This window comes from Aeromonas sp. ASNIH5, assembly GCF_002902865.1.
Classification (GTDB): Bacteria; Pseudomonadota; Gammaproteobacteria; order Enterobacterales; family Aeromonadaceae; genus Aeromonas; species Aeromonas caviae.
This window is the reverse complement of the sequence record NZ_CP026122.1, coordinates 2,590,001-2,702,944: the sequence shown is the minus strand read 5'-3', so window position 1 is coordinate 2,702,944 and position 112,944 is coordinate 2,590,001. Positions and strand designations below refer to the sequence as shown.

At 62.4% G+C, this 112,944-nt stretch carries 104 protein-coding genes and 1 pseudogene (2 of these 105 only partly in view); 61 read left to right on the top strand and 44 right to left on the bottom strand.

Annotation, left to right across the window (positions count from 1 at the left end):
• Together C2U30_RS12555 and radC are read left to right on the top strand one after the other, a co-directional pair.
• Positions 1 to 921, top strand: the 3' portion of a protein-coding gene (locus C2U30_RS12555; protein WP_103243866.1) for a PDDEXK nuclease domain-containing protein. Its footprint begins 147 nt before the window's first position; 921 of the gene's 1,068 nt are visible here — the last part of the coding sequence; its start codon lies off the left edge, out of view; it ends in the stop codon at positions 919 to 921.
• A 332-nt stretch (positions 922 to 1,253) separates the two neighbouring features.
• Entirely contained in the window at positions 1,254 to 1,763 is a 510-nt protein-coding gene (gene radC / locus C2U30_RS12550) for a RadC family protein (RefSeq protein ID WP_103243865.1), read from the top strand.
• A 187-nt stretch (positions 1,764 to 1,950) separates the two neighbouring features.
• Here radC and C2U30_RS12545 read toward each other — a convergent pair whose 3' ends face one another.
• Positions 1,951 to 3,186, bottom strand: coding sequence for a HEPN domain-containing protein (locus tag C2U30_RS12545; protein ID WP_103243864.1), 1,236 nt, complete (start codon positions 3,184 to 3,186; stop codon positions 1,951 to 1,953).
• Complete coding sequence (locus C2U30_RS12540; RefSeq protein ID WP_199767274.1) at positions 3,183 to 4,406, bottom strand: hypothetical protein; 1,224 nt, start codon at positions 4,404 to 4,406, stop codon at positions 3,183 to 3,185. The genes C2U30_RS12545 and C2U30_RS12540 overlap by 4 nt, the downstream gene beginning before the upstream one ends.
• A 529-nt stretch (positions 4,407 to 4,935) precedes the next feature.
• On the opposite strand from C2U30_RS12540, the gene C2U30_RS12535 reads away from it, so the two are divergent.
• A complete protein-coding gene (locus tag C2U30_RS12535; RefSeq protein WP_103243863.1) occupies positions 4,936 to 5,775 on the top strand; it encodes a DUF932 domain-containing protein in 840 nt (279 codons plus the stop codon).
• A gap of 81 nt (positions 5,776 to 5,856) precedes the next feature.
• Positions 5,857 to 7,929 carry a ParB/RepB/Spo0J family partition protein gene (locus C2U30_RS12530; RefSeq protein WP_103243862.1) on the top strand — a complete coding sequence of 691 codons (2,073 nt, stop codon included), beginning with the start codon at positions 5,857 to 5,859 and terminating at the stop codon, positions 7,927 to 7,929.
• A 157-nt stretch (positions 7,930 to 8,086) separates the two neighbouring features.
• Here C2U30_RS12530 and C2U30_RS12525 read toward each other — a convergent pair whose 3' ends face one another.
• Positions 8,087 to 8,623 (bottom strand): AAA family ATPase, encoded by a 537-nt coding sequence (locus C2U30_RS12525; RefSeq protein WP_103243861.1) that lies wholly within the window; start codon positions 8,621 to 8,623, stop codon positions 8,087 to 8,089.
• Positions 8,624 to 9,393: 770 nt separating this feature from the next.
• Positions 9,394 to 10,670, bottom strand: a protein-coding gene (locus C2U30_RS12515; protein ID WP_233721125.1) for an IS3 family transposase whose coding sequence is annotated in 2 segments (ribosomal slippage) — positions 9,394 to 10,340 and positions 10,340 to 10,670 — 1,278 coding nt in all. Because the reading frame shifts where the segments join, the coding sequence is not laid out codon by codon here.
• Between the two features lie 69 nt (positions 10,671 to 10,739).
• Between C2U30_RS12515 and C2U30_RS12510 the strand changes: the two genes are divergently transcribed.
• Entirely contained in the window at positions 10,740 to 11,054 is a 315-nt protein-coding gene (locus tag C2U30_RS12510; RefSeq protein WP_103243860.1) for a DUF736 domain-containing protein, read from the top strand.
• Positions 11,055 to 11,127: 73 nt separating this feature from the next.
• Here C2U30_RS12510 and C2U30_RS12505 read toward each other — a convergent pair whose 3' ends face one another.
• Genes C2U30_RS12505 through C2U30_RS12495 form a run of 3 tightly spaced genes read right to left on the bottom strand, consistent with a single transcriptional unit; the run spans position 11,128 to position 12,864 of the window.
• Entirely contained in the window at positions 11,128 to 11,964 is an 837-nt protein-coding gene (locus C2U30_RS12505; protein ID WP_103243859.1) for a macro domain-containing protein, read from the bottom strand.
• A gap of 34 nt (positions 11,965 to 11,998) precedes the next feature.
• Complete coding sequence (locus C2U30_RS12500; protein ID WP_068639539.1) at positions 11,999 to 12,562, bottom strand: TIR domain-containing protein; 564 nt, start codon at positions 12,560 to 12,562, stop codon at positions 11,999 to 12,001.
• 8 nt (positions 12,563 to 12,570) lie between these two features.
• Positions 12,571 to 12,864, bottom strand: coding sequence for a helix-turn-helix domain-containing protein (locus tag C2U30_RS12495; RefSeq protein WP_068639538.1), 294 nt, complete (start codon positions 12,862 to 12,864; stop codon positions 12,571 to 12,573).
• 271 nt (positions 12,865 to 13,135) lie between these two features.
• Here C2U30_RS12495 and C2U30_RS12490 point away from each other — a divergent pair, with 271 nt between their 5' ends.
• The 9 genes from C2U30_RS12490 (at position 13,136) to C2U30_RS12440 (ending at position 20,617) form a co-directional block, all read left to right on the top strand.
• Positions 13,136 to 13,483 (top strand): DUF2958 domain-containing protein, encoded by a 348-nt coding sequence (locus C2U30_RS12490; RefSeq protein ID WP_083953782.1) that lies wholly within the window; start codon positions 13,136 to 13,138, stop codon positions 13,481 to 13,483.
• A gap of 321 nt (positions 13,484 to 13,804) precedes the next feature.
• On the top strand, positions 13,805 to 14,575 hold the full coding sequence (locus C2U30_RS12485) for a DUF2285 domain-containing protein (protein ID WP_103243858.1): 771 nt from the start codon (positions 13,805 to 13,807) through the stop codon (positions 14,573 to 14,575).
• A gap of 113 nt (positions 14,576 to 14,688) precedes the next feature.
• Positions 14,689 to 14,973, top strand: a complete 285-nt coding sequence (locus C2U30_RS12480) for a helix-turn-helix transcriptional regulator (protein ID WP_103243857.1) — start codon at positions 14,689 to 14,691, stop codon at positions 14,971 to 14,973.
• 50 nt (positions 14,974 to 15,023) lie between these two features.
• Positions 15,024 to 15,848, top strand: a complete 825-nt coding sequence (locus C2U30_RS12475; RefSeq protein ID WP_431355952.1) for a replication initiator protein A — start codon at positions 15,024 to 15,026, stop codon at positions 15,846 to 15,848.
• Between the two features lie 289 nt (positions 15,849 to 16,137).
• Complete coding sequence (gene parA / locus C2U30_RS12465) at positions 16,138 to 16,776, top strand: ParA family partition ATPase (RefSeq protein WP_023081401.1); 639 nt, start codon at positions 16,138 to 16,140, stop codon at positions 16,774 to 16,776.
• A complete protein-coding gene (locus tag C2U30_RS12460; RefSeq protein WP_028968586.1) occupies positions 16,773 to 17,060 on the top strand; it encodes a hypothetical protein in 288 nt (95 codons plus the stop codon). Before parA ends, C2U30_RS12460 begins: the two co-directional genes overlap by 4 nt.
• The gene (locus C2U30_RS12455) at positions 17,057 to 17,602 is read left to right on the top strand and encodes a DUF2840 domain-containing protein (RefSeq protein WP_046602332.1); all 546 of its coding nucleotides are present in this window, start codon (positions 17,057 to 17,059) and stop codon (positions 17,600 to 17,602) included. Before C2U30_RS12460 ends, C2U30_RS12455 begins: the two co-directional genes overlap by 4 nt.
• Entirely contained in the window at positions 17,599 to 18,198 is a 600-nt protein-coding gene (locus tag C2U30_RS12450; protein WP_046602331.1) for a S26 family signal peptidase, read from the top strand. Before C2U30_RS12455 ends, C2U30_RS12450 begins: the two co-directional genes overlap by 4 nt.
• 436 nt (positions 18,199 to 18,634) lie before the next feature.
• The gene (locus tag C2U30_RS12440) at positions 18,635 to 20,617 is read left to right on the top strand and encodes a relaxase/mobilization nuclease domain-containing protein (protein WP_103243854.1); all 1,983 of its coding nucleotides are present in this window, start codon (positions 18,635 to 18,637) and stop codon (positions 20,615 to 20,617) included.
• Here the strand turns inward: C2U30_RS12440 and C2U30_RS12435 are convergent.
• The 6 genes from C2U30_RS12435 to C2U30_RS12410 all read right to left on the bottom strand — a co-directional run bounded on the left by C2U30_RS12435 (position 20,610) and on the right by C2U30_RS12410 (position 28,316).
• A complete protein-coding gene (locus C2U30_RS12435; RefSeq protein WP_196636953.1) occupies positions 20,610 to 22,064 on the bottom strand; it encodes a patatin-like phospholipase family protein in 1,455 nt (484 codons plus the stop codon). The genes C2U30_RS12440 and C2U30_RS12435 overlap by 8 nt on opposite strands.
• A gap of 155 nt (positions 22,065 to 22,219) precedes the next feature.
• Positions 22,220 to 22,837 carry a DUF3313 family protein gene (locus C2U30_RS12430; RefSeq protein WP_004883071.1) on the bottom strand — a complete coding sequence of 206 codons (618 nt, stop codon included), beginning with the start codon at positions 22,835 to 22,837 and terminating at the stop codon, positions 22,220 to 22,222.
• 12 nt (positions 22,838 to 22,849) lie between these two features.
• Positions 22,850 to 23,185 carry a DMT family transporter gene (locus tag C2U30_RS12425; protein ID WP_004883073.1) on the bottom strand — a complete coding sequence of 112 codons (336 nt, stop codon included), beginning with the start codon at positions 23,183 to 23,185 and terminating at the stop codon, positions 22,850 to 22,852.
• A 190-nt stretch (positions 23,186 to 23,375) separates the two neighbouring features.
• Entirely contained in the window at positions 23,376 to 26,492 is a 3,117-nt protein-coding gene (locus C2U30_RS12420) for an efflux RND transporter permease subunit (RefSeq protein ID WP_103243853.1), read from the bottom strand.
• A gap of 22 nt (positions 26,493 to 26,514) precedes the next feature.
• Positions 26,515 to 27,681 carry an efflux RND transporter periplasmic adaptor subunit gene (locus C2U30_RS12415; RefSeq protein WP_103243852.1) on the bottom strand — a complete coding sequence of 389 codons (1,167 nt, stop codon included), beginning with the start codon at positions 27,679 to 27,681 and terminating at the stop codon, positions 26,515 to 26,517.
• Positions 27,681 to 28,316 carry a TetR/AcrR family transcriptional regulator gene (locus C2U30_RS12410; protein ID WP_022652140.1) on the bottom strand — a complete coding sequence of 212 codons (636 nt, stop codon included), beginning with the start codon at positions 28,314 to 28,316 and terminating at the stop codon, positions 27,681 to 27,683. Before C2U30_RS12410 ends, C2U30_RS12415 begins: the two co-directional genes overlap by 1 nt.
• Positions 28,317 to 28,425: 109 nt before the next feature.
• Between C2U30_RS12410 and C2U30_RS12405 the strand changes: the two genes are divergently transcribed.
• The 19 genes from C2U30_RS12405 (at position 28,426) to dhaM (ending at position 46,646) form a co-directional block, all read left to right on the top strand.
• Positions 28,426 to 29,850 (top strand): efflux transporter outer membrane subunit, encoded by a 1,425-nt coding sequence (locus C2U30_RS12405; RefSeq protein WP_028699135.1) that lies wholly within the window; start codon positions 28,426 to 28,428, stop codon positions 29,848 to 29,850.
• A gap of 74 nt (positions 29,851 to 29,924) precedes the next feature.
• Positions 29,925 to 30,869 carry a LysR family transcriptional regulator gene (locus C2U30_RS12400; protein WP_004883081.1) on the top strand — a complete coding sequence of 315 codons (945 nt, stop codon included), beginning with the start codon at positions 29,925 to 29,927 and terminating at the stop codon, positions 30,867 to 30,869.
• Positions 30,866 to 31,141 (top strand): EexN family lipoprotein, encoded by a 276-nt coding sequence (locus C2U30_RS12395; RefSeq protein WP_004883082.1) that lies wholly within the window; start codon positions 30,866 to 30,868, stop codon positions 31,139 to 31,141. Before C2U30_RS12400 ends, C2U30_RS12395 begins: the two co-directional genes overlap by 4 nt.
• Before the next feature lie 258 nt (positions 31,142 to 31,399).
• On the top strand, positions 31,400 to 33,415 hold the full coding sequence (locus C2U30_RS12390; protein WP_004883083.1) for a conjugal transfer protein TraG: 2,016 nt from the start codon (positions 31,400 to 31,402) through the stop codon (positions 33,413 to 33,415).
• Entirely contained in the window at positions 33,412 to 33,876 is a 465-nt protein-coding gene (locus C2U30_RS12385) for a ribbon-helix-helix protein, CopG family (protein ID WP_004883086.1), read from the top strand. The genes C2U30_RS12390 and C2U30_RS12385 overlap by 4 nt, the downstream gene beginning before the upstream one ends.
• The gene (gene trbB / locus C2U30_RS12380; RefSeq protein ID WP_004883088.1) at positions 33,873 to 34,940 is read left to right on the top strand and encodes a P-type conjugative transfer ATPase TrbB; all 1,068 of its coding nucleotides are present in this window, start codon (positions 33,873 to 33,875) and stop codon (positions 34,938 to 34,940) included. Before C2U30_RS12385 ends, trbB begins: the two co-directional genes overlap by 4 nt.
• Positions 34,937 to 35,320 (top strand): TrbC/VirB2 family protein, encoded by a 384-nt coding sequence (locus tag C2U30_RS12375; protein WP_004883090.1) that lies wholly within the window; start codon positions 34,937 to 34,939, stop codon positions 35,318 to 35,320. Before trbB ends, C2U30_RS12375 begins: the two co-directional genes overlap by 4 nt.
• Entirely contained in the window at positions 35,317 to 35,589 is a 273-nt protein-coding gene (locus C2U30_RS12370; RefSeq protein WP_004883097.1) for a VirB3 family type IV secretion system protein, read from the top strand. The genes C2U30_RS12375 and C2U30_RS12370 overlap by 4 nt, the downstream gene beginning before the upstream one ends.
• Before the next feature lie 11 nt (positions 35,590 to 35,600).
• Entirely contained in the window at positions 35,601 to 38,051 is a 2,451-nt protein-coding gene (gene trbE, locus C2U30_RS12365) for a conjugal transfer protein TrbE (RefSeq protein ID WP_004883099.1), read from the top strand.
• Positions 38,048 to 38,785, top strand: a complete 738-nt coding sequence (gene trbJ / locus C2U30_RS12360; protein ID WP_004883101.1) for a P-type conjugative transfer protein TrbJ — start codon at positions 38,048 to 38,050, stop codon at positions 38,783 to 38,785. The genes trbE and trbJ overlap by 4 nt, the downstream gene beginning before the upstream one ends.
• Positions 38,786 to 38,797: 12 nt before the next feature.
• Positions 38,798 to 39,124: a hypothetical protein gene (locus C2U30_RS12355; protein WP_004883103.1), complete on the top strand. Its 327-nt coding sequence runs from the start codon at positions 38,798 to 38,800 to the stop codon at positions 39,122 to 39,124.
• Positions 39,121 to 40,485 (top strand): P-type conjugative transfer protein TrbL, encoded by a 1,365-nt coding sequence (gene trbL / locus C2U30_RS12350; RefSeq protein WP_004883106.1) that lies wholly within the window; start codon positions 39,121 to 39,123, stop codon positions 40,483 to 40,485. The genes C2U30_RS12355 and trbL overlap by 4 nt, the downstream gene beginning before the upstream one ends.
• Positions 40,486 to 40,514: 29 nt before the next feature.
• Positions 40,515 to 41,219: a conjugal transfer protein TrbF gene (gene trbF / locus C2U30_RS12345; protein WP_004883108.1), complete on the top strand. Its 705-nt coding sequence runs from the start codon at positions 40,515 to 40,517 to the stop codon at positions 41,217 to 41,219.
• The gene (trbG, locus tag C2U30_RS12340) at positions 41,216 to 42,208 is read left to right on the top strand and encodes a P-type conjugative transfer protein TrbG (RefSeq protein WP_004883112.1); all 993 of its coding nucleotides are present in this window, start codon (positions 41,216 to 41,218) and stop codon (positions 42,206 to 42,208) included. Before trbF ends, trbG begins: the two co-directional genes overlap by 4 nt.
• Before the next feature lie 2 nt (positions 42,209 to 42,210).
• Positions 42,211 to 43,491, top strand: a complete 1,281-nt coding sequence (locus C2U30_RS12335; RefSeq protein WP_004883119.1) for a TrbI/VirB10 family protein — start codon at positions 42,211 to 42,213, stop codon at positions 43,489 to 43,491.
• Positions 43,488 to 43,730: a DUF2274 domain-containing protein gene (locus tag C2U30_RS12330; protein WP_004883121.1), complete on the top strand. Its 243-nt coding sequence runs from the start codon at positions 43,488 to 43,490 to the stop codon at positions 43,728 to 43,730. Before C2U30_RS12335 ends, C2U30_RS12330 begins: the two co-directional genes overlap by 4 nt.
• Before the next feature lie 482 nt (positions 43,731 to 44,212).
• Positions 44,213 to 45,283 (top strand): dihydroxyacetone kinase subunit DhaK, encoded by a 1,071-nt coding sequence (gene dhaK, locus C2U30_RS12325; RefSeq protein ID WP_103243851.1) that lies wholly within the window; start codon positions 44,213 to 44,215, stop codon positions 45,281 to 45,283.
• Positions 45,284 to 45,298: 15 nt separating this feature from the next.
• Entirely contained in the window at positions 45,299 to 45,928 is a 630-nt protein-coding gene (gene dhaL, locus C2U30_RS12320) for a dihydroxyacetone kinase subunit DhaL (RefSeq protein WP_103243850.1), read from the top strand.
• 1 nt (position 45,929) lies between these two features.
• Positions 45,930 to 46,646: a dihydroxyacetone kinase phosphoryl donor subunit DhaM gene (dhaM, locus tag C2U30_RS12315; RefSeq protein WP_103243849.1), complete on the top strand. Its 717-nt coding sequence runs from the start codon at positions 45,930 to 45,932 to the stop codon at positions 46,644 to 46,646.
• A gap of 59 nt (positions 46,647 to 46,705) precedes the next feature.
• On the opposite strand, the gene dhaR is transcribed toward dhaM, so the two are convergent.
• Positions 46,706 to 48,607 carry a dihydroxyacetone kinase operon transcriptional regulator DhaR gene (gene dhaR, locus C2U30_RS12310; protein ID WP_103244699.1) on the bottom strand — a complete coding sequence of 634 codons (1,902 nt, stop codon included), beginning with the start codon at positions 48,605 to 48,607 and terminating at the stop codon, positions 46,706 to 46,708.
• A gap of 72 nt (positions 48,608 to 48,679) precedes the next feature.
• A complete protein-coding gene (locus C2U30_RS12305; RefSeq protein WP_103243848.1) occupies positions 48,680 to 49,573 on the bottom strand; it encodes a LysR family transcriptional regulator in 894 nt (297 codons plus the stop codon).
• Positions 49,574 to 49,740: 167 nt separating this feature from the next.
• Here C2U30_RS12305 and C2U30_RS12300 point away from each other — a divergent pair, with 167 nt between their 5' ends.
• Positions 49,741 to 50,859 (top strand): agmatine deiminase family protein, encoded by a 1,119-nt coding sequence (locus C2U30_RS12300; RefSeq protein WP_103243847.1) that lies wholly within the window; start codon positions 49,741 to 49,743, stop codon positions 50,857 to 50,859.
• 90 nt (positions 50,860 to 50,949) lie between these two features.
• Here the strand turns inward: C2U30_RS12300 and C2U30_RS12295 are convergent, their stop codons facing one another.
• The 3 genes and pseudogenes from C2U30_RS12295 to C2U30_RS12285 all read right to left on the bottom strand — a co-directional run bounded on the left by C2U30_RS12295 (position 50,950) and on the right by C2U30_RS12285 (position 54,592).
• Positions 50,950 to 51,654, bottom strand: a complete 705-nt coding sequence (locus tag C2U30_RS12295) for an SDR family oxidoreductase (protein WP_103243846.1) — start codon at positions 51,652 to 51,654, stop codon at positions 50,950 to 50,952.
• Between the two features lie 467 nt (positions 51,655 to 52,121).
• Positions 52,122 to 53,206 (bottom strand): annotated as a pseudogene (gene ydiK, locus C2U30_RS12290) (AI-2E family transporter YdiK).
• Positions 53,207 to 53,215: 9 nt separating this feature from the next.
• A complete protein-coding gene (locus C2U30_RS12285) occupies positions 53,216 to 54,592 on the bottom strand; it encodes a bifunctional NUDIX hydrolase/phosphatase PAP2 family protein (protein WP_199767273.1) in 1,377 nt (458 codons plus the stop codon).
• A gap of 172 nt (positions 54,593 to 54,764) precedes the next feature.
• On the opposite strand from C2U30_RS12285, the gene C2U30_RS12280 reads away from it, so the two are divergent.
• Positions 54,765 to 55,142 carry a hypothetical protein gene (locus tag C2U30_RS12280; RefSeq protein ID WP_010675931.1) on the top strand — a complete coding sequence of 126 codons (378 nt, stop codon included), beginning with the start codon at positions 54,765 to 54,767 and terminating at the stop codon, positions 55,140 to 55,142.
• 80 nt (positions 55,143 to 55,222) lie between these two features.
• Here C2U30_RS12280 and C2U30_RS12275 read toward each other — a convergent pair whose 3' ends face one another.
• Positions 55,223 to 56,578: a hypothetical protein gene (locus C2U30_RS12275; RefSeq protein ID WP_103243844.1), complete on the bottom strand. Its 1,356-nt coding sequence runs from the start codon at positions 56,576 to 56,578 to the stop codon at positions 55,223 to 55,225.
• Between the two features lie 219 nt (positions 56,579 to 56,797).
• Here C2U30_RS12275 and C2U30_RS12270 point away from each other — a divergent pair, with 219 nt between their 5' ends.
• The gene (locus C2U30_RS12270; RefSeq protein WP_039040821.1) at positions 56,798 to 57,115 is read left to right on the top strand and encodes a DUF1496 domain-containing protein; all 318 of its coding nucleotides are present in this window, start codon (positions 56,798 to 56,800) and stop codon (positions 57,113 to 57,115) included.
• Between the two features lie 818 nt (positions 57,116 to 57,933).
• Here the strand turns inward: C2U30_RS12270 and C2U30_RS12265 are convergent.
• Complete coding sequence (locus tag C2U30_RS12265) at positions 57,934 to 59,382, bottom strand: catalase (protein ID WP_043155000.1); 1,449 nt, start codon at positions 59,380 to 59,382, stop codon at positions 57,934 to 57,936.
• 159 nt (positions 59,383 to 59,541) lie between these two features.
• Between C2U30_RS12265 and C2U30_RS12260 the strand changes: the two genes are divergently transcribed.
• Entirely contained in the window at positions 59,542 to 60,027 is a 486-nt protein-coding gene (locus C2U30_RS12260; protein ID WP_043154997.1) for a GNAT family N-acetyltransferase, read from the top strand.
• The gene (locus C2U30_RS12255; RefSeq protein WP_042016487.1) at positions 60,024 to 60,881 is read left to right on the top strand and encodes an AraC family transcriptional regulator; all 858 of its coding nucleotides are present in this window, start codon (positions 60,024 to 60,026) and stop codon (positions 60,879 to 60,881) included. Before C2U30_RS12260 ends, C2U30_RS12255 begins: the two co-directional genes overlap by 4 nt.
• A gap of 69 nt (positions 60,882 to 60,950) precedes the next feature.
• Here the strand turns inward: C2U30_RS12255 and C2U30_RS12250 are convergent, their stop codons facing one another.
• Both C2U30_RS12250 and C2U30_RS12245 read right to left on the bottom strand, forming a co-directional pair.
• Complete coding sequence (locus C2U30_RS12250; RefSeq protein WP_043154992.1) at positions 60,951 to 61,850, bottom strand: DMT family transporter; 900 nt, start codon at positions 61,848 to 61,850, stop codon at positions 60,951 to 60,953.
• A 109-nt stretch (positions 61,851 to 61,959) separates the two neighbouring features.
• A complete protein-coding gene (locus C2U30_RS12245; RefSeq protein ID WP_039040139.1) occupies positions 61,960 to 62,400 on the bottom strand; it encodes a DUF2214 family protein in 441 nt (146 codons plus the stop codon).
• 110 nt (positions 62,401 to 62,510) lie between these two features.
• On the opposite strand from C2U30_RS12245, the gene C2U30_RS12240 reads away from it, so the two are divergent.
• Positions 62,511 to 64,115 carry a sensor domain-containing diguanylate cyclase gene (locus tag C2U30_RS12240; RefSeq protein ID WP_043154989.1) on the top strand — a complete coding sequence of 535 codons (1,605 nt, stop codon included), beginning with the start codon at positions 62,511 to 62,513 and terminating at the stop codon, positions 64,113 to 64,115.
• A 23-nt stretch (positions 64,116 to 64,138) separates the two neighbouring features.
• Here the strand turns inward: C2U30_RS12240 and C2U30_RS12235 are convergent, their stop codons facing one another.
• The 6 genes from C2U30_RS12235 to C2U30_RS12210 all read right to left on the bottom strand — a co-directional run bounded on the left by C2U30_RS12235 (position 64,139) and on the right by C2U30_RS12210 (position 69,433).
• Positions 64,139 to 64,798 (bottom strand): HAD family hydrolase, encoded by a 660-nt coding sequence (locus C2U30_RS12235; RefSeq protein WP_041214057.1) that lies wholly within the window; start codon positions 64,796 to 64,798, stop codon positions 64,139 to 64,141.
• Between the two features lie 65 nt (positions 64,799 to 64,863).
• Positions 64,864 to 65,871 carry an ABC transporter ATP-binding protein gene (locus C2U30_RS12230; protein ID WP_103243843.1) on the bottom strand — a complete coding sequence of 336 codons (1,008 nt, stop codon included), beginning with the start codon at positions 65,869 to 65,871 and terminating at the stop codon, positions 64,864 to 64,866.
• Positions 65,872 to 65,877: 6 nt separating this feature from the next.
• Positions 65,878 to 66,654, bottom strand: coding sequence for an ABC transporter permease (locus C2U30_RS12225; RefSeq protein ID WP_039040132.1), 777 nt, complete (start codon positions 66,652 to 66,654; stop codon positions 65,878 to 65,880).
• Positions 66,647 to 67,543 (bottom strand): ABC transporter permease, encoded by an 897-nt coding sequence (locus C2U30_RS12220; RefSeq protein WP_103243842.1) that lies wholly within the window; start codon positions 67,541 to 67,543, stop codon positions 66,647 to 66,649. The genes C2U30_RS12225 and C2U30_RS12220 overlap by 8 nt, the downstream gene beginning before the upstream one ends.
• Positions 67,543 to 68,376 carry an alkaline phosphatase family protein gene (locus C2U30_RS12215; protein ID WP_103243841.1) on the bottom strand — a complete coding sequence of 278 codons (834 nt, stop codon included), beginning with the start codon at positions 68,374 to 68,376 and terminating at the stop codon, positions 67,543 to 67,545. Before C2U30_RS12215 ends, C2U30_RS12220 begins: the two co-directional genes overlap by 1 nt.
• Before the next feature lie 10 nt (positions 68,377 to 68,386).
• The gene (locus tag C2U30_RS12210) at positions 68,387 to 69,433 is read right to left on the bottom strand and encodes an ABC transporter substrate-binding protein (RefSeq protein WP_103243840.1); all 1,047 of its coding nucleotides are present in this window, start codon (positions 69,431 to 69,433) and stop codon (positions 68,387 to 68,389) included.
• Between the two features lie 183 nt (positions 69,434 to 69,616).
• Here C2U30_RS12210 and C2U30_RS12205 point away from each other — a divergent pair, with 183 nt between their 5' ends.
• Complete coding sequence (locus tag C2U30_RS12205; RefSeq protein WP_039040129.1) at positions 69,617 to 70,429, top strand: UTRA domain-containing protein; 813 nt, start codon at positions 69,617 to 69,619, stop codon at positions 70,427 to 70,429.
• Positions 70,430 to 70,475: 46 nt separating this feature from the next.
• Here the strand turns inward: C2U30_RS12205 and C2U30_RS12200 are convergent, their stop codons facing one another.
• Both C2U30_RS12200 and C2U30_RS12195 read right to left on the bottom strand, forming a co-directional pair.
• Positions 70,476 to 71,240 carry a helix-turn-helix domain-containing protein gene (locus C2U30_RS12200; protein WP_103243839.1) on the bottom strand — a complete coding sequence of 255 codons (765 nt, stop codon included), beginning with the start codon at positions 71,238 to 71,240 and terminating at the stop codon, positions 70,476 to 70,478.
• Between the two features lie 443 nt (positions 71,241 to 71,683).
• Complete coding sequence (locus C2U30_RS12195) at positions 71,684 to 72,598, bottom strand: LysR family transcriptional regulator (RefSeq protein ID WP_010675912.1); 915 nt, start codon at positions 72,596 to 72,598, stop codon at positions 71,684 to 71,686.
• 257 nt (positions 72,599 to 72,855) lie between these two features.
• Here C2U30_RS12195 and C2U30_RS12190 point away from each other — a divergent pair, with 257 nt between their 5' ends.
• From C2U30_RS12190 to C2U30_RS22640, 8 genes are all read left to right on the top strand, one after another.
• The gene (locus tag C2U30_RS12190) at positions 72,856 to 73,188 is read left to right on the top strand and encodes a hypothetical protein (RefSeq protein WP_103243838.1); all 333 of its coding nucleotides are present in this window, start codon (positions 72,856 to 72,858) and stop codon (positions 73,186 to 73,188) included.
• Between the two features lie 30 nt (positions 73,189 to 73,218).
• Positions 73,219 to 73,905 (top strand): pirin family protein, encoded by a 687-nt coding sequence (locus tag C2U30_RS12185; protein WP_010675910.1) that lies wholly within the window; start codon positions 73,219 to 73,221, stop codon positions 73,903 to 73,905.
• An 83-nt stretch (positions 73,906 to 73,988) separates the two neighbouring features.
• Complete coding sequence (locus C2U30_RS12180) at positions 73,989 to 74,381, top strand: DoxX family protein (protein WP_010675909.1); 393 nt, start codon at positions 73,989 to 73,991, stop codon at positions 74,379 to 74,381.
• Between the two features lie 232 nt (positions 74,382 to 74,613).
• Positions 74,614 to 77,970 (top strand): exodeoxyribonuclease V subunit gamma, encoded by a 3,357-nt coding sequence (gene recC / locus C2U30_RS12175; protein WP_103243837.1) that lies wholly within the window; start codon positions 74,614 to 74,616, stop codon positions 77,968 to 77,970.
• Entirely contained in the window at positions 77,970 to 81,584 is a 3,615-nt protein-coding gene (gene recB / locus C2U30_RS12170; RefSeq protein WP_103243836.1) for an exodeoxyribonuclease V subunit beta, read from the top strand. Before recC ends, recB begins: the two co-directional genes overlap by 1 nt.
• A gap of 8 nt (positions 81,585 to 81,592) precedes the next feature.
• Positions 81,593 to 83,647: an exodeoxyribonuclease V subunit alpha gene (gene recD, locus C2U30_RS12165; RefSeq protein WP_045522338.1), complete on the top strand. Its 2,055-nt coding sequence runs from the start codon at positions 81,593 to 81,595 to the stop codon at positions 83,645 to 83,647.
• A gap of 50 nt (positions 83,648 to 83,697) precedes the next feature.
• On the top strand, positions 83,698 to 84,189 hold the full coding sequence (locus C2U30_RS22645) for a hypothetical protein (RefSeq protein ID WP_141227036.1): 492 nt from the start codon (positions 83,698 to 83,700) through the stop codon (positions 84,187 to 84,189).
• Positions 84,190 to 84,406: 217 nt separating this feature from the next.
• Positions 84,407 to 85,180, top strand: coding sequence for a tetratricopeptide repeat protein (locus C2U30_RS22640; RefSeq protein ID WP_158654914.1), 774 nt, complete (start codon positions 84,407 to 84,409; stop codon positions 85,178 to 85,180).
• Between the two features lie 123 nt (positions 85,181 to 85,303).
• Here C2U30_RS22640 and C2U30_RS12155 read toward each other — a convergent pair whose 3' ends face one another.
• Positions 85,304 to 85,702 carry a VOC family protein gene (locus C2U30_RS12155; protein ID WP_045522340.1) on the bottom strand — a complete coding sequence of 133 codons (399 nt, stop codon included), beginning with the start codon at positions 85,700 to 85,702 and terminating at the stop codon, positions 85,304 to 85,306.
• 75 nt (positions 85,703 to 85,777) lie between these two features.
• On the opposite strand from C2U30_RS12155, the gene C2U30_RS12150 reads away from it, so the two are divergent.
• Positions 85,778 to 86,692: an AraC family transcriptional regulator gene (locus C2U30_RS12150; protein WP_045522373.1), complete on the top strand. Its 915-nt coding sequence runs from the start codon at positions 85,778 to 85,780 to the stop codon at positions 86,690 to 86,692.
• Positions 86,693 to 86,752: 60 nt separating this feature from the next.
• Here C2U30_RS12150 and C2U30_RS12145 read toward each other — a convergent pair whose 3' ends face one another.
• Both C2U30_RS12145 and glnK read right to left on the bottom strand, forming a co-directional pair.
• Positions 86,753 to 87,994, bottom strand: coding sequence for an ammonium transporter (locus tag C2U30_RS12145; RefSeq protein ID WP_042864817.1), 1,242 nt, complete (start codon positions 87,992 to 87,994; stop codon positions 86,753 to 86,755).
• Between the two features lie 25 nt (positions 87,995 to 88,019).
• Positions 88,020 to 88,358 (bottom strand): P-II family nitrogen regulator, encoded by a 339-nt coding sequence (gene glnK, locus C2U30_RS12140; protein WP_010675904.1) that lies wholly within the window; start codon positions 88,356 to 88,358, stop codon positions 88,020 to 88,022.
• Positions 88,359 to 88,744: 386 nt separating this feature from the next.
• Between glnK and C2U30_RS12135 the strand changes: the two genes are divergently transcribed.
• A complete protein-coding gene (locus C2U30_RS12135; RefSeq protein WP_048209682.1) occupies positions 88,745 to 89,746 on the top strand; it encodes a sensor domain-containing diguanylate cyclase in 1,002 nt (333 codons plus the stop codon).
• Positions 89,747 to 89,876: 130 nt separating this feature from the next.
• On the top strand, positions 89,877 to 90,290 hold the full coding sequence (locus tag C2U30_RS12130; RefSeq protein ID WP_010675902.1) for a hypothetical protein: 414 nt from the start codon (positions 89,877 to 89,879) through the stop codon (positions 90,288 to 90,290).
• A gap of 62 nt (positions 90,291 to 90,352) precedes the next feature.
• On the opposite strand, the gene C2U30_RS12125 is transcribed toward C2U30_RS12130, so the two are convergent.
• Complete coding sequence (locus C2U30_RS12125; protein ID WP_045522344.1) at positions 90,353 to 92,347, bottom strand: methyl-accepting chemotaxis protein; 1,995 nt, start codon at positions 92,345 to 92,347, stop codon at positions 90,353 to 90,355.
• Positions 92,348 to 92,754: 407 nt separating this feature from the next.
• The gene (locus C2U30_RS12120) at positions 92,755 to 93,111 is read right to left on the bottom strand and encodes a hypothetical protein (protein ID WP_010675900.1); all 357 of its coding nucleotides are present in this window, start codon (positions 93,109 to 93,111) and stop codon (positions 92,755 to 92,757) included.
• 199 nt (positions 93,112 to 93,310) lie between these two features.
• On the opposite strand from C2U30_RS12120, the gene C2U30_RS12115 reads away from it, so the two are divergent.
• A complete protein-coding gene (locus C2U30_RS12115; protein WP_010675899.1) occupies positions 93,311 to 94,033 on the top strand; it encodes a response regulator in 723 nt (240 codons plus the stop codon).
• Positions 94,034 to 94,040: 7 nt separating this feature from the next.
• Positions 94,041 to 95,426 carry an ATP-binding protein gene (locus C2U30_RS12110; RefSeq protein WP_052816044.1) on the top strand — a complete coding sequence of 462 codons (1,386 nt, stop codon included), beginning with the start codon at positions 94,041 to 94,043 and terminating at the stop codon, positions 95,424 to 95,426.
• Positions 95,427 to 95,603: 177 nt separating this feature from the next.
• On the opposite strand, the gene cspE is transcribed toward C2U30_RS12110, so the two are convergent.
• Complete coding sequence (gene cspE, locus C2U30_RS12105) at positions 95,604 to 95,813, bottom strand: transcription antiterminator/RNA stability regulator CspE (RefSeq protein WP_010675897.1); 210 nt, start codon at positions 95,811 to 95,813, stop codon at positions 95,604 to 95,606.
• Positions 95,814 to 96,205: 392 nt separating this feature from the next.
• Entirely contained in the window at positions 96,206 to 96,490 is a 285-nt protein-coding gene (gene yjbD, locus C2U30_RS12100) for a DUF3811 domain-containing protein (protein ID WP_042879473.1), read from the bottom strand.
• Between the two features lie 292 nt (positions 96,491 to 96,782).
• Between yjbD and C2U30_RS23050 the strand changes: the two genes are divergently transcribed.
• The gene (locus C2U30_RS23050) at positions 96,783 to 96,908 is read left to right on the top strand and encodes a hypothetical protein (protein ID WP_257520123.1); all 126 of its coding nucleotides are present in this window, start codon (positions 96,783 to 96,785) and stop codon (positions 96,906 to 96,908) included.
• Positions 96,909 to 96,954: 46 nt separating this feature from the next.
• Here C2U30_RS23050 and C2U30_RS12090 read toward each other — a convergent pair whose 3' ends face one another.
• A complete protein-coding gene (locus tag C2U30_RS12090; protein ID WP_103243835.1) occupies positions 96,955 to 97,725 on the bottom strand; it encodes a substrate-binding periplasmic protein in 771 nt (256 codons plus the stop codon).
• Between the two features lie 161 nt (positions 97,726 to 97,886).
• On the bottom strand, positions 97,887 to 98,456 hold the full coding sequence (locus C2U30_RS12085) for a single-stranded DNA-binding protein (RefSeq protein WP_010674212.1): 570 nt from the start codon (positions 98,454 to 98,456) through the stop codon (positions 97,887 to 97,889).
• A gap of 518 nt (positions 98,457 to 98,974) precedes the next feature.
• Between C2U30_RS12085 and C2U30_RS12080 the strand changes: the two genes are divergently transcribed.
• Both C2U30_RS12080 and uvrA read left to right on the top strand, forming a co-directional pair.
• Positions 98,975 to 99,613 carry a LuxR C-terminal-related transcriptional regulator gene (locus tag C2U30_RS12080; RefSeq protein ID WP_199767272.1) on the top strand — a complete coding sequence of 213 codons (639 nt, stop codon included), beginning with the start codon at positions 98,975 to 98,977 and terminating at the stop codon, positions 99,611 to 99,613.
• Between the two features lie 92 nt (positions 99,614 to 99,705).
• Positions 99,706 to 102,534, top strand: a complete 2,829-nt coding sequence (gene uvrA, locus C2U30_RS12075; RefSeq protein WP_039040117.1) for an excinuclease ABC subunit UvrA — start codon at positions 99,706 to 99,708, stop codon at positions 102,532 to 102,534.
• Positions 102,535 to 102,650: 116 nt separating this feature from the next.
• Here the strand turns inward: uvrA and C2U30_RS23045 are convergent, their stop codons facing one another.
• On the bottom strand, positions 102,651 to 102,776 hold the full coding sequence (locus C2U30_RS23045; RefSeq protein ID WP_010674215.1) for a hypothetical protein: 126 nt from the start codon (positions 102,774 to 102,776) through the stop codon (positions 102,651 to 102,653).
• 325 nt (positions 102,777 to 103,101) lie between these two features.
• Between C2U30_RS23045 and C2U30_RS12070 the strand changes: the two genes are divergently transcribed.
• The 3 genes from C2U30_RS12070 (at position 103,102) to C2U30_RS12060 (ending at position 107,362) form a co-directional block, all read left to right on the top strand.
• On the top strand, positions 103,102 to 103,713 hold the full coding sequence (locus C2U30_RS12070; protein WP_010674216.1) for an OmpW family outer membrane protein: 612 nt from the start codon (positions 103,102 to 103,104) through the stop codon (positions 103,711 to 103,713).
• A gap of 197 nt (positions 103,714 to 103,910) precedes the next feature.
• Positions 103,911 to 105,890, top strand: a complete 1,980-nt coding sequence (locus C2U30_RS12065) for a methyl-accepting chemotaxis protein (protein ID WP_039040116.1) — start codon at positions 103,911 to 103,913, stop codon at positions 105,888 to 105,890.
• An 8-nt stretch (positions 105,891 to 105,898) separates the two neighbouring features.
• Complete coding sequence (locus tag C2U30_RS12060) at positions 105,899 to 107,362, top strand: extracellular solute-binding protein (RefSeq protein ID WP_042864821.1); 1,464 nt, start codon at positions 105,899 to 105,901, stop codon at positions 107,360 to 107,362.
• A 60-nt stretch (positions 107,363 to 107,422) separates the two neighbouring features.
• Here the strand turns inward: C2U30_RS12060 and C2U30_RS12055 are convergent, their stop codons facing one another.
• Complete coding sequence (locus C2U30_RS12055) at positions 107,423 to 108,214, bottom strand: GNAT family N-acetyltransferase (protein ID WP_103243833.1); 792 nt, start codon at positions 108,212 to 108,214, stop codon at positions 107,423 to 107,425.
• Between the two features lie 327 nt (positions 108,215 to 108,541).
• Here C2U30_RS12055 and metF point away from each other — a divergent pair, with 327 nt between their 5' ends.
• Complete coding sequence (metF, locus tag C2U30_RS12050; protein WP_010674220.1) at positions 108,542 to 109,438, top strand: methylenetetrahydrofolate reductase; 897 nt, start codon at positions 108,542 to 108,544, stop codon at positions 109,436 to 109,438.
• Positions 109,439 to 109,501: 63 nt separating this feature from the next.
• Here the strand turns inward: metF and C2U30_RS12045 are convergent, their stop codons facing one another.
• Both C2U30_RS12045 and C2U30_RS12040 read right to left on the bottom strand, forming a co-directional pair.
• A complete protein-coding gene (locus C2U30_RS12045; protein ID WP_043156075.1) occupies positions 109,502 to 110,566 on the bottom strand; it encodes a DUF3103 family protein in 1,065 nt (354 codons plus the stop codon).
• A gap of 147 nt (positions 110,567 to 110,713) precedes the next feature.
• Positions 110,714 to 111,865, bottom strand: coding sequence for a benzoate/H(+) symporter BenE family transporter (locus tag C2U30_RS12040; protein WP_043156076.1), 1,152 nt, complete (start codon positions 111,863 to 111,865; stop codon positions 110,714 to 110,716).
• A 113-nt stretch (positions 111,866 to 111,978) separates the two neighbouring features.
• Between C2U30_RS12040 and C2U30_RS12035 the strand changes: the two genes are divergently transcribed.
• Positions 111,979 to 112,551, top strand: a complete 573-nt coding sequence (locus tag C2U30_RS12035; protein ID WP_043156077.1) for a helix-turn-helix domain-containing protein — start codon at positions 111,979 to 111,981, stop codon at positions 112,549 to 112,551.
• Here the strand turns inward: C2U30_RS12035 and C2U30_RS12030 are convergent, their stop codons facing one another.
• Positions 112,552 to 112,944: the 3' portion of an NnrS family protein gene (locus tag C2U30_RS12030; RefSeq protein WP_103243832.1), read on the bottom strand. It continues 804 nt past the right edge of the window; only the last 393 of its 1,197 coding nucleotides appear in the window; its start codon lies off the right edge, out of view — the gene reads right to left on this strand; it ends in the stop codon at positions 112,552 to 112,554. It abuts the gene before it with no gap.

Genomic DNA, 112,944 nt, shown 5'->3' with positions numbered 1-112,944 from the left:
CGCATCCATACGGAAGTGCTGGCCGGTCAGCGGGCCGGGTACGGCGAAGAAATCCTGCCGACCCTGGCCGAGCAGCTTGCCCGCGACTATGGGCGCGGCTTTGGGGAGAAGAATCTGCGCCGGATGGTCAAGTTCGCCGCCACGTTCCCCGAGGAGCCAATTGTCGCGACACTGTCGCGACAATTGAGTTGGTCGCATTTCGTCCTGCTGCTGGCACTCAAGGAACCGCTCCAGCGGGACTACTACGCACAGATGGCAGGTGCCGAACGCTGGAGCGTGCGGACGCTGCGCGAGCGCATCGACTCGATGCTGTACGAGCGTACGGCGCTGTCCCACAAGCCGGAAGAAACCATTGCACAGGAACTGGCGACCCTGCGCGATGCGCAGCGCATGACACCGGCGCTGGTGATGCGCGACCCGTACATCCTCGACTTCCTGGGCCTGCGGGATAGCTGGCAGGAAAGTGATCTGGAGGCGGCCATCATCCGTGAAATGGAAGCCTTCCTGCTGGAACTGGGCGCGGGCTTCTGCTTCGTTGCCCGGCAGAAGCGCATCCAGATCGACGACGAGGATTTTCACCTTGATCTGCTGTTCTACAACCGCAAGCTGCGGCGGCTGGTGGCGGTGGAGTTGAAGATCGGCGAGTTCAAGGCGGCCTACAAGGGGCAGATGGAGCTTTACCTGCGCTGGCTGGACAAGCACGAGCGGGAGCAGGAAGAAGCCTCGCCGCTGGGGATCATTCTCTGCACCGGCAAGAAGCGCGAGCAGATCGAATTGCTGGAACTGGACAAGTCGGGCATCCATGTTGCCGAGTACCTGACCAGCTTGCCGTCGCGTGCGGTGCTGGGCGAGAAGTTGCAGCAGGCGACCGAGCGGGCGCGGTTGCAGATCGAGCAGCGGGAGCCTGGCGAGAAGTCCTGACAGCAGCATCCGTGCGTCCCGGCGTGCCGCCGTCGGGTTCGCGGGCTGCGCCCCGCGCTTCGTGTCGAATCGCGGCCATCTGGCGTTGACCCCTGACGCCTTCGGCCCGTGTGGGCCTGCGCGCTCCGCTTGCCCGAAAGCCGACTGTGTGAGTGGGCGGGTTTAGGCGGTCTTGCTGTTCCCCTCACCGTATCACGGCGTTCTCGCCGTCAATGGCTGCACGCGCCATGCGCGCTTGCGGCCAGTTGGCCGTCTGCGACCCCTGACTGCTTGCGCTGCGCCGTGCTGGCCACGGTTCCGGGCAATTCCGCCCGTGCAACCGGAGCACGATCATGTCGCAACTTTCTCTTTCTTCCTTCGATTTCGTTCTGATGGTTCGCAGCGCGCGTGGGCGCTACCAGCCAGCTTCTGCCGATCAGATCCTCGAAGCCGCACGCCTAGTCATCGACCAGAAAATGCCGCGCGGCGAATCCTTTACATCACCGATGGCGGTAAAGGAGTATCTAGGCACCAAGCTGGCGTGCCTGGAGCATGAAGTCTTCGCAGTGCTGTTCCTTGATACGCAGCATAGGCTGATCGAGTACAGCGAGCTGTTCCGGGGCACCATCGACAGTGCATCGGTGTACCCGCGTGAAGTTCTCAAGGAGGCACTGCGGCTCAATGCAGCGGCAGTCATCATTTCTCATAACCACCCGAGCGGGAATCCTGAGCCTAGCGCAGCCGATAAGTCGCTGACGAAGCGACTTCGGGAGGCGCTGGCGATGGTGGATGTGCGCGTGCTGGATCACATCATTGTCGGTGGCACGAAAACAACGTCATTTGCGGAATGCGGCTTGATTTGAACCGAGGGGGGGGAGCCCCTCTTTTTTGAGTCAGCTTGGGTGTGTTTTCCGGGCGATAGCTGGTCTGGACTCTCAGATTATTTTTTGAAAGTGCGGAAGCTATTTCTGAGTAGCCTTCTTCAATTATTCGCCCGCTAGAAAGATAAAGGCTGAAACAGGGTCATGGGGTACATCACCAACGAATATTTTAATAAGAGTTTTGAGCGTCCTTCACCATCTCATATAATTTATCAATTTTCTTTACGTCCTTGTATTTTTCGGAGTTCAGCAACTCAGCGATTGCAGCTCTTACTAACTGAATTATTCCAACGTAGCTCTGATCAATCTCTTTGCTCCCTCCGTGAACCAAAGCTGATCTCATTCGATAAACTTTTTTTAGTACGGAGCTTGCCCGTAATCTTGACTCTTTGTCTTTGGCAACAATAAAAACAAATGTGTCTGCCAGGCGATCACCAATGCTTTTTTGAAAAAGACTGCCTTCATCGTAAGACAACAAAATCTCAAGGGCAATGCAAGTATGAATTACTGAGTCCTTTTCTTTCTGGCTTCTGATTGCCTCGCCAATCGAAATTGAGCAATTCAATACGCGTGAGCTAAGATCAGAAATTTTCACTCCATTTTTTCTTTCTTTATATATATCCCATAACTTCCTAAAGCTGGTATTGTTTACGAAAAAGTCGTCATCAACAGGAATTTTCTCAACAATTTTATTGCTTATGGATGCATCTGGAAAATCTGAAGGATTCCTTTGTATCTGGTAGGAGCTAGTTTCCACATACATCTGTTGATGTGTGTAGCTAGGATAAGAAGGCAGCCCTGTTTTTATGAAAATTGAATTATCTTTCTTTCCGGCTATAAAAAATATTAAATTAATGAATTCTTGGAATTCATCATGGGCAAGCGAGATGGCCTTTAAATTGTCATAGCTATTCTTTATTTCTGAGCATATGTAATAATCATTGTTGTTTGAAATAGGCATTTTCAGCGATCCCGACAAACCTATTTCAAAAGGCCCTATGGTTACCGCACCTTCTTTATCTAGTCTTATTCCCGATATCGGCGCTACTACCTTGACATCTTCCGGTAAGACATCTGTAAATATTTTCAATAAAGATGCAACGTCTTCATTGGAAAAATATTTGTCACAAAACTTCATTCCGAAGATACTATTCTCGATTATTTTATACGCAGCCTCCCTGCTGAATCGTTGACTTATTTTACTTTCACTGTTGTAGATGGCGTCTAGCAGGATGAAGTACGAGTCAATGTCGGTAACCGTCAATGCTTGTCCTGTTTCTACTTTGATTTTGGCCATTTTTGACGTTGCGGCTTCCTCTCGGCTGCATGCATGTATTATTTCTAGTGCGGCATTTAAGAGTTTTTTTATTTTCTCGTAGTTGTCGGAATTTTCATTGTGGCTCATCTATTGACTCCATTATTGTCAAAGCGTTTCGGCAAGGGAATATCGTGCAAGAAGTAATCATTCTTACAGTCGCTATCCATCGGTGTGACTCGGTGCATGAAACCATTGCTTTGAGCATCCGAGATATCTATGAGCGCTTTAAGCAACGAAAGCGTCTGTTGCTGACTCGGGTTAAGGTTTTTCTTTATCTCTATTAACTCAGCGAAAGTGTGATCTTCCAGGAAGTTAAAGTGACTTCCTAGCAACCCGCAAATTCCGTCTGATAACTGAGTTTCTATGCAACTCATGGAGTCAACGAATGAGTATTCGACCGGCTCCCCCTTGTATATCATCCGTGTTCCGCCTAATGCCTCTTGAACTTCAGTTTCGTTGTCAAAAGTGTGGGAGCTTGTTGGGTAGATATACAGGGGTCGCAAAAACAAACTATCGAAACTGTCAATAAGAACATCATCGACGTTATCCACTATAAAAGGAAGTTCTGAAAGATTTGCTGCCTTCCGAATCATGTGAACAACGAGCTTGCTGATATCGGATTGTGAGTTTTTCGAGGCCGATTCAAGAAAATCAGCAAATTCAGTCATGAACGTGAAGCTCAAATTTCTTTGGACATTAGGAAACCGATATTTCTTTAGAATTAGAACCAAACTGCCCAGGTCAGAATTTGCAAGATTGAAGAGTTCGCCCTTAATGTGCATGACGTAAGGCATGTACTGAAGTAGCTCCGGCTCATCCCACATTGAATCAACAATATCAACCAGAGACCAATATAAGATATTAAAATTTGTATAGTGAATGAATGCCCCATTGCTGATCAGCCATTCTAGAAGCGTCCTTATTTTTTTGGAATTGAGTACGCCAAGATAGTTTCCGGTGGCAAGTTGATTGAATTTTATCTCCTTGGCTGATTTTTGAATATGTAAAGATTTAATCAGATCATCAATTCCAGATAGGGGCGATGATTTTTTGTGCGAGATTCCACCCAAAACAAAGTTCCTTGGTTTTTCGTTGAAGCCATCATCCCTGACCCAGAATTTTCGGATGTTGTTAGTTTCGTCATAGAAGAATGAGTACTCTTCGTCTAGCCCATACAGAGGTTGCTCTGCGAAGATGTTTAAGAGCATGCCCGCTCGTAGGTCTTCCGCATTCAAGGTTCGAGGTTTTTCCTGACTATCATTCATTTTTAACCTACGATCATTGTTGGTGGCGGTCGTGTTCGCCATGTTTAAAAAGAATTAAATCTTTGCAGATAGATAATAAGGCAACGATACGTTTGCGTCTTCGCTTTGCGAACCGCGCTGCTCCAGGTTCGCTGTTCGCTCATCCCTGACGGGACTGGCATTCGCCAGCCTTCCACATCCCTGACGCCTACGGCCCGGCTTCCAGCTTCGGGCCTGCGCGCTTCGCTTGCGTGCGGTTTGCACATCACTGCGGCCGTTGCCATGTCCAGCCGTCTTTCCTGACTCCATCACCTTGCTCGCGACTGTAGCCCGTGGCCGCGTGCCATCAAGGCGCGCCAGGCCGTGTCCTCGGCTACGCCTGCGGGCCGCACCAACCTGCCGCTTTCCTCCTTGACGGCCCACGTCCGTGGGCTCCTGACCGTCGCGGGCGATGAACTCAGGAAAGACGGTGGCAACAGGGCCAACCGGGTTCTTCGTGCCAACCGCACCGAACAGCCGAAAGGCTGGGCTCCGAATCTAGGAATCCGGTGTGCGGTTTGAACAGCAAACCCTTTTCGTCAGGAGAAAGACCATGTACGCATCCCCCCTTGCTTCGCGCTTCGCCTCCCGTTCCCCAGTATTGCGCAGCGACTCCCCGCTGTCCGATGACCAGATTCACCGCGTGGCCCCGTCCATCTTTGCGGAAGCGCCCCACGAAAGCCGCTCCCAGCGTTACGCCTATATCCCCACCGCCACGGTGCTGACCGAACTGCGCAAGGAAGGGTTTCAGCCTTTCATGGTGACGCAGACCCGCACCCGCCACGAAGACCGGCGCGACTACACCAAGCACATGATCCGGCTGCGCCATGCCAGCCAGATCAACGCCCGAGGTGAAGCCAACGAAATCATCCTGCTGAACTCGCACGATGGCACCAGCAGCTACCAGATGCTGGCCGGCATGTTCCGTTTCGTGTGCAGCAATGGGCTGGTGTGCGGCGATACCGTGGCCGATGTGCGCGTGCCGCATAAGGGTGACGTGGCCGGGCAAGTGATCGAAGGTGCCTATCAGGTGCTGCACGGTTTTGACCGGGCGCTGGAATCCCGCGAATCCATGCAGGCCATTACGCTGGACGAAGGCGAGGCCGAAGTATTCGCCCGCGCCGCGCTGTCGCTCAAGTACGACGACCCGGACAAGCCCGCACCCATCACCGAATCGCAAATCCTGATGCCGCGTCGGTTCGACGACCGCCGCCCGGACTTGTGGATGACCTTCAACCGCATACAGGAAAACCTGACCAAAGGCGGTTTGTCTGGACGCAGCGCCAACGGACGCCGCCAGCAGACCCGCCCGGTACAGGGCATTGATTCCGATGTGCGCCTCAATCGCGCCCTGTGGCTGCTGGCCGACGGCCTACGCCAATTGAAAGCCTGATTCCCCTGCGCGGCAGGGGCAGGCAGCAACCCTTGCCGCGTCATTCGCTGCTGCATTCCAACATCGCAAGGAGTTTTCACCATGAACGCCATCAACCACACCGAAGCCCAAGCCATCCACGCCACGGCCAGCGCCGCACCTGCCGTGCTGCTGGAAGCCGCCGACCCGAGCAAGAACCTGATTCTTGTGTCGCTGTCGCGGCTGGTATCGCGCCCTACGGGCCGCAACGTGCGCAAGACCCCGCGCATGTCGATTCCCGAACTCGCCGCCAGCATCCAGCGTGTCGGCCTACTGCAAAACCTGATCGTGACCGCGACCGCTGACGGCGAGCGTTACGAAGTCGTGGCCGGAGGCCGTCGCCTTGCCGCCCTCAAGCTGTTGGAGAAGAAGCACCGCATCAGCAAGGAATGGGACGTTCCTTGCCTGCTGGTGGCCGATGGCACCGCCCGCACCGCCAGCCTCACCGAGAACGTGCAGCGCGAAGCCATGCACCCCGCCGACCAGTTCGAGGCATTCGCCGCGCTGGTGGCCGAAGGCCGCCCCATCGAGGACATTGCAGCGGATTTCAGCGTCACGCCGCTGGTGGTGCAGCGCCGCCTGAAACTCGCCAACGTGTCGCCGCGCCTGCTGGCCGACTACCGGGCCGAGGCCGTGAGCCTTGACCAGTTGATGGCCCTTGCCATCACCGACGACCACGCCGCGCAGGAAGCCGCGTTCTACGATGCGCCGACATGGCAGCGCAGCCCGCATAGCCTGCGCGACCGCCTGACGGAGCGCGAGATTGATGCCCACCGGCATCCGCTGGTGCGCTTCGTTGCGCTGAATGCTTACGAGGCCGCAGGCGGTGGCACCCGCCGCGATCTGTTCGCGGAAGCCGATAGCGGCGTGTATCTGACCGATGCCACGCTGCTGGAACGGCTGGCGCAGGACAAGCTGGCCAGCCTTGCCGCCGAGGTGCAGGCCGAAGGCTGGGCATGGGTGGATGCCACCCCCGGCACGACCCATGCCGACCTGCAAGCCTTCCAGCGCGCCCCGAGGCAGCGCCGCAGCCCGAACAAGCGCGAAGCCCAACGCATCGAGAAGCTGCAAACCAAGATGCAGGCGCTGGCCGAGGCCGTGGATGCCGCCCTGGACGCCGACGACGAGGATAAGGCCGACGCCTTGCAGGAGGAAGGCGAACACCTGGGCGAACAGTTGCAGGCGCTGGAAGATGGCTTGCAGGACTACGGAGAAGCCGTCAAAGCTGCCGCCGGTGCCATCGTCACCATCGACCGCAACGGCGAGGCCGTGATTCATCGTGGCCTGTTGCGCGAAGCCGAGGCCAAGGCACTGCGCACGCTTGAACGGCTGCGGCAGGGTTTCGGCAGCGAGGGCGAAGCCGGGAACGACGACACCGGCGAGGAAACCGACGATGCCCCCAAGCCCGCCGCCATGTCCGACCGGCTGGCGCAACGCTTGAGCGGCCACCGTACCGCCGCGCTGCAAATCGAAGTCGCCCGGCATCCGCAGGTGGCGCTGGCCGCACTGGTGCATCGCATGGTGCAGACTGTCTTGCAAAGCAGCCACTACGGCCACGATCTGCCGCTGGGCATGAAACTGACCCAGCAAGATCGGCTGGAAGGCATGGCCCCGGACTGGCCGGAATCGCCCGCCGCCGTGGCACTGCGCGAACTGCAACAGGTAGCGGGTGAAGCCTTGCCGGAGGGCAGCGCCGAACTGTTCGCCGCGCTGCTGGCGAAGCCGCAGGATGAACTGGTGCGGCTGCTGGCCGTGTGCGTGGCATCCACGGTCGATGTGGTGACGCCCCGTGCCATGCAGCACCAGCCGGGTGCCGAACTGGCGCAGGCCGTGGCGCTGGACATGGCGGCATGGTGGCAACCGACCGCAGACGGCTATTTCCAGCATGTGCCGAAGGCCGCGATTCTGGAAGCAGTGGGCGAATTCGCACCGGAGCACGTCACCCGGCTGGCGAAGTTGAAAAAAGGCGACATTGCCAGCGAAGCCGAACGGCTGGCCGATGGCACCGGCTGGATGCCTGCCATCTTCCGTGCCGCAGGCCCGCAGGATGCCGCGCAGGAGGCAGGCCCGGAGCAGGACGCCCCGGAGGATGCCGAGGCAATGGCGGATGAATCCGCCGAGGCGCTGGCCGCTTGATCTTCCCTTTTGTGAAGCAAGCGCCTTGGTTTCGGCCAAGGCGTTTGCAGCACGATCAGCACCGGCCCCAAGCCGTTCCGCCTTGGGGCCGGTAGTCAAGAATCCGGTCGCGGCAGTGGCCGCGCCCGGTTGAAAGGCCCAGCGGTCACGTGGCAGATCAGCGACCTGCCAGGGCTTCCAGCACAAAGTCGGCGCGCTGCGCTACGCCGACCTTGGGCAACAGCGAGACGGTATAGCCCAGCGCCGGATAGGTGCGCTGGAGCCGCTCGAATTCCAGCAGCGCGGCAGCCATGTCATGGCGGCGCTCCGCGTCCTGCACATAAATGTCCGGCCACGGCGGTGCCAGGAAAACATGCGGATGGTAGCGATACTGCTGGCCAAATTTGTCCAGCACGGGCTCGCCGGTCAGCGCCTGCAATGCAGCTGCAGAGTCGATCACGCCACGGTCGAAGAACACCCATTGCGAGTTGTCGTGTGCAGCATTGGCATGGTCTTCCCGCGCCACGTCGATGGCTCTGCGCAAGAAGGCCACCATGTCGAGCCACGGCAAGTCTTGTCCACCCGTGTGCGTTTGTTCCTGCACGATGCGCCGTCCCGGTTCTTCCACCACGGCATATCCGCGTTGCTGGAGTTCGGTGAGCAGTGTTGATTTACCGCCGCCTGAGCAGCCGGAAATGACGATGAAGTGGTTCATGGTGTGGGTATCCGAGTCATAAGTAGAACATGGCGCCGCTGTCAGCATTGGGGGAACGCATGGCGTGTCGGCGCACTGCGCCGCCGGGCTTTCGGGCTGCGCCCCATGCCGTCTTCGCCGTCACGGCCATTCGGCATCAATCCCTCACGCCTTCGCGCCTGCGGCGCTGCGCGCTGCGCTTGCGTTGAAAGTCGCGCCTCGCCGCAATGGGCGGGCTTGTGGAACTACGCCCCGGCTTGTTGCCGCAGGTTGCACGAAAGCGTGCCGTCCTCGACGCTGGCGGTTCGTCGCCTGTACGTCACGAAGGACGGTTCACCGACACGCCGCCCGGCCTCGGTATGGAACTTCCATGCCACGCCTCAAGCATGTGGCCGCGAACTGCGGCAGGGGCGCTCTTGCCTTGTCATTGGGGCATTGACCTGGCCGCGTCAGGGCGCAAGCCGGTGAAGCCGTCACGCGGGGAGCCGAGTCGGCCATGTTCCTTTCGGAGTGGGTCGGCCCAAGGCGTCCTGTCTGTTTGTGAATCCTGGCGGTGGCCGGGCTTCTATGGCTGCAACCTTCCAGCGAAAACAATTTCCCCTGCGCTGCGCGCATTCCTCGCGGGACAAATTCTTTTCGCTTCCAGGCGCTCCACTGCGTTGCGCCCGCAAGCGGTGCAGCCAGCCCGTCCCCCACCGATTGGATCACAACAGGACGCGATGGGCGCGAACCCTGTTCAACCGAAAGGAAATTCATCATGGTGATGTTGCCCCCGTATTCCAGTCCCCGTCCTAGTCGCAATAAACCGCCTGGTTCGTTGATGGCTCCTGCCGCACTTGTTCGGCCCGCTGCCTCCTGAACTCCCGAGGCGATCGCATTTTCAGCGATGAATGCGGATGCACCTCGTTGAAGTGCTCAAAGGCGGCCGACAACTGTGCCAACACCGTCTTGACGTCTCGAAGGTCCATACGCGCCATGTAGTCACGTTTGAAGGTGTTCACGAAGCTCTCGGCCATGCCGTTGCTTTGTGGGCTGCAGACAGGTGTGTTGATGGGTTTGAGGCCCAGTGAGCGTGCCAGCGCTCGCGTTTCTGCCGCGATGTAGGCACCACCGTTGTCGCTCAGAAACTCCAGTTGGTGGCCTGCAGGGATGGCATCGGCCGCCCCGAAGCGCCGCTCCACGGCTTCAATGAGCATCTCGCGCACCGGCTCCCCCGGCAGCCCTTTGCCCTCCCATGCACGCCAGGCCAGAACTTCGCGGTCGCAGCAGTCCTTGGTGAATGTTGCCGTCACCGTCTGACCCGAGTCGCACTTGATTTCCAAGCCATCAGAGCACCAGCGCAGGTCGCTGTGTGCCACTGCCACACGGCCTTCATGCACGCGCGATGAATGGCGCCGACGCGGGGCCTTGGGCAACAACAGCCCCGCCTGTGCCATGACGCGATAGACGCGTTTGGCATTGACCCGCACATCGCCTGTGGCGCTACGTTGGCGGTTCACCAAGGCGCAGGCACGCCGGTAACCATAGCTGGGCAGCTGGGCAATCTCCTGGCGCAGCTCGGCCAGCAACTGGGCATCCCCCTTGGGCGTGCGGTGGCGCCGCCCGTCTGTCCAACTATCGTCGCGTCTGCTCAGCTCACGTACATGCGAGCGCGCCAGCCCCATCGTGCGGCAGACCGTCTTCACTGGTCTTCCCCGGGCAACAAGGGCGAGCGCGCAATCCACTTTTTTTCGGCGGCGTACTCCACGGCTTCCTTGAGGATTTCGTTCTCCAAGGTCTTCTTGCCCAGCACGCGCTGCAGCTTGGCAATTTCCGCTCGGGCCGCTGCCAACTCGGATGCCGGCACCACTGCCTCACCAGCAGAGACGGCGGTCAGTGCGCCTTGCCGTTCGAGCTTACGCCACTGGAACAGCAAGCTTGCGGCAACGCCTTCCTGCCGAGCCACCAGCGAGACGCTCATGCCCGGTTCGTAGGTGCGCCGCACCAGGGCTGATTTCTCGGCGAGGGACCAGCGCCTGCGGCGCTGGTCTTTAAAAATCACCTCTACCGACTCCGTATGCCTAGTCATATTCATAGTCCTATTCCTATCTCAAAGATAAGCGATAGGACGGGGATGGGGAATCAGGGGGCTATCTCAATGGCAAACATCGGCACCTTCACCGCAGAGAAAGACGGCTTCACCGGCACGCTTCGCACCCTGACCCTCAACGTCAAGGTCAAGCTGGTTGCCAATGACAAGGGCGAGAACGAAAGCGCCCCCGACTTCCGCCTTCAGGCGGCCGGCCACGACATCGGCGCGGCGTGGAAGAAGACCAGCGAAGCCGGGCGGCCCTACGTGTCCGTGTCCCTTGACGATCCTTCGTTCCCTGCAACGGTCTATGCCCGCCTGATCGAAGGCGAGGACGGCGCACACGACCTGATCTGGTCACGCAGCAAGCCCAAGGCGGCCTGACTGTCGCTCACCAGACCCCGCCGATTACGGCGGGGTCTGGTGTTGCTGGATTGCTCAGGGCCGTTATGCCGAATTACACGCCGTTTCTAGCGGATTTGATGTCGAGAAGATTGATCTGGTCGATCTTGTCCTTGTGGATCACGATGGTCAGCTTCGCGGGATGTTTGAATCTCATCTCACTGATCCTGAACGTCCACAGCATTATCTTCAGGAGATCCTCATCAGAAATGTTTTTGTGCCCTTTGATTCGCGTGATTCCTGAAACGAAGATCGTGGTTGATACGCTTTTCTGAGCGTAGACATTGTTCACCTTGTCCCAAAAGTTGATGAGAAACTCAAGGTACTCCGGCATCGTCAGTAACGCTTTATTGTTCTCATCGAACTTGGAGAAAGCGGTCAGGAGGTAGTCTTTGTACAGGCAGATCGTGCCTATCTGATACCTTTTCTTCTTTCCGTGTTTCCTTGCTTCGTTCTCATCCATGACTTCGCTGTCGTCAAAGGCATATTCCTCGATGTAGCGATCTAGTTCGGAGGTCGGGATGCCGAGATGCTTCTGGATGAAAACGCCATTGAGGGACGTCTCGCCAATTATTCTATTGTCCACCAGGGTATCGAAGTATTCGTTGAAGGCGATGGCCTTCAATCCCGACTGCTGGAAAATGTCGCCGGTCTTGATCGCGACATCGCTGCCCTCGACATTGATGTCGATGCTGTTCAGGCTGTTCGACCAGCGCCATATTGCCAGATAGGTGAGTGCTAGCAGCGTCAAGAAAGCCAAGCCAGCCCACAGCTTCCAATCGGCGGGGATGTCAACAAAAATGACCGTGAAAGACAGCGTGCCGCTGGAAAAAGCGGTGAACTCAAGAAATTTCTTGAAAACCCGCTTGTCAAAAAAACTGACTTTTGCCATGAGACTCCGATACTCCCCTTCAAAGGTTAAGTGCTTACGGGTTGTACCAGTAAAAATCAGGGTTTCCTTTGCTACTCACCATAAATCCGCTGTTGTTCAATGCCTGTTTTATAAGTTCTTTATTCATGGGCACGTGAAGCGTGGGTACTTTGCTCATCGAATCTCGGAACACGGGAAGATTTCCCCAGAGGTTTTTGACCGACTGCTTCAATGATGCGCCTGCCAGTAGGCTTTCCTTGGTGGCGTACTCGGGGTAGACGACGATGACGGGTAGACCTTGGTCATTGATCCCATAGTCGATTTCTTCCCGAAGGGCGCGGGAGTTTGTCGTGATTGAACTCAGTATGAGGATGATGTTCTTGGAGCTGCGAAGGCGTTCGCGGAGTCTGGGTTTAAGTGTGTATTCCCAATCGCTGCCGTCGCGGACGCTGTAAGTTTTTGCATGAGAATCCACGAAGGGGAACGCTGCATCAGCGCCTTTCCACATTCTCAGGGTGTTGTAGTACTGAAAATCTTTAGTTGCATTGGCACCCAGCGCACTGGGATGGAACGGTTCTGCAACGTAAAAGGCTGTGTAATTCCCGTTTCGATACGCCATATCGTCTCTCAATCTCCATTTTGATTTAGTAGCGCCTCAAGCTCCTGTCGCACCTGCTCCAGCAATTGATCGGCCTTCTGATCGCTATCACCGGCATACGCCAGCGTCAGCAACGTGAGCGGATGAACCTTCATGACTGCGCACAGCTCAATTAGCTTGTTTAGCGTTGGGCTTTTCAGGTCGCGCTCCAGCGAACTTAGATACGTGCGGCTGGACACGTCCGAGAACGCCTCTTGGCTCAGGCCACGTGCTTTCCTGATCTTTCGCAACGCATCGGGCAGCGATGGCTTGAGCGTCGTCATTCTGGACTTTCCCCAAAATCCAGAATGACAACTCATTGCGCCCTATAGGACTACAATCTATAGTATTCATTTCGTTTGTTTGATCTTTTACTGAAAGCCGCATTGGCGGTTTTCTTCAAAAGCGGAGAGCCTGATCCGTGTCTTTCCTGGCTTCCGTGCATGTGCCTTCGTGTTTCTACGCTTCTGCGGATGTGTGGAGTTACGCATTGGTGCTTTCGTTGGGAGGCGTGAAAGCGCCTCTGCTGCTCTGCAAATCCGTGGACGTACAGCCATGACTCCGCTCATCACAGCCGACGAGCGCATGCGTCTGCTGGCCAACGGCCAAGCAGGCGCTGCCGGGCAGGACACCGACCCGCTGCCCGTGGTGCGCCTGTTCACCCTGGATGTGCATGCCTCTTGGCTGCTGGCTTCGCTCGACCCCGCCGATGGCGATACCGCCCAAGGCCTGATCGACTTGGGGATTGGCATGCCTGCACTGGGAACGGTGAAGCTGTCCGACCTGGCCGCCATCGTCGGGCCGCGCCAGCAGCCCGTGATGCGGGATCGCTACTTCCAGCCGGTGCGGCGGCTGTCGGAATACCTGCGACTGGCCGAATACAACGGCTCGATCACCGATTGAGTGCCACGGCCAAGCGGGGAGCACTGTGTCTATTCCGGTCTGGTCTGTGACCCGTTCGGTCTGAATCGGCAGTGTTGCACCGAAGCGGTGCGTGCCTGATCGAAACGGTCATGATGCCTGGCGCGGGCTGCGGCAAGCTGACCGACGCGGCATGCCATTGGAGTGCGTTGCCGCCGTCGCACTCGGACGATTTCAGCAACGCATCGGAGTTCATCGGTCTTGACACTGCCAGTTTACGCTTCACCCATGACGTTTTGACGATGGCCTCGTAGCACGCCGTTTCGCCGTGGCGACGCACCCCCAGCACAGGGAGGTTGCCGTATGGCTGATCGCAGTGCCGAGCCGTGGTATGCCACGGCGGCCTATCTCTACGTTCTGCACCTGGATGGCCCGGCGCTGGCATGGGAGTACCTGCGCCGTCATCCAGACTATCGGCACGACTGGCTGCGCCGTCGTCGCCAACCGGATGCTGCCGGGCATTGGGGGCTGCGCCTGCCGGAAGATCCCGCCCTGGATGCGCGGGACGCACACCCGGCCTGGTTCCCCGATCACGATGCCGTGGTGCAGCTCTACCCGGATGCCGATCCGCCGCCCGATGCCCTGTGCTTTGAGTTCTGGAAGCTGCCGGGCCACAAACACCTGATCCATGACGGCAAGCGCCTGGTGCTGGTGGCGCGCTGGCCCGGCTGCTGCTTGCGTTTCGTGCTCGCGCCAGGCTTGGCCGATGGCATGGCTTACGCTTATGCCATCCGGGCCTGCGTCGCGCCTTGCGAACGCTATGCGGCCCTGGCGAGCGAATTGATCAAGATCGCCGTAGCCGCCGGTGCCGCACCGGCGGCGACCGTCCGGCCACGCCCGCCGCTTTCCGCATTGCTGGAACTGCACACGCTGCAGGCGCTGGACGCGACCCTGGCGGGTGCGTCCTTGCGGGAGGTGGCCGAAGGGCTGTTTGGTGTGGATGCTGTCGTGGCCGACTGGCACAAGGACAGCGCCTTGCGCGCTCGTGTACGTCGGCTGGTGCGGCGTGGCGAGGCGCTGATGCGCGGCGGCTATCGCAGTCTGGCGCAGCTCCCGCCAGTTGCAGCGCAGTAAGGGGGGGACGTTTTGCCGCCCCTGCATTTCGTCCCTTAGCAAGAAGCTCATCTTTCTTGAAAGTGCCTCTATCCGGCCGCGTGGTGTGGCCGGGCTTGATGGAGGTACTTCCCATGCGACCCGCTCCTTTACGGCCTGCCGCCGCTACTGTCGCTGCGCCCGCGCAGCCCCAACGCTACCTGACCAACGACGAAGCCGCCGACTACCTGCGCCTGTCGCCGCGCACGCTGGACAAACAGCGCGTGATCGGCGGTGGGCCGAAGTTTCGCAAGTTCGGTCGGCGCGTCATGTACGCCGTTAGCGACCTCGATGCCTGGGCCGATGCGCGCAGCTATGAGGCAACTTCCGACCCGGAATATGCCGAACGGCACGCGGGTGACTACCGTGACGGCCGCTGACCGTCGGCGCGTGGGTGACCATCGCCATGTCCCGCCCACCAGGGCACGCCTTGCAGCAGCGCGAACAGCTCGACCTGTTCCGCGCACTGCCGGGCGAGGACATGGCACCGCGCGATGCTCAGGACTTGATGGCCTATCCGTTTTTCTCGCTGGCGAAGTCGCGGCGCACCGCACCTATCGACTTCCGCAGCGGCAACATCACCATCCGCGTGGAAGGCACGCAGGAGCATGGCATCGCCACCATCTGGGATGCCGACATCCTGATCTGGGCGGCCAGCCAGATCGTCGAAGCCAAGGACGCGGGCATCCAGCCGTCCCGGCGGATGCAGGCCACGCCCTACGAGATCCTGCGCTTCATCGGGCGCGGCAAGTCGCTGCGCGACTACCAGCGCCTCAAGGCCGCGCTCGACCGGCTGCAATCGACCACGGTGGCCACGTCCATTCGCGAAACCACGGGAAGGCGCTTGCACCGCTTTTCGTGGATCAACGAGTGGAAAGAGCTGGCCGATGCCAACGGCACACCGCTGGGCATAGAGCTGATCCTGCCGGACTGGTTCTATGCGGGCGTGCTGGACGCCGCCTTGGTGCTGACCATCGACCCGACGTACTTCCGACTCACGGGTGGCATCGAGCGCTGGCTGTACCGCTTGGTGCGCAAACATGGCGGCCGGCAGGAATACGGCTGGCAGTTCGACTTCCGGCATCTGCACCGCAAGTCGGGCAGCAGCACGCGGTTTTCGGATTTCGCCTACGACCTGCGGGCGTTGGTCGCCCGGCAATCGCTGCCGGGGTACGAGCTGGGCATCGTGCGGATTCCCGAGGACGACATGGAATTGCTGACCTTCCGGCCCGTGCCGCAGACGGCACGGGGATAACAGCGGGACAAGCTGTGGATGGGGTCGTGCTATCAGGAGTAAGAGGTGTCGTGCTATCAGGAGTACGTCTATCGTGCTATCAGGAGTACGAAAACGCCGGAAAGTCAGTAACGGCGCGGGTTTGCGATCCCTCTAACATTACTAACTTAAATTCTCTAACTATTGATAGAGAAACAGCATTGCGGTGGACAACTGCCGCAGGCCGAAAAACCAGCCAGCAAAAACTCCAAAAACCACCCCGTTCGGCACGGCAGAAACAGGCCGGTCTTCCAAGCTGGAGGGCCGCACCATGATTGTCGCCTTGCTCAATCAGAAAGGCGGCGTCGGCAAGACCACGCTCGCCACGCACATCGCTGGCGAACTGGCGCTGCGCGGCCTGCACGTCGTCCTGCTGGATGCCGACCCGCAGGGTTCCTCGCTCGACTGGACGCAGCGCAGAAGCCAGCAAGGCTTGCCACGGCTGTTCAGCGCCGTGGGCCTGGCACGCGAGACACTGCACCAGGAAGCCCCAGAACTCGCCAGGCGGGCCGATCACGTCATCATCGACGGGCCACCCAGGATCGCCGCCTTGGCGCGTTCTGCGCTGCTGGCGGCCGAACGGGTGCTGATCCCGGTACAACCCAGCCCCTACGACCTGTGGGCCAGCGCCGAGATGGTGGCGCTGATTCGTGAGGCTCAGGTGTTCCGGCCTGCGCTACGCGCGGCCTTCGTCATCAACCGGCGCGTCAGCACCACGGTGATCGGGCGCGAAGCGCGACAAGCCTTGGCGGAACAGCCGTTGCCAGCGCTGCGCAGCGAGGTGCGCCAGCGCATCGTCTTCGCCGACAGCGTGGCTGCCGGTCGATTGGCGCGGGAGACAGCCCCCGATAGTGCGGCGGCGCAGGAAATCACCGCGCTGGTCGATGAGCTGCTGCGGTGGCCGTCATGAGCGACAACAGCAACCCACCCAACAGCAAACGCCCGGCCAAGCGGGTCGGCATCGGCGCGCGTCCGCCCGCCAATCCGCACGCCGAGGCTTGGATTCGCCAGGGCGACGCGGATGCGCTCAACAAGGGCGACCTCTACACCGCTCGCCTGACCCTCGACATCACGCCTGCCATGCGGGCACGCATCAAGGTGTCGGCCTTCACGCAAGGCGTGACCGTGGCCGACTTGCTGCGCGGTTTGCTGGAGCGCGAGTTTCCAGAACACCGCAGGGAGAACACGCCATGACCACATCCGTATTGTCTGCTGCCGCACCTGCCGCCATCGCGGTCACGGCTGCGCACGCTGCACCTTGCAGCCAGCCGAGTAGCGCGCCGCTGACGCGCGTCGCGCTGGCTTACATCGAACCGCGCTTCAAGCTCTACCTGCGCTTCGGCGAACCGGCGCGCACGCTTCAGCTCGACCGCTGGCTGCGCTGCGCCATGTTCATGCCGGGTGCAATGCTCTGCCGCGTTCGTTGGCAGGCCAACGACTACGGCACGATTCATTGGCAGCTCATGGTGATGCAGGCTGCTACACCGCTTGATGCTGTGCAGCGCATCCCCGGCGTGCAGCCAGGCGCGTGCCTGCTGCTGCATGCCGAAGGTGACGCCAATGTGCGCGCCGTGCTGGAACGCATCGACGGCATTGAGGCGCTGGGCATCGCTGCCATTGACGTGTCGCCCGCGTACTGGCGCACGCTGGGCAACCGTCTGGCGGCCCGCCTGCCGCTGCCCGAATACACCGCCGAGCGGCACGCCGCCTGGCTGGCCGGGAGGGCGCTGCCATGACGGCCCATCCCACCGCCGCACGCACACCCAAAGCCGCGCCGCTTCCTCGCTCGCGCCTGCGCGCTCGCCTCGTGCTGGCGGGCTTCGCCGCCGTCGGCCTCGCTGCGCTGGCCTGGGCGGCTTTCATGCAGCCGTTGCCGCGCCTGATCTACAACCCGTCCGACAGCGTTCCGGTCGGCTGGTATCGCGTCGATCCGCAGCGCCATGGCGCCGACTCGCTGCCACGTCCCTTATTTGTGGGCAGCGTCATCCTGACCACATTGCCGCCAGATGTTGCCGCGCTCGCTGCGCAGCGCGGCTACCTGCCCGTACACGTTCCGCTGCTCAAACGTGTGGGCGCGGTCACGCCGCAACACGTCTGCATTGTCGCCGGTCAGGTTCGCATCGACGGCGCACCTGCGGCCGCCGCGCTGCCTGCCGACAGGCTGGGCCGACCGTTGCCATCCTTGCAGCTTTGCCGTCACCTTGAGGCGGGCGAACTGTTTCTGCTCAGTGTGACCAATCCGGCCTCGTTCGACAGCCGCTATTTCGGCCCGGTCAGCGCATCCGCCGTGATCGGCGTCGCGCATCCGGTCTGGCTGGAGTCGCGCCCATGATGGCCGCGAATTCGCTGCGCTCCGGCGTGCCATCGGGCATGCCGCTCTCGCTGCTGTTGCCGTGTCGTCGCGCGTGCAGTGCGAGCGCATCCGCGTCGCACTTCGCGCTGTATCCGGCGCAGCCGTCCAGCGTGCAGGCGTCTTGCCTCGAACGTGCCCGGCCTGTGGCCATCGTCGCGTTCGCCGGCGGGCTGGCTGCTGGTGCAGCAACGCCGCCGGGCCGACAAGGCCCGGAGCGACAGCGAAGGGCAAAGGCGGAAGGCAAGACAAAAGGACGCGGCACCTGGCCGCGTCGAAAGCCAGTCAGCACATGGGGGGAACGCGGCACGGAGCGGCTTCGCCACCGTGCCGCGTTTGGCGCGAGGGTCGCGCCAATGCTGGCATGTCCGCGTGCTTCGCACGACAGGACACGCCCAAGCTTGCGGGGAGCGCAGCCATGACCGACAGCCGCGACGACGACTTTCGCGTGCGCCCCAGCGCCCCGAAGAACCGGGGCAAGGGCCAGGGGCAGAGCTTCGTTTCCAAGGTGCTCAAGCAGGCCGGCAAAGCCAGCAGCGGCAAGTCGGCAGTACGCCGTCCTGGCGCGGCTGGCACCGGCCAGCGGCCCGGCTCTCGGCTCGGACGTGGCCACACGGCGGCGCGCTTCGCCGGGGCGAAGCTAATGCCCATGTCGCGGCGCGTGACCATCAAGACCTTGCTGGTCAATCACCAGCGGGCCAGCCCGCAATCGCTCGCCAAGCACCTGCGCTACATCGAGCGCGACGGCGCGGGTCGCGATGGCGAACCGGGCCGGGGCTACGGGCCACAGGCCGACGAAGCCGATCTGGACGCCTTCAAGGAACGCTGCGCCGACGACCGGCACCATTTCCGCTTTATCCTCTCGCCCGAGGACGGCGCGGAGCTGGAAGACCTGCGCACCTACACGCGGCATCTCATGGGCCGCATGGAGGCCGACCTGGGCACGGGCCTCGATTGGGTGGCCGTCAACCACTGGAACACGGACAACCCGCACGCCCACCTGATCGTGCGCGGGCGCGACGACACCGGCAAAGACCTCATCATCGCGGGTGACTACATCGCCCACGGCTTCCGCCATCGCGCCGCCGAGCTGGCGACCGAGTGGCTGGGGCCGCGCACCGAACTGGAGATTCAGCAGACCTTGAGGCGCGAGGTGGAACAGGAGCGGTGGACGAGCCTGGATCGCACCTTGCAGCGCGAGACCGGCGAGGATGGCCGGGTGCATGTCGAACGGCTCAACGAGCCGAGGTTGCAACGCCAGCGCCTGCTGCTGATCGGCCGCCTGCAACGCTTGCAGCGCCTGGGCCTAGCCGACGAGGTGCAGCCCGGCACCTGGGCCATTCATGCCGATGCCGAGAAGACCTTGCGTGCCCTGGGTGAGCGTGGCGACATCATCCGAACGATGCAGCGGGCCATGAGCGGCCAGCCGCGTGAGCTGGCGGTGTTCGAGCCGGGCGACGATGGTCGCAGCCTCATCGGCCGCGTGGCCGCGAAGGGGCTTGCCGATGAGTTGCACGACCGAGGCTATCTGATCATCGACGGCACGGACGGTAAGGCCCACTACGTTGCACTGAACGCCCGCGACGAACTGGCGAACTATCCCACGGGCGCTGTGGTAGAGGTGAAGGGTTCGACTGAGGTGCGCACGGCCGACAAGAACATCGCCTCGCTGGCGAGCGATGGCCTGTACCGCACCGATCATCACCTGGTAATCGAGCAGGGCCGGGCTACGCCCGGACGCGACCCGCAGGAAGTCGTCGCCGCTCATGTCCGGCGGCTGGAAGCCCTGCGCCGGGCTTGCATCGTGGAGCGCGTGGCCGAAGGGCTATGGAAGGTACCGGACGACCTGGCCGAGCGTGGCCGCCAATACGACGCGCAACGGCTGGGCGATGTAGCCGTAGAGCTGAAATCACACCTTCCTATTGAACGGCAGGCCCGCGTCATCGGCGCGACTTGGCTTGACCAGCAACTGATCGGCGGTGGCCGTGGGCTGGGCAACTTGGGCTTTGGCGGTGATACCAAGCAGGCCATACAGCAGCGAGCCGATTTCCTCGAAGAACAGGGGCTGGCACAGCGCCGCGGGCAGCGCGTCATCCTCGCGCGCAACCTGCTGGGCACGCTACGCAATCGGGAACTAGTGCAGGCCGCGAAAGACATTGCGGCGGAAACCGGCCTAGAGCATCGCCCGGTGGCCGACGGGCAGCGCGTAGCCGGTATCTACCGGCGTTCCATTATGCTCGCCAGCGGGCGCTACGCGATGCTCGATGACGGCATGGGGTTCAGCCTTGTGCCGTGGCGGCCGGTAATTGAGCCGCGACTGGGACAACAGCTTGCCGCAAAGGTTATCGGCGGAAGTGCCTCTTGGGAACTTGGACGAAAGCCCAGTATCGGTATCAGTTAGATATCAAGGGAAGCTGAGTACCAGGCGCAGTCTGCTTGGCTGCTGTGATTCTTCTTAGAGATTCAATCAATGCCATAAACTCCTTGGATTGCCTCAGTGCTTCGCCTCCCGCAGTTTGCAGGTCCAAGACATCCGTAGCCTCGATCGTGAAGGCTGTGGGCACGCGCAGCAGCGAATGCCGGATCTTGTCGTCCGGCACGTCGTTCAGACTTACGCTTACTACGTAGATTTCTGCGTCGGCCGCAAAGGGGCTGTCCGCTTGGCCACGGGTGCGGACAATCTCGGAACGCCAGTGTTGCAGGTCGTCGTTAAGCATGGCCAGCGTCACCTGGGTCTCGCGAGCGCCGGCACCGAAGATCAGCGACTCAAGTACTTGCGTCGTGCTGGGAACTCGGTCGCTACTGTCCACTCTCTCGCTCAGTCCTCGTTCGGAGTTCACCGTCACCAACACGAGTCGGCGCAAGCTTCCGGGCTTGACCTCCGAGAAATTGGCGCTCATTGAGCCCGAAGCTACTAGCCGGTCTAGCATCAGACGTACGCCGAGGTTGTCGGAGACACCACCGTCCACGAGGTGGATATAGGGCCGATCGTGCGCATTGAGGTAGCTGTCTATGCCGCTTTGCAGGATGCGTGATCTGTAATTTTGCCCTCTGACAGGCAAAGATCGGAGAGGCGGCGGACAGGTATTGGCGTTGTTTCGCACCGTTACGGGCGACAGCACCAGCGGTACTGCCGACGAGGCCGCCACCGCGAAAGACAGCGGCGTTGCATCGAGGTCGGAACAGATTAGCCGGAATTGCTCGGTGGTGAAATCGAAAGGGGCACCGGTCGTGAGGTCGGTTGCCGTGATCATCAGTTCGGGCGCGCCCGGTCGTCGGCGCACGTCACCAAAGGTGCGGCCTTCAAAAAGTTCGTCCAAGCGTTGAGCCAGGATCTGGCTGCGCCCAAACCAAGGTGAAGTTAGTCTATAAAGACGCTCAGGCCACAGAGCTTCACGTATGAGTCGCCCCTCAAAAGGCACAAGCAGAAAATCCGGCTCGAAACGAGTCAGCGTGGCATCGCCGAAGGCCGCGAAGTGCGCGGCAAGGATGCTGCCCCCCGACACTCCGCTGACCAGGAACACCTGATCCAACAGAGTGGTCTCCTGGCCCTCTAGCGCGAAGCGTGTGGCCTTGAGTTCGCGCAGCACGCCCAGGCCGAAGGCCGCCGCCCGAGCGCCCCCGCCTGACAGTGTCACCGCTACAACCACCGGTTGGTTGACCTCCGACGGCCTGATGCGTTGGTCGTTCTCGGCGAGAGACATTAAGGCGGCGTCGGAAAGTGTCGGGTTGATCCAAGGACGGTAAGTGGAACACCCTGTCAGAACTACCGTTGCCAGCACACCGGCCAAACTCCATCGTGTGAATTTACACACCTCCAGGCGCTTTACCTCTGCAAGCAGCACCACGCAGCGTTTCGAATAGACAAGAACGAGAAACGCCGGCAATTTTGCGACGAAGCAGAGCCACTCCAGAATGCTGCAGACGTTACAAGAACGGCACCCTACGAATCCCCTTGATGAGGCTCCTCGCGATCCGCGCGAAGTTATGGAATAGCAGCTATTCACGAGCCAGCACTTCTCCAAGCGCTATTGATCCGTTCAAGGCAGGTGGTGATTGCAGACTTTGCATGCCCGAGCAGTGTGTAGGAGCCTTTGAAATCCGCGAGAGCGTTGCCGTGCTCGAAGCAGCTAGCAGCAGCCACCCGACGATCTGTTTGTTCATCTACTGCCTCAAACTCCAAACTAGCTCCCCCAGTTGTCACTGGTCCAACAAGCAACGTCGTTAGGGTGTTGACTGCTCTATTGGGCGTCTCAATGGTCGTAATTGCCACACGCACACGTATGCGGCCTGACGATGCGGGAGCTTCGGACTTAGTTTGGAGATGTCGCAGTTCACTGTTGACGTGATCGAGAAGCTCTCGCACTTGCTCAGCTTCAAGCCCACCTATGCGTCCAGTTGCCGTCACTACCTGAGCATCCTCGACTAATATTTCCCGGTAACGACTGGGTTCAAAGCCTGGCGCCTTGAAGAGCAGAACATTTTCGTACTTCGTTTTTCCCAATACATCGTAATCACCAAGAAACCCTGATCGAGTCATTCCGTTTGAAGCACAGCCAGATAAGGTTGCCGTGAGGCCTGCCAGCAGCACAAAATGGATTAATGAAATAGGGCGTTTCATATATATTTTCATTTATCCCATTTTCAAACAGACGATGCCAGCAACAACCAGCGCAATTCCAACCCAACGTATCAAGGAGGCGGTATCGCCGAACACATACACGCCCACGAAAAACGCGCCCAGCGAACCGATGCCGGTCCAGACCGCATAAGCTGTTCCTATGGGGATCTGTTTAAGAGATAACCATAGGAAAAAGCCGCTGGCTGCCATACAGGCAACTGCAATCGCCGGCCCCACGTAGCGCATCGCTGCATTGGCCGCACCCATCTTGAGGCCTAGTGGCCAACCGATTTCGAACAGGCCGGCAATCAGTAGAACCAACCATGGATTCCATGACAACGGGTTCATATATTTCTCCAAATCTATTCAGTGAAAATTGATTATCAAAGCATCAAAGCATCAAAGAATAGGCAGTAGGCGGTCAATTCGCTCTGCTTCTGATTTCTTCTTAAACTCTCTGATGGCGAGAATCTGTCTCCCCGATCTCTCCGGCCACGAGAGAGATCGGGGGAAGCGTGTGGACAGTTACGCTGAGGGATCAGACCGGTTGCACTGGTTGTTGTACCGCCTCGTGACTCCGTTTGCTGCCCGGCCACTTCATTCCGAACAGCACCTCGTAGAGCAACGGAATCAGGCCAAGCGTCACGAGCGTGCCAAGTGCGAGACCACCGATCATGCCGATGGCCATGCCCTTCCACAGCGGCCCCGCAAACAACATCAGGGGCACGAGACCCGCGATACAGGTCACCTTGGTCATCACGATTGGACGCAGCCGCTGCATCGCAGCTCCCACCAGGGCTTCATGTCGGGCGAGACCTTCCGAGAGGCCGTGTTCAATTTGTTCGAGCAGAAGAACGGCGTTGTTGACGATGATTCCGAACAGCGCAAGCACCCCGAATGTCGCCATGAAGCTGAAAGGAGTGCCTGTTGCCTTCAGTGCAATCACGACCCCAATCAACGTGAAGGGAATCGTTGCGAGAATCACGATCAGCTTGCGGAAGGAGTTGAACTGCCAGATGAATAGCAGCAACATCGCCAGAAGAGCGAACGGCATGTAGTGCGTGAGCGATGCATTCGATTCAGCCGATTCCTCAATTTCTCCACCAAGCTCTATGGCATAGCCTGCAGGTAGTTCAATTGCGGCGATCCGAGGTGCGAGGTGATCCACGATCTCTTGCGCGGTGTATGCGGTGTTCTGCCCCTGAACTGTGACTGTACGAATGAGATTGCGGCGCTGGATCACAGACGGCTCGCTAGCGAGCGTGACATCGGCCACTTGCGCCAGGGAAACCGGCTGGCCACCCGACGCTGGATAGATGGTCGTCGAACCAACGTCCGCAGTGCTGCGCCGATCATTGGACGTCCCGCGCATCACGATTGGCACGCTGGTATCGCCATCTCGGATCACAGAGATCGACTGGCCGATGTAGCGGGTGCCAAGCCAGGCAGCTATGTCGTCGGTGGTGACGCCAGCACGTCGCGCACGATCTTGATCGACCCGAACATCGAGACGGCCGACACGGGTATCCCAGTTGTTCTTGATGTTGGCCGTACCTGGCAGCTCCCGTAGCGCGGACTCAATTTTCGCCGCCGCATTCATCAGCACCTCATGATCCGGCCCACTGACCCGGTAGACGGCTGTGCCGGCTTCGGTAGTGCCTAGCGAGAACCGCTGAGGCTCTGCGCGTACATCTCCATGATGCTGCGCGAAGTAAGCCCGAGTTCGGGCAATCACGACGTCAATGTTGGTGCCTGCCTTGACCGTCACGACAAAGTACGCGATGTTCGATGCTGGCAATGGGGGATTGAGCCCAAGGATGAAGCGCGGCCCACCGTCAGCGACGTAGCCAATGTGATCCGTGATTTCGGGGTTGATTTCTTGATCACCGAGCCAGCCGCTCACTTCCTTCACTTTGGCAAGAGTGAGCCGTGAATCCGTTCCAGGGGCGAGCTGCACCGGTATTTGGAATTGAACTCGGTCGGACTTCGGCAAGAAGTCGTATGGCAGTGTCGTGAATCCGTACAGAGCTACGGCCAATGCACCCGTCATCACACCAACGTAGATCGCCTTGTGGTCAAGCACCCACTCAAGCAACTTGCGATAGCCGCGATAGAAGCGTGTGTTGTAGGTTTGCGCGTCATTCGCCGGTTGATGATGCACTTTGGTGAAGTGGTAGCACAGCAGTGGAGTGACGGTCAGACACAACAGCCAAGATCCGAGTAACGTGAGCGCGAGGACAATGACGAGAGAGCGCAGATACTCACTCGTCGCACTCTGGCCGAAGAAGAACGGGGAGAAGGCGATGACGATAACCAATGAGGACGTCAGCAGCGGCAGTGCGAGGGTACGACCCGCTTCGAGACAAGCCTGTTTGCGGTCTTCACCGGCTGCCAAGCGCCGTTCAATGTCTTCGGCAATCACGATGCCGTTGTCTACCAAGAGCCCCAAAGCGATGATGATGGCTGCCATCGAAACACTTTGCAGCTCGATGTTCAGCGCGCGCATCACGATCAGTGCCCCCAGAATGGTAAGCGGCACGATCATCCCGACGATGAATCCTGTGCGCCATCCCAGGAAAAGGACGACGACGCCGAGCACGATGACAATCGTTTCGATCATCACCTGGTTCATCTTGCCCATTTCACGTTTGACGACGTCTGCCTGGAATGTCACATAGGAGAGCTCGAAACCTGCGGGCAGAAGTTTCTCAAGCTCGGCCACACGGGATTTGAGGGCTACGCCGAATTGCTCCACGTTCTGGCCCGAGGTCATGGACACTGCCATCACTACGGCAGGCTGGCCCTTATAGACTGCAGCAGACTCGGGAGGATCTGCAGGTTGTACCTGCACGCGCGCAAGCTCTCCCAGTGAGATTGAAGGAGCAGGCGAAGCACCGCGCGCACCCTGAGCTTGCGCCATCATGATCGGCAACGCGCGCAGCGAAGCGGCGTCGCGAACCTCTCCACTAACAGCCAGCGAAGCGTTGATGCCACCGATGGCGATTTGCCCGCCTGAAAGAACGACGTTTTGTTTAACGAGTTGATCGATCACCCCTTGAGGGGTCAATCCAAGCTGGGCTAGCTTGGGCCGGTCAAATTCAAGATAGACGCGCTCTTCCTGCAGACCATAGAAGCTGATGCGATCAACGCCAGGAAGCGCGTACAGGCGGTCGCGCATCTCTTTCAGCGAAACCCGCATCTCGCTCATGGAGTAGCCTGGAGCAGTCACAGCAATGGACGCCACGGCAACACGGCCAAAGTCGTCGTTGACAAACGGCCCCAACGTTCCCTGGGGGAGCATCGGTTGAGCATCGGCAACCTTTGCACGCACGCGCTGCCAAATGGGGGCTAGGTCGGTGTACCGCTCCCAGATCGTGACTTGTATGACGGCCCCGCCCGCGCGAACGGTCGTGGTTACGCGCTTGACCTCGGCCAGCTCCCGCAAGCGCTCCTCGATCGGACGCGCGATCAACTGCTCAACACGTTCAGCCGGCATGCCAGGGTTCAGAACGGCGACAACCGCATCTCGAATCGTGACCGATGGCTCTTCCTGCGAAGGGAAATTGAGGAACGTGGCAATGCCGGCAACAAGAATGATGACCGCGGCAAGGTAGGTGAGTCTGCTGGCGCGCAGCGCCATTTCTGTGATCTTCATAGCGACGTCTTCCTATAGCGCGTCAGCGTCCGGCCAATTGAGTCGTGGCTTTGAGTGGAGTGACTTGTTGTCCGTTCGTCAGCCAGCCCGCGCCAGCCGCGACCACCATCTCGCCCCGCTTCAGGCCACCCACGACGCGAACGTTGTCGCCGCCTGGCTCGCTCTGGAACTGCACTTCCCTGCGGTGCACCTTCTTCCCCGTCACGTCATACACAAACACTGCGGCTTGTCCCGCTTTCTCACTGAGCACCAGTGCCGAATAGGGAAGCATCAGACGATCTGGTGAGGCATCCTTCGCTTCCGGCGCCTTCAGCAATACTTGAACGGCAGACCCGGGTCGAAGACTGCGCGCCTGAGTGGCATCTTGAGGAACGAGCACGACAGGCAAAAGTGAGCCATTTTCTGCACGCAAGCCAATGCGTTGTACCGAAGCACGAACGGGACTTGCTGACTCGCTCAGACGCAGTTCTGCGACTTGCCCAACTTTGATGTGCACTGCTTGGGTCGTCGATGCAGTCGCAAGGACTTCTACGCCGCTGCGCAGTCCATCCACTTGAAGCACGGGCGCTCCGGCTGCAATATCAGTGAAAGGCAGAGCGAGCTTCTCCGCGACGACGCCGTCAAATGGCGCATGAATGGCGGTACCCCGTCTCGCACGCTCGGCGAGGCCCAATGCGGCCTTTGCATTGCGTACCTGGGCTTCAGCAGCAACCAACTGTGCTTTCACACTCTCGAATGCAGCCGGGGAGATTACGTTGCCCTCAAGCAGCCCCCGTTGCTGCGTTGTCTGCACGATTCTGTCTGCCAATGCGGCTTCCGCAGCAGCGAGTGTCGCCCGAGCCTGTTCTAGGCGGAGTTGCTCGGGCTGAACATCCAACTCAGCCAGAAGCTGTCCGCGAGAGAAGCGATCTCCCACGTCCACATGAAGCTTACTGATCCGCCCGCCAGTCTCGAAGCCTAAGGTACTCCGCTCACTGGAACGAGTTAGGCCACTCAGTTCAATGCGATTGGCTACAGAAGCTACATCACCCACGGTAAGCAGCTTGACCGCTCTCGGGGGATCGGAAGCAGGCTCCTTTTGACCACCGCAGCCGGCAAGCAATGCGAGCAGAGCAAACGCGAGGCCGACTTTCTGCATTTGCCAGGACCGGGATTTAAAAGGAGCGCAAGACACGGGAAGGCCTTTCATCAGCGTTTATCAATAGGGGTGAGTTCCAGTTCGCCGCGGGCGAGCGCCTGGAGGGTGTGCATGAGTCGAGAAAGGTCTTCGGCAGCAAACGTCGGAAAACCCATCATTTCGGCGAGGAAGACTCCGTCCAAGGCAAATAGAACGATTCCGGCGATATCGGTGCCGCGTGGAGATTTGCTCGCGTTCTCGTACTGCCTGCGGTACCAGCCGCGCACAGGCTCAAGCAGCGTGGGGTCTTCAGCCACGGCCGCCAGCAATGCAGCGCTCATCTTTTGCATCCCGCCGTCAGGCATAGCCGAGACCTGGCTGGATAGCCAAGGGTCTGGATCGCCGACGAATGGCAGCTCTCGCTCTTCCTGCCCGCCATCAAACGCCGAGACCTGGTCATCAATCATCGTGAGGAGCAGATCGCGCTTGGTCTTGAAGTGGTACAGGAACGCACCTTTGCTCATTCCTGCCCGTGCAACGACCGCGTCAAGCGTTAGGTGCCCGGCACCTCCCTCCATGACTACGTCACGCGCAGCTTGAAGGATGCGCTCCCGTGTTTGTTGCGCTTTCTTAGAGATGGAGGGGGCTTCAGCGCCGTTGTCCGCCGAATGCGACTCCTCTGGGCTTGATTTCATACGAGTTGCCATGGTGAAACTCCAAAGATGCTTGATTTTTGAATCGTCTGGACGGTATAGTACACGCCATGAACTATGCCCGTCAAGACGGCCTCCTCAATTCACAACCTAGTGGCTCAACATGTCCGATCCCTACGCCCGCCGCGGCCTTACTGCTGTTGCATTCCTATCGATCACGCTTCTCGCCGCGTGCAGCCACTCGCCTCACAGGGTGGAGACATCACGCGTTGAGGTTCCGGCCAAATTCATGAACGAAGCGGGTCTGGCTGTGCAGCAGGTGCCAGCACAAGCACTCCCGGCCGAGTGGTGGACGGCGTACGGTGATCCGCTGATTGACGCGCTGGTGCGCAACGCGCTGGAGCACAACACCGATCTCGCTATTGCAAGAGCGCGGATTGATGAAGCTGTGGCGATCACCCGACGTACACGCGCTTCAATGTTCCCTAGCTTGGCGCTCACGCCCCAAGCAACGCGCGCGCGCGACTTTTCTTTGGCACCGACCATCAGCAGCGATGCCAGGCTTCCGCTGTCGGCTTCATGGGAAGTTGATCTAGCGGGCCGCCTCTCGCATGCCGCTGATGGCGCACGGATGGACGCAGTTGCTGTCGAACAGAACTGGTTCGCGACACGTTGGCAGATCGCCTTTGAGACAGTGTCCGCTGCACTGCAGCAGCGGCAGGCGGCAGAGCTGGAAGATCTGGCAAAAGAGCGACTTCAAGTCGCCGAGCGCCTTGAGCGTCTGACAGAGCAGAAGTTCAAGGCAGGTCAAGCTACGGGCTTTGACATTGAACGCACGCGTTCCGAGGTCATCGCCCTCCGGGTGGAGCAAGAGCAGTTGCGACGCGTACGCGGCGAAGCAACGCATGCCTTGGATGTGCTCGTTGGCCGGATTCCGGGGGCGCTTGGCAGCGGTCCTGCGCTTGCCTCTCTCACCATGCCCGATTGGACTCCCAGAAGCGTGCCAGGCGAATTGCTGCAGCAGCGCCCCGACGTCAGAGCCGCGCAGGCGCGTCTTGCAGCGGCGACGGCGCGATGGAACGCAGCAGAAGGCGAGCGGTTCCCCAAACTTGTGCTCGATTTGAGTGGTGGGCGCCAACGCTTCGAGAACAACGGAACACGTGTGGCAGGGAACATTTTCTCTCTGGGCTTGGGTGTGACGCTTCCGATCTTTGACGGTGGAGCAATACAAGCGGGAATCGACGAGGGCTCAGCACGCAGTCGCGGCGCACAGGCTGACCTGGAACGCACGGTTTTGCTTGCGCTTCAGGATGTGGAGAACGCTTATCTGGGCTGGCAGACCCAGCGGACTTCTCTGCAGCATCAGGTCGATGGTCTTGTCGTCGCTGATCGACTCCTTGACCGCAGTCGACGCCTCTTTGAGGCGGGACAGGTGGATGCGACCGTTGTTGCAGAAGCGGAGCGTGGCACCTTGTCCCAGCGAGCGGCTCTGGTCCGTGCTCGCGCCGACGCAGCCGTGCAATGGGGTGTTCTCGCTAAAGCGCTTTCTGGTTCGCCAGAGCATGTGAATCTGCAATCTTCACCCTGAGTCCTTGAGTTGGAAGAACGCAGCATGGCAGCGAGTTTTAAATACTGAATAGATCGACGATTAGTAGGGGACGCATGGAAATTCGACATCTACGTTGTTTTATGGCGCTCGCCGAGGAACTTCACTTCGCTCGCGCCGCTGCGAAACTGCATATTGAGCAGTCCCCACTGTCTCGCACGATCAAAGAACTCGAAGAGGAGTTAGGAGCACAGCTCTTTATTCGGAACACGAGAAGCACGCGTTTGACACGAGCTGGGTTGATGCTCATGGAGCACGCACCTCGGGTGTTCGCATCCTTGCAACAGGCGCGGGACTGCGTGAAGGCAGCAAAAAATGGCTTTCATGGACAACTCCGCGTCGCCTTGTCAGACGGCGCAACACTACTGTGCTTACCAGCCCTATTGGCGTTGTGTCGCGAGGAGGAGCCCGAGGTTGAGATTCGCTTTTTTGAGGTGCCACTATCCCAACAAATCAAAGGATTGCACGACGACCTGTATGACGTCGGCTTTGCACAGTCCGACGACGTAGGTGATGGAATCGTCGCACTTCCCGCGTGGACTGACACGCTTATGGTGGCGCTGCCAGCTCGGCATCCGTTGCTGGCTCTTAAGCGAATTCCATTGGATGAACTGCTGCGCTACCCGCTAGTGCTATCTGATCCTCAAGTGTGCGAGGGCCACGCCAAGCACATTGAGCGAGTACTTAGCCGGGCTGAAATGCAGCCTCTAGTTGCCGAGCGGGTTACCACTTTCGACCTGATGATGGCGTTGGTATCTGCCGGTTTTGCACTCGGACTTACAGGGGCTGCACACATTGCAGCCTCCCGAGAGCCAGGAGTCGTGGCGAGGCCGCTTTCGACACGCGTACCACCTTTGACGACCTATCTACTCAGACTTGAAGGCGATCCGTTTGACGAGCTTGCGCGCTTCATTCAGCGAGTACAGGCCATCGAATTGCCAGAGTTTCTCAGGTCAACAAAAAGCCGAAATCCCGATCTTCCGGAGGAATTGATGCCATGAGACTCGCCATCACGCTCGTCGCTGCAATGCTAGTCGCATGCGGTCAATCTGATAAACCGCACAAAGCCACTAGTGCAGAAAAGAAAACCCCGACAGTAGAAGAGCTGGTGGCAGACCCGGAACAGCTCAAGAAGTTGCGCCAGCAATGCAAGACGGATCGGCCTACTTTGGGCGAACTGCTTTGCAACCGGGTAGCGGAGGCAACACGTAAGCGGTTCTACGGTGACGGAAAAACGCCATACACACCGCCCAAAGAATCCCCCAAATTCTGAAATTCAGCAATTCAGCAATTCAGCAATTCAGCAATTCGCTAGTCTGCCTGAATCTTCTGTTCGGCACGCTGATATTCGCCGGCGCTTACGGAGTCACTCCCTGGCTAGACACAGCGCGAATTCATTCTTTCTTATCGACCTTTCTGCCCCAAACGGTCTTTGACCGGCACTAAGCCAGCACCGATCCTGACGCCTGCGGCACATTTCTAAGCCGCGTTTCCCAAGGGAATCAGCGTAGGAGAGATTGGAGGCGGGGCTATGCAAGGTACGAATGTGCTGTTCGGTCAGATAGCCGTGGTATTCGGCATCGTGATCGCGGGTGTGTGGGGCGCCACACAATGGACGGCAGCAGCCCTTGGCTATCAGGTACGCCTTGGCTCCCCCTGGTTTGATTTCCTCGGCACACCGATCTACCTCCCGTGGAAGCTGTTTGAGTGGTGGTTCTTCTTCGATGCCTACGCGCCACGCGTTTTCGACACGGGCGGTGCCATAGCGGGTGGCAGTGGCTTGCTGGCGGTGGTGGTCGCAGTCTGCATGTCGATCTGGCGCTCTCGTCAATCACGCCTAGTCACGACCTATGGCTCGGCACGCTGGGCAAGTACGGAGGACATTCGCAAAGCCGGCCTTACGCAGCCGATCGGCGTGTTCCTCGGTCAGCACGATGGCAAGTACCTTCGGCATGAAGGCCCGGAACACATCCTCACTTTCGCGCCCACGCGCTCAGGCAAAGGCGTCGGCCTTGTGGTGCCGACGCTGCTTTCTTGGCCTGCATCCGCCGTAGTCCACGACATCAAGGGCGAGAATTGGCAGATCACCGCAGGTTGGCGCTCACGCTACTCACACTGCCTGCTGTTCAATCCGACCGATGCGAAGTCGGCGGCCTACAACCCGCTGCTAGAAGTTCGGCGCGGCGCACATGAAGTGCGTGACGTACAGAACATAGCCGACATTCTGGTCGATCCAGAAGGCGCGCTTGAGAAGCGCAACCATTGGGAGAAGACTTCGCACGCGCTGCTGGTCGGGGCCATCCTGCATGTGCTCTACGCGGGCGAGGACAAGACGCTGCGCGGCGTCGCCAATTTCCTCTCCGATCCGGCCAGCCCCTTCGAGCTGACCTTGCACCGGATGATGACCACACAGCACCTCGTGAACGTGGAAGGTGGTGGCCCGCATCCAGTCGTCGCTTCGGCGGCGCGCGAAGTGCTCAACAAGTCGGACAACGAGCGTTCCGGCGTGTTGAGCACCGCCATGTCGTTCCTGGGCCTCTACCGCGACCCCACGGTGGCCGAAGTCACCTCGCGCTGCGACTGGCGTATCGCCGACCTGATCGCGTCCGAGCATCCGGTGTCGCTTTATCTGGTAGTGCCACCTTCGGATATTTCGCGGACGAAACCGCTCATTCGCCTGATCCTCAACCAGATCGGCCGACGGCTCACCGAATCGCTCGACGGCAGCGACGGCATCGAACGCCGCCACAAGCTGCTGCTGATGCTCGATGAGTTCCCGGCGCTGGGCCGCCTGGACTTCTTCGAGACGGCGCTTGCCTTCATGGCGGGCTACGGAATCCGCAGTTTTCTTATCGCCCAATCGCTCAACCAGATCGACAAAGCCTACGGCCAGAACCATTCGATTCTGGATAACTGCCATGTCCGCGTGACGTTCGCCACCAACGATGAACGCACTGCGAAACGGATCTCCGAAACGCTTGGCACCGCTACCGAACTGCGCGCGCAGCGCAACTATGCCGGGCACAGATTGGCACCGTGGCTGGGGCACCTCATGGTGTCGCGGCAGGAGACGGCCCGCCCGCTACTGACGCCCGGTGAAGTGATGCAGCTTCCGACTGAGGAAGCTGTGGTGATGGTGTCCAGCGTGGCACCGATCAAGGCCAAGAAGCTGCGCTACTACGCCGACGCGAATTTCAAGAACCGCGTTTTACCGCCGCCTGTGCTCGCGGCCGGGCAATACGCGGACGCGCCACCGGCCCGGCCCGACGACTGGAGCGGCCTATCGATCCCAGCCGTGTCAACGGTCCGGGCTGCGGGCCTGTCCGGCGATGGCACAGGCACCGCCGATGACGGCGGCCCACGCCGACAGCCGGAGCTATCCGAAGTCAGCGAATACAGCCCCGAACCGCTGCTCGCCGGCCATGACCTGACTCTGCTCGATGACGACGACGACCTGCCGCTGCCGCTTCCCGGCCAGCTCGACCCGGCCATGCAGCGCACGGCCCGGCTGGCTTCCCTCGACCCCAACGACGGAATCGACTTATGAGCCAATACCGCCTCAATCTGTTCATTCAGCCCGAGCACGCCAAGCGTCTCGAAGAACTGGCCGCCAAGAAAGGCGTGTCCAAGTCGTCCATTGTCGCGGCGGCGCTCGCGTCGTGGCTATCGCCCGATGCTGGCGACCAGCGCGAGGCGGCCATCGCCAAGCGGCTCGATCGCCTGTCGCGGCAGGCCGAGCGCATGGAGCGCGACCAGAACATCCAGATCGAAACACTGGCGCTGTTCATCCGCTACTTCCTGACCGTCAGCACCCCGATTCCCGAAGCCCATCAGGACGCAGCTCGCGCCCAAGGCAAAGCGCGTTTCGAGCAATTCGTGGAGCGGCTCGGCCGCCACCTGCTGCGTGGCCGCAGCCTGGTGCGCGACGTTGTGGAAGAACTGCACCCAGACCCGGCGCGAATGGATGACGCGGAGGCACTGGCTGAAGCGCAGGAGCGTGCCTCATGAGCGCCATTCCGCAAACCCCGCCCGAACTCTCATCCGCCGCAACCTCTCTGGATCGCCGTATCCAGATGCTGCGCACGGCAATGGGGCCAGTCATCGCCGCTGCGCTGGCCGACCCCGACGTGGTGGAAATCATGCTCAACCCCGACCGCACCCTATGGGTGGATCGGTTGTCATCGGGCCGCATGCCGCTGGGCGTGGAGCTGTCCCAAGACGATGGCGAACGCATCATCCGGCTGGTGGCTGCGCACGTCGGCGCAGAGGTGCATCGCGGGCGGCCGCTGCTGACCGCCGAGCTGCCCGAAACCGGCGAGCGGTTCGAGGGCATCTTGCCGCCCGCAGCGCCCGGCCCAGCCTTCGCGCTGCGCAAGCGCGCCGTGAGCATCATCGGGCTGGATCGCTATGTGGCCGACGGCATCTTGACCACAGGCCAGGCCGAGTTCCTGCGCCGCGCCGTGCGTGAGCGCCAGAACATCCTGATCGCCGGGGCGACGAGCAGCGGCAAAACCACACTCGCCAATGCCTTGCTTGCGGAGATCGCCGCCACGGGCGACCGCGTGCTTGTGCTCGAAGACACCATCGAGCTGCAATGCGCAGCCCGCGACCATGTGCCGCTGCGCACCCGCGCTGGCGTCGTGTCTATGACCGAGCTGGTGCGGGCCACGATGCGCCTGCGCCCCGACCGCGTGATCGTCGGCGAGGTACGCGGCGGCGAAGCCCTGGACTTGGTTAAGGTGTGGGGCACCGGCCACCCCGGCGGCATCGCCACCATCCACGCCGGTTCCGCGCTGGGCGCGCTGCTGCGCCTCGAACAGTTGATTCTTGAAGTGGCGGTGAACCCACCGCGTGCGCTGATCGCCGAGGCGGTCAACGTCGTGATCCACATCGCCGGGCGTGGCCGCAAGCGCCGCGTCGAAAGCATCGCCCGTGTCGTCGGTTTCGACGGCACCGGCTATCGCCTGGCGGACGCGCTGGAAACACCGTTTCCCGAGCTGATGCCGGTTCCTCTCGCAGCCGATGCCGCTGCGCCTTCCTCGTCCCTTGACCTACCTGGAGAACTGCCATGACGCAGATGCACGTTCACGCTTTCCGTAATTCCGTAAATCCGGTTTCAACCATCGCACGCCTGCGGCGGCTGGCCGGCCCCGCGCACCACGGCCTGCTGCTGGCCGCAGTCATGCTGATGACGGCGGGCACGGCGAAGGCATCCGGCTCCTCGATGCCGTGGGAAGGCCCGCTGCAATCCATTCTGGAGTCGATTCAGGGGCCGGTGGCACGCATCGTCGCGGTCATCATCATCATCGCCACGGGCCTCGCGCTCGCCTTCGGCGACACGTCGGGCGGCTTTCGCAAGCTGATCCAGATCGTGTTCGGTTTGAGCATCGCGTTCGCCGCGTCCTCGTTCTTCCTGTCGTTCTTCAGCTTCTCCGGCGGGGCTGTCGTATGAGTGGCCCGGATAGCTTCGCGGCCGGCTTCGAGGTGCCGCTACATCGCTCGCTGACCGAGCCGCTCTTGATGGGCGGCGCACCGCGCACGGTGGCGATTGCCAACGGCACGCTAGCCGCTGCCGTCGGGCTGGGCCTGCAACTCTGGATTCCTGGCGTAGTGCTCTGGATCGTCGGTCACTCGCTGGCCGTGTGGGGCGCGAGGGTCGATCCGCAGTTCATGCAGGTCTTCGCCCGGCACATCAAGCACAAGCCGCTGCTGGACGTGTAGGAGACGCCGCCATGCTTAACCTTGCCGAATACCGCCAGCGGCCCGCCTTGCTGGCCGACTGGCTTCCCTGGGCTGGGCTGATCGCGCCGGGCGTGGTGCTGAACAAGGATGGCTCGTTTCAGCGCACGGCGCGCTTTCGCGGGCCTGATCTGGACAGCGCCACGCAGGGCGAATTGATCGCCACGACGGCACGGCTAAACAACGCGTTGCGCCGGCTGGGTTCGGGCTGGGCGCTGTTCGTGGAAGCCGAGCGCCAGTCGGCCGCGGACTATCCGCATTCCGACTTTCCCGAACCGCTGTCCTGGCTGGTGGACGAAGAACGCCGCGCTGCCTTTGAGGAATCGGGGAACCACTACGAAAGCAGCTATCACCTGACGCTAGCCTATCTGCCGCCGGAGGAATCCCGCGCTCGTGCAGCCAAGCTGCTCTACGAGCACGCGCCGGGCGATGGTGTGGACTGGCGCGGTCGGCTTGACGCCTTCCTGGCAGAAACGGATCGGGTTTTCGACCTGCTCGATGGCGTGATGCCAGAAATCGTCTGGTTGGACGATGCCGCGACGCTGACTTATCTTCACGCCACGGTGTCCACGCGGCGCTACCGGCTGGCCGTGCCCGAGGTGCCTTTCCACCTCGACGCACTGCTGGCCGATTCCGCCCTAGTCGGCGGCCTTGCGCCCATGCTGGGTGACCAGCATCTGCGCGTGGTGTCGGTGCGGGGCTTTCCGACCTCGACCTGGCCGGGCCTGCTGGACGACCTCAATCGCCTGGGCTTTGCCTATCGCTGGAGTACCCGGTTTCTCTGCCTCGATAAAGCCGAGGCGGAAAAGGAGCTGGGCCGCCTGCGTCGCCAGTGGTTTGCGAAACGGAAGAATGTCATTGCGCTACTGCGCGAAACCATCTTCCAGCAGGAATCGCCGCTGGTGGACACGGATGCCAGCAACAAGGCGGCCGACGCGGATGCCGCCTTGCAAGAGCTTGGCAGCGATCAAGTCGCCTTCGGCTACCTCACCGCCACGGTGACGGTGTTCGATGACGACCCTGCCGTAGCCGACGAAAAGCTGCGCATGGTGGAACGTGTCATCCAAGGACGTGGCTTCGTCACCATCCCCGAAACCTTAAATGCAGTCGATGCGTGGCTGTCGTCCATACCAGGCAATGCCTATGCCAACGTGCGCCAGCCCATCGTCTCGACGCTGAATCTGGCGCACATGATGCCGGTGTCCGCCGTGTGGGCTGGGCCGGAGAAAAACGCCCATCTCGACGGCCCGCCGCTGATCGTCACGCGCACGGATGGCGCGACGCCGTTCCGGCTGGTGACGCACATCGGCGACGTGGGGCATACGCTGGTCGCGGGGCCGACGGGCATGGGAAAATCTGTCCTGCTGGCGATGCTCGCCTTGCAGTTCCGCCGCTATGGCGGCTCGCGCATCTTCGCCTTCGACATGGGGCGATCCATGCGGGCGACGGTGCTGGGCCTGGGCGGCGAACACTACGACCTCGGCGCGGACGGCGCCATTGCCTTTCAGCCCTTGGCCCGTATCGACAGCGAAGGCTATCGCACCTGGGCCGCCGAGTGGATCGAAGGCCGCCTGCTGCATGAAGGCGTGACCGTCGGCCCCGACGAGAAAGCCGCCATTTGGTCGGCGCTCGGCAGCCTCGCTGGTGCGCCGGTGGAGCAGCGCACGATGACCGGGCTTTCGGTGCTGCTGCAATCGAACGCGCTGCGGCAGGCATTGTCGCCGTATGTGCTGGGCGGCGCGCACGGCAAGCTACTGGATGCCGACCGCGACCGGCTCGGCAGCGGCGACGTGCAGGGCTTTGAGATGGAAGAGCTAATGCACAGCCCCGCCGCCGTGCAAGCGGTGCTGCGCTACTTGTTCGCCCGCTTCGATGCACGTTTCGACGGTGCTCCCACGCTGCTGATTCTCGATGAAGCCTGGCTATTCCTTGATGAACCGTCCTTCGCGGCACGCATCCGGCAATGGTTGAAAACTCTGCGCAAGAAAAACGTGTCGGTGATCTTCGCCACGCAGTCGCTTGCCGACATCAAGGATTCGACCATCGCGCCCGCGATCATCGAAAGCTGCGCGAGCCGGATTTTCTTGCCCAACCCGCAGGCGACCGAGCCGCAGATTCGCACGGTCTACGAGGGCTTTGGCCTCAACAGTCGGCAAATCGAAATCGTCGCCACCGCGCAGCCCAAGCGCGACTACTACTACCAATCGCGCCTGGGCAATCGTCTGTTCGACCTCGACCTGGGGCCAGCCGCGCTCGCCTTCTCGGGCGCATCCACACCGCAAGACCAACGCGACATTGACCGAGTGCTGACGCAGGCCGGCGCTCCCGGCTTCGCCGGTGCGTGGCTACGCCATCGCGGCCTCGATTGGGCCGCCGACCTGCTGCCGTCCTCGCCGTCGGCGGCTTCTTTCCTCGCTACTCAACCCCTGGAGATTTCGCCATGAAGACCCGTGTACTTTCCGTTTCGCTCGCCGCCGCGCTGGCCGGCTCGCTGATGCTCGCTCAGCCAGCGGCGGCGCTCACTTTCGTTGATCCCGTCAACTTGGTGCAGAACACGCTGACTGCCATCCGCACGCTGGAGCAGATCAACAACCAGATCAACCAGCTCCAGAACGAAGCGCAGATGTTGATGAACCAGGCGCGCAACCTGGCGAATCTCGACTTCAACATCGTCAACCGGCTGCGCTCGACGCTCGCCACGACTGAACGCCTGATTGCCGAGGCGCAAGGGCTGGCCTACGACGTGCAGAGCATGGATGCCACGTTCTCGCGCCTGTACCCGGAGCAGTACGCCGCCACCATCAGCGGCGACCGCATGGCACAGGACGCACGCGAACGCTGGAAGAACACGCTCGACGGCCTGCACACCGCGATGCGGATGCAGGCGCAGGTGTCGCAGAACCTGACGCAAGACGAAAGCGCGCTGGCCGACCTCGTGAGCCAAAGCCAATCGGCCACGGGTGCGCTGCAAGCGATGCAGGCAACGAACCAGCTTCTCGCCTTGCAGGCCAAGCAGTCCATCCAGGCCCAGCAGCTCCAGATCACACAAGACAGGGCGGCCTCGCTGGAGCTGGCGCGGCAGGCAGCGGCCACCGAGCGCGCCCGCGAAGTGCGGCGGCGCTTCCTGGGCACCGGCACGCCGTACACACCGCAGTCCGTCAACTTCTACAACAACTGACGGGAGGCGGCCATGCGATGCGTTCCTGTCCTGCTGGCCGTGCTGCTGACCGCATGCGGCCAGCAGCCGGCTGAAGACCTGACCGCCACCTTGGCCGCCGATCCCGTGCGGCTCAAGGCGCTGCGCGCCCAATGCGCAGCCGACCGGCAAACCGCAGGCGAAGACACCTGTCGCGCCGCTGCCGAAGCCTTCCGGCGGCGCTTCTTCACCGGCCAGACTGGGCCGGACGAATACCGGACGCTGGCAGAACTGCCGCCGATTCCGGCGAGTTTCGACACGCCAACCGACGACGCGCCGGAAGGTGATGCGTCGCTCGCCGCTGCGGAGGACACGCCATGAACGACGTAACGATCATCGACAGATTCCTCGATACCTTCTCGCGCTACATCGACTCCGGTTTCGGTCTGCTGCAAGGCGAAGTCGCGTTCCTGACGGCCACTCTCATTGTCATCGACATGACCATTGCCGGTCTGTATTGGGCCATGAGCCATGCGACCGGCCAGGGCGAGGACGTGATCGCCAAGCTGCTGCGCAAGGTGCTTTACGTCGGTGCCTTCGCCTACATCATCGGTAACTTCAATTGGCTGTCGAGCATCGTGTTCCGCTCGTTCGCCGGGCTAGGCATCACCGCCACTGGCTCGGCCATAACGATGGAGAACTTCTTGCAGCCGGGTCGGCTTGCCAAGACCGGCATCGACGCCGCTGCGCCGATCCTCGACCAGATCGGTGACATGGCCGGCTTCCCCGAAGTGTTCGTGAACCTCGACCCCATCGTGGTGCTGTTCATCGCTTGGCTGGTGGTGATCCTCTGTTTCTTCGTGCTCGCGGTTCAGCTTTTCATCACGTTGATCGAGTTCAAGCTGACCACGCTTGCCGGCTTCGTCTTGATCCCGTTTGCGCTCTGGAACAAAACCTCGTTCCTCGCGGAAAAGGTGCTCGGCAATGTGGTTTCGTCAGGCATCAAGGTCTTGGTGCTGGCGGTAATCGTCGGCATCGGCTCGGGCCTGTTCGCGGAGTTCCAGGTTCATCCCGACGAGCCTTCCATCGACCATGCGCTTGTCGTGATGCTGGCTTCGCTTGCCTTGCTGGCGCTGGGCATCTTCGGCCCCGGCATCGCCACGGGCCTTGTGTCCGGTGCGCCGCAGCTCGGCGCGGGTGCGATGGCGGGCGCTGCCGTCGGCGCGGTAGGCACGGGTGTTGCCATCGGTGCCGCCGCGACCGGCGTGGGCGGTGCCGTCATGGCGGGCGCACGCATGGCCCCGGCCGCCGCAAAGCTGGCCGGGAGCGGCGCACGCGCCGCCACGTCGGCGGCCAGCAGCGCCAAGTCCGCATTCCAGGCCGGTTCCGCCGCTGCGGGCGGCGGGGCTAAAGGCGCGGCTGCGGGCCTCGGCAATGTCGCCAAGACCGGCGCGCAAGCGGCAGGCCGCCGAGCTGCATCGGGCGCTTCCGCTGCCGGTCAGAAGGTGGCCGACTCCTTCCGGGCAGGATGGAACGGTGCGGATGTCGGCGCTGCCGGTTCCGGCCAGGCCGCCGCAGGCGAAGGCGCAGCCAGCGCGCCGAAGCAAGAGCAACCCGCCTGGGCAAAGCGGATGCACCGCCGCCAGCAGATCACCCATGCCGCAACCACCGCAGCCCACACGCTGCGCAGTGGCGACGGCGGCGGCTCAGGGCAAGGCCCAAGCCTGCGCCCCGATGCGTGACCCGATACCTGACCACCAAGGAGAACCCTATGCGATTCAAACGCCCGCAGGTGCGCTATGCCGACACGCCGCAGCCTGCCACCCCGTACCAATCCGCCGCGCAGGTGTGGGACGAGCGCATCGGCTCGGCCCGCGTCCAGGCCAAGAACTGGCGTTTTATGGCCTTCGGCTGCCTCACGCTTGCGCTGCTGATGGCCGGTGGCCTGGTGTGGCGCTCGGCGCAGTCCATCGTCACCCCTTACGTCATCGAGGTCGATCAGTCGGGGCAGGTGCGCGCCGTCGGCGAAGCCGCCACGCCGTACCGGCCCGCCGATGCGCAGATCGCGCACCACCTGGCGCGCTTCGTGACGCTGGTGCGCTCGCTGTCTATCGATCCCATCGTGGTGCGGCAAAACTGGCTGGACGCCTACGACTACACCACCGACAAAGGCGCGGCGGTGCTCAACGACTACGCCAGCAAGAACGATCCTTTCGCCCGTGTTGGCCGCGAGTCGGTGACGGTGCAGATCACCAGCGTGGTACGCGCCAGCGATGCCTCGTTCAACGTCCGTTGGACGGAGCAACGGTTCATCAACGGTGCCCCCGCCGGGACCGAGCGATGGAACGCGGTGCTTTCCACCGTCCTGCAAACCCCGCGCACCGAACAGCGCCTGCGCAAGAACCCGCTGGGTATCTACGTCAACGGCCTGTCGTGGAGCCGCGAACTGGATTCTTCTGAAGGAGCCAAGCCATGAACCTGTCTTTCCGCTTATACGCTTTCGCGCTGACCGTGGTGGCCCTGTCGGGCTGCGCTTCGCAGGGCAAGCCGCCTCCGTCCATTTCGCTCGATGAGCCGGTGCAGGCACAGCCGCTGCCGGAGCCGCCTGCTCCAGTGGAAGTCGTCGCCATGCCCGAGCCGCTGGCGCTGCCAGCGCAGTTGAAGCCGCTGCACGAGTTGGACGCGGCCCCGGCTAAGCCGGAGCCGGCCGATGAGAAGGTGCGCGTTTCCCGTGCCAATGCCGAGGCGCGCATCGCGCCCACGCGCGAGGGCTACGTCAATGCGATTCAGGTGTGGCCCTTCACCGATGGTGCGCTCTACCAAGTCTATGCCGCGCCGGGACGCGTGACCGTGGTTTCCTTGCAGCCGGGCGAGGAACTAGTGACGGTCGCAGCCGGCGATACCGTGCGCTGGATCGTCGGTGACACGTCCAGCGGCAGCGGCGACGCGATGCGCATCAATGTGCTGGTCAAGCCCATCCGCTCAGGCCTCAAGACGAATTTGGTCATCACCACCAGTCGCAGAACATACCTGCTGGAACTGACCTCGACGGAAAAGGCATGGATGGCGTCGGTGTCCTGGGACTACCCAAAAGACCGGATGTTGGCCTTGCAGCGCCAGTCGCAGGCGGCTAGCGCCGCCGCACCGGTCGATACCGGACTGTCGCTGGAGAAGATCCGCTTCCGATATTCCGTCTCAGGCAGCAATCCGCCGTGGAAGCCGCTGCGCGCCTTCGACGATGGCGAGAAGGTCTATATCCAGTTCCCGCCGGGAATCGCCCAAGGCGAGCTGCCACCGCTGTTCGTCATCGGCGCGCAGGGCGACGGACAACTGGTGAATTACCGTTTTCGCTCGCCTTACTACATCGTGGATCGGCTGTTCGGCGCGGCCGAACTGCGCCTGGGCGGCGACAAGGGTGACGTGGTGCGTATCGAACGCACGGATGGCTTGGCGCGGAGGAACTGACCATGAGCCAGGACGACACTCCCGACCTCGCCACGCCGCATGCGGGCAAGGTGGCACCCGAGGCAGTTGCGCTGCGCGCCCAACCGCGCCCGGTCACGCGCCTGAACCGGCGCACGCTGGCCATCCTCGTCGGCGGTCTCTCGGTCGCTGTGCTCGGCGCGCTGATGTGGTCGCTGCAACCGCAGCGGCGCGGTGCAGGCGAGCAGACCGAGCTTTACAACGTCGATCGCGTCTCGAAGTCCGAAGGGTTGGACGCGCTGCCGGCGGACTACTCGAAGCTGCCGCCCCCCTTGGCGGCATCCGTGCCGGAGTTGGGGCCGCCGCTGCCAGGCGATCTTGGCCCGGCCATTGTGAAGTCGCAGCAGCCGGTGACGGCCGCCTACGCGGCCCCCGGCAACGACCCCAACGACGCGTTGCGCAAGGAAGCCGAAGCAGCAGCGGCATCGGCGGTGTTCTTCCGCTCTGGTTCGCAGAAGGCCGCGCCGGTGGCGCAGACACAGGTAGCCGCTGCGCCGGGCTTCACCGCCAATGCGGCCTTCGACCCGCTGGCGGCCGGGCCTGCGTCGACGGCGGCCCAGCCCGCCGACCCGACCGCCGTGCAGAACCGGCAAGACCAGAAAGAGGCATTCCAGAAAGCCGGAACCACGGAAGCCCGTGATTCCGGCAACCTGACGCTGCCGGCGTCGCCGTATCAGGTCATGGCCGGAACGGTGGTCGCCGGGGCGCTGGTGACGGGCATCAAGTCGGACTTGCCGGGCGATGTGATCGCCACAGTGACGGAGCCGGTCTATGACACGGCTACCGGCAAGTTCCTGCTGATCCCGCAGGGGTCACGCATCCTGGGCAAATACAACAGCCAGGTCAGCTACGGGCAGAGCCGCGTGCAAGTGGTGTGGAACCGGATCATCCTGCCCGACACGTCTTCGCTCAAGCTCGACAACTTGGCCGGCACCGATCCGGCCGGCTACGCCGGCTTGGAAGATGATGTGGATTGGCATTGGGATCGCGTCTTTGCCGGTGCGGCACTGACGACGCTACTGGGCATCGGTGCCGAACTGGCTGCGCCGGAGAACCGGCAGGACGGTGATCGCGTCATCATCGCCGGCCGCGATAGCGCCCAGGACAGCATCAATCAGGTCGGTCAGGAGATGACCCGGCGCAACCTCAACATCCAGCCCACCTTGACGGAGCGCCCCGGCTTGCCGGTTCGCATCATCGTCAACCGCGATCTGGTGCTGCGGCCGTACCAGCCACTTTTCTTCAACAGGGGGACTTCGCGATGACGACGCGCAAGCTACGGCTCGGGCCGCTGCCGAAAACGGAATCCACGAAGCTGACTTTTGCTTGCCCGGCCAGCCTGAAAGCCGACCTCGACCGCTACGCTACGCTGCACGCGCAGACCTACGGCGAGGCGGTCGATGCCACGGTGCTAATTCCGCACATGCTAGAAGCCTTCATGGTCGGAGATCGGGGATTCAGGAAGGGAGGCGCGGGCAAGGCCGCGCCGCCGAAGCCAAGCTGATGATGCCGGTTTCCGCTGGCGGCCATCCCTCAAACGCGCAGCCCAAGGCTGCGCGTTCTTCATTCTGGAGGACGGCGACCGATTGGGCTATGAAGACCAAACGCGGCTACCGCCTGCAGGCAACCGCCCCCGATGCAGCACGCTCGGGCTTTCTACCGCGAAGCTCCTATGTGGCTCCCAGCCCACAACGCCACAGCCCCGCAAGGCGGCCCGAAGTAGAGCCAAACCCGCACCCCATATAGACTTCCGGCCATCAGGCTGATTTCAACAATCGCTTGACTGCGGACATTTTTTATCGCTGTGAGGCGGCTAACACTTTCCCGGATCTTCCCCATCCGCTCGTTTCAGATTGAAACGTCAGGCTTTGTTTGCTGTTTCAGATCCGAACCGAAACCCCTGTCATTTTTATCCCCCTGTGGCTCGCTAGACTGGCTGCATCAACCATCTGTCCACCCGTGTGGTGGCAAGCCAAGGAGTGAGCCATGAAGAAGCTGATCAACGCTGTCGATGCCGTGGTCCGTGAACAACTGATGGGGATGGCCGCCGCCCACCCCGAGCTCAAGGTGCGAATCGAACCCCACTACATCACCCGCGCCGACGCCCCCGTGGCGGGCAAGGTGGCGCTGGTCTCCGGCGGCGGCAGCGGCCACGAGCCCATGCACGGTGGCCTGGTGGGCAAAGGAATGCTGGATGGTGCCTGCCCCGGCGAGATCTTCACGTCCCCGACCCCGGATCAGATGTACGAGTGCGGTCAGGCCGTCGACGGCGGCGCGGGCGTGCTGTTTCTGGTGAAGAACTACACCGGCGACGTGCTCAACTTCGAGACCGCGGTCGAGCTGCTGCACGGTGACGGGGTCAAGGTGGGCTTCGCCCTCATTGATGACGACGTGGCGGTGAAGGACAGCCTCTACACCGCTGGCCGCCGTGGGGTTGCCACGACAGTGCTGTGCGAGAAGCTGGTCGGTGCCGCCGCCGAGGCGGGCTACGATCTGGCGCGTTGTGAGGCGCTGGCCCGTCGCATCAACAACCAGAGCCGCACCATAGGCGTGGCCATGCATGCCTGCACCGTCCCTGCTGCCGGCAAGCCCTCCTTCACCCTGGCGGACAACGAGGTGGAGTTCGGCGTTGGCATCCACGGCGAGCCGGGCATCGAGCGCCGTCCCTTCACCAACCTCAACGCCCTGGTGGACGACATGTTCAAGGAGCTGACCGACAACAGCCCCTATGGCCGCACCCTGCGCCACTGGGACAGAGCCACCGGCAGCTGGCAGGAGGAGCACACCTTTATCGAGTCGCTCAATGGGGGTGACCGGGTCATCGTCCTGGTCAACAGCCTCGGTGGCACCCCCATCTCCGAGCTCTATGGCGTCTATGGTCGCCTCGCTACCCTGTGCGAAGAGGCGGGCATCCATCTGGTGCGCAACCTCATCGGCCCCTACTGCACCTCTCTCGACATGACCGGCATCTCCATCACCCTGCTCAAGGTGGATGATGAGCTGATGACCCTGTGGGATGCCCCCGTTCACACCCCCGCCCTGCGTCGCGGCTGCTAAGGAGTGCCGATAGCCATGCTAAGCAAACACCACATCGTCAACTGGCTGCTCGACTGCGAACACATCTTCACCGAGCAGCGTGACTACCTCACGGCGCTGGATACCGACATCGGCGACGGCGATCACGGCCTCAACATGCAGCGTGGCTTCGCCAAGGTGGCGGAGAAGCTGCCCGCGGTGGCGGACAAGGACATCGGCCAGGTGCTCAAAACCACCGGCATGACGTTGCTCTCCTCGGTCGGCGGCGCCAGCGGACCCCTCTACGGCACCTTCTTCATCCGGGCCGCGGCCAGCAGCGATGCCTGCCAGAGCCTGACCCTCGGCCAGCTCGGCAAGATGCTGAGCGAGGGGGTGGAGGGGATCGTCTCCCGTGGCCGTGCCGAGCCGGGTGACAAGACCATGTGCGATGCCTGGTGGCCCGCTTTGGCCGCCCTGCAGCAGGCTGAACAACAGGGCCTGCCGCTGCCCGAGGCGCTGGACAAGGCGGTGGCTGCCGCAGCAGCCGGCACCGAGGCCACCATCCAGATGCAGGCCCGCAAGGGGCGCGCCAGCTATCTTGGTGAGCGCAGCATCGGCCATCAGGATGCGGGGGCCACCTCGACCCTGCTGCTGCTGACCGCCCTGCGTGACAGAGCGAGGTTGTGACATGATCGGCATCGTAGTGGTCTCTCACAGCGCCATGCTTGCGGCCGGTTTGAAAGCCCTGGCCGATCAGCTCGGCAGCCCGGCGAAACTGTTGCTGGCGGCCGGGGTCGATGACCCCGCCCATCCCATCGGCACCGACGCCATCGCCGTAATGAGTGCGATGGAAGAGGCGGATGACGGCAGCGGGGTGCTGGTGCTGATGGACTTGGGCAGCGCTCTGCTGAGCGCGGAGACCGCCCTCGAGCTGCTGCCCTCCGAGCTGAGCGCCCGGGTGCGGCTCAGCCCCGCCCCGCTTGTCGAGGGCACTCTGGCCGCCGTGGTGGCCGCTGGCGCAGGCCTGACGCTGGACGAGGTAGCCGCCGAGGCGCTTGGCGCGCTGGGCCCGAAACAGGGAATGCTGCCTGCCAGTGCGGCGCAGGCCAACACCGAGACAGCTCCCGTTGCCGACGACGGCTGGCTGCGCTGCGAGGTGGTGGTGGAGAATCCCCACGGCCTGCATGTGCGCCCCGCCGCCCGGCTGGTCGCGGCACTCAAGCCCTTTGCCGCTGAACTCAGGCTGCAAAAGGGGGAGAAAGAGGCGAATCCCCGCAGCCTGAGCCGGCTCGCCATGCTCGATGTGCGCCAGGGGGACAGGCTCATCCTGCTGGCGCGAGGGGAGGATGCCGGGGCGGCGCTGAGCTGCTTCCAGCAACTGGCGCGGGATCGCTTCGGCGACTGAAACATTCCCCCATCCGGGCCCCGTCACGACGGGGCCCGCTTGTTTGAGGGGCGTTCTGGTCAGTGATGGTAGTCGGCGGGATCGATGTCGAGTAGTTTGAGTCGCCGCCAGAGGGTGGTGCGGCTGATCCCGAGCTGGCGCGCCATCTGGCTGACCTGGCCCTTGCTGGCACGGGCGGCCCGCAGGATCGCCTGATGCTCCAGCTCCGCCAGTGTGAGCAGCGGCTGTCCCACCACCTCGTCCGCCAGCAGGCAATGACCCTGGCGGATGGCGGCCGGGAGCGCCCGGGGCGGGATCTGTGCCTCACTGCAATGCAGCAGGGCATACTCGATGGCGCTGCGCAGCTCCCCCAGGTTGCCGGGCCAGGGGTAGGCCAGCAGGCAGTCGAGGGCGTCAGGGGTGAACTGGCGCCCCGGCTCGCCCCCCTGCACCGCCAGGTGCTGGCGGATGAGGCCGGGCAGATCGGCGCTGCGCTCCCGCAGGCTCGGCAGCCAGAGTTCGCACCCTTGCAGCGCATAGAGCAGCTGGCGGCCGAATCCCCCCTCCTGCACCCGCTGCTCCAGCGGGGCGCTGCTGGTCGCGATGATCCTCACCCTGAGGGGCAGGATGCGGGCGGAGTCGAAGCGCTGGATGCGCCCCGTCTTGAGCAGTTGCAGCAGGGCGGCCTGCATGGGGGCGGGCAGGCACTCCACCTGCTCCAGCACCAGGGTGCCACCGTGAGCCAGCTCGAACTTGCCTGCCCGCTCCTGCCCCGCCTCGTCGGACCCCATGAGTTCCAGCGCCATCCGCTCCCTCGGCCATGCCTGGCAGTTGAAGATGACCAGGGGGCCGGCGGCTCGCTCGCTGCCAAAGTGGATGGCCTCCGCCAGTTGGGCCTTGCCCACCTCCTCTTCCCCTCGCAGCAGGACGGGGCCCTGTCCCCTGGCCGCCTGGCGGGCGTGGCGAAGCAGTTTGCGCATGGCGCTCGACTCCCCCACCAGGGCGGAGAGCTCGGGCACCGTCTGGCGCAGTTGATGAATGGCGCGCAGCCGATCGGTGGGATGGAGCAGGACGATGAAGCTGACCCCGTCCGGCCCCGGCAGGGGCTTGAGGCTCACCAGGGCGTCGATGAAGGCCTCGCCCCGGGTTTCCCGCCGCTCCAGCGTCACCTCCACATGGCTCAGGGGGGTCATCTCCGCGATGGCCAGACGCAGGCGCTGGGGCATCAGCAGATGGTGATCGAGGGGCTGACCCAGGCAGACAGCCGGGTCGAGTTGTAGCCGAGTGGCCGCCAGGGCGTTGAGGTAGCGCAGCCGCCCCTGGGGATCCCAGGCCAGCACGCCGTCTTCCATGCCATCCAGCAGGGCATAGAGCTCGCTCAAGTGGTGCTGGGACTCCTGCATCAGGCGCTCCATCTGCAGCAGATTGGCCAGCTCACGGCCGGCGCTGACGGTGAGCGCGAGATCCCCCGGTGCGGCCTCTTCCACCCGGCAGATCAGGGCCACGATCGCCACCTGGCGACCGGTGCTGTTGTAGACGGGGCTGGCACAGCAGTGCCAGGGGTGCAGACTCTGGTTGAAGTGCTGGGGGCCGCTGACGCAGAGCGGCACCCCCTCCAGGGCCGCCAGGTTGACGGCATTGGTGCCGATGCGTCCCTCGCTGAAAAACGCGCCTGGGCCAAAACCGAGTACCGCCAGCGCCTGCAGGGTATCGGGGTGGCCGGTCCGGGCCAGCAGGCAACCGCTCTCGTCGGTGAGCAGCAGGGCGCAGGGGCGCCCCTCCATGAACTCGTAGAGATCCTCCAGTGCCATCTCGCCGGTAGTGAGCAGGTCCCGTTTGCGCTGGCGCAGGCTCTCCAGGGTCTGCCCTCTGGCGCAGTGGGGAGGATGCCAGAGGGACGCGCTGGTCTGGTGGGCACAGCGCAGCCAGGAGGCCTGCAGGTGCTCGGGCCAGGACGAGAGGGGCTGGGGAACGGATGGCATGGTCACGGCGATGTCCGGCAAAAGGGAAGGGGCCATTTAATCACCCTTGCCGCCCCGATTCAGTGACCGCTCTCAGAGTGTCGCGTCCTGGTCCCGGGTGGCAGCCTCTGCGGCAAACTGCTGCTGGAGCCATTGGCTCACCGCCCGGCACTGGGGGCTGCCTTCGCTCTCCTGATGGATCAGCATGTTCCAGTTCGGCCCGGCCACCCGGTGGGACGAGAGGGGCAGCAGCAACCCCTGTCGGCGTGCGTCGCGAGAGAGCAGCTCGCTCGCCAGCGCCACCCCGAGCCCGGCGCTGGCCGCATCCTGCAACAAGCCGGGATCGGAGAAGTTGAGCCCCTGGGTCTGCAGGTGCAGATCGTCGCCGCCCTTGAGGGTCCAGTGGTGCCAGTCCATCTCCCGCTCCCCGTGCAGGGTGGTGCGCTCCTGCGCGGGCTGTGCCAGCACGGCCGGGCTCGCCACCGGCAGCAGCCGATCCGCCAGCAGCGGCTGATGGCGGCATTCCGCCTGGGGAGCCAGCCCCCAGCGCAGCGAAATGTCGATGGTCTGCTCGGCCATGTTCGGCGTGTCGTCGCTGGTGAACAGCCAGAGATCGATGCCCGGATGCTGACGGTGAAGGTCGGCCAGCCGGGGCAGCAGCCAGAGGCGGGCGATGGCGGTACTGGTGTTGAGCACCAGCTGGTTCGGCTTGCGGTACTGCTCGAGGCGCTGTATTCCCACCGCCAGTTGCAGCAGCACCTGCTGGGTCGTCTCCAGCAGATCCTGGCCCGCGTCGGTCAGGGCGACGGAACGTCCCTGGCGGTGAAACAGGGGCTGGCCAAGCAGCTCCTCCAGCGAGCGGATCTGCTGACTGATGGCAGACTGGGTGAGGTGCAGCTCCTGCGCCGCCTGATGAAAACTGCCGAGTCGGGCCGCCGCCTCAAAGCCTCGCAGCACGTTGAGCGGGGGCCACTGCTTGAACACCATTGATTAGCTCCACTTATCACTTTTACGGAAAATCGATCGTTTGTTCGCCATCCATGCAGCAGATAGTCTATTACTCAGCGTGATTCGATTAACAGCGCTTGTTTTTGATCCCTCTTTTGTTGGGCCAGGACGCTCAGTTTCTAGCCCGTTTTCACAGGAGTCATCTCATGTCATCCCGTCGCCATGTTCTGAAACAGCTGGCCGCCCTCGGCGCCTTGGTCGGGCTGGGTACCCTGCCAAGGGCCCAGGCCGCCGCAACCGTCGCCAGCCCGGCAGCGGCCCGCTTCTACATGCCGGAAGAGTCGACGTTTCAGACCCTGGTCTGGGTTGCCTTTGCCGCCAGCGAGGCCATCTGGGGCAGCGACTATCCGGCGGTGCAGGCCACCATAGGCCGGCTGGTGCAGGCCATGGTGCCCTACACCCGGGTCAACGTGCTCTGCCACGAGGATGACGAGGCGCTGGCGCGCCAGTTGTGCGGCGAGCGCAACACCCACTTCGTCCACGCCGAGATGGATGACATCTGGCTGCGGGATACCGGCGGCGTCTTCGTGCAGGACGAGCAGGGAGGGCTCGGGCTGGTGGACTTCAACTTCAACGGCTGGGGTGACAAGCAGGAGCACAGCCATGACGCCAGGGTCGCCGCCCTGGTGGGCCGGCAGACCGATGCCTATTACCTGCAGAGCGAGCTCATCGGTGAGGGGGGCGGCATCGAGGTGGACGGCAACGGCACCGCCATCATGACCGAGAGCAGCTGGATCAACAGCAACCGCAACCCCGGCCTCACCAAGGCGCAGGTGGAGGCGGAGCTCAAGGCCAACCTGGGGCTGCGCAAGATCATCTGGCTGCCGGGGATCAAGGGCCGCGACATCACGGATGCCCACGTGGACTTCTACGCCCGCTTCGTGCGCCCCGGGGTGGTGGTGATCAACATGGACAACGATCCCGACTCCTACGACTACAAGGTGACCCGCCAGCACCTCGCCATCCTGCAGCAGGCGACGGACGCCGACGGCAACAAGCTGGAGCTGCATCAGCTGCCGCCGCCTCTGGGCGGGCGGGACAACAAGTTCAGCCGCAGCCCGGACTTTGCCGCCGGTTACATCAACTACCTGCCCGTCAACGGCGCCGTCATCGCTCCCCAGTTCGGGGATGCCAGGGCCGACCGCCATTGCCGGGATCTGCTGGCCAGCCTCTATCCGGGGCGCAAGATAGTGCAGATAGACATAGACCCGGTGGCGGCCGGGGGCGGCGGCATCCACTGCATCACCCTCCATCAACCTGCCTGAACTTACGCGCAGGCCGCCTCTGGCGGTGTGACGCAGGACAAGGGGCGCCTCGGCGCCCCTTATCCTTGCTGGCGTTCCATGGCGCCTCGCTCAGATCCCCGTCATGCCGATCTCGTCGAGCTGGACATGAGGGGGTTGGCGCAGGGTGTAGAGCACGGCCTCGGCCAGATCCTCCACCTGCAGCCAGCCGGGCTTGCGATCAGCGGCGCAAGCCGGGGGCGGCACCTGCACCAGTCCGGGACAGAGGGTGTGGACCCGGATGCCCTGGTGTTGCACCTCTTCCCGCAGTGCCCGGGCGAACCCCAGCACCGCAAACTTGGCGGCGCAGTAGACACTGGCCCTGGCATAGCCGTGCCTGGCGGCCTGGGAGGCGATATTGATGACGGTGCCGTGGCGGTTTGCCAGCATGTCCGGCAGGCAGGCCCGGGTCAGCAGGAAGGTGCCCTTGGCACAGGTATCCATCACCCTGTCCCACTCCGATTCCGGCAGGTCCTGCACCAGGTGGTCGCTGCCGACCCCGCTGTTGTTGATCAGCAGATCGATGGGGCCGAGCCGCTCCCGGATCCGGGCATGGCCGTCCCGCACCTGATCGCCGTCGCACACATCCAGCGCCAGTGCCATGACTCGCACCCCGTATCGCGCCTCCAGTCTGGCCGCTTCCTGCTCCAGCAGCCCCCGGCGGCGGGAAGCCAGGATCAGCTCCACCCCCTGGCTGGCCAGGGCCTCGGCGATGGCCAGTCCGATGCCGCTGGCGCCGCCGCTGATGAGGGCCCGTGTTGCTCTCAGTTCGTTCATATTGTGTTCTCCTCCAATGGTGCAGGCATTGTGGCGGGCGCCTTCGGCAGGGAACAGGGGAGGGGAAGGAGTGATTCGAACCCTGGTTCGTGTTTTGGCGTTCCGGTTCGAACTTTGGTTCTAAAGGCCGCGACCGGCACTTGGGTTCTGCGAACAGAGGTCGTCCGTGGGCCCGCAGGTTCGATCAACCGCAAGACGTTATCGTAGGTTCCCGTGGCGCGGGGTCGGCCATTGCCTGACGACGGCCTTTTTCAGGCTATGTCCCGGTGCCTGGGGCCAATCCGCCTTGGTATAAGCAAACATCGGGTCATTCAGGGCAAATCCATCAATATGGCTTATACCGCTGCCGTGGGCGGTGTGGATGGTCAGTGACCCGTCCCACCGGGAGGAAAGTCCTGTTTGCCGCCATCGCCACAAACAGAAGAGCCGCCCTGGGGCGGCTCTTTGCATCGGGGATGAATGAATCGTCACGGCGCCTTGGGCGGCTCCACCAGAGCGGTTACCGGTTGGTCATCTTCCTTGATCCAGGCATCCAGCAGGGTGTAGCCCACCGCCAACACCACGGGGCCGATGAAGAGACCGATGATCCCCAGCGCCAGCAGGCCGCCGATGACCCCCACCAGAATGAGGATCAGCGGCAGGTCGGCCCCGCGCTTGATGAGGAAGGGGCGCAGGAAGTTGTCCATGGTGCCCGCCAGCAGGGACCAGACCAGCAGGAAGGTGCCCCAGGTGGTGTCCCCGCTCCAGTAGAGGTAGCCGACGCTGGCCAGCAGCACCGGGAAGGGGCCTATCTGGGCGACGATCAGCAGGAACATCAGCACCACCAGCACCATGACATAGGGAATGCCGGCGATGAGCAGGCCCAGGCCCGCCACCGAGGACTGCACCAGGGCGGTCACCACCACCCCCATGGCGACGGCACGGATGGCCTGGGAGGCGAGCACCACCGCATTGTCACCGCGCTGGCCCGCCAGACGGTGGGCGAAGCGGCGAATGCCTTCTGCCGCCTTCTCTCCCGAGTGGTAGAGCAGGCCGCAGATGGCCACGGTCAGCAGGAAGTGGACGAACAGCAGGCCGAGGTTGCCCGCCTGGGCCGCCAGCCAGCGGGCGGTCTGGCCGAAGTAGGGAGCCAGCTTGGTGAACAGCACCTGGCCGCCGCTCGCGAGGATCTGCTGCCAGAAGTCGTAGAGCTTGTCGCCCACCAGGGGTACTTGCTGCAACCAGAGCAGCTCGGGGGCGGGGATTGGCTGAGCTCGGTGCCCAGCTCGATGAGCATGGGGGCCTTCTCCGCCACGTTGGCCAGCGTCATGAAGAGGGGAATGACGAAGATGAGCAGCAAGATGCTGGTCATCAGCAACGCCGCCAGGGTGCGTTTGCCCCACAGCAGGCGCTGGGCCATCTGCATCAGGGGCCAGGTGGCGATGGTGATCATGGTCGACCACACCAGGGCGGGCAGGAAGGGGCGCAAGACCATGAAGCACGAGATGATGAGCAGGCTGAGGAACAGCAAACCCAGGGTGATCTTGGCCAAATCCACTTTTTTCATATTCATGGCATTCCCTTAACGAGGGGTTGAGCGCCCGGTTCGGGCACCGTGACGGATAGCGGACAACGACCACCAGAGCCCGGCGCTGAGCCAGAACCCCAGGCAGCCAAAGAGCCACCCTTGTCCCGCGAGGATCAGCAGAGAGCTGCTGGTGAGCGCGGGCACCAGGAACAGGAGCCCTGCCACGACCAGTCCCCCTGCCAGGGTCAGCAGCGCGGCGGGCAGGGCGGGGGTGGGGCTCCGTTCGAGTGATAGCAGATTACCCGATACCAGCCCCAGGGTGAACATGGCAAGCCCGGCCAGGGCGGTGGACTGGGTGAGCCAGGCCGAGAGGGCGCTGGCGATGAGCAGCCCGGCCCAGGGGAACGGGCGTGCCGCCAGCTTCGCCAGCGGGGCGCGCAGTGCCAGCAGCAGGGTCCCCAGAGCAAGGCCGGCCACCACATCCGAGAGGAAGTGGACCCCCAGCCAGACCCGGGCCAGCCCGGCCACGCCGGCCAGCAACAGGGCCAGCAGGGCCCCCTGCCAGGCCCGCAGCGCCGGCAGCCAGCCAAGCAGCAGGCCCCAGTAGAGCAGGGTCGAGGCGGCGTGGCCGCTCGGCATGCCGAAGCCCTGGGCACTCTGGCGGGCCAGCTCGGGTTGCAGGTGGAAGGGCCTGGGCCAGCCGATGCCCGCCTTGAGCAGGTTCACCACCAGGGTGAGCAGCACCATGGCAAACAGCAGGTGGCGCAGCCTGGACCAGCCGAGCAGGGGCAGCAGCAAGGGCAGCAGCGCCAGCTGGAAGGGGGCCGAGCCCAGCAGATTGCCCGCCCTTGGCCAGAGCGCATCCGCCCCGAGCCATTGTTGCAGGCGCTGGATCAGCGGCAACTCGGCGCGGTGCAGCGCACTGGCCGCGTCGCTGAAATCCGTCACCCACAGCACCTGGCTCTCTGGCACCTCGGCCAGCCCCGGGGCTATCCAGTCGAGCTGCGCCGGGAAGCGACGCTGGTCAGGGGGCAGGTCGGCGGCCGCGATCAGCCTGGCGTTCAGGATCTCGCCACCGAGATCCGGGGCCTGGAGCAGGGAGACAAACCCCGTCCCCCGCTGGACCCGCAGGGGCTCCAGGGTCTGGCAGGCGAACACCCTGGCCCGTTGCCAGCGCCCCAGCTCGCCGGTGACGCGACCCTGCAGGCCGGTCTCCTCGAACAGCTCGCGCAGGGCCGCCTGCTCCGGGGTCTCCCCCCTGTCGATGTAACCGCCGCTCAGGCTGTAGCGCGAGGAGAGCCTGTCCTGCACCAGCAGGATCCCTTGCTGGTGGCGGATCACGCAGGCGGCCGCAGAGGGAGGGGATTCGGCGCGGGAGGTGGGCAGGGCACCGCCCAGCAACAGCAGCAGGCAGAAGACGACTCGAAACATGATGACACCCAGGGGCAAGGAGTGGGGACAAGGGTCACAGAAATCAGACGGCCGGGCAATGGCTTGCAGGGGGCACCGACCCTGTGGGGGACGCAAGGATTGCCGTCTGCGCGGGCAGTCCCTAGTATTGGCGGCTATTGTTCTTCTCATTCACTACATTGTGGGGCTCTTCATGCGACAGTTCGGTTTCTTTCTGGGGATTGCCATCGGCGTCATCCTGATACTGTTTGGCAGCATCGTCATCTTCCAGGCCCTGCCTGCTGCGCTGGACGTGCTGGAGATGCCGAGCCGGATCCCCTTCGTGCGCGAGGTGTACACCTGGCTGATGAGCAGCGCCAACGGGCTAACCGCCCAGCTGGAGCAGAACTTCCTGGAGGCCTTCCAGACGGTGCTCAAGCTGATCCTGCTCATCACCTTCATGTGGGTCTGCGTCAAGCTGGTCAACATGGGGGTGCTGATCATCCGGGCCGGCGTCGACCTTATCCGCACCGCCATCGAGCACAGCGAAGAGAAGGGTGCCAAGCCCACCGAGCAGGACCGCCATTTCTGATCTTCCCCTGCCACGGGTCAGATAAACAACAGGCCATCATGTGATGGCCTGTTTTTATGGTGGCATGACGCTTAAATAAGTCAGTTAAGCAGTTTTTCCAGCTCTGCTTCGGCATCCGCCCTGGCCTGATCGCTCAGGGTGCCGGAGGTCGCTTCCCGCTTCTCGCCCTGTTGCTGCACCGCCTTTTCGGCTTGCTGCTGTGCACTGGTCACGGTACTGATGGTTTCGGCGCTGCTGGCGGCCTGCTTGGCGCTGTCGCTCACTGCCTTGGCGGCTTGCTGCTGCGCCGTGGTGGCGGCACGGATGGTCGCTGCGCTGCTGACGGCTTGCTTGGCGCTGTCGCTCGCCGCCTTGGTGGCTTGTTGCTGCGCTGTGGTTGCGGCACTGCTGGCGGCCTGCTTGGCGCTGTCGCTCACCGCCTTGGTCGCTTGCTGCTGCGCCGTGGTGGCGGCACTGATGGTCGCTGCGCTGCTGACGGCCTGCTTGGCGCTGTCACTCACCGCCTTGGTCGCTTGCTGCTGCGCTGTGGTGGCGGCACTGATGGTGGCTGCGCTGCTGGCGGCCTGTTTGGCGCTGTCGCTCACCGCCTTGGTCGCTTGCTGCTGCGCCGTGGTTGCGGCACTGCTGGCAGCTTGCTTGGCGCTGTCGCTCACTGCCTTGGCGGCTTGTTGCTGCGCCGTGGTGGCGGCACTGATGGTCGCTGCGCTGCTGGTGGCCTGCTTGGCGGTGTCACTCACCGCCTTGGCGGCTTGCTGCTGCGCCGTGGTGGCGGCACTGCTGGCGGCCTGTTTGGCCGAGTCGCTCGCCGCCTTGGTCGCTTGTTGCTGCGCCGTGGTTGCGGCACTGCCGATCACCTGTCTGGTGGAGTCGGACAGGGCCTTGCTGGCGTTCTGTTGCAGGCCCCCCATCATGGTGCCCAGCAGAGAACTGCCAGCGCCCGTGAGCCCCTGACCGGCACCGGTCAGGGCCGTGGCGGCCGGGGTGGCCTGGGACTGCCAGCCCTGCATGGCGCTGGGCCAGGTCGGGGTGGCGGCCGTCAGGTTTTCCCCGAAGACCTGGGTCGCCCCGTCACCTTTTTGCACCATGACGGCTAGCTGGTTGGTGTCGGCGTTCCAGACCATGCCGGCCTGCTTGGCTACGTCCGGCACGGGGGCGTAGCGGGAGACCACGTAAAAGAGCGGCCCCTCCTGTTGCAGCTCGTCGGCGGTCTTGAGCAGCTGCATGGTGCTCTCGTAGTTGGGCCCCAGCATGGCGGTCATTCTGTCCTTGATCAGCGGCTGCTCGAACAGGTTGGCCTCGTTCGGATCGAAACCGACCAGCGGCTTGAGCAGGGCCCACATCAGCTGGCTGGTGGGGCTCATCATCAGCAGGGGGGCGACACAGGCGGACAACATCAGGCTCAGGCAGGCAGCCTTGAGCAACGGCATGATACGCATTGACAACATATCCAGTTAATTATCTGATTATTAAGGGTTATTCATTACCGCATCCCGGCGATGCCGGTGGGGGCCCACGGCAGAACCCTGACAGGCCTTTGCGGGCGCAGGCAGGCTATCATATTGCTTCCGGAATGCCAGATGGGCCGACATTTATTGGTCAAGTCGAGGGCTCTGCTGGTCGCTTTACACTTTCACACCCCCGTGACAGGAATTCCCATGATCCGTTGTGCAGGTTGTCTGCTGGCCCTTGGCTGGCTCTTCCCCGCGTTGGCCGCCCCGGCGTCCAACACCCTCAGCCACTCGGTGGGCACCGAGCTGGTGCTGCCCCTTGGTTCGCTGCCCGAGCGGGTGTGCTGGTATCAGGATCAGAAATACTCCCAGGGGGCCCGTATCCAGCAGGGGGAGCTCTGGCTGGAGTGTGCGCCGCAACAGGCGATGGAGACCAATGGTCCCCTGATCTGGCGAGAGGTGACGACGCCGTCACAGAGTGGTGAACCGGAGGGCAATCAGCGGACGATCCGGGTGGGCCAGTGAGCCTTTTCTTGATCCAGCTACAGACACGGGCGTGATCTCTATCGCATAATGCGGCTCTTTCTTCTCTTGACTGGGATCTAAGCAATGGCTCGTCGCTCTTCCAATGCACAACGTCGTCGCAGTAGCTGGTGGTACAAACGCTTGTTGGCAAGGGAGCGGGAAGAGCGCGAAGCGCGTTCCGTCCGGGATTGATACTGCATTGAACAACGGAGCCTCGGGCTCCGTTTTTATTGGTGACTAAAAGTGCATTACCACAGACAGGTTTATTACCACAGGTGGACAATGGTGCCGCTCTGTCAGTGCACAACGTCGTTGCCGTCGTGAACTGGCGGTACAAACCCTTGTTGGCAAGGGAGGGAAGCGCGCGAGGGCGCAGCGGCCGGGATGGATAGGGCATGGAAGAACGGAGCCTCGGGCTCCGTTTTTATGGGTGACTAAACGTGCATTACCACAGACAGGTTTATTACCACAGGTGGATAATGATGCCGCTCTGCCAGTGCACAACGTCGTTGCCGCCGTGAGCTGGCGGTACAAACCCTTGTTGGCAAGGGGACGGGAAGCGCGCGAGGGCGCAGTGTCCGGGATGGATACGGCATTGAAGAACGGAGCCTCGGGCTCCGTTTTTATTGGTGACTAAAAGTGCATTACCACAGACAGGTTTATTACCACAGGTGGATAATGGTGCCGCTCTGCCAGTGCACAACGTCGTTGCCGCCGTGAGCTGGCGGTACAACCCCTTCATTCAGCAAAGACCGTCATGCGAGAACGGGGGCCATCAGGCCCCCGTTTTGCTTTTGCAGAGGTTGGCTGCCTGCGACTCAGCGTTGCAGGGCGGCCAGGGCCAGCTCGACCCGTTTGGCGTACTCGGGGTCGGCCTGCTCGAAGTGCCTGAGCTGGGCCGCGACGATGGCGTCATCCTCCACATTGATGAGGGAGCGGGCCAGGTTGGCGGCGAGGCGGGCACGCTGCCCCTCGTCCATCAGGCGGAAGAGATCCCCCGGCTGGCTGTAGTAGTCGCTGTCGTAGTCACGAAAATCGTAGTGCAGGGCAGCCCCTTCCAGACTCAGGGCCGGTTCGTGCTGCTCGCTCGGCTGCTGGGTGCCGAAGCGGTTTGGCTGGTAGTTGGGGCTGGCGCCACCGTTGCTGTCGGCCCGCATGGCGCCGTCGCGGTGGGCACCGTGGTGGAACGGGCAGCGCGGGGCGTTGACCGGCAGCAGGCCGTGGTTGACGCCGAGGCGATAGCGCTGGGTGTCACCGTAGGAGAAGAGCCGCCCCTGCAACATGCGATCCGGCGAGAAGCCGATGCCGGGCACCACGTTGGCCGGGGTGAAGGCGGCCTGCTCCACGTGGGCGAAGTAGTTGTCCGGGTTCTGGTTGAGCTCCAGCACGCCCACCGGGATGAGCGGGTAGTCCTTGTGGGGCCACACCTTGGTGAGGTCGAACGGGTGGATCGAGTAGGTCTGGGCCTCGGCCTCTGGCATCACCTGCACATAGACCTTCCAGCGCGGGAAGTCCCCCCGCTCGATGGCGTTGAACAGATCTGCCTGGCTGGTCTCTCTGTCCTGACCGACGGCGGTGGCCGCCTCTTCATCGGTGTAGAAGCTGTGGCCCTGCTCGGTCTTGAAGTGGAACTTGACCCAGAAGCGCTCGTTCGCGTCGTTGATGAAGCTGAAGGTGTGGCTGCCGTAGCCGTTCATCTCCCGCAGGCTCCTGGGGATGCCGCGATCGCTGAACAGTATGGTGACCTGGTGCAGGGATTCCGGATGGCGGGACCAGAAATCCCAGGCGGCGGTGGCGCTGCGCAGGTTGGTGCGGGGATCCCGCTTCTGGGTGTGGATGAAGTCGGGGAATTTCAGGGGATCGCGAATGAAGAACACCGGGGTGTTGTTGCCCACCAGATCCCAGTTGCCCTGCTCGGTGTAGAACTTGAGGGCGAAGCCGCGCACGTCGCGTTCGGCGTCGGCGGCCCCCTTCTCGCCGGCCACGGTGGAGAAGCGCAGGAACACCGGGGTCTGCTTGCCGACGGCGTTGAACAGGTCGGCCTTGCTGAAGGCGCTGATGTCGTGGGTCACGGTGAAGGTGCCGTAGGCGCCCGAGCCCTTGGCGTGCACCACCCGCTCGGGAATGCGCTCGCGGTCGAAGTGGGCGAGTTTCTCCATCAACCAGATGTCCTGCATCAGGACGGGGCCGCGGGGGCCGGCGGTGAGGCTGTTGTTGTTGTCGACGACGGGGGCGCCGTTGGCGCTGCGCAGGGTCTTGTCGGTCATGGATGTCTCTCCTTGTTGATAGGGGGTCAGCCTACGGATCTGCACAGTGACGGGCCAATGGGCCTTTCCTAGCCCTTTGATAGGTAAGACGAATGGGTGCGGGGGGATGTGTAATGGCGCCGGATATTGCATGATGGGGGTTTCGAGAAGGAGCCTCATATGCAGATTACTATCCGTCATGCCGAACCCACCGATGCCCCCGCCTTGCGGGATCTCTACGCCCTGCCTAATGCTCAGGCGGGCACTCTGCACCTGCCCACGCCTCCCCTTAGCCAGTGGCAGAAGCGGTTGGAGAACAATGATGTGGTCGCCTTGGTGGCGGAGGTAGATGGGGGGCTGGTGGGCCAGATAGCATTGCATGTGGAGCCCAATCCCAGACGCAAACATGTGGCAGGTATTGGCATGGGGGTGCGTGATGACTGGGCTGGCAAGGGGGTTGGCTCCGCACTGATGGCTGCGGCACTGGATCTGGCCGATAACTGGCTCAACCTGCATCGGATTGAACTGACGGTTTTCGTCGATAACGAAGCTGCGTTGGCGCTTTATCGCAAGTTCGGCTTTGTGGAAGAGGGGCGGGCCCGCGACTATGCCTTCCGGCAGGGGCGCTATGTGGATGTGTTCTATATGGCCAGGGTGCGCCGATGATCGACTATCGCGAGCGCCTGACGCCGGTGCTGCGGGCACTGGAGCAGGATCCGGATCTCTCCATCGAGGCGCTGGCGAGTCGCGCCTGCCTCTCCCTCTACCATTTCCACCGGGTGTTCACCGCCGTGGTGGGGGAAGCCCCTGGCGAGATGTGCCGCCGCCTGCGGATGCAGCGGGCGGCCTGGCAGCTCTGCTACACCGATGCCAGCGTCACCGCCATCGCTCTGGGGGCGGGGCTTGGCAGCTCCCAGGCCTTCGCCAAGGCGTTTCGCCGCCACTATGGCTGCACCCCGGGGGCGTTTCGCCGCGACAAGGGCAAGAACGGACACCTGGATCGCAAGGAAGGACACGCATGGCAAGGGGCACTCCCTTATGCTGAAGGCCACTCATCAGCAAGGAGCAACACCATGAACACCGTCGAGATGGACGCCCGCACCCTGGCCTATATCCGCGTGACCGGCCCCTATGGCGAAGGGTATGACGCCGTCTGCCATCGCCTTCACCAGTGGGCCGCGCCCCGCGGCCTGGAAGGGGGAGAGTGGATCTTCATCTACCACGACAACCCCGAGGTGACGCCGCCGGCCCAGTGCCGCACCGACATCGGCATCAGCGTGCCGGTGGGCACCCTGGGGGCGGGGGAGGTGGAAATTCAGCTCATCCCCGCCGGGCGCTACGCCCAGTCCCGCTATCTCATCACGGATCGCAGCCAGTACGGGGAGCGCTGGCAGGAGCACATTGGCGATATCGTCGCGGCCGGGCTCGCCTTTGGGGACGGCCCCTGCTTCGAGCTCTATCACAGCGTGAGCAATGACCCCCTGCGCGATGACGTGAGCTTCTGCTCCAGCGTGCGCTAGGCAGGCGGCAATAAAACGAGGCGCCCAAGGGCGCCTCGTTCAATTTGGGGTCAATGACCACCGCAGATATCAGGGCTGGCTGGGCACCTTGTCCCGGCGGGACTTCCACCACCAGCGCAGGCGGATCTGGGAGATGAGCATCCCCGCCAGCATCAGGGCACAGCCGACCACGGCCCGTTCGTCCAGATGTTCCCCCAGCAGCAAGACACCGCCGATGGCGGCGAACACCGTCTCCAGGCTGAGGATGATGGCGGCATGGGCCGGATGGGCACCGCGCTGCCCCACCACCTGCAGGGTATAGCCGATGCCGACCGAGACCAGACCGGCGTAGAGCAGCGCCTGCCAGCCCGCGACGGCACCACTCGCCGTCGGTGTCTCGATGACGAAGGCCGTGGCCAGGCTGAGCAGACCGCACACCACGAACTGCACCCCGGCAAGACGAATGGGGGCGACCCGGTTAGAGTAGTGATCCAGCACCAGCAGGTGCACGGCCCAGAACAGGGCTCCGATCACTTGCAGCAGATCGCCGTAGCCGATGGTGAACTCCTCGGTGACGCTGAGGTAGTAGAGCCCGGCCATGGCGATGAGGGCGCCTACCCAGGTGTTGGCCCCGGTCTTGTGGCGCAGGGCCAGGCCGATGACGGGGACCAGGATGATGTAGAGGCCGGTGATGAAGCCCGCCTTGGCGGCCGTGGTGTAGAGCAGCCCCACCTGTTGCAGGGAGGCGGCGGAGAAGAGCACGGTGCCGGCGATGAGGCCCCCGGTCAGCAGCAGGCGGTGATCACCGGCAGGCTGGGGCGGCTGGCGTGACTTGAGCCACCACAAGAGCGGCAGCAGGGAGAGGGCGCCCAGCAGGAAGCGCAGGCCGTTGAAGGTGAAGGGCCCCATGTGATCCATCCCCAGACGCTGGGCGACGAAGCCCAGCCCCCAGATGGCGGCGGCCATCAATAACATCATGTTTGAACGCATACGGAATCATCCCTGAGAAAGAGTCTCGGCGGCACTCGGGCCCCGCCATTACGATACCTGCGAGAAGGGGCGTTTGTCGTCAGCCATTTGTTGCCGGGCGAGGGCAGGATCAGCGGCTGGCCAGCTTGGCGAGCAGGGGCAGCAGGGCGAGCAGCAGCAGGTTGCCCCTAAGGATCCAGATCACCCAGAACTGCTGCTGGGTGGAGACAAGGGGAGCCCGTCCCTGGCGCAAGGAGCGGCGCCAGTGGTGGAACAGCCGGCTGGGATAGCCAAAGCTGATGGCCATGGCGAAGAACATCAGCAGCTTGGTGCGGTAACCCGGATTGGCAAGCAGGATGGCCGGTGGCTGGGGATGGGCGACCACCAGCAGCACGCCCGTGATGAAGATGAGCAGCAGGGCCAGGGCGGCCAGGCTGTCAGCCAGCAGCAGCTTGCGCACCTGCTCGATGGACATGCCGCGCCGGAACAGGAAATACTCCGAGGTGATGGCACCGGTCAGGGTGATCACGGCGCAGTAATGGAGGGCAGTCAGCAGTTCCGGTTTCAACATCCAGGCCAGTTCCTTCTCGTTGGCCACCCGATGCGCTTCCCTTTGGACGCCATCAGGTGGGGCTGATATTCTGACACTACACGATGTCAGGGGATAGCATGGAGTCAGGGTTGGATAAGCGAGCAGTCTCCAAAAAGACCTGGTCCCTGGTGGCACGGATGCGCCTGGGCCTGCTTCTGCTCTTCATTCCCGTCCTGATGCTGGGCGCCATCTACTACTTGCACATGGAGCGCAGCCTGCAGCGAGAGCTGCAACAGCGCCTGCTCGCCACCAATCACCAGTTGCGCCACGTCTTCATCGAGCCCTACCTGAACGAGATGGAGCGTCAGTTCTCCCTCATCTACGACCAGGTCAAGGTGGAGGACATCAGCGGCCCCCGTCTGCGCAACACCGACTCCTATCTCAGGGAGTGGCGCCTCTACAAGGGGGTGATGGCGGATCTCATCTACATCTATGTGGGCACCGCCGAGCGCCAGATGCTGATCTACCCCGAATGGCAGGCGGATGCGGACTTCGATCCCAGGGTGCGCCCCTGGTATCAGCTGGCCAGCCAGCATGTGGGCAAGATGGTCTGGACCGAACCCTACTACGACTACACCAACGGCACGCTGGTGATCGCCCTGGCGCGGGCCATCACCGACAAGGAGGGCAAGGTGCGGGGGGTCTTCGCGGTGGATGCCATCCTGGCCCCCTTCTCCGCACAGCTGAACCGGCAGTGGAACAGCGGCTACCAGATGATCGTCAACCAGTCGGGCAAGGTGCTGGCCCACCCCGATCCCTCACAACTGCTCAAGCCCATGACACACCCGACCTGGCTCTCCCGCTTCAGCGGGGAGGACGGCATCTTCCTGGATCAGGCGTCTCGCCAGTTCGTGGCCTACAGCCGCCTGCCTGACCACAACTGGGTGCTGATCAGCGTGTTGCCCGCCTCCAGCATCCAGGCGGTGGTGGCGAGCGCCTCCCTCAACGTGCTCGGGACCATCGTGCTGGCCAGCGTGCTCTACATGGTGCTGGCACTGATCTGGTCCCGTTATTTCAGGCGGATGCTGGACGAGATCTCCACCGTGATCCGGGCCAGCCGGACCCAGCCTGACGAGGTGCACCAGGGGGGGATGCGCGAGCTCAGGCACGTCTATGCCGAGCTGGCGGAGGTGAGCAAGGATTATCACGAGGTGCGCCAGCAGGCGAACCTCGACAAGCTGACCGGCCTTTACAACCGGCGCTTCTTCGACGAGCGGTTGAATCGGCTGCTGCTCGATCAGGACAGCTTCTGCCTGGCCATGATCGATCTGGACGGTTTCAAGCGGATCAATGACACCTATGGTCACCAGACCGGGGACGTGGTGCTCAAGCGGGTGGCCAGCTTTGGCGCCAAGCTGCTGGGGGATCATGGCTGGGTATGCCGCTATGGCGGGGAAGAGCTGGTGGTGCTGTTCGCCAATCCGGATATCCACTTCTGCCAGATGCTGCTGGAGCAGTACAGGATTGGGGTGGCCTCTCTGCACTGGCGTGAACCCGGTCTTGGGATCACCTTCAGCGGCGGCCTGGTGGCGAGTGCCCCCGGGCTTGGGGCCAGGAGCCTGCTGACCATGGTCGATGCCGAGGTCTATCGCGCCAAGGGTGACGGCAAGAATCGCATCTACATGGTGGATCCCCTGGCTCCCCGGGACGACTCGCCCTCAGGGGATGGCATGTTGAGCAAAGAAGAGGCCTGAGGGCCTCTTCTGTATTGCGCGGATCAAGGGTGCAACTGCCAGGTCCAGAGGGGCCAGCCCAGCTCCTCGGCGCACTGGCGCAGGGCGGGGGCCGGATTGACCGCATGGGGATGGCTCACCGCCCGCAGCATGGGCAGATCGTTGTGGGAGTCGCTGTAGCCAAAGCTCCCCTGCCAGAGGTGTTCCTTTCCGGCAAAGAGCTGGTTGATGCGGGCCACCTTGCCTTCGCGAAAACTCAGGGTGCCGCGGGTCTGGCCGGTCAACATGCCGGCTTCCTCGTCGAGCAGGATGGCCACGCAGTGATCCATTCCCAGCATCTGCGCCATGGGGGCCACCAGATGCTCGCCGGAGGCGGAGATGAGCACCAGCTCGTCGCCACGCTGGCGATGCCACTCGATGCGGGCCAGCCCCTCAGGGTAGAGGCGCTCCCGCAGCACCTGTTCGGCAAAGCGGGTGCAGAGGGAGTCGAGCCACTGGCGCGTCCTGCCTGCCAGCGGTTGCAGGGTGAAGGCCATGTACTGGTGCATGTCCATCTTGCCCTGGTGGTAGAGGGACATCATGGCCTGCTCCTCGGCCACCATGCCCGCCGGGGCCAGCTCCTGGGCCACCATGTACTCCAGCCAGAGGCTGGCGGAATCCCCCGCTATCAGGGTCTCGTCCAGATCAAACAGTGCCAGGGCCATGGCTGCTCCTCGGGTTGGCTGCCAGCATCGGGGTACTGGCTGAAAAATGAATGGGATTCATGACGTTATGCTACCTCACAGAGTTGATCCCGGGCCACCACCAGGGTCACGGCGCTGCCCACCGGCAGCAGATCGCCGGCACGGCGGTTGAGGCAATCCACCGTCAACAGCCCCGCCTCGCACTCCACCTGATAGCGGATGACGTTGCCGAGCAGCTGCTGCTGGCGAACGATGCCGGGTAGGCTGGGCTCGTGGCTGACCGCCCCTGCGGGCAGCAGGGTGATGGACTCCGGCCGCAGCGCCAGCTTGCCGCGAAAGCGCGGGCCGAACAGGGATTTGGCCTGCTCGCCACCCAGCAGGTTGTAGTTGCCGATAAAGCCCGCCACGAACTCACTGGCGGGACGGGTATAGATCTGCTCCGGCGTGCCGCTCTGCACGATGGAGCCTTTGTTCATCAGGAAGATCCGATCCGACAGGGTCAGCGCCTCCTCCTGATCGTGGGTCACGAAGATGGTGGTGAGCTCGAGGCGCTGCTGGATCGCGCGGATCTGCTGGCGCAGGCTGCGGCGGATGCGGGCATCCAGCGCCGAGAGCGGCTCATCCAGCAGCAGGATCCGGGGTTGCACCACCAACGCCCGGGCCAGCGCCACCCGCTGGCGCTGGCCGCCGGAGAGTTCGGCTGGATAGCGGCGCTCGAAGCCGGTCAGCTCCACCAGCTCTAGCGCCTCCTGTACGCTGGCGGCGAGATCCCGCCCCGGCTGGGGCTTCATCTTGAGGCCGAAGGCGACGTTGTCCCACACCGTCATGTTGGGAAACAGCGCATAGCTCTGGAACACCATGCCGATGCCCCGCTTCTGGGGTTCTTGCCAGGTGATGTCCTCACCGGCCACCCGCACCTGACCGCCATCCACCGGGGTGAGCCCTGCCAGGGCCCGCAGCAGGGTGGATTTGCCGCAGCCGGAGGGGCCGAGCAGGGTCACCAGCTCCCCCTTGCGGACGCCGAATTCAATCCCCTCGAACACCTTGGTGTCGCCGTAGGATTTGTGCAGTTGATTCACTTCTAGATGGAACATGTTGATTCACCGATGAAATCTGTTAGCTGCCCAGGTGAGCAGCAGGGTCAGCAGGAAGTAGCTCATCACCAGTGCGCTGGTGAAGTGGCCCGAGGTGGCGCGCATGTTGTAGAGGTAGACCTGCAGGGTCTCGTAACGGGTGCCCACCAGCATGTTGGCAAACACGAACTCCCCGAGCAGGAAGGAGAGGGAGAGAAACAGCGCCGCCAGCAGTCCCTTGCGCAAGCAGGGGATCACCACCAGCAGGAAGGCGCGGGCACTGCTGGCCCCCAGCAGGTGAGCGGCATCCATCAGATCTTTCAGCGGCACCCCTTGCAGGCTGTTGGCCAGCGCCCGGTACATGAAGGGGAGCACCACGGTGAACCAGGTGCCGATCAGGATCCAGGGGGTGCCGATGATGGGCAGGACGCCGTCGGCGTAGATCTGCAGCAGCCCCACCGAAGAGACCACCGGCGGCACCGCGAAGGGGAGCAGGATCAAGAGGTTCATCCAGGGATCCAGTCTGGGGAAGTAGTAGGCCACCACCAGTACGGTGGGCACCAGCACCAGCGTCCCCAGCAGCAGGGTGGCGAAGCAGACCAGGAGGCTGCGGCCAAAGGCCGCCAGAAAGCGCGGGTCGCCCCAGAGTTTGAGATACCAGTCGAGGGTAAAGCCGTCCGGCAGCAGGGTCGCCCCCCAGCGGGTGGAGATGGAGTAGAGAAAGGTGGCCAGCAGCGGCAGCAGCAGGGTGGCGACCAGCGCCCCCAGCACCCATCTGGGCCAGCGCGGCGTCAAATCATGCATGGGATTGCCCCTTGTTCACATAGCTCTTTTTCAGCAACCACTGGTTGGCGGCCGTCACCACCCCCAGCAGTACCATCAGGATCACCGCCAGCGCCGCCGCGAGATTCGGCTCGAGGAAGATGTCGCCGGAGACCAGACTGGCCACCCGGATGGTCACCAGATTGAAGTTGCCGGTGGTGAGAGCGTAGGCAGAGGCATAGGCCCCCACCGCGTTGGCAAACAGGATGATCAGGGTGCCGAGCAGCGCAGGCGTCAGCACCGGCAGCGCCACGTGCCACACATACTGGCCCTTGCTGGCGCCGAGCAGGGCGGCGGCCTGGGGCCACTCCTCCTGCAAGGCGTCGAATGCCGGGTAGAGCAGCAGCAGGGCGAGGGGGATCTGGAAGTAGGTGTAAATCAGGATAAGGCCGCTGCCCGAATAGAGGTTGAAGCCGTCGATGAGGCCCCAGGATTTGAGCAACAGGGTCACTGCACCATTGATGCCGAGCACGATGATGAAGGCGAACGCCAGCGGCACGCCGCTGAAGTTGCCGGTCATGGTGACGAAGGCCAGCAGCACCCGCTTGACCCGCTCGCCACAGTGGCGCAGCGCCGCGGCCCCGAGGGTGCCGATGGCGAGCCCCGCCAGGCTGGCGATGCCGGCGATGCGCAACGAGTTGCCGAAGGATTGCAGATAGAAGGGGGAGCTCAAAATCTCCCGGTAGTGGTCGAGACCCCAGCCATCGGGGGTCTGGACGCTGCCCACCAGCACCCACACCATGGGGGCGAGCTGGAACAGGATCATCAATAGGACAAAGGGCAGCAGCACCAGGGCCGGCAGCCAGTGGCGGCGCACCCGGCGTGGCTTCACCTGTTGATCCGCGAGGATCTCGGTGGTGGCAGGCATCATCAGTGCACCTCGCGCATAAAGGCCGCCTTGAGCAGCGGTGGCGCTGCCGGCTTGTCGTGGGAAACCCCCAGCAGATCCGCCATCAGGGCGCAGAGCTGGGTCTGGGCAATCGCCACCCCATCCGGCCAGCGCTCGATAAAGGCATCGCCAAACAGCCAGAGCGGCACGGTGCGCTCTTCAGGCAGGGTGCCGCCGTGGCTCAGGTCGTTGTTCATGCCGTGATCCGAGGTGATCACCACCTGATATCCCTCCGCCAGCCACTGGGGCAGCAGGTCGGCCAGCAGGCTGTCCATGCGGCGCGCCTGATTGCGGTACTGGCGGGAATCGAGACCGAACTGGTGGCCCGCATCGTCCACCCCCATGGGGTGGATCAGCAGAAAATCGGGGTCGTACTGGCTGCGCAGCCACTCGCCGTCCATCAGCAGGTGGCTGTCGGGGTAGGCGTCATCCCAGTAGAAGCAGCCGTGCTGGATGGGCAGTTGCTCGTCATGGGTGAAGCGATCGCGGGCCGCCAGCCAGGGGCTCTGGTTATAAAGCTCGCTCACCCAGTGGTAGGCCGCCGCTGCGGTGCGTTTGCCCGCGGCCCTGGCCAGATGGAAGATGGCGTCGTGTTGGCTCAGGCGCGTCACCCCGTTGTGGGTAATACCGCTCGCCACCGGCGGCACGCCGGTCAGGATGCACTCGTAGAGAGGGCGGGAGAGGGAGGGCAGGGCGGCACTCAGGGTCGTATAGAGGCCGCGCTCTGCCTCCACCATGCCACAGAGGTAGCCCATGCAATGGGCTACCTCTGCTGCCAGGCCATCCACAAGTACCACTATCACCTTGTGTTGCACTGGCCACTCCTTACTGCATGTTGATCATGACGGTTTCCTGCCACTGGCGCGGCAGGGCCTTGGAGCTCTGCTCCCAGGCGGCGTGATCCTGCACCGGCTTGGCGTTGGCATACTGCTCGGCCGGCAGCAGCTTGGCCTTGACGTCATCCGGCAGGGTCACGTTGCTGCGAATGGGGCGGGCGTAGCCACGGGCCAGGTTGATTTGACCTGCATCGGAGAGGATGTATTCCCGCGCCAGCTTGGCGGCGTTGGGGTTCTTGGCCCACTTGTTGATGATGGTGGTGTAGCCGGCGATGACGGAGCCGTCGCTCGGGATCACCACATCAAACCTCTTGGGGTCGATCTGGTCGCGGTAGTTGAGGGCGTTGAAGTCCCACAGCACCCCCACTTCCACTTCGCCTTTCTCGATGTTGGCGATGGTCGGGTCGTTCAGCGACAGACGGCCCTGCTTGGCCAGCTTGCCGAACAGATCCAGGGCGGGTTTCAGATTCTTCTCGCTGCCGCCGGTGGCATAGGCCGCCGCCAGCACGCCGTTGTTGGCCTGGGAGGCGACGCCCACGTCACCCAGGGTCACCTTGTAGTCGCCACCCAGCAGGGATTGCCAGCTGGTGGGGGCGGCCTTGACCAGATCCTTGTTGATCAGGAAGGCGATGGTGCCGGTATAGGCCAGCATCCAGTGGCCGTCCGCATCCTTGGCCCAGTTCGGAATGTCGGCCCAGGTGGAGGGCTTGTAGGGCTGGGTGACCCCCTGCTTGACCGCGACCGGGCCGAAGGCACCGCCCACGTCGCCGATGTCGGCGGTGGCATTGGCCTTCTCGGCGGCGAACTTGGCGATCTCCTGGGCGGAGCTCATGTCGGTATCCTGATGCTTGATGCCGTAGATGCTGCCGAGCTGCTGCCAGGTATCCTTCCAGTTGGCCCAGCTGTCCGGCATGCCGACGCTCTGGAGCTGGCCTTCACCGCGGGCGGCTTTTTCGATATCCGCGATGTTCTCGGCGGCAAACAGCGGTTGACTGATGGCCACCAGGGCCAGTGCACTTGCGATCACGCTTTTCATCATCCCATCCCTCTGGACTAGGTCAGTTAAGGTTCGAGAGGGATGCTAGAGGGGAAATATGACGGTGGCGGGGCGCTTTGATGGCAGTTTCGTGACAATCGCCCTGTCATGGCGCTGTCATCAGGGGCGGTTACAACTCGGGGTCGACAACCTCTGGTCTACTCCAGTGGTGTGCAAACCCGAATGACCGACAGGGACGTGACAGTGACAGAGCGATTGAGTGAACAGGGGATGGCCGATGGCCGCACACCCTCCAAGTGCGAACAGATTTGCCGGACCCTGCGCCGCTATATCGGCAGCGGACACCTGGCGGCGGGGCAGCAGCTGCCCGCCGAACGGGCCCTGAGCGAGCGCTTCGCCACCACCCGCATCACCATCAAGGAGGCGCTCTCCAGCCTCGAGGCGGACGGCCTCATCTACCGGGCCGAGCGGCGTGGCTGGTTCGTGGCGCCGCCCCGCCTCACCTACGATCCCGCCATCCACACCCACTTTCACCAGTGGATTGGCGAGCAGCAGCGCACCGCCGAGACCCGGGTGCTGGCTCATGGCAACCAGCTTGCCAGCAGCGAGTTGTGCCGCTGGATGGGTCTGGAACCCTTTACACCGCTCTACGAGATCCGCCGCCAGCGGCTGATCGACGGTCGCCCGGTGCTCCACGTCAGCCATCACCTGCTGGCGAGCCGCTTCCCCGGCATCGCCAGCGCTCCTCTGGCCAGCTCCCTCACCGAGCTCTACCGGCAGCGCTATGGCATAGGCCAAGGCTGGGCGAGCCTCGAGATCACCCCGTCGGCGGCCCGGGGAGAGATAGCCCGCGCCCTCAACCTGGCACAGGGGAGCGCCGTGCTGCGGTTGGTGCGGGTCAATCATGACGAGGAGGGGAAGCTGGTGGATTGCGACATCGAGCACTGGCGACCAGACGCCATCCGCATCTGCCTGGATACCCGGGCACTGCAACCGCTCGCCACCGGTGCGCGGCAGGTGCAACTGGCAGAGTAGCGGCGTTCTGGCGCTGACATGGCGGATCCCGCAGGATCCACCGGGATCAGTTGTCGATGTTGGGAATCAAATCGTCGAAGCTCTGGTAGCCGCAGTCGGCCAGTTGCAGCGACATGGTGTAGGTCTTGCTGCCCTCCCGCTGGCCGATGGCGGGGCGGTTGAGCTTGAGCTCCTGATGCCAGTACTCCTTCATGCGATCGATCAGCGCCATGGCCTCGCTCTCCCCCAGATGGAGCTGGCACAGGGCCATGTAGTTGTTGGGCCTGTGCATGTTCTCCACCAGATAGTCCCCCAGCACCGACATGGCCTGGCGCGCCTGCTGGCGAGCGAAACGGCTGTGCTGCTCGAAGCTGATGCGCTCGCTGATGAGGAAGTGGTAGCTGTTGTCGATGCCAAGCTGCAGGATGCCGAGCTTCTCCAGCTTGCGCAGATAGAGGTAGCAGGAGGCATCGGTCAGGCCGTAATCCCGCTTGAGATCGATGAGGGTCTTGTCGCGCCAGAAGATGTTGGCGAGGAAGGCATAGAGCCCAGGCTCCTTGTGAAACGCCTCATCCTGCTCCTGGGTAAAGACGGCCCGGCGGCTCTGGGCATCCTGGGTCCGGTCCAGCAGCTCTTCGAAGGAGAGTCCCACCAGATGGCAGATCTCCAGCAGGGTGTCGAACGGCAGGGAGGGCTTGTTCATCATGCGCTTCACGGTGGCGATGGAAACCCCCATGGCTTCTGCCAGGGTCTGATAGCGGATCCCCTTGTCGGTCAGGGTTTTCTTCAGGGTGTCGAGGATGTGATTGGCCAGTGTCTGGCTGTAGGTCATGCAACTATTCCTTTATCTGCATTTTTAGTCGTGTCAGAAATTGAGTGGTTTGTCTGTATCGGGCTCAAATTTTGACACCTAGAAAAACCAGAGGAGGGTAACCCGGTGATAATGGCGGAAATGGCCTGACCAGTTGTGGTGCAAGGTGGCAGAAAATGACACTCGGTGGTGCATATCCTTCAACCTTTCAACATTTTGCTGGTGATGCATATTACATCGCACATAATTCAACACGAATCGGATTCAATACCTTCCTGGTTGAGAAAACGATTGTTTGCTTCCAATTTAAGGGTTTTTTTAACCGCAAGGTTTTATTCTTTCCTGGCATTGAGCGGAACTCGCAAGAGGTCCGCTTTTTTTCTTTTCTCCGAATCTGAGCCCGTCGTCAAGAATGGGGCACAGTTTTGGTACTTCCTGCGCCACCGACCCCGGAAGGCAGTCCTTTATTCCCCCTGACCGGCAAACAGCTTGGGGATCTCCCGCACCAGCCAGCTCTTGGCCTTGCCCATGGTGTCTCGCCGCCAGGCCAGCACGACCTGGATCTGGTGGCGATATTCGGGACTGATCACCTTGAGTCTGCCCGCCTTGATGTCCTCTTCAATCCAGCGTTGTGGCATGGTGCCGATGCCGAGCCCCGCCAGCAGGGCGTCCCGCTTCTCCCCCATGGTGCTGACGGTCAGGCGCGGCTGCTTGTCGAGCAGGCGGTAGGTGAGCACGGGCTTGCGCAGCGCCGTGTCGGCCACCGCGATGGCGCGATAGCGGCGCAGGGTCTCGTCCGCCAGGGGCTCGGGTTCCTGATGCAGGGGGTGATCGGGGTGGGCGACGTAGAGCATCACCTCCTCCCTGAGCACCTGGTGCTTGATGCCGGTCATGGCGATATCGGCATTGAGAGAGGAGATGAGCAGGTCGGCGCGGCCATCTTCCAGGCACTCCCAACTGCCCGCCAGCACCTCGGCGCGAAACCTCAGCCGGGTATCGGTCTGTTCGGCCAGCCGATCCACCAGGGGGTAGAGAGCCTGTACCGGCATCAAGGCATCGACGGCGATGGTGATGTCGGTCTCCCAGCCACGGGAGAGGGCCCGGGTCTCCCCCACCAGGTGTTCGGCCGCCTCCAGCAGCACCCGGCCCCGCTCCAGCAGCATGCGGCCCGCCGGGGTGAACTTGGTCCTGTGGCCGCTGCGGTCGAACAGCATGGCGTCCAGCTCGTCTTCCAGCTTTTGTACCGTGTAGCTCAGCGCCGAAGGCACCTTGCCCAGCTCGTCGGCCGCCGCCGCGAAGCTGCCACGACGGTCGATGGCGTCCAGCACCCGGATCGCCTCCAGGGTCAGCGCCCGCTCCTTGTTCGATTCCTTGGCCATATCCAACCTTCAATTTTTTTGAATGTGTTTACCAGATTATCTCGCTAACAACTTAGGGGAAGTCACTTTAATATTCAATCAACGCTTAGGCAGGAACGCCTGGCAGCCAAATAAAAGGTAGTTCCGGGCTGAGACATCCCCAAACACGATGTCTGATGTCAGCAAAAGAACAACATAGTATTTGAATGATCTCTTGCATGGATGCATTGATTCGGGCCCAAGGGGCCTTGGCAATGACATAAAACCCAAGAGAGTGAATGAACATGAAAAACGCAATCAAGATGCTGGCCGTTGCAGGCCTGATGACCGCAGGTGCCGCCCAGGCTGCCGTTCCCGCTGACTTCAATGCCGCCCCGGGCGTGCTGTTCGTCAACTGGAGCGCCACCGCCGCGATGGACGGCAAGGCCAACCCCATGCTGGAGGTGCGCGACGAGTCCGGTGATCTGCTGGCTTCCGTCCACGCCAACCTGATGGGCACCCAGCAGGTCGCCATCCCGAGCCGCACCCAGGGCAACCTGACGGTGAGCCTGGGCAACGAAAGCAGCAGCTACCGTATCCCCTTCGGTCTGGGTGACGGTCGCCAGCGTTAATGAACCAACTTGGTCAGTGAGGAGCACACCATGATGAAATTGAGAGCCGCAGAAGCACGGGGCAAGGCCAACTTTGGCTGGCTGGATGCCCGTCACAGCTTCTCCTTCGGTCACTACTATGACCCGGAATGGATGGGACACTCTGCCCTGCGGGTCATCAATCAGGATCGGGTGGCGCCGGGTGGCGGTTTCGCGACCCACCCTCACGCCAACATGGAGATCCTCACCTGCGTGCTGCAAGGCACCATAGAGCACAAGGACAGCCTCGGCCACGCCGAGCAGATCCCGGCGGGGGATTTCCAGCTGATGAGCGCAGGGTCCGGCATCCGGCACAGCGAGTACAACCCCTCGCAGACCGAGCCGCTCTCCCTGTTGCAAATCTGGATCGAGCCGAATGAACACGGCACGACCCCGGGTTATCAGCAGAAGAAGATTGAAAACAAGCCCGGGATGACGCTGGTGGCGTCACCGGACGGCGAGGCGGGATCCTTCAGGATCCGCCAGCAGGCCCGCGTATGGCGGCTGCAGCTTGCCGAAGGGGAGACCCTCGAGTGGGCATTGCAAGGGCGTCATGGTTACCTGCACATGATTTCAGGGGAGCTGACCGGCAACGGTCTGGCTGCCCGACCCGGCGACGGGCTGCTCAGCCGCGACGAGTCGAGCTGGGTGCTCACCGCCTCCAGGGGGAGTGAAGCCCTGCTGTTTGACCTGCCTTGATAGAAAAATCTTGGCGAAATGAATGAGTTAACAATTAGCTTTTACACTGTAAATACCATGATGGTAAGCAAAGGAATATGACGATGGACAAGATGAAAGATGTGGCACTGCTGGTGGGTCGTGTACTGCTGGCGCTGATGTTCGTGATGGCTGGCTGGGGCAAGATCGGCGGTTACGCCGGTACCCAGGGTTACATGGAAGCCATGGGCGTGCCCGGGTTCATGCTGCCCCTGGTGATCCTGCTGGAGCTGGGTGGCGGTCTTGCCATCATGCTGGGCCTGTTTACCCGCAGCCTCTCCGTGCTGCTGGCCGGTTTCACCCTGATGGCCGCCTTCATCTTCCACTATCAGCCTGCCGAGCAGATGCAGATGCTGATGTTCATGAAGAACGTCTCCGTGGCCGGTGGTTTCCTGGCCCTGGCAGCGGCCGGTGCAGGGGCTTTCAGCCTGGATGCCCGCCTCGGCAAGCACTGGTAATACCCTGACATTTCAAGTTTTCCAACGCCTTTTGGCCGGTGCCCCGCACCGGCTTTTTTGTGCCCGCTTCCCAGGGATGTCATCGGTGTGACGGCGCGCAGTCCGGACGCCACAAGTGCCTTTTGCATCTTATCCCCCGATCCCTGACAATCCCGATTCGCGTGCCGTGACGGGAATGCCAGAGAGTGTCCCCCCGCGCACCCCCTCTTCATGAAATTGGCGGGAGTCGTCCATGTTTACCCTCTACCACTCCAATCAGCTGGATCTGCTCAAGGAGCTGCTGGTGAGCCGCATCCGGCAGGCTCCGCTCTCCCACCCCTTCGATCGGGAGCAGATCCTGGTGCAGAGTCCCGGCATGGCCCAGTGGCTCAAGCTGGAGCTGGCCAAGGCGTTCGGCATCGCCGCCAACATCGACTTTCCCCTGCCCGCGAGTTTCATCTGGGAGATGTTCACCCGGGTGCTGGCGGACGTGCCCCGCCAGAGCCCCTACAACAAGGGGGCCATGAGCTGGCACCTGATGACCATTCTGCCCACTCTGCTCGGCAGACCCGCCTTTGCGCCCCTCGCGGCCTATCTGGGGGGCAGTGACGGGGCGGCGCCGGAGCAGGTGCGGCTCTGGCAGCTCTGCCAGAAGGTGGCGGATCTGTTCGACCAGTATCTGGTCTACCGACCGGACTGGATCGCCCGCTGGGAAGAGGGGGAAGGATTGAGCCAGGAGCTGGCCGGAGTGAGCGGTCAGGATTGGCAGCCCGAGCTCTGGCGCGAGCTGGTGGCCCGCACCCTGGCCCTCAGCCCCAGCGGCTACCACCGCGCCAACCTCTACGAGGCCTTCATCCACGAGCTGGAGCGCACCCGGGATCTGCCGGGCAGGCTGCCGCAACGGGTCTTCGTGTTTGGCATCTCGGCCCTGCCGCCCCGCTATGTGGAGGCCCTGCTGGCCCTCGGCAGCCGCCCCGAGGTGGAGGTACACCTGTTTGTGACCAACCCCTGCCGCTACTACTGGGGGGATTTGCTCGATCGCAAGACCCTGGCGCGCCTCGAAAACAAGCTCAAGCCCGGCACGGATCTCGAGACCCTGCAGGGCCCCGCCAACCCCTTGCTCGCTTCCATGGGCAAGCTGGGGCGCGACTACCTGCACCAGCTGATGGAGCTGGAGGTGCCGCAGATCGAGGCCTTCGTCGACATCGAGGATCGCGACGATGAGGGCAAGGTCACCTTGCTGCGGGCCATCCAGAAAGACGTGCTGGAGCTGGCGGAACGGGGGGCCGGCGAGTTCAGTCTCGACGCCAGCCACCACAAGAGCCCTGTCAGCCTGGATGACGGTACTTTGCAGATCCACGCCTGCCACGGCCCCATGCGGGAGCTCGAGGTGCTGCACGACCGGCTGCTGGCCCTGTTCGAGCAGGATCCCACCCTCACCCCCAAAGACGTGGTGGTGATGATGCCGGACGTCAACAGCTACGGCCCCTACATCCAGGCCGTCTTTGGCAAGGAGGGCGGCAAGGGGCGGGGCGGGGCCCGCGGCCAGATCCCCTTTGCGATCTCCGATCGGGCGGCGAGCCAGGAGAGCCCGTTGCTGCAAAGTTTCCTCGCCCTGCTCAGGCTGCCGAACGCCCGCTTCGGGGCGGGGGAGCTGCTCGCCATCCTGGAGGTGCCCGCCGTGCTGCGCCGCTTCGAGCTGGACGACGACGAGTTCAACGTGCTGCGGCGCTGGGTGCAGGAGACCGGCATCCGCTGGGGGCTGGATGACGACTATCCCGAGCGCTTCGCGCTGCCGCGTCTGTCCGGCAACAGCTGGCTGTTCGGCCTGCGGCGCATGCTGCTGGGTTTTGCCATGGGGGACGGGGAGCCGGTGGCGGGGATCCTGCCCTATGCGGACATCGAGGGGCAGCAGGGGCTGATCCTCGGCAAGCTCGCCTGGTTCGTCGACTCCCTGGCGGAGTTTCTGCCCCGGCTGCAACAGGCGCAGCCGCTGGCCGAATGGCACGCCTGCCTGCTGGCGCTGCTGGAGCGCTTCTATCTCGCCGACGAGGATGAAGAGCGCCAGCTCCAGCTCATTCGCAGCCAGCTCATCGACTGGCAGGCCCAACTCGGCGAGGCCCGCTTCGAGCAGGCCATCAGTGCCGACCTGTTGCAGGACTACCTCGGCAGCGTGCTGGGGGAGTCCCGCTCCAGCCAGCGCTTCCTCGCCGGTCAGGTCAACTTCTGCACCCTGATGCCGATGCGCTCCATTCCCTTCCGCCAGGTCTGCCTGCTCGGCATGAACGACGGCGTCTACCCGCGCACCCTGCCCCCCATGGGCTTCGATCTGATGGCGGTGGCCTCGCGGCGCGGGGACCGATCCCGCCGGGATGACGACCGCTACCTCTTCCTCGAGGCGCTCCTCAGTGCCCAGCAGGGGCTCTACATCAGCTATCAGGGGTTCAGCGCCCAGGACAACAGCGAGAAGGTGCCCTCCGTGCTGCTGGCGGAGCTCATCGACTACGTGCGCCAGGGCTTCGTGCTGGCGGGGGATGAAGATCTCGACGACGACACCTCGGGCCGGCGGCTGCTCGAACACCTGATCGTGGCGCACCCCCTCACCCCCTACAGCCCGGCCTACTTTTACCCCGAGCCCGGCTCCGGTCTCTTCACCTATGCCGCCGACTGGCTGCCGGCCCTGAGCCCGGAGCGGGGGGCCGCCAACTTCCAGAGCGGCGATCTGCCCCTGCCCGCGGAGTGGGGCAGGGAGCAGGGGCTGGAGCTGGCGGAGCTGCTGCGCTTCTATCGCCAGCCCGCCAGGTACTTCCTCAACCGCCGCCTCAAGGTGTGGTTCGAGCTGGAGGAGGCGACCATCGAAGACAGCGAGCCCTTCGAGCTGGACGGCCTGCAGCACTATCAGCTCAAGGCGCTGCTGCTGGATGCCCATCTGACCGAAGGGGAGAGCGAGGCCCGTCGCCACCGGCTGCAACTCTCCGGCCTGTTGCCGCAAGGGTGGTTCGGCAGCCTGCTGCTGGAGGAGATCGACGGCGAGATGGGCAAGCTGGCGGCGCGGCTGCGTCCCTGGACGGGGGACAAACAGGCGGTGGAGATCGACATCGCCCTGGCCCAGGGGCAGCTCCAGGGCTGGATAGACACCCAGAAGGGACGAGCGCTGGTGGTCAAACCCGGCAGCTTCAACGGCAAGGATCTGCTGCTGGCCTGGATCCAGCACCTTTGCCTCTCATTGAGCAGCGCCCCCGGCGACACCCTGCTGTTCGATGCCAAGCAGAGTCTGCGGCTGCCGAGGCTTGCGGCGGACGAGGCGCGGCCCAGGTTGGCGGCCCTGGTGGCCCTCTGGACCCAGGGGATGAAGCGGCCGCTGCCCTTCTTCCCGAGCACCGCCTGGGAGTGGCTCAAGGGGATCGAGAAGGATCCGGCAAAGCCGGAGGAGGCCGACAAGGCGGCGCTTGCCCGCTTCAACGGCGGCTACATGGTGACGGGAGAGGGGCAGGACGTCTATGTCGCCCGCTGCTTCCCGGAACTCGATGACGAGGTGCTGGCCCAGTTGCAGGGGCTGGCCCGTGAACACCTGACCCCGCTCCATCAGGCGCTGGAGGAGTTGCAATAATGGCTAACCCGCTCAATCCCCTGCGTTTTCCCCTCTATGGCGAGCGGCTGATCGAGGCCTCCGCCGGGACCGGCAAGACCTATACCATCGCGGGCCTCTATCTGCGCCTCTTGCTGGGCCACGGCCCGGTTATCGAACAAGCAGGCGAGGAGGGGGGAGACGCCGGTCAGCCCTGTGCCCACGAGCGGCCCCTGTCGGTGACCGAGATCCTGGTGGTGACCTTTACCGAGGCGGCCACCGCCGAACTGAGGGGGCGGATCCGCGCCCGCATCCACGAGGCGCGTCTCGCCTTCATGCGCGGTCACAGCACGGATACCCTGCTGGCCCAACTGCTGGTGGAGGTGGAGGATCACGATCTGGCGGCCCGTCGCCTGCTGGCCGCCGAGCGGCAGATGGACGAGGCGGCGGTCTTCACCATCCACGGCTTCTGCCAGCGGATGCTCAGGCAGAACGCTTTCGAGTCGGGCGCCCTCTTTGAAACCGAATTTTTGACCGACGACAGCCGGCTCCGGCTGCAGGCGGTGAGTGACTACTGGCGCGCCGAGTTCTATCCGGTGGATCAGCCCCTGGCCCGGGCGGTGCGAAGGCTCTGGCCGAGCCCCGCCGCCCTGCTGCGGGAGATGGGGAGCTGGCTCGACAACGACGAGCTGGAGATCCGCCCGGTGGCGGGGGACGAGACCCTGGCGGCGCGGCACAGCGTCGCCATGGCCCGCATCGGGGCGGTGAAAGCCGGGTGGCTGGCGCAGACGGACGAGATCCGCCGCCAGACCGAGGGGCAGATCAGCCGTTACACCGGCAAGAACTATGAGGGCTGGCTTGCCAAGATTGGCGACTGGGCGCAGGACGAGACCAGCGGCTACGTCCTGCCCAAGGAGCTGGAGCGCTTCGGCCAGCAGGCGCTGGAGGAGAACCTCAAGAAGGGGGGAGCGGTGCCCACCCTGCCGCTCTTTGGCGAGATAGACGCCCTGCTGGCGAGCCGACCCGGCATCCGGGATCTCGTCTTGCAGCGGGCGGCCAGGGTGGTGCGCAGCCGGATGCAGGAGAGCAAGCGCCAGGCCCATCAGCTCTCCTTCGACGATCTGCTGCGGGATCTCGACGGGGCGCTCGGCTCGGGCCTGGGGGAGCGGCTGTGCGAGCGCATCCGCGCCACCTACCGGGTCGCCATGATCGATGAATTCCAGGATACCGACCCCCAGCAGTACCGCATCTTCCATCGCCTTTACGGCGGTCACCAGGACACGGCGCTCCTGATGATCGGCGACCCCAAGCAGGCCATCTACGGCTTTCGTGGCGCCGATATCTTTACCTACATCCAGGCGCGGCGAAATGTGAGCGCCCACTACACCCTGGGGCGCAACTGGCGCTCAAGCCGCGCCCTGGTGGCGGCGGTCAACGGCCTGTTCGAGCGGGCGAAGGATCCCTTCATCTACGAGGCGGACATCCCCTTCCTGCCGGTGGAGGCGCAGGGCAAGAGCCGGGCACTGCTGATCGAGGGGCAGAGCGCCCCCGTGCTGCACTGCTGGCAGCTCACCGGTCAGCCCACCTTCAACAAGGGGGAGTACCAGAGCAGGATGGCCCGCGCCACGGCGGCGGAGATCCATCGCCTGCTCACGCTGGCCCGGGAGGGCAAGGCGATGCTCGGCAGCGAGCCGGTCAGGGCCGGGGATATCGCCGTGCTGGTGCGCACCGGCGCCGAGGGCAAGCTGGTGCAACAGGAGCTGGCGCGCCTTGCCATCGCCTCCGTCTATCTGTCGAACCGCGAGAGCGTGCTGGCCCAGGTGGAGGCGCGGGAGATCCTGCTGATCCTGCACGCCTGCCAGAACCCGAGCGATGAGCGAAGCCTGCGGGCGGCGCTCGCCACCGGCCTGTTCGATCTCGATGCCAGGGCCCTGGACGCGCTGGCCTCGGACGAGCGGGCCTGGGAGAGCGCGGTGCAGGAGTTCATGGGATACCGCGCGGTCTGGCATCGACACGGGGTGCTGGCCATGCTGCGGGCCCTGATGCACGGGCGCAACCTCGCCGCCTCCTTGCTGGCGAGCCCCTACGGGGAGCGGCGGCTGACCAACTTCCTCCATCTCGGCGAGCTGCTGCAACAGGCGAGCGGCGAGCTGGACGGGGAGTACGCCCTGCTGCGCTGGCTCGGGGAGGCGGTGAGCCAGCCCAACGGCCAGGACGGGGAGCAGATACTTCGCCTGGAGTCCGAGCGCAAGCTGGTGCAGATCGTCACCATCCACAAATCCAAGGGGCTGGAGTACCCGCTGGTCTTCCTGCCGTTCATTTGCAGCCACCGCGCCGCCGACACCCCCCTGTTCCACGAAGCGGGGGAGGCGGGCAATCGCACCGTGCTCGATCTCACCGGTGCCGAGGCGTCCCTGGCCGAGGCCGACAAGGAGCGCCTCGCCGAAGACTTGCGCCTGCTCTACGTGGCCCTGACCCGGGGGGTCTATGCCACCTGGCTCGGGCTGGCGCCGGTGCGCTCCGGGGCGGGCAAGTCGGAGAAGACCGACCTGCACCGCACCGCCATCGGCTACCTGCTGCAAAAGGGGGAGGAGGGGGACGCCGGGACACTGGCGACCGCCCTCACCGACCTGGCCCAGGCCCTGCCGGGGGTGGCCGTCGGTGAGCCCTCGCTCACCCGCCCGGCCCCGCTGCCCGCCGAAGCGGAGAAGCCGGGTGAGCCCACCGTGCGTGCGTTCCAGGGGCAGCTTGAGCGGGACTGGTGGATCAGCTCCTACTCCGGGCTCGCGGCCCAGGGCAACGGCCACGGCAAGGGGGTGCTGGCCAACCCCGGCTTCGACGACGAGGTGGCTACCGAGGCTGCTGTCACCGTGCAGGAAGAGGAGGCGCCCGCCCCTTCCATCTTCACCTTCCCCAAGGGGGCGCGTCCCGGCACCCTGCTCCACAGCCTGTTCGAGACCATCGACTTCGAGCACGCGGGGGGTGAGTCACTGGCACAGCACATCGCCGCCCTGCTGACCCAGGAGGGGTTCGACGAAGGCTGGGCCCCCGTGCTGCAACAGCAGGTGGAGGCGGTGCTGGATACCCCCCTTGAGACCGGCCTTGGGGATCCGGTGCGGCTGCGGGATCTGGCCCCCGAGCGCAAACAGGTGGAGCTGGAGTTCTTCCTGCCCATGGGACGGGTGACGGCACCGGCGCTCACCGCACTCTGCCAGCAGCACGACCCCTTGTCGCAGGGCGGCAAGCCGCTCGGTTTTGCCACCGTGCAGGGGATGCTCAAGGGCTTCATCGACCTGGTGTTCGAGTGGCAGGGGCGCTGGTATCTGCTCGACTACAAATCGAACCACCTTGGCATGAGCCCCGCCGATTACGACCGCCCGGCCCTGGAGCGGGCCATGGTCGAGCATCGCTACGATCTGCAATACCAGCTCTATTCGCTGGCCCTGCATCGGCTGCTCGCCTTGCGGCTGCCGGGCTACGATTTCGACCGGCATTTTGGCGGGGTCTTCTATCTCTTCCTGCGCGGCATGCCCCAGGGGGGCATTTTCCATGCCCGGCCCAGCCGGGAACTGGTGCAGGGGCTGGACGAGTTGTTTAGTAAAGGTGTGACGTCTGACAATCATCGTTTAGAAAAATCGAACAAGGCAGAGGCATGAGGGGCGAGATGAAGGGCGAAACCATGATAGAGCGGCTGAAAGCCTTGGCGCTGGCGGGGCGCATCCGCCAGCTTGACCTGCAATTTGCCAGGCTGGTGGCCGACCTTGGCGGCAGCCCCGAGCTGGTGCTGGGGGCCGCGCTCGCCTGCCATGAGCTGGGGCGCGGCCATGTCTGCCTGCCGCTGGCGATGCTCGCTCAGGGCGGTGACGGGCAGGGAGCCTCGCGTCCCTTCGGGCTGGATCCGGATCAGAGCCGGGATCTGCTGGCGGATCTCGCGGATCCTGCAAGCTGGCCCGCCCTCTTTGCGGCCAGCCCCCTGGTGGGGAGCGAACAGGAGGAGGGGGAGATCCCCCGCTGGCCCCTGCGACTCTGGGGGGATCGCCTCTACCTCACCCGCTACCACGACTTTGAGCTGGGGGTGGCCCGCCACCTTAGCGCCTTGAGTGAACGGGCCGAATGGCCGGAGATTGCCCCGGCCCTGTCACGCCTCTTTGCCCGCGACTACGGCCTGGTGTTCGGGGCCCTGCTCAAGGCCCGCCTCGCGCCGGATTTCTCCGTCCGCCACTTTGTGGAGAAGTACCTGGATCTGGTCTTCCCCCATGAGGTGGAGTGGCCCGCCGTCGAGACCCTGCTAAAGAGCGCCCAGGCGGCCAGCGAGCTGGAGCGGCTGGATACCCTGGTGCCCGAGGCGCTCTGCTGCAACGGCCAGAAGCTGGCGGCGGCCACGGCGGCGGCGCGCCCCTTCGCGGTCATCTCCGGCGGCCCCGGCACCGGCAAGACCACCACGGTGGCCAAGCTCCTCGCCATCCTGGTGGAGACCGGCCTGCAAGGGGGCAAGGCCCCGGCGATCCGGCTGGTGGCCCCCACCGGCAAGGCGGCGGCGCGTCTGACCGAGAGTATCGGCGCTGCCCTGCAGGCCCTGGATCTGCCCCCAGAGTGGGTGGAGGCCATCCCCACCGAGGCGGGCACCCTGCACCGGCTGCTCGGGGTCATTCCCGGGCGCAGCCAGTTCCGCCATCACAGAGGCAACCCGCTGCACCTGGACTTGCTGGTGGTGGACGAGGCCTCCATGGTGGACCTGCCCATGATGGCGCGCCTGCTGGACGCGCTGCCGAGCCACGCCCGCCTCATCCTGCTCGGCGACAAGGATCAGCTCGCCTCGGTGGAGGCGGGGGCCGTGCTCGGGGATATCTGCAGCTTTATCGAACAAGGCATCAGCCCCGCGCAGGCGGATTGGCTCTCCCGCCAGACCGGCTACCGCCTGCAGGGCACGCCCGCAGGGGCACCGGTACGCGACAGCCTCTGCCTGCTCTCCAAGAGCTGGCGCTTTGACCAGCATTCGGGCATCGGCCAGTTGGCGCGGGCCTGCAACGGCGGCGACGGGGCCGCGGTGGAGGCGGTCTGGAGCGCGGGATTTGGCGACATCAGCCTGCATCCCTGGGCCGGGGAGGCCTACGAGGCCCTGATTGCCCAGGGGGTCGCCGGTTACGGCAGCTATCTCAAGGCGGCCCGCGCCGGGGAGGATCCGGCCGCCGTGTTCAAGGCGTTCAACGGCTTCCAGATCCTCTGCGCCCTGCGGGACGGCCCCTTCGGGGTGCAGGGGCTCAACGAGCGGCTCGAACTGGCCCTCGCCAAGGCAGGGCTGATCCAGCGTGACGGCGACTGGTATGCGGGCCGCCCGGTGATGGTGGTGCGCAACGACCACGGGGTCGGCCTCTATAACGGCGATATGGGGCTCTGCCTGCCCGATGACACCGGCCGCCTCAAGGTATGGTTCGAGCAGCCGGACGGCACTCTGCGGGCGCTTTTGCCCAGCCGCCTGCCCCCCCATGAGACGGTCTACGCCATGACCATCCACAAATCCCAGGGCTCGGAGTTTGCCCATACCGTGCTGGTGCTGCCGGATAGCCCCAGCCCGCTCCTGACCCGCGAGCTGGTCTACACCGGCATCACCCGCGCCAAGGCACGCCTCGATCTCTACGGCGATCGCGCCCTGCTGGCACAGGCCGTGCGGAAAAAGACCGAGCGTTATTCCGGATTAGCACAGAGGTTGGGGGAGTGATTATTCTTGAAGAGATTGATATCTTTTAACTTGAAATTGAGGGTGAGAGCATGAGAGAAATACAGCTCTATCATTATTCCAGAGCCATAGTAAATAATATAAAGAAACTAGGTTTAGTTGTTAGAGATAAAAATACTATAAGGCAGGAATTTTTATCATCATACAGGGATAATCTTTCACCACATCTAAAACATTATTTTACGTCGGCATGGAATGATGAAATTGATGATGAGATCAATGGGATTTGGTTTTTGTCATCGAGGCCAAATGAGGGCTGTTCTTGTATTAGACCATTAATTAGCATGTATGGTGGTGAAGCCATAAGTATGTGTGCTGACTCTGATGATGAAGCTGAATTTTTTCTCAAGGCTATTGGAGAGCCCATTGAGGTAGTTTGTCGTGTATCATTGGATGATCCAAAACTTATGAGCTTTGGAAATGGTGAACATTGTCTGGCAAGAAATATTTTGCCATCGGAAATTTTATCAATAAATAATATAATTTATTTTCCAGATGAGGAGCGGTGGAGCTTTTCACGTTAAATGTTATATTTGTAATTATTGGTTTTACATGCAGATTTTATAAGTTTCCCTGAGAGTAGTCGAAGCCCTATGTATACAAGAATATATTGATGCAATCATTCACATTTGTAATGCGTTCTGGAAAATTAGTCTGTAATGACTATCTATCTGCTAGTACTTATGTGAGGAATTACTGAGTGGCTCAGAGTCAGCAGGTAACGGTGAGGAACTAATTATAGTGAATCGTATAAATATCAAACTAACACTGATGATGTTAGCTGCCTATGTTGGAGCATCATTCTTTTCTTATGCAGCCGAGTCCGGTTCTGAAATTGAGAAAGAAATGTGTGCAAAACTGCCAGAGGTTATAAAAAAAGGTAATGAATCATACAAGGCAGGGGAATATGCCAAAGCAAGAGATTATTTTACTGAGCAAGTCTCATTAAGTGAGGGGTGTGGATATGTCTATGGTAAGCCAGATCAAACTGCGACTATTACGGCATATAACAATGTTGCACTTTCTTATATAAAGGAGGGAGACAAGCTCAAAGCTCTGGCATGGTTGTCATTAGCCCCGAATGATAAGAAATCTAAATTCAACTACGGTTTGCTTAAAAGTATGCCTGCCCCCGTTGGTCCTGATATGGTCGGAACCTATTGGCAGTATGCTGGTTTCGGAAGTTGGAATGTAGCCTCTGTAGAAAAGCAAGGTAATGGCTACTTGATATCCTTGAATTTGCTCTATTTTGGGTTAATGGGACTGGCTTATGGTCCCAATATTGGGGATATCTCTCAAGTTGTGACTATGAAGGATGATAAGGGACTGATTAAACTAACCGGTGAGGAGGGTAATTGTGAGATTTCGATAAAATTTATAGATAAAGATAATGGTATGCTGAAGCTTGATACAAATCCTGAAAGAAAAGAGTGTGGTTTTGGCCACAATGTATACGCGTATGGTGATTTTATTCGAGTCTCTGGCAAGCCTACACCATTTGATATCGGTTACTAATGTCGAGTAATCGAAAGATCGTGCAATTACTCACTTCCAAACCTCCCCATTGCCAACGTTTTATCCTCAATGCTGAATGATCCCCTCTCCCGTTGGGAGAGAGGGTGAGGGGGTACTGGGGGATTAAATGGTGAGCTCCAACCGGTTGCCTTCGGGATCCAGAAAGGTGCTCTCGTAATAGCCGTCGCCGGTCCAGCGGGGGCCATCCAGGTGTTTCACCTCGGCGCCCTTGAGCAGCTTGAGGCGGGCTGTCATCTGGTCCACCGCATCCACGCTGCCGAGGGAGAAGGCGAGATGGGCCAGCCCCTGCAACGGGTGCGGCAGATGGAGATCCGCCGGGAACAGGATGGGGGTGTGCATCAGCTCCAGGCTGGCGCCCCCTTCGAAACGCACGAAGTAGGAGCTGAACTGCTTGCTCGGATTGTGGTAGCGCTCATTGGCCTGCCCGCCAAACAGGGAGCAGTAGAATGCCTTGAGTGTCTCCAGGTCCTGCGCCCAGATGGCGACGTGATGGATATGCATGGCTGGTCTCCTGTGACTTGATGCCCTTGATGCTATGCTGGGGCCTGTCCCTTCGACATGGCTGAGCCCGTCCTGATGATGTCTGAAACTGCCAATCTTGAAGTCATTGACGTCTCCCTCGACTGCCGCGAGGAGATCTGTTGCGACAGCCTGCTGCCGGCCCTCGCACAGGAGCAGGTGTGGCTGGCGGGCTATTCCCGTCTCAAGACCCGTTATCGCATTTCCCGCCGCTTTGCCGATGTGCACTGTTTTCTGCTGACTCTGGGGGGCGAGGGGGAGGTGCAGGTGGGGGATCGCCGCGAGCGGTTGCAGGTCGGGGAGTGGGCCCTGATCCCGGCCGGGGAGCCGCTCTGCTACCAGCTTAGTGAGCAGTGGAGTGAGCAGCTTAATGAGACGTTGAACCAGCAGGTGAATAAGGGTGGTGAGTGGGAGCTGGTGTGGCTGCTGTTGCACAAGGATTCCCCCTGGGATGCCTTCGCCAGCCACCCCCGGCTCGGCTGTACCTCCCAGCAGGCCACCGTGCTGCGCACGATCGAGAACCTCTATGCGGAGCAGGAGCGCCATCAGGACCCGCTGCTCAGCGCGCTGCTGGTGGAGCAGCTCGGTTTCTACCTGCGCCGCCTGTTGCAAAAGGGAGAGGGACAGAGCCGCGGCGAGCGGCTGGCGCTGCGCCTCGAATTACTGCTCAAAGAGGCGCTGACCGAGCCTTGGGACATAGCCCGCATGGCCGGCGCCCTGCATTTCTCCGAGCGTCAGCTCCATCGACTCTGTCAGCAGCATTTCGCGCTGGCCCCCATGGCGCTGCTGCAACGGTTGCGGTTGCAGCGGGCGGCGCTCTTGCTGGCGAGCCGGGCCGACCCGGTGAAGCAGCTGGCCGAGCAGTGCGGCTTCAAGAACGAATACCACTTCTCCACCGCTTTCAAGCGCCAGCATGGGCTGGCGCCCAGTCACTATCGCCGGTTGCATCACCCCGCCTTCAAGGGGCGCTGAGGGCACCTAAAAAAAACGGGGCCCGAGGTGTCCCCCGGGCCCCGCAAGCAGATGGCGTGCTTAGATGCTGGATTTGACGCTGACGAACTCGGGGTAGGCATCGATGCCGCACTCGTGCACATCCACACCCATCATCTCTTCCTCTTCGCTGACCCGCAGGCCCATGGTGGCCTTGAGCAGGCTCCAGACCACGAGGGAGACGACAAAGACCCAGCCGAAGATGGTGGCAGCACCCAGCAACTGGGCACCGAAGGTGGCGCTCGTGTTGGAGAAGGGCACCACCATCAGGCCGAACAGGCCGCAGACGCCGTGTACCGAGATGGCACCGACCGGATCATCGATCTTCAGGCGATCAAAGGCGACGATGGCGTAGACCACCAGGGCACCGGCCAGGGCGCCGATCAGGCTGGCGAACAGCGGGCTGGGGGAGGCCGGGTCGGCGGTGATGGCGACCAGGCCGCCGAGGGCGCCGTTGAGGATCATGGTGAGATCCGCCTTGCCCCAGGTGAGCTTGCTGACCAGCAGGGCGCCGACCACACCGGCGGCCGCGGCGGCGTTGGTGTTGACGAATACGGTGCCGATGGCGGTGGCGTCAGCGGCGCTGGAGAGCGCCAGTTGGGAGCCACCGTTGAAGCCGAACCAGCCCATCCAGAGGATCAGGGTGCCCAGGGTCGCGAGCGGCAGGTTGGAGCCGGGGATGGGGTAGATCTCCCCTTGCTTGCCATATTTGCCGCGACGGGGGCCGAGCAGCAGCACGGCGGCCAGGGCAGCGGCAGCGCCCGCCATGTGGACGATGCCGGAGCCTGCGAAGTCGGAGAAGCCCGCCTCCTTCAGGAAGCCACCGCCCCAGCTCCAGTAGCCTTCCACGGGGTAGATGAAGCCGGTCATCACCACGCAGAACAGCAGGAAGGACCAGAGCTTCATCCGCTCTGCCACCGCACCTGAGATGATGGAGGTGGCGGTGGCGACGAACACCACCTGGAAGAAGAAGTCGGAGTGCAGGGAGTGGCCCGCGTCGTCCGCCTGGCTGCCCATCAGGCTGCCAAAGCTCGGCAGCCAGCCGCCGGCGCTGTTGTCCACGTACATGATGTTGTAGCCGACCAGCAGGAACATGATGCAGGCGATGGCATAGAGCAGGATGTTCTTGGTCAGGATCTCGGTGGTGTTCTTGGCGCGGACCAGGCCGGCTTCGAGCATGGCGAACCCGGCGGCCATCCACATGACCAGCACGCCGGAGATCAGCAGGTAGAAGGTGTCGAGTGCATAGCGCAGCTCGCTGACGGATGTGATCAACTCTTCCATGTCGTATTCCTCAGTTCCAGTCGTATCAAAGGGCGTCTGCGTCGGTCTCGCCGGTGCGGATGCGCACGGCGGCCTGCAGGTCATAAACGAAGATCTTGCCGTCACCTATCTTGCCGGTGTGGGCGGCCTTGCTGATGGCTTCGATGATCTGCTCGACGTTGTCGGCCAGGGTGGCGATCTCCAGCTTTACCTTGGGCAGGAAATCCACCTGGTATTCGGCACCCCGGTACAGCTCGGTGTGCCCCTTCTGGCGGCCAAACCCCTTGACCTCGGAAACCGTCAGCCCCTCGACGCCGAGGTTGGCGATGGCTTCGCGCACGTCGTCGAGTTTGAACGGCTTGATGATGGCGGTGATTAATTTCATGCAATATCCCCAATCCTTGTGGTTCACCCAGATAAAGGCAAATATTGCGCCAGAAAAGTATTTTTCTTTTTATTCATACACTTGCTTATTAATCGCAGCCCTGGTCAGCGAGGCTTGCCCAATATGGGCAGGGCTGCGCCAAAGGTGTGCACCGCCGTGGTGCAATCTGGCCGGCAGAAGAACGGAAGGGAGCGTGACGGCGCGCAAGACTCGAAAGTGTGCGGGCTGCTACTGTTGTTCAACAAGAGGGCAACCTGGCCGATAACCTGTCATGACGGGGTGTCGAGGCCAGTCGCCCCCTTGAAGGCTCGACCGGCAGGCCCGGTTTTCCCGCCAGGTCAACAAGCGGATCCGTGGCGCCGAGTAGCAGAACAAGGAAGGTTTTCATGCTGCATGACAATGAGATGACAAGGCAACCGGCCCTCGACGAGGCCGTGATGAGCGGCATGCTGGAGGTCGTGAGCGACGGTCTCTGGGACTGGAATGCCAACACCGGCTATGTCCATCGCTATCCCGGCTGGTATCAGATGCTGGGGTATGAGCCACACTCCCTCGACAACACCGTCTTCACCTGGGAGAACCTGATCCACCCGGACGATCTGGCGCAGGTCATGGAGAGCTTCGATGCCTGCCTGAGCGGGCGGGCGGCGGACTACCGGGCCGAATACCGCTGCCGTTGCCGTAACGGTGACTACCTCTGGGTGGCGGATTGCGGCCGCATCGTCGCACGCAACCCGGACGGCAGTGTCGCCAGGATGGTGGGGGCACACCGCAACATCCACGCCCAGCGGGAACTCTACGCCAGGCTGGAGCTGCAAAACCGCACCCTGGAGCAGCAGGTGGCGCAGCGTACCGCCGAACTGGAGCGGCTCAACCAGGCATTGCAGTTTCAGGTGGAGGAGAACCGCCGCCTGGCGGAGACGGATTCCCTGACCGGCGCGGCCAGCCGCTATCGGCTGGAGCAGGCGGTGCGGCTGGAGCATGAGCGCGCCAAGCGCTTCAAGGAGCCCTTTGCCGTGATCGCCATGGACGTGGACGACTTCAAGCAGATCAACGATCGCCATGGCCACGGGGTGGGGGACCAGACCCTGATCGATATCGTGCAGCTGACCCGGGGCTGCATCCGCGAGATCGATCTGCTGGCCCGCTGGGGGGGTGACGAGTTCATGCTGGTGCTTCCCAATACCCGGTTGCCCGACGCCCGGGTGGTGGCCGAAAAACTGAGGCAGCGCCTGAGCCATGCCAGGGTCAAGGGGATCGAGCCCGTGACCTTGAGTTTCGGGCTGGTGGAGTCCGACCCCGACGAGCAGGTGTCCCACCTGATGGCGCGGGTCGACAGGGCGCTCTACCGGGCCAAGCTGGCGGGCAAGGACCAGCTCAGCGGCTGACAAGGGCACTGGTCGGAGCCGCTACGGGGCTTTTCCCCCCCGAATACGGCTTGACCAAGGGATTTTCTTGACTCCAATTCATCCCGCTGGTTTCATGCGCGCTCTTTTCATTCTTGCGAGATGTATCTTCATGAAAAAGTCCTTGCTGATTGCCCTGACCGCCCTGCCTCTGGTTGCCCACGCCGGCCTGATGGATTCCCTGACCGACACCGTGACCAGCAGCGTCACCAGCACCGCCAAAGAGATGGCTGGCAACGCCATGGACACCGCTTCCAACGAAGCGATCAAGAAGGCCCTGGACATCAAGGAAGGCGGCTCCAACAAGCAGGCCATCAAGGACAAGCTGGGCGCCCCGGCCAGCACCAAGACCGACGCCGGTCTGGAAGTGTGGACCTATGACCTGGACGCTCTGAACAAGGCCTCCCCGCTGCTGGCCGAGACCACCAAGTCCCTGCTGAAAGACTCCGAAGTGGCCCAGAAGAACGTGGTCATCAAGTTCGAAGGCGAGACCGTGAAGACCCTGAACCTGGCCAACAAGGCCTGAGTCCTGGCAAAGTGAATGAAAAAGGGGCCCGAGGGCCCCTTTTTGCTGTCTGGTGTTCAGGCTCACACCTTGAAGCGGTGCACCAGGGCCAGCAACTGGCGGTTGGACCCCAGCAGGGTGGCGGCGCTCTGCTCCGTGTTGCCGCCGTTCTCCACCAGGAGGTTCAGCATGTCGCGAATGCTCACCATGTTGCGGTTGATCTCCTCGGTCACCCGGCTCTGCTCCTCGGCAGCGGTGGCGATCTGGCTGCTGAGATCGTGGATCTGCACCACGGCGTCGGCCATGGTGTCGAGGCCGCCGGTGACCTGCCCCGTGGTGTCGGCCGCCGCCTGGCAACTGCGCTTGGTCTGCTCCATGGCGACCACGGCCTCGGCGACCCCCTGGGTGAGCCGTGACAACATGCTGCCCACTTCGGCGGTGCTGTTCTGGGTGCGTGCCGCGAGGGCGCGCACCTCGTCGGCCACCACCGCGAAGCCCCGGCCCTGTTCACCGGCCCGGGCCGCCTCGATGGCGGCGTTGAGCGCCAGCAGGTTGGTCTGGGCGGCGATGCCGCCGATCACCCCGAGCACGCTGCCGATCTGCTGGGCATCTTCCTGCATCTCAAGCACCTTGGCGGCGGCGAGATCCACCTCGTCGATGAGGGCCACCACGCTGGCGGAGGCCGACCCCACCACCTTGCGGGAGCTGGCCGCCTGACCGTTGGCGGCCTCGGTGAAGCTGGCGGAGTCGTTGGCGTGGCGGGCAACGCTGTCGGCGGTGGAGCTGAGTTCGTTGAGGGCGGTGACGACCTGATCGGTTTCGCTGGCGTGTTCTCCCAGGATCCGCCTGGCCTGCCCGGTCTGCTGATCGAGCTGGGCCAGCTCGCGGGTGATGAGGTCGGTGGCGGCGGTCACCTGCACCATCATCTGTTGCAGGAAGGCGATGAAGCGGTTGACCGACAGGGCGATGTTGTCCAGCTCGTCATGCCCCTTGACCTGGATGCGGGCGGTCAGGTCGGCATCGCCGGCGCTGAGGGCGTCGATGTTGAGTTTGAGAGTCTGCAGGCGGCTGCCAAGCTGGCTGATGGCCAGCACCATGAGCACGAACAGCAGCCCCGCCAGGGGGAGCTGGATGCTCGCCAGGGTGGCGAGCACATCCCGGCTGTCCTGGGTCAGGGTGCGGGTCGGCAGGGCGGCGGCCAGCAGCCAGGGGGTCCCTTCGATGGCCTCCATCAGCAGGGTCTGTTCCTCACCCTGATCCTGGAAGGTGGTGCGCAGCTGCCCCTTGCTCGCATCCTGGCCCAGCAAGCCGCTGATGGCGAGGGCGAAGGGATAGTCGGCGTGGGCGGAGAGGTTGCCGAGCACCACATCCCCGGTCAGACGGGCGTTGCGACTCAGGATCTTGCCGTCAGCCTCGATGATCATCACCTGACCGCCGATCTCCTGCTCTTTCTTGGCCACCAGGTCGTTGAAGAAGCCCAGGGTGACGTCTATGGTCGACACCCCGTAGAGGGCGCCATTCTGGTAGATCCCCATGGCGCAGTTGGTTCTCGGCTGCTGGCTCGCGCCATCCTTGTAGGCGGCGGCCCAGGCACAGACGCCACGGGGCGCCTGCTGACCGGCCTTGTGCCAGGGCTGATCGAAATAGTTGGGCGCCTCTGCCGAGTTCCAGTAGGTGTTGGGAATGAGGGCGTTGGACGCATCCCTGTGGAAGAAGGTGCTGAACTTGGCGCGTCCCGCCTCCCGCTTGTCCGGCAGGGGCCAGATGCCGCCACCGAAGACCATGCCGTTGCCGTACTGGTCGATGAGGGCCGGGAGTTGGGCATCTATCTGCTCGCTCGGCAGTTGTGCCACCAGCTGGGTGATGCTGCGCGACTGGGTCTGCACCCCGTTGAGCTGGTCACGGATGTCGGTCGCTATCTCGCCGACTCGCAGCGCCACGTTCTCCTCCCCCGCTTTTTGCAGGGCGGGGGTGATCCAGATCTGGATGCCGATCACCGTCAGGGCGCACACCAGCGCCATGAAGCCCAGAAAAACGGCGGTATAGCGCCCCTTGATTGTGCCCAGATTCCATCCCATAACGACTCCTGTCCACTGTGTCCGGGATCGTGCCCGCGTCTGTTGTGTGAGGGACCATTATGATTTATTTCGAAAGTGAAACGTTTGTTATCGCTCACATAACATGATGCGGCCAGGCAGGAAAAGGTGAAAAAACTGGAGGGTGGAGACAAAAAAGGGTGGCTTGCGCCACCCTGTCGTTTTCGCCGGTGTCGGGGCAGGGCCCCGCCTGATCACGGGTCTGCTTCGGCAAACGGCTTCATTACTTCGCTTTACTGGTTTGCTTCTGCGAACTGCTTGATCATCTCGACTTACTGATTCGCTTCGGCAAACGGCTTCATTACTTCGATTTACTGGTTTGCTTCGGCAAACGGCTTCATTACTTCGATTTACTGGTTTGCTTCTGCGAACTGCTTCATCACTTCGACTTACTGATTTGCTTCTGCGAACTGCTTCATCACCTCGGCGTGCTTGATCATGCCGTCGGCACGCAGACCAAGGTTCTTCACGAACTCCGCCTTCTTGGCCGGATCTTCAATCTTGTCGTAGCGCTGTTGCAGATGGGCCTGGATCTGTTCCGGGGTCATGTTCTTCATGCGGGCCATCTTGTCGTGGCGGCCGCCATGATGCTTGCCGCCCATCATGCCGGTACCGTCCATGGGGCAACCGGTCGCCGTGGCCTGGGTCGGTTGCGCGGTGGAGACCGCCTCGCTGGCGGCATAGGCGCCCAGCGGCAGGCCGAGGATCAGGGTGGCGGTCAGCAGGGTCTTGGTCAGCTTTTTCATGGGTAACTCCTGTCGGATGTGTACGGGTAGAGGCTCTTTCGCCTTGGTATCCAGTAAACACCGTGGAAGTGTCTGAAATTTGCCAGTAGAAGCCTATTTTGTAGCAGAGTGTGGCAGAGGGGCGTGCTGGCACACTTTGACACAACCCGCCCGGTTGATTTTCGTATAATCGCCCCAGCCCGATAACGGAGAGATGATGATGAACCAAGGCAGCCCTCATATTCTGGTGGTCGATGACCACAGCGAGATCCGCGATCTGCTCAAGCGCTTTCTGGAGCAGCATGGCATGCGCGTCAGTTGCGCCCGCGATGGCAAGGAGATGAAGCGGCTGCTGGATGAGAGGGAGTTCGATCTGCTGGTGCTGGATCTGATGATGCCGGGGGAGGATGGCCTCACCCTGTGCCGCGAGCTCAGGGTCAAATCCCGCCTGCCGATCATCATGCTTACCGCCATGGGGGAGGAGACGGACCGCATCATCGGCCTGGAGATGGGGGCGGACGACTACCTCTCCAAGCCGTTCAACCCGCGGGAGCTGCTGGCCCGCATCAAGGCGGTGATGCGCCGTACCCAGGCGGAGAGCCTGCCCGTGCCGGAGACCCTGACCCGGGATCTGCGCTTCGATCGCTGGCTGCTCGACGTCAATCGCCGTGAGCTGGTGGACGAGGAGGGGGTGGGGATGAGCCTCTCCACCGCCGAGTTCGATCTGCTCAAGGTGTTTCTGGAGCGGCCCCAGCGGGTGCTGAGCCGGGATCAGTTGCTGGATCTGGCCCGTGGCCGGGAGGCGGTGGCCTTCGATCGCGCCATCGATACCCTGGTGAGCCGACTGCGGCGCAAGCTGGAGCGGGATCCCAAGAATCCCGAGCTCATCAAGACCATCTGGGGTGGCGGTTACCTGTTCGCCGCCGACGTGACCCAGGAGTGAGGCCGACATGATCAAGCGCGTCTTCGCCAGGCTGCTGCCCAAGGGGTTGACCGGCCAGATAGTGCTGGTGGCCCTGGCGGGGCTGGTACTGATCCAGTTGCTCAGTATCCAGATCTACCGCTCGGACAGGGAGGAGGCCCTCGGTTACGTCAACAGCCGCAACGCCATGCAGCGGATCATCTCCGTGGTGCGCCTGCTCTCCCTCTCTCCTCCTTCCCTCTATCACGAGATCCTCAAGGCGAGCCGCAGCGAGACCCTGCTGCTGCGTCTGGCCGACGAGCCGTTGCAGCCGGACAACCGCAGCCCCCGCTTCGAGAAGCTGGTGCGGGCCAAGCTCGGCTATCCATCCTCCCTGGCGGTGGAGATCAGCGCCGAACTGAAGCAGGACATCCAGCGCAGCCGGGCCTGGCAGCACCACAACCGCATGATGAAGGATCGCAACGGCATGCCGCCGCCCCAGGACATGCGGCTCTACGGCTCCATCGAACTGCCCAACGGCGGCTGGCTCCAGTTCAGCTCCCTGGTGGACAAGGAGACGGCGAGCTGGTCCTGGCAGACCACCCTCAACCTGCTGCTGGTGGCGAGCCTGGTGATCGGCCTGATGATCTGGCTGTTCCGCCGGGCGACCCGTCCCCTCAAGCAACTGGCGGCCAACGCCGACAGGCTGGGGCGTGGTGAGGACATCGAGCCCCTGCGCGAGGAGGGGCCCACCGAGATCCGCGAGTCCATCCAGGCCTTCAACCGGATGCACACCCGGCTCGATCGCTTCGTGCAGGACAGAACCCGGATGCTGGCCGCCATCTCCCACGACCTGCGCACCCCCATCACCAGCCTGCGGCTGCGCAGCGAGTTTCTGGCGGACGGGGAAGACAAGGATCGCTTCCAGCAGACCCTGCAGCAGATGGAGCAGATGCTGGCGGCGACCCTGAGCTTTGCCCGGGAGGAGGGGCAGCAGGAGGCGACCCGGGAGCTGGATCTGGTCAGCCTGCTGGAGAGCCTGTGTGACGACTATGCCGACATGGGCCAGCCCGTCACCTGCCTGGCCGAGGGCAAGCAGGTTTACGCCTGCCGGGCCAACACCCTGCGTCGGGTACTGCAAAACCTCATCGGCAACGCCATCAAGTACGCAGGGGGTGCCGAGGTTTCGCTGGTGCGCGGTGACGGCGAGTTGCTGATCCTGGTTCGCGATCAGGGGCCGGGGATTGCGGAGAGCCAGCTGGAGGAGGTGTTCAAGCCCTTCGTGCGCCTGGATGAAGCCCGCAACACCGAGTCGGGCAGCGTGGGACTGGGGCTCGCCATCGCCCGCACCCTGGTGCACCAGCACGGCGGTGAGCTCAGCCTTCACAATCGCGAGGAGGGGGGGCTGGAGGCGCGGATCAGCCTGCCCCTGTAAGGAACCTGACCAGGAAATGGGGCACCACCAGGGTGCCCTTTTTGCTGCCCGTGGCGCTAGGGAAGCAGAGCAACAGGTCGGCCACCCGGAAACGGGCAACAAAAAACCCGCCGAAGCGGGTTTTTTCAATTCTTGCTGAGGCCCTTGCCCAAAGAGGGGAAGGTGCTCCGGCTTGAATTACTGCGGAACGACGTTCGCAGCAGCCGGGCCTTTCTGGCCTTGCTCGATGGTGAACTCAACGCGCTGACCTTCTTCCAGGGTTTTGAAACCGTTGGACTGGATGGCGGAGAAGTGAACGAACACGTCTTTGCTGCCGTCAGCCGGGGAGATGAAACCGAAGCCTTTCTCGGCGTTGAAGAATTTTACGGTACCAGTCATTTTGGACATGATAATTTCCTTGAGTAGTGATTAGTGAAACGCCACCGGAGCGGCAATCCATGATTTTTCGTCAGAAATACGTATGGGGAGCACTAAAGAAGGAGAATTATCTGGCAAGAATTATCGGGGATAACTGCCTGCACAAATCACTGCTTTAAGATGACTGCCTAACATAATCAGGTCTGAACTACCGAACCATCGAAAACGATTAGAACACGCACACCCTGTCATGGCAATCTTTATCTTGGTATTCGTTTCAGTCAGTGATGGCTGGATCGGCGTTTTATCCGGGTGTGCATCAGCTGCCAGGCGCCTCCTGCTGCCCTTTTCAGGGGGATGACAGGACGCTCTGCCAGCCCCCTTTTATGCAGCAGCGTCATCTGCGTGCATTCATGCTGCCGTTACCGTCTGCCACGGTATTTGTTGCTGACGGAATCGGACCAGTTGAAGGTGTCGGGCAGTACTTGGGCACTGGCTCGCTCCTTGGCTTTCTCCCGCGCCAGTGCGGAAGCCGCCTTGGCGGCCTGGGCGCGATCGGCGGCGATCTTCTGGCGTCCTGCTTCGCGGATCTTGTTGCGCTCCCCGTTGGTCAGGGTGTGATCGGCATTGGCCTGGGCCTTTTGCACCAGCAGGGCAATCTCGGCTTTCTCGGCCTCGGTCAGATCTTTCATTTCCAGCTTCTTCATGACGCGCTCCTGCGATCGTTGAATGCCCACCCTAACACACATCCACCGGAGACAGGCTGACCATCCGTCCCCGGATGCCAAAAGTGTCGCCCGGTCGTCATTTCCGGGGGAGCACGCCGCGGGAAAGCCTGGCTGACAGGCGCTGCCGGGAGGCTGGATCCCGGCGGAAGATTGGGAGTATGCTGAGGCCAGTGCGATCCCCGATCGTCACTGTTGGCGTACTGAAATCCACGATTCGGCTGACATGCTGGAACACCCGTTCCAACTGTCCAGGTAACCTTTTTGGAGTCTGATGATGAGCAACAAAGAACAGCATCACGGCAAAGATGCCAAGAAAAAACCGCAGATGTCACTGAAAGAGAAACGCGAAGCCAAACGTCAGAAAGCAGAGCTGAAAAACGGCAGCGCGATGAAGTAACGCTCCATCCACTGCGGCTCCCCGGAGCCGGTATCAAGCCAGTCCATCATGGGCTGGCTTTTTTGTCTCCGGCAGTAGAGGTGGTGCCATAGGCGGCAAAAATCCGCTCATAGCGCCCGTCCGCCTTCATCTTGGCGAGCTGTCTGTCGAACCATTGCCGGTGGCCCGCCTCGCGAAAGGCGAAGTGGTAGTGAGTCGGGGGGAAGAGGTCGTGCTGTCTGACCCTGTTCTTGGGATAGCGGTCGCCCTCCTGGTCATCCCCGAGCAACTGCGCCAGATAGTAGTAGAACACCCGCTGTTCCAGGATCACGGCATCGGTGCGCCCGAGCAGCAGCCGCTGTACCTGTCCCTCCTGCCTCGCCACCTCTTCATAACGGGGATTCTGGTCGACGATGTCGGAGAAGGTCGTTCCCAGGATCTGTCGTGCACGCTGGAAGGCACTGACTCGCAGGGTCTGCAAATCCTTCATGGTGTGGACTGCCGTCGGCGCCAGGGTGAAGACCCGGTTGTGGAAGGTGATCACCGGCTGTGAGAGGTAGGCGCTTTCCAGCATGCCGGGTTTGACGTTGATGATGGCGTCCAGCTTGCCTTCCTCCAGCATCCTGAAGGTGCGCTCCAGGGGAAGATAGACGACCTGCAGCTCATGGGGGCTGCCTGCGAAGGCCTCTCGCATGAGATCGAGTTCAATGCCCCTGTCTTCGTGGCTGATGACATAGGGAGGAATGGCAAAGCTGACTCCCACCCGCAGCGGCTCCGCGGCAAGGTGGCTGCCGAACATCAGCAGGGCGAGGCACAGCAGACGACTCAAGTGGTTCATGCAGGTTCCCGAAGGGAGAAATCGTCTCGATGATAGCCACAAGCCTGGACGAAGGGGACGTAAAGCGCGGGAAAGTGGCAGCAACATGGTCGTCGGGGGAGGTGAATGCGTCAGAAACAGGTAAAAAAAGGCCCTGATGAATCAGGGCCTGCCGCAGGGGATCAGAACGGAATATCGTCGTCGAAATCCATCGGCGGTTCGTTGTAGACCGGCGGGGCGGATTGCGGCTGCTGGGCCGGACGGCCGTAACCGCCTTGCGGTTGCATGTTCTGCTGCGGGGCAGCAGGACGTTGCATGTTCTGTTGCGGTGCAGCCTGTTGCGGCTGGCCCCAGTTGCCCTGGGATGACTGGCCGCCCATGCCCTGGCCACCGCCCTGCGGACGGCCACCCAGCATCTGCATCACACCGGTGAAGCTGTCGACCAGCACCTCGGTGGTGTAGCGCTCTTGGCCGCTCTGATCCTGCCATTTGCGGGTCTGGAGCTTGCCTTCCACATAGACCTGGGAGCCCTTCTTCAGGTACTCGCCGGCCACTTCGGCCAGCTTGCCCATGAAGACGACACGGTGCCATTCGGTGCGCTCTTTCTGCTCACCGGTCTGCTTGTCGCGCCAGGTATCGGAGGTGGCCAGGGTGATGTTAGTCACGGCACCGCCGCTCGGCATGTAGCGCACTTCCGGGTCTTGCCCCAGGTTACCGATCAGAATGACTTTGTTGATGCCTCGACTGGCCATAATCTCTCTTCCACCCTTATGTATACCGGCCAGGCCAGATGCCTGGGCCCATTCAATAATGCGTTTGTTTGCAACGAGATGCGCGCCCTGGCTGGGTGTCATCTCTCTATCAGTGTCCTGGCTGCGCCGGAGCTTGCCGGCAGAGGCGTCATGGATGGGCCGCAGCGTTTGGCCGCCATAGTACCAGTTGACGGGCATGAGCGCACATCTTCCCTGCCACTGTGGCGTCAATGGATCGCCACAGCCTGAGTAACTTACCCGAGGTAAGGTGTCACCAGCAAGGGGAGGCGGCTGGGGCAGGCTGCGTGAAGAGGGCGGAGCTGTTATGGTGCGCACCGGCACTACCTGACCCCCCAAATGGGGGGGGCGTGCTAGCCAATTGTATTGGCTGGAAAATTGCTGGGCTTCAAAGGAGCCACCGATGCGTCTAATACTTTTTTAATGCTGCAGCCAGGAGGGGGATTGGTACTCTTCCTTGCCAAAAAGCCCCGACTCGAATGTGCAAGGAAGTTCTCTTGATGACGCCCGACTCCCTCCTGGTGCTGATCACCGAAAATAACGCACAAGCCTCCCGTTTCCAGCGTCACCTCAGTGAAGAGCTTGGTCTGCCCATCTTGCTGGTGGGGGAGCTGAATGACCTGCCAGACGTTGCAGAGGGCACCCCCAAAACCTTGCTGCTGATCGATCTGGACTACCTCAAGTCGACCCAGCAGGAGCTTTGGAGCAATGCCATCTGCCAGCGCTTTGGCGAGGCCAGTGCCGTGTTGCTCAATGCCCCGACCAGCACCAACAAAGAGCTGCTGCTGATGTGGCCCCATACCAGCGGGCTCTTCTTTCGTCAGGACACGCTGGACAGGCTGGTCTTCGGTATCCGCAAGGTGTTGCAGGGGGAGTACTGGATCCCGCGCCACCTGCTGTGCGACCTGGTGGACTACTACCGCAAGGGGAGCGGGCAACCTCAGCGTCAGCAGACGCTGCTGACCGCCCGCGAGCAGGAGATTGTGCGTCACCTGATGACGGGGGCCTCCAACACCGAGATCGCCGACAGCCTGTTCGTGAGCGAACACACCGTCAAATCCCATCTCTACAACGTCTTCAAGAAGCTGAACGTCAAGAACCGGTTGCAGGCGGTGAGCTGGGCCAAGGAGTATCTCTGAGGAAGGGGTACGGAAGGAAAGACTGTCTATTCATCCAGTAGTCTCTATGCCATACTGGCCCGCTCTGGTTCCCGTATCGAGCGCGCAACAAGATGGAAAAAATCGTGATCCGGGGTGCCCGCACCCACAACCTCAAGAACATCAACCTGATCCTGCCACGTGACAAGCTGATCGTGGTCACCGGCCTGTCCGGTTCGGGCAAATCCTCCCTGGCGTTCGATACCCTCTATGCCGAGGGGCAGCGCCGCTATGTGGAGTCGCTCTCCGCCTATGCCCGCCAGTTCCTCTCCCTGATGGAGAAGCCGGACGTGGACCACATCGAGGGGCTGTCGCCTGCCATCTCCATCGAGCAGAAGTCCACCTCCCACAACCCGCGCTCGACCGTCGGCACCATCACCGAGATTTACGACTACCTGCGGCTGCTGTTCGCCCGGGTCGGCGAGCCACGCTGCCCGACCCACGCCATTCCGCTCGCGGCCCAGACCATCAGCCAGATGGTGGATCAGGTGCTTGCCCAGCCCGAAGGCGCCAAGCTGATGCTGCTGGCCCCCGTGGTGCGCAACCGCAAGGGGGAGCACACCAAGCTGCTGGAGAACCTGGCGGCCCAGGGTTACATCCGCGCCCGCATCGACGGCGAAGTGTGCGATCTGTCGGATCCTCCCGCGCTGGAGCTGCACAAGAAGCACACCATCGAGGTGGTGGTGGACAGATTCAAGGTGCGCGATGACCTGGCGCTGCGTCTGGCCGAATCGTTCGAAACGGCGCTGACTCTCTCCGGCGGCATCGTGCTGGTGGTGCCGATGGACGGGGAGGATGGGGTTGCCCCCATGACCTTCTCCGCCAACTTCGCCTGCCCCGAGTGCGGTTACTCCATGTCGGAGCTGGAGCCCCGGATCTTCTCCTTCAACAACCCGGCGGGGGCCTGCCCCACCTGTGACGGTCTCGGGGTGCAGCAGTATTTCGATCCCGCCAAGCTCATCCATGATCCGGGCCAGAGCCTGGCCGGCGGCGCCATCCGTGGTTGGGACAAACGCAGCTTCTACTACTTCCAGATGCTCAAATCCCTGGCCGATCACTACAAGTTCGACCTGGAGACCCCCTGGGAGGATCTGCCGCTCAAGACCCAGGAGGTGATCCTGCGTGGTTCCGGGCGCACTGAGATCGAGTTCCGCTACATGAATGACCGCGGCGACGTGGTGGTGCGCAAGCACCCGTTCGAGGGGATCCTGCACAACATGGAGCGCCGCTACCGGGAGACCGAATCCAACGCGGTGCGGGAAGAGCTGGCCAAATACATCGCCAACAAGTCCTGTACCAGTTGCGGTGGCAGCCGACTGCGGGAAGAAGCCCGCCACGTCTTCGTGGACAATCGCAACCTGCCCGCCATCGCCGAGCAGTCCATCGGCGATGCCCTGGCCTTCTTCGAAGGGTTGAACCTGTCCGGTCAGCGTGCCCAGATAGCGGACAAGATCCTCAAGGAGATCGTCGAGCGGCTCGGCTTCCTGGTGAACGTCGGCCTCAACTATCTGAGCCTGTCGCGTAGCGCCGAGACCCTCTCCGGTGGCGAGGCGCAGCGGATCCGGCTGGCCAGCCAGATCGGGGCTGGCCTGGTGGGGGTCATGTACGTGCTGGACGAGCCCTCCATCGGTCTGCATCAGCGTGACAACGAGCGGCTGCTCAAGACCCTGACTCACCTGCGTGATCTCGGCAACACCGTGATCGTGGTGGAGCACGATGAGGATGCCATTCGCCTCGCCGACCATGTGCTCGACATCGGTCCGGGGGCTGGCGTGCACGGCGGTGCCATCGTCGCCCAGGGGACGCCGGAGGAGATCATCGCGAACCCCGAGTCCCTGACCGGTGACTACCTCTCCGGGCGCAAGCAGATCGCCATCCCGGCCGAGCGCACCCCGCTCACTGGCAAGTGGCTGAAATTGAAAGGGGCGAGCGGCAACAACTTGCGCAACGTCAACCTGGATCTGCCCATCGGCGTGATGACCTGCGTCACCGGCGTCTCCGGTTCCGGCAAGTCGACTCTGATCAATGACACCCTGTTCCGCATCGCCCACCGTGAGCTGAACAAGGCCACCGAGTCCACGCCTGCGCCCTATCGCAGCGTCGAGGGGCTGGAGCATCTGGACAAGGTGGTGGATATCGACCAGAGCCCCATCGGCCGCACCCCGCGCTCCAACCCGGCCACCTACACCGGCCTGTTCACCCCGATCCGCGAGCTGCTCTCCGGCACCCAGGAGGCGCGTTCCCGTGGCTACCAGCCGGGCCGCTTCTCCTTCAACGTGAAGGGGGGACGCTGCGAGGCGTGCCAGGGGGACGGGGTCATCAAGGTGGAGATGCACTTCCTGCCGGATGTTTACGTGCCGTGCGACGTCTGCAAGGGCAAGCGCTACAACCGCGAGACCCTGGAGGTGAAGTACAAGGGCAAGAACATCCACGAAATCCTCGAGATGACGGTGGAAGATGCCCGTGCCTTCTTCGATCCGGTGCCGGCGGTGGCGCGCAAGCTGCAGACCCTGATGGACGTGGGCCTCTCCTACATCCGGCTCGGTCAGTCCGCCACCACGCTCTCTGGCGGCGAGGCGCAGCGGGTCAAGCTGGCGCGGGAGCTCTCCAAGCGGGACACCGGCCAGACCCTCTATATTCTGGACGAACCGACCACGGGGTTGCACTTCCACGATATCCAGCAGTTGCTCAAGGTACTGCACCAACTGCGGGATCGGGGCAACACCATTGTCATCATCGAGCACAACCTGGACGTCATCAAAACCGCGGACTGGATCGTTGATCTGGGCCCGGAAGGGGGCGCTGGTGGTGGCCGTATTCTGGTGACGGGTACGCCTGAGGAGATGAGCCGTTGTAAGGAGTCCCACACGGCGCGCTTCCTCGCTCCTCTACTGGAGAAATAAGCGTCACTCGAGAAAAAGGGGCCAAGGCCCCTTTTTTGTTGGCCGGTGGGCGAGGTGCGCCGGTCTGGCGCCCGGCCAGGGATGAGAGGGAGAAAAGAGGGACTCGTCCGGCAGACTCAGTGTGTCAGCATCAGGAAGGCGAGAGCAAACAGGAAACCCAGCAGAATGAAGAGGAAGGAACCTATCCCCCAGATGGCGGCAAGAATGCCGAGAATTTTGTCTTTGCGTGTCTGTGGCTTCATAAAATTAAAATTACAGCGTGGTTACATCGCATTAATAAAATACGCCCCGGGGCATAATTAAACAACAATTGAAAGGTGATATGAAGATGCTTAAGGTGTATTTAATTGGTATTTTACATTTCATGCTGATGCGGTAATTTAAGGCATCATCATGTATTTGAATGACTTTTTATTTTCATCTGCGGTTTGATTGTCCAATCAAAGCTGCCGTGTACATCTATCTATTTCTTGATAACTATTGAGCTAAATCAATAACCGGCCATTCACATCCTTTTATAGTTTTCGGGCTTGCAACATAGAAAGAAAACAAAAAAGGAATAATGTGATGAAAAAGATCCTTCCTCTGTTAATCGCAGCCGCTTTTGCTTCCCCCGTCGCCATGGCACATCAGGCCGGTGACATCCTGGTCCGTGGTGGCCTGGCGTTCGTCTCTCCCCAGACCAGCAGTGACAACGTGCTGGGGACGGGCGAGCTGGAGATCGACAGCAACATGCAGCTTGGCCTGACCCTCTCCTACATGTTGACGGACAACTGGGGTGTCGAGCTGCTGGCCGCGACCCCCTTCTCCCACTCGGTGTCGACTGCCGGCCTGGGTGAGGTCGCCAAGGTCAAACACCTGCCGCCGACCCTGATGGCGCAGTACTACTTCGGTGATGCCAACAGCAAGGTGCGCCCCTATGTGGGGGCCGGTATCAACTACACCACCTTCTTCGACGAGGAAGGGCGCGGTGCCCTGGCCGGGACGGATGTGAGCGTGGACTCCTCCTGGGGGATGGCGGGTCAGGTGGGCCTGGACATGGCAATCAATGACCGCTGGTTCGTCAACGCCTCCGCCTGGCTCATCGACATCGATACCGATGTGCATACCGCCGTGGGCACCATCAACACCTCCATCGATCCGGTGGCCTTCATGTTCGGCGTCGGCTACCGCTTCTGATGACAAACGTGGCCGATGCACGGCCATGACAACCAAGCATGTCTCTTTGGCCCGGCTCTGTTCGGGCCCTTTTCTGCCTGCCATATCACGCCAACTGTGATCTGGCCCGCCATCGCGTCATGAACCGCTATTCCATTGCACCCCGCTGCCGATAACCTCGGCATTCACCCCTTTCCCCAACGAGTGAGGATGCCTCCATGGGTTTATCTATTGTGCAGCGGATCATCGCCGGCTTCGTGCTGATGCTGTTGTTGCTGGTTCTGCTCGGCTTCATCAGTATTCTGAAGATCCGGGGGATCAACGAGGGGCTCTCCCAGGTTTCTGATCGTGCCACCCCCCTGGTGATCGCGGTCGCCGGGCTCAAGGGCGCACTGCAGGACAGCAACCGCTGGGTGCTCACCTACAGAACCAGCGAGGAGGCGGCCCAGTTGCCGCAACTGGCCAGCCAGTTCAAGGCGCAGCAGGAGCGTTTCCTGGCCCAGAGCAAGGAGATGGCCCGGTTTGACGGGGTGGCCGAGGCGAGCGAGCGGTTCCGCCAGGTCGACGGGGCGACCCGCGAGTTCTACGGGTTGGCGGATCAGGTGCTGACCCAGCACGGCCAGTGGGTGGCCGCACTCGATCGGCGCCATGAACTGGAGCTGGCGTTCATCCGGCTGGAAGATACCTACCAGTGGGCCGCCGACCTGTTGTTGCAGCAGACCGCGAGCAAACGCTCCATGCGCAACAAGGCCGAACTTATCACCTCCGGCATTGCCCGGGATCTGAAAAACATCCGCCGGGCCGATGCCAAGACCGATCTCAATGAATTGGAGAAGGTGCTCGGCAAGGATATCGAGATGGCACGCAAACGGCTCGAACGGGTGCAGGTGCCCGATGACGTGAGGCAGCGTTTCATCGTCAACCTCGATCGGATGCAGGAGCTGGCCCTCGGCCCGAAAGGGTTGCTGGCGACCATGCGCAATGGCCAGCAACTGGCGGCCTCGCTGCAGTCCCTGAACCAGCAGCTCGACACCAGTCTGGTCAACAGCCTGGCGCTGCTGGACGAGATGGCCAAATCGGCGGGCAGCATTGCCAGCGCGAGCCGGGTCGGGGCGGATGACGCCGTCAGCAGCGCCAGCGCCTGGATCCTGATCGTGTCGGCCATCTCCGCAGCCGCCGCGCTCCTCATCGGTTACACCACGGCCCGCAGCATCCAGCGTCCGCTGCAACTCATCGATCGGGAGCTGGATCGCATGGCCACGGGTGACATGACCCGGCGCATCGACTACCAGAGCCGCTGCGAGTTTGGCAGCCTGACCCGCTCGATCAATACCCTGGCAGACAAGACTGGCGAACTGCTCGCCCAGATCAATGCCGGCTCGCGCCATCTGGTGGACGAGGCGAGCCGCGCCGCCGAGATAAGCGAGCGGGCCATGTCACGGGTGCAGGATCAGAAGAGCCAGACCGATCAGGTGGCTGCCGCCATCACCGAGCTGGAGGTGAGTGCGACCGAGGTGGCGCGCTCCACTGACGGCACCAAGCGTGAGGTGGACCTGGCGGACGAAGAGGCCCGCGCCGGACGCAAACAGGTGGCGACTACGCGCCAGATCACCGAACAACTGGCGGGTGCCATGGAAGAGGCGGTCGGCATCACCCACAAGCTGGGGGAATTCAGCGACAACATCGGCAGCATCCTCGACGTGATCCGCAGCATCGCCGAGCAGACCAACCTGCTGGCGCTGAACGCGGCCATCGAGGCGGCCCGCGCGGGGGACGCCGGTCGCGGCTTCGCGGTGGTGGCGGACGAGGTGCGGGCACTGGCGAACCGGACCCAGACCTCGACCGAGGAGATCCAGGCCATGATCGAGAACCTGCAAAGTTCCAGCAAGCACGTGGTGGCCGTGATGGCACGCAGCCAGGAGCAGACCCAGGATTGCGTGGCCCAGACCCGGGTGATGGACGAGGCGTTGCAATCCATTGCCGAGCGGATGAGTGCCATCAAGGCGATGGCGGATCAGGTGGCTCATGCCGCCCAGGAACAGATCTCCGTGAGTCAGGGGGTTGCCCGTCATGTCGCCGGCATTGCGGATGTGGCTTACGAGACCGAGCGGGAGGCGCGGGAATCGGCCAGCAGCAGTGAGGTGCTGGCGGATCTGGTCGCCAAGCAGCAGCAATTGATCGCCCATTTCAAGGTGTAGGAGGACTTATGGCTAACAAGTGGATCGGGGCCCTGAGTCTCCTGTTGTGTGGCCAGCTGATGGCCAGCGAGCTGGTGATAGAGAGCTGGCGCATAGATGACAAGGCCTTGTGGGAACAGAAGATCATTCCTGCATTCGAGGCCGCCCACCCGGGTATTCAGGTGAAATTCAACGGGGTGCAGAACGTCGAGTACATGCCGACCCTCTGGGCCAGCCTCAAGGCGGGCAAGGCGGGGGATCTCATCACCTGCCGCCCGTTTGACGACTCCCTGGCCCTGTTCAAGGCGGGCCATCTGGTGGAGCTGAGCGAGATGGCGGGGATGGAGAACTTCCCGAGCTTTGCCCAATCCCCCTGGCAGACCGACAGTGGCGCCCAGACTTTCTGCGTACCCATGGCATCGGTGATTCACGGCTTCTTCTACAACAAGAAGATTTTCAGTGAGCTGGGGCTGACGGTTCCCCAGACCCGCGAGGCATTCTTCGCGGCCCTGGACAAGGTGAAGGCGGATGGTCGCTATGTTCCCCTCGCCGTGAGCGGCTCGGAGAGCTGGGTTGCCTCCGAGCTCGGTTTCCAGAACATAGGCCCCAACTACTGGAAGGGGGAGGATGGTCGATTGGCGTTGATCGGGGGCCAGGAGCGCTTCAACAACCCGCAATACGTCAAGGTGTTCGAGGAGCTGGCCCGCTGGCGTGACTACCTGGGGGAGGGGGGCGAGAGCCGCGACTACGCCACCACCAACGAGCTGTTCACCTCGGGCAAGGCTGCCTTCTATGCGGCGGGATCCTGGGAGATCGCCCCCTTCACCGGCAAGGTGGACTTCGGTGTCATGCGCCCGCCCGTGGCAAAGCAGGGGGATGGCTGTTTCTTCACCGATCACACCGACATCGGTATGGGGATGAATCCGGCCAGCAAGAACAAGGAGGCCGCCATGACCTTCCTGCAGTGGCTGACCACTCCCCAGTTTGCCGAGCTCTATACCAACTCGCTGCCCGGCTTCTTCTCGCTCTCCAACCACTTCTTTGAAGCCACCAATCCGGCGGCCAGAGAGATGATGGAGTGGCGGGATCAGTGCGATTCCACCATCCGGGTTGCCACTCAGATCCTCTCCCGCGGCACTCCCAAGCTCGGGGATGAACTGGCCGAGGTGAGCCAGCAGGTATTGCTGGGAACCGTGGCACCCAAGGCGGCGGCCGATCGCCTGGAACAGGGGTTGAAAGGGTGGTATGCCCCCCATCAGGGCAACCAGGGCAAGGGACAGGAGTGTCAGTGTGAGGCGAGCGTGCCTGCCGTCCCTGTGTCGGGTGCCATCGGGACCGAACCTGCTGCGCCTGTGGTGCCGGATGGACAAGCGCCTTCCGGAGCAAGCGCGACCCAGCCTCCGTCAGTACCGGTGTCCGGAGCCGTCGCTCCAGCGCCTCCTGCCGAAGTGGAGGAGGCGCTCGCCAGCGAACTGGAGGGGGCACAGCCCTGATGGTTCACCATGAAGAACGGGAGGCCTTGGCCTCCCGTTTTGCATCTGCGTGATGACCTGTCATTCCCGTGGCCAGCGGCACAGGCTGCCGATACGGGCCACCGGCACGAAACCCAGAGTGCGATAGACCCGCTGGGCGTGATAGTGCTCGTCTGCCACTATGATGAGCGAACTGGCCCGTGCCAGTCCCTGGCGTGCGACCTGGCTCAGCAACAGACGACAGAGCCCCCGGTTTCGCCACTCTGCGTGCGTGCGCACCAGTTGAAAGCGTCCCAGGGTGCCGGTGAAGAAGAGTCCGCAGCTGGCAACCAGTTGATCCTGGTGCCATAACCCCCACCACTGTCCGAGCCCGTCATCGATCATGGCCTGATAGAGCTGGCGGCGTGACAAGAGATAGGGAAGATAGCGCTCCTCCGAATGGGCTGGATCCCGCTCTGCCAGCTCGAAGGCGAGCCACTGATCCCAGTCCGCCGCGGTGAACGGGCGAGCCGGGGTCAGGTCGCTGCCGGTGGGGGCTTGCCACTCCATTGCACCCAGCGCCAGTACCACGCACTCCATGTATTGGTACCCCGCCGCCACGAACCCGGCGACCCGGCTGTTCTGGCCTGCGGCGAGGGGCCACTGGAAGGTGCGGTGGCGGATACGGGGATCCCAGCCAATCAGCCTGTCGAAACTGGCCTCGAGCCAGCCCTTGTCACGATCGCTTGGGGGGGTGGGCAGCAACAGGTAGTTGCCGAAGTAGTAGTCTGGAGAGCCCGGGGTGCGCACGGTCCAGAACGCATCATGATCCGTCACCTCGCCCTGATAGCGATCGAACAGCAGATCGGTGGCAAAACCGGGGTGATCTTCCATGATGGGGCTCCTGCAAACGCTTGAATTGCTTATCGGCAGGCGGGGAAAGAAGTTAAAAAAAGGCCGGGAAACCCGGCCAAACAATCACACGCAGATTCAGAACGTCCAGGACGATCCGCCCGCATCATAGCGTGCCTGACAGCATTTTGGGATGGGGTCGCTCATTACTTAGGTTGAATTGCAAAATAAAAAAATCGGCAATCCCCCTTGTCGCTGACAAATCGGTATTGACTTTGATCCGTTTTCTCATAAAGATAGAAAGACGTTTAGACGTCCAAACATCCGTTTTGGCGTGAAGGAATGGGTTGCAGGACAGGGAGAGAGCAGATGGGATTTCACAGCGCGCGTCAGGTTGAGGCACTCAACCAGAGTTTGGCGGATCTGGGTGGCGATATATCGGTCAGTTTCGAGTTTTTCCCGCCCAACAGCGAAGGGATGGAGAACACCCTCTGGCAGTCCATCGAGCGCCTGCAGGTGCTGGAGCCCAAATTCGTCTCTGTGACCTATGGCGCCAATTCGGGCACCCGGGACCGCACTCACAAGGTGATCAAGGACATCAAGGAGCGTACCGGCCTCATCGCCGCCCCGCACCTGACCTGTATCGATGCCAGCCGTGACGAGTTGCGCACCATTGCCCGTGACTACTGGAATAGCGGCATTCGCCACATCGTGGCCCTGCGCGGAGACTTGCCTCCCGGCCTCGACAAGCCTGACATGTATGCCACCGACCTGGTCGCCCTGCTCAAATCCGAAGCCGATTTCGATATCTCGGTCGCCGCCTATCCGGAAGGCCACCCCGAGGCTCGCAGTGCGCAATCCGACCTGCTCAACCTCAAGCGCAAGATAGATGCCGGTGCCAACCGGGCCATTACCCAGTTCTTCTTCGATGTGGAGACCTATCTGCGTTTTCGGGATCGCTGCGCCGCCATCGGTATCGATGCGGAGATCGTGCCGGGGATACTGCCGGTCTCCAACTACCAGACCCTGGCCAAGTTTGCCGGTTTCACCAACGTGAAGATCCCGCGCTGGATGCACCAGCGTTTCGAAGGGCTGGAAAACGATCAGATGACGCGCAACATGGTGGGAGCCAGCATTGCCATCGACCAGGTGCGTGTGCTGAGTCAGGAAGGGGTGAAGGATTTCCACTTCTATACCCTGAACCGCTCAGAGCTGACCTACGCCATCTGTCACACACTGGGTGTGAGGCCGAAAGGTCAGGCCTGATCCGCGGCTCTGATACAGAAAAGCCAATGAGTCTTCTCATTGGCTTTTTATTTTGAGCGACAGTCAGGGCCGGGTTGGTTGGATCTCCCTGGGCTCGAGATCGATGACTGCATTGCCGGCGGCACCGGGATACTGGTGATAGCTCTGGTCCTGCTCCAGGGTATAGAAGGTGTCGAGGTAGTCGTCGTTGTTGGTCATCCAGGAGTCCGGAAGTGCCTTGACGATACGACCGCCGAGGTCGAGGAAGGGCAGGGCCTCGGGTACGCCGCCCGCAGTGAAGCCGAGTTTGAGTGCGTCAATCAGGAGGGCACTCAGCGCCTTGTAATTGACGTTGTCATCCTGCTCCATCATGACCACGTCGACGGCTCCCCAGCGGTAGCGATCCCAATAGACCAGGATCTGGTTGGGGGTGTAGTCGGTGTTGTCGTAGTCGAGATAGGGCATGTCGACGATATCTACCACGGGCTCGTCCCTACCAGGATTGACCCCGGCCACGACGGCATAGACCTCGGCGGCGCCCAGCAGCCAGGGCTCCTGATCATCGTTGAGCCTGATCTTCTTGAGAATGCTGGTCTTGAGGGGCGTGGTGTTGCTGGTGGCACGGGGCGTCACCTGCATGTCGGCGGCAGCCAGCGCCTTTCGCATCACCTTCAGGCCGGCATTCTTGGCTTTTACCGGATCGGCCTCCACCACCAGTACCGGCCGCGCCGGCGGCTGGTTCACATCGAGATAGATCGGGCTGCCGGCGCTGTCGAACGCCTCGATGGCGCTCCAGCTCTTTTCGTCACCACTTGGTATGTAGGCAACCAGTGGCTCAACCCCTTGTTGCAGTGCATCCGCCTGATCCGGATTGGCCAGCCGCAGTTGCATCAGTTCCCTGACCTCGCCATCCAGCCCTTGCCGACTGATGGCCGCCTGGTTGGCATCCCGAGCCTGGCGCTTCAGACGCGGGCTGGCCTTTGGCAGCAGGTTGGGCAGCGGGCTCTGGTATTCCTGATTGTGCAGGAGTGGCAGCAGGTTCTTCTGCTGCAGCGCGAGCTGGCGTGCCAGCTCCCGATCGGTGTCGGCAGCCTGGGTCGTGGTGGCGCCCAGCAGTGCCAGTAACAAAATGACAGCCTGATTCCTCATCTTCGTTCTCCAGTATTGAGTCTGACAACGGCGCTTGTCGGGAAGGATCTGCGCCGTTTTCTCACTAGAAAGGAATAAGGTTCATATGTGAACGCTCTTCTCAGGATTATGTGCTGCGTCTCACTGGAGTCTCCCCAGATGGTCAGGTCAGGAGCGGAGCCGGTTGACTTGATGCAATGTCACTCCGATCAGCAATCCCCAGCAGGCAGACCCGACCCCGAGCAGGGTGATCCCCGAGGCAGTCACGAGGAAAGTCAGTAGCGCGGCTTCCCGCTCCTCGTCCTGCTGCAAGGCGCTGTGCAAGCTGCTGCCTATGGTGCCGAGCAGCGCCAGCCCGGCCACGCAGGTGACCAGCACCGCAGGGAATGCGCTGAACAGGGCAACCACGGTGGCACCGAAACAGCCTGTGAGCAGGTAGAAACATCCAGCCCACACGGCAGCAGGCCAGCGTCGAGTGACATCGTGATCCACTTCCTTGCCCATGCAGATGGCGGCTGTGATGGCGGCCAGGTTGAAGGCATAGCCGCCAAACGGTGCCAGCAGCACGCCGATGAATCCGGTCCAGCCAATCAGGGAAGAAGTGGCAGGTTGATAGCCGTGGGCGCGCAGGATGGCAATGCCCGGCATGTTTTGCGAGGTCATGGTAACGAGAAAGAGCGGGAGTGCGATGCCGAGCAGGGCGTCGATGGAAAAGGCTGGCGAGATCCAGACCGGGGTGGAAAGTTGCCAGTGAACCTCGTTGAGTTGCAGCTCGCCCCTCAGGGTGCAGAGCAGTATGCCGGCAGCCAGGACCAGCACCATGGTGTAGCGGGGCCAGAGGTGGCGACCCAGCAAGAAAGCCAGTAGCAAGGTGCCAAGCAGCAGAGGATCTTGCGGTGCCACCTTGAAGAGATCCAGCCCGAACCTGAGCAAGACTCCGGCCAGCATGGCGGCCGCCAGTGGGGCGGGAATGTGACGCATCAGCCTGTCGAACCAGCCGCTGATACCGCAGAGGGTGATCAGCAGTGAAGAGATGATGAAGGCGCCGATGGCTTCAGCCAGACTGAAGTTCCCCAGGCTGGTGATGAGCAGGGCGGCACCCGGGGTGGACCAGGCCGTCAAGACAGGCACCCGGTAATAAAGGGAGAGGCCGATGCAGCTGACCCCCATGCCGATACCCAGTGTCCATAGCCAGGAAGAGACCTGGGCTGCATCGGCACCGGCGGCCGTGGCGGCCTGGATGATCAAGACGACAGAACTCGTGTAACCCACCAATACGGCGATGAGTCCCGCGACCATGTGGGGGAGGGCTAGGGGCATGGGAAACTTCCTTGTGGATGCTGATAGCTTGTGCGCTATTGCGTACAATGTGGTTTGGACTATAACGCTGTGCGTTATGGCGCACAATATGGCTCGAAGAAATCGGAGAACAGATGCAGGAGATGAGTCGCTATCTGGCCCAGCGATTGAAAGGGCTGCGCACTGAAAGAGGATGGAGCCTGGATATGGCCGCCCGTGAAACGGGGGTGAGCAAGGCCATGCTGGGACAGATCGAGCGAGGTGAATCCAGTCCGACGGTGGCAACATTGTGGAAGATTGCCACCGGTTTTCGGGTCTCTTTCTCCAGTTTCATTGAGCCGACACCAGCGGCACAGGGAGAGACGGTATACCGTATTGCCGATGATATTCGACAGCAGCCGGCGGGAGAGGGGATGCAGGTTGCCCCGCTTTTCCCCTATGAGGCCCGCTTTGGTTTCGAGTTGTTCGAACTGACCCTGCTACCTGGATACCAGCGGGAGTCAGAACCCCATGAACCCGGAGTGACCGAACATGTCATCGTCATCAGCGGTGTGATGGAGGTACTGGTTGACGGAGCGTGGCGTTCCCTCGATCAGGGTGAGGCAGTCCGGTTTGCAGCGGACCGTACCCATGGCTATCGCAATCTTGGGGTCGCTCCCGCCATCTTCCACAATCTGATCCACTATCCGTCCATGGCCACGCGATGATTAGCCGGGGCGGCCATCCGCTCTGGGACTGGTCAGTATGGGGGTATAAACCCAGATGAACAGACCGTAGGCGGCAACCCAGCTCCATCCGCTGAGGTTCCATCCCGTGAGGGTGAGATTTGGCCAAAAGAGAGGGAGCAAGACCCGCAACAGCGCGGACAGGATCACCAGTGCAAATGCCGCCGTGATCCTGCGTCCTATCTGCAGGGCTCTGCCACTGTGTCCGAGGGATACACGGGCTATCATCGCGAGGATCATGGCCCCCATGCTGCCCGCGCTGAACAGATGGCTGGCCAGTGACAAGGCAATCGGCCAGCCAGCCGTGCGTGTCGCCAGGGCGGTCAGCCCCAGTGGGATAAAGAGGTAGGCCAGGTGAAGCGACCACAGCAGAGG

Coding starts and splice junctions, on each gene's coding strand:
- radC (WP_103243865.1), top strand. CDS start 1,254: ATGTCGCAACTTTCTCTTTCTTCCTTCGATTTCGTTCTGATGGTTCGC.
- C2U30_RS12545 (WP_103243864.1), bottom strand. CDS start 3,186: ATGAGCCACAATGAAAATTCCGACAACTACGAGAAAATAAAAAAACTC.
- C2U30_RS12540 (WP_199767274.1), bottom strand. CDS start 4,406: ATGGCGAACACGACCGCCACCAACAATGATCGTAGGTTAAAAATGAAT.
- C2U30_RS12535 (WP_103243863.1), top strand. CDS start 4,936: ATGTACGCATCCCCCCTTGCTTCGCGCTTCGCCTCCCGTTCCCCAGTA.
- C2U30_RS12530 (WP_103243862.1), top strand. CDS start 5,857: ATGAACGCCATCAACCACACCGAAGCCCAAGCCATCCACGCCACGGCC.
- C2U30_RS12525 (WP_103243861.1), bottom strand. CDS start 8,623: ATGAACCACTTCATCGTCATTTCCGGCTGCTCAGGCGGCGGTAAATCA.
- C2U30_RS12510 (WP_103243860.1), top strand. CDS start 10,740: ATGGCAAACATCGGCACCTTCACCGCAGAGAAAGACGGCTTCACCGGC.
- C2U30_RS12505 (WP_103243859.1), bottom strand. CDS start 11,964: ATGGCAAAAGTCAGTTTTTTTGACAAGCGGGTTTTCAAGAAATTTCTT.
- C2U30_RS12500 (WP_068639539.1), bottom strand. CDS start 12,562: ATGGCGTATCGAAACGGGAATTACACAGCCTTTTACGTTGCAGAACCG.
- C2U30_RS12495 (WP_068639538.1), bottom strand. CDS start 12,864: ATGACGACGCTCAAGCCATCGCTGCCCGATGCGTTGCGAAAGATCAGG.
- C2U30_RS12490 (WP_083953782.1), top strand. CDS start 13,136: ATGACTCCGCTCATCACAGCCGACGAGCGCATGCGTCTGCTGGCCAAC.
- C2U30_RS12485 (WP_103243858.1), top strand. CDS start 13,805: ATGGCTGATCGCAGTGCCGAGCCGTGGTATGCCACGGCGGCCTATCTC.
- C2U30_RS12480 (WP_103243857.1), top strand. CDS start 14,689: ATGCGACCCGCTCCTTTACGGCCTGCCGCCGCTACTGTCGCTGCGCCC.
- parA (WP_023081401.1), top strand. CDS start 16,138: ATGATTGTCGCCTTGCTCAATCAGAAAGGCGGCGTCGGCAAGACCACG.
- C2U30_RS12460 (WP_028968586.1), top strand. CDS start 16,773: ATGAGCGACAACAGCAACCCACCCAACAGCAAACGCCCGGCCAAGCGG.
- C2U30_RS12455 (WP_046602332.1), top strand. CDS start 17,057: ATGACCACATCCGTATTGTCTGCTGCCGCACCTGCCGCCATCGCGGTC.
- C2U30_RS12450 (WP_046602331.1), top strand. CDS start 17,599: ATGACGGCCCATCCCACCGCCGCACGCACACCCAAAGCCGCGCCGCTT.
- C2U30_RS12440 (WP_103243854.1), top strand. CDS start 18,635: ATGACCGACAGCCGCGACGACGACTTTCGCGTGCGCCCCAGCGCCCCG.
- C2U30_RS12430 (WP_004883071.1), bottom strand. CDS start 22,837: ATGAAACGCCCTATTTCATTAATCCATTTTGTGCTGCTGGCAGGCCTC.
- C2U30_RS12425 (WP_004883073.1), bottom strand. CDS start 23,185: ATGAACCCGTTGTCATGGAATCCATGGTTGGTTCTACTGATTGCCGGC.
- C2U30_RS12420 (WP_103243853.1), bottom strand. CDS start 26,492: ATGAAGATCACAGAAATGGCGCTGCGCGCCAGCAGACTCACCTACCTT.
- C2U30_RS12415 (WP_103243852.1), bottom strand. CDS start 27,681: ATGAAAGGCCTTCCCGTGTCTTGCGCTCCTTTTAAATCCCGGTCCTGG.
- C2U30_RS12410 (WP_022652140.1), bottom strand. CDS start 28,316: ATGGCAACTCGTATGAAATCAAGCCCAGAGGAGTCGCATTCGGCGGAC.
- C2U30_RS12405 (WP_028699135.1), top strand. CDS start 28,426: ATGTCCGATCCCTACGCCCGCCGCGGCCTTACTGCTGTTGCATTCCTA.
- C2U30_RS12400 (WP_004883081.1), top strand. CDS start 29,925: ATGGAAATTCGACATCTACGTTGTTTTATGGCGCTCGCCGAGGAACTT.
- C2U30_RS12395 (WP_004883082.1), top strand. CDS start 30,866: ATGAGACTCGCCATCACGCTCGTCGCTGCAATGCTAGTCGCATGCGGT.
- C2U30_RS12390 (WP_004883083.1), top strand. CDS start 31,400: ATGCAAGGTACGAATGTGCTGTTCGGTCAGATAGCCGTGGTATTCGGC.
- C2U30_RS12385 (WP_004883086.1), top strand. CDS start 33,412: ATGAGCCAATACCGCCTCAATCTGTTCATTCAGCCCGAGCACGCCAAG.
- trbB (WP_004883088.1), top strand. CDS start 33,873: ATGAGCGCCATTCCGCAAACCCCGCCCGAACTCTCATCCGCCGCAACC.
- C2U30_RS12375 (WP_004883090.1), top strand. CDS start 34,937: ATGACGCAGATGCACGTTCACGCTTTCCGTAATTCCGTAAATCCGGTT.
- C2U30_RS12370 (WP_004883097.1), top strand. CDS start 35,317: ATGAGTGGCCCGGATAGCTTCGCGGCCGGCTTCGAGGTGCCGCTACAT.
- trbE (WP_004883099.1), top strand. CDS start 35,601: ATGCTTAACCTTGCCGAATACCGCCAGCGGCCCGCCTTGCTGGCCGAC.
- trbJ (WP_004883101.1), top strand. CDS start 38,048: ATGAAGACCCGTGTACTTTCCGTTTCGCTCGCCGCCGCGCTGGCCGGC.
- C2U30_RS12355 (WP_004883103.1), top strand. CDS start 38,798: ATGCGATGCGTTCCTGTCCTGCTGGCCGTGCTGCTGACCGCATGCGGC.
- trbL (WP_004883106.1), top strand. CDS start 39,121: ATGAACGACGTAACGATCATCGACAGATTCCTCGATACCTTCTCGCGC.
- trbF (WP_004883108.1), top strand. CDS start 40,515: ATGCGATTCAAACGCCCGCAGGTGCGCTATGCCGACACGCCGCAGCCT.
- trbG (WP_004883112.1), top strand. CDS start 41,216: ATGAACCTGTCTTTCCGCTTATACGCTTTCGCGCTGACCGTGGTGGCC.
- C2U30_RS12335 (WP_004883119.1), top strand. CDS start 42,211: ATGAGCCAGGACGACACTCCCGACCTCGCCACGCCGCATGCGGGCAAG.
- C2U30_RS12330 (WP_004883121.1), top strand. CDS start 43,488: ATGACGACGCGCAAGCTACGGCTCGGGCCGCTGCCGAAAACGGAATCC.
- dhaK (WP_103243851.1), top strand. CDS start 44,213: ATGAAGAAGCTGATCAACGCTGTCGATGCCGTGGTCCGTGAACAACTG.
- dhaL (WP_103243850.1), top strand. CDS start 45,299: ATGCTAAGCAAACACCACATCGTCAACTGGCTGCTCGACTGCGAACAC.
- dhaM (WP_103243849.1), top strand. CDS start 45,930: ATGATCGGCATCGTAGTGGTCTCTCACAGCGCCATGCTTGCGGCCGGT.
- dhaR (WP_103244699.1), bottom strand. CDS start 48,607: ATGCCATCCGTTCCCCAGCCCCTCTCGTCCTGGCCCGAGCACCTGCAG.
- C2U30_RS12305 (WP_103243848.1), bottom strand. CDS start 49,573: ATGGTGTTCAAGCAGTGGCCCCCGCTCAACGTGCTGCGAGGCTTTGAG.
- C2U30_RS12300 (WP_103243847.1), top strand. CDS start 49,741: ATGTCATCCCGTCGCCATGTTCTGAAACAGCTGGCCGCCCTCGGCGCC.
- C2U30_RS12295 (WP_103243846.1), bottom strand. CDS start 51,654: ATGAACGAACTGAGAGCAACACGGGCCCTCATCAGCGGCGGCGCCAGC.
- C2U30_RS12285 (WP_199767273.1), bottom strand. CDS start 54,592: ATGTTTCGAGTCGTCTTCTGCCTGCTGCTGTTGCTGGGCGGTGCCCTG.
- C2U30_RS12280 (WP_010675931.1), top strand. CDS start 54,765: ATGCGACAGTTCGGTTTCTTTCTGGGGATTGCCATCGGCGTCATCCTG.
- C2U30_RS12275 (WP_103243844.1), bottom strand. CDS start 56,578: ATGCGTATCATGCCGTTGCTCAAGGCTGCCTGCCTGAGCCTGATGTTG.
- C2U30_RS12270 (WP_039040821.1), top strand. CDS start 56,798: ATGATCCGTTGTGCAGGTTGTCTGCTGGCCCTTGGCTGGCTCTTCCCC.
- C2U30_RS12265 (WP_043155000.1), bottom strand. CDS start 59,382: ATGACCGACAAGACCCTGCGCAGCGCCAACGGCGCCCCCGTCGTCGAC.
- C2U30_RS12260 (WP_043154997.1), top strand. CDS start 59,542: ATGCAGATTACTATCCGTCATGCCGAACCCACCGATGCCCCCGCCTTG.
- C2U30_RS12255 (WP_042016487.1), top strand. CDS start 60,024: ATGATCGACTATCGCGAGCGCCTGACGCCGGTGCTGCGGGCACTGGAG.
- C2U30_RS12250 (WP_043154992.1), bottom strand. CDS start 61,850: ATGCGTTCAAACATGATGTTATTGATGGCCGCCGCCATCTGGGGGCTG.
- C2U30_RS12245 (WP_039040139.1), bottom strand. CDS start 62,400: ATGTTGAAACCGGAACTGCTGACTGCCCTCCATTACTGCGCCGTGATC.
- C2U30_RS12235 (WP_041214057.1), bottom strand. CDS start 64,798: ATGGCCCTGGCACTGTTTGATCTGGACGAGACCCTGATAGCGGGGGAT.
- C2U30_RS12230 (WP_103243843.1), bottom strand. CDS start 65,871: ATGTTCCATCTAGAAGTGAATCAACTGCACAAATCCTACGGCGACACC.
- C2U30_RS12225 (WP_039040132.1), bottom strand. CDS start 66,654: ATGCATGATTTGACGCCGCGCTGGCCCAGATGGGTGCTGGGGGCGCTG.
- C2U30_RS12220 (WP_103243842.1), bottom strand. CDS start 67,543: ATGATGCCTGCCACCACCGAGATCCTCGCGGATCAACAGGTGAAGCCA.
- C2U30_RS12210 (WP_103243840.1), bottom strand. CDS start 69,433: ATGAAAAGCGTGATCGCAAGTGCACTGGCCCTGGTGGCCATCAGTCAA.
- C2U30_RS12205 (WP_039040129.1), top strand. CDS start 69,617: ATGACCGACAGGGACGTGACAGTGACAGAGCGATTGAGTGAACAGGGG.
- C2U30_RS12200 (WP_103243839.1), bottom strand. CDS start 71,240: ATGACCTACAGCCAGACACTGGCCAATCACATCCTCGACACCCTGAAG.
- C2U30_RS12195 (WP_010675912.1), bottom strand. CDS start 72,598: ATGGCCAAGGAATCGAACAAGGAGCGGGCGCTGACCCTGGAGGCGATC.
- C2U30_RS12190 (WP_103243838.1), top strand. CDS start 72,856: ATGAACATGAAAAACGCAATCAAGATGCTGGCCGTTGCAGGCCTGATG.
- C2U30_RS12185 (WP_010675910.1), top strand. CDS start 73,219: ATGATGAAATTGAGAGCCGCAGAAGCACGGGGCAAGGCCAACTTTGGC.
- C2U30_RS12180 (WP_010675909.1), top strand. CDS start 73,989: ATGGACAAGATGAAAGATGTGGCACTGCTGGTGGGTCGTGTACTGCTG.
- recC (WP_103243837.1), top strand. CDS start 74,614: ATGTTTACCCTCTACCACTCCAATCAGCTGGATCTGCTCAAGGAGCTG.
- recB (WP_103243836.1), top strand. CDS start 77,970: ATGGCTAACCCGCTCAATCCCCTGCGTTTTCCCCTCTATGGCGAGCGG.
- recD (WP_045522338.1), top strand. CDS start 81,593: ATGAAGGGCGAAACCATGATAGAGCGGCTGAAAGCCTTGGCGCTGGCG.
- C2U30_RS22645 (WP_141227036.1), top strand. CDS start 83,698: ATGAGAGAAATACAGCTCTATCATTATTCCAGAGCCATAGTAAATAAT.
- C2U30_RS12155 (WP_045522340.1), bottom strand. CDS start 85,702: ATGCATATCCATCACGTCGCCATCTGGGCGCAGGACCTGGAGACACTC.
- C2U30_RS12150 (WP_045522373.1), top strand. CDS start 85,778: ATGATGTCTGAAACTGCCAATCTTGAAGTCATTGACGTCTCCCTCGAC.
- C2U30_RS12145 (WP_042864817.1), bottom strand. CDS start 87,994: ATGGAAGAGTTGATCACATCCGTCAGCGAGCTGCGCTATGCACTCGAC.
- glnK (WP_010675904.1), bottom strand. CDS start 88,358: ATGAAATTAATCACCGCCATCATCAAGCCGTTCAAACTCGACGACGTG.
- C2U30_RS12135 (WP_048209682.1), top strand. CDS start 88,745: ATGCTGCATGACAATGAGATGACAAGGCAACCGGCCCTCGACGAGGCC.
- C2U30_RS12130 (WP_010675902.1), top strand. CDS start 89,877: ATGAAAAAGTCCTTGCTGATTGCCCTGACCGCCCTGCCTCTGGTTGCC.
- C2U30_RS12125 (WP_045522344.1), bottom strand. CDS start 92,347: ATGGGATGGAATCTGGGCACAATCAAGGGGCGCTATACCGCCGTTTTT.
- C2U30_RS12120 (WP_010675900.1), bottom strand. CDS start 93,111: ATGAAAAAGCTGACCAAGACCCTGCTGACCGCCACCCTGATCCTCGGC.
- C2U30_RS12115 (WP_010675899.1), top strand. CDS start 93,311: ATGAACCAAGGCAGCCCTCATATTCTGGTGGTCGATGACCACAGCGAG.
- C2U30_RS12110 (WP_052816044.1), top strand. CDS start 94,041: ATGATCAAGCGCGTCTTCGCCAGGCTGCTGCCCAAGGGGTTGACCGGC.
- cspE (WP_010675897.1), bottom strand. CDS start 95,813: ATGTCCAAAATGACTGGTACCGTAAAATTCTTCAACGCCGAGAAAGGC.
- yjbD (WP_042879473.1), bottom strand. CDS start 96,490: ATGAAGAAGCTGGAAATGAAAGATCTGACCGAGGCCGAGAAAGCCGAG.
- C2U30_RS23050 (WP_257520123.1), top strand. CDS start 96,783: ATGATGAGCAACAAAGAACAGCATCACGGCAAAGATGCCAAGAAAAAA.
- C2U30_RS12090 (WP_103243835.1), bottom strand. CDS start 97,725: ATGAACCACTTGAGTCGTCTGCTGTGCCTCGCCCTGCTGATGTTCGGC.
- C2U30_RS12085 (WP_010674212.1), bottom strand. CDS start 98,456: ATGGCCAGTCGAGGCATCAACAAAGTCATTCTGATCGGTAACCTGGGG.
- C2U30_RS12080 (WP_199767272.1), top strand. CDS start 98,975: ATGACGCCCGACTCCCTCCTGGTGCTGATCACCGAAAATAACGCACAA.
- uvrA (WP_039040117.1), top strand. CDS start 99,706: ATGGAAAAAATCGTGATCCGGGGTGCCCGCACCCACAACCTCAAGAAC.
- C2U30_RS23045 (WP_010674215.1), bottom strand. CDS start 102,776: ATGAAGCCACAGACACGCAAAGACAAAATTCTCGGCATTCTTGCCGCC.
- C2U30_RS12070 (WP_010674216.1), top strand. CDS start 103,102: ATGAAAAAGATCCTTCCTCTGTTAATCGCAGCCGCTTTTGCTTCCCCC.
- C2U30_RS12065 (WP_039040116.1), top strand. CDS start 103,911: ATGGGTTTATCTATTGTGCAGCGGATCATCGCCGGCTTCGTGCTGATG.
- C2U30_RS12060 (WP_042864821.1), top strand. CDS start 105,899: ATGGCTAACAAGTGGATCGGGGCCCTGAGTCTCCTGTTGTGTGGCCAG.
- C2U30_RS12055 (WP_103243833.1), bottom strand. CDS start 108,214: ATGGAAGATCACCCCGGTTTTGCCACCGATCTGCTGTTCGATCGCTAT.
- metF (WP_010674220.1), top strand. CDS start 108,542: ATGGGATTTCACAGCGCGCGTCAGGTTGAGGCACTCAACCAGAGTTTG.
- C2U30_RS12045 (WP_043156075.1), bottom strand. CDS start 110,566: ATGAGGAATCAGGCTGTCATTTTGTTACTGGCACTGCTGGGCGCCACC.
- C2U30_RS12040 (WP_043156076.1), bottom strand. CDS start 111,865: ATGCCCCTAGCCCTCCCCCACATGGTCGCGGGACTCATCGCCGTATTG.
- C2U30_RS12035 (WP_043156077.1), top strand. CDS start 111,979: ATGCAGGAGATGAGTCGCTATCTGGCCCAGCGATTGAAAGGGCTGCGC.